General features: G+C 72.4%; 89 protein-coding genes, 1 tRNA gene and 2 pseudogenes. 53 read left to right on the top strand and 39 right to left on the bottom strand.

The window, feature by feature from the left end; genetic code table 11:
• Window positions 1-65 precede the first annotated feature (65 nt).
• The 5 genes from AB0D46_RS19190 to AB0D46_RS19170 all read right to left on the bottom strand — a co-directional run bounded on the left by AB0D46_RS19190 (window position 66) and on the right by AB0D46_RS19170 (window position 4,531).
• On the bottom strand, window positions 66-1,007 hold the full coding sequence (locus AB0D46_RS19190) for a tyrosine-protein phosphatase (protein ID WP_362878815.1): 942 nt from the start codon (window positions 1,005-1,007) through the stop codon (window positions 66-68).
• 30 nt (window positions 1,008-1,037) lie between these two features.
• Window positions 1,038-2,123, bottom strand: coding sequence for a nitronate monooxygenase (locus tag AB0D46_RS19185; protein ID WP_362878813.1), 1,086 nt, complete (start codon window positions 2,121-2,123; stop codon window positions 1,038-1,040).
• A 4-nt stretch (window positions 2,124-2,127) separates the two neighbouring features.
• Window positions 2,128-2,826: a CoA-transferase gene (locus tag AB0D46_RS19180; protein WP_362878831.1), complete on the bottom strand. Its 699-nt coding sequence runs from the start codon at window positions 2,824-2,826 to the stop codon at window positions 2,128-2,130.
• Between the two features lie 107 nt (window positions 2,827-2,933).
• Window positions 2,934-3,785 (bottom strand): CoA-transferase, encoded by an 852-nt coding sequence (locus tag AB0D46_RS19175; protein ID WP_362878811.1) that lies wholly within the window; start codon window positions 3,783-3,785, stop codon window positions 2,934-2,936.
• Window positions 3,782-4,531 (bottom strand): enoyl-CoA hydratase family protein, encoded by a 750-nt coding sequence (locus tag AB0D46_RS19170; protein ID WP_362878810.1) that lies wholly within the window; start codon window positions 4,529-4,531, stop codon window positions 3,782-3,784. The genes AB0D46_RS19175 and AB0D46_RS19170 overlap by 4 nt, the downstream gene beginning before the upstream one ends.
• A gap of 56 nt (window positions 4,532-4,587) precedes the next feature.
• Between AB0D46_RS19170 and AB0D46_RS19165 the strand changes: the two genes are divergently transcribed.
• From AB0D46_RS19165 to AB0D46_RS19145, 5 genes are all read left to right on the top strand, one after another.
• A complete protein-coding gene (locus AB0D46_RS19165) occupies window positions 4,588-5,352 on the top strand; it encodes an SDR family oxidoreductase (protein WP_362878808.1) in 765 nt (254 codons plus the stop codon).
• Window position 5,353: 1 nt separating this feature from the next.
• A complete protein-coding gene (locus AB0D46_RS19160; RefSeq protein ID WP_362878807.1) occupies window positions 5,354-6,262 on the top strand; it encodes an SDR family oxidoreductase in 909 nt (302 codons plus the stop codon).
• 436 nt (window positions 6,263-6,698) lie between these two features.
• Window positions 6,699-7,352, top strand: coding sequence for a DUF4360 domain-containing protein (locus AB0D46_RS19155; RefSeq protein WP_362878805.1), 654 nt, complete (start codon window positions 6,699-6,701; stop codon window positions 7,350-7,352).
• Window positions 7,353-7,413: 61 nt separating this feature from the next.
• Entirely contained in the window at window positions 7,414-8,070 is a 657-nt protein-coding gene (locus tag AB0D46_RS19150; RefSeq protein WP_362878829.1) for a DUF4360 domain-containing protein, read from the top strand.
• Between the two features lie 274 nt (window positions 8,071-8,344).
• Complete coding sequence (locus AB0D46_RS19145) at window positions 8,345-9,082, top strand: hypothetical protein (RefSeq protein WP_362878803.1); 738 nt, start codon at window positions 8,345-8,347, stop codon at window positions 9,080-9,082.
• Here the strand turns inward: AB0D46_RS19145 and AB0D46_RS19140 are convergent.
• Window positions 9,066-9,320 carry a hypothetical protein gene (locus tag AB0D46_RS19140; protein ID WP_362878802.1) on the bottom strand — a complete coding sequence of 85 codons (255 nt, stop codon included), beginning with the start codon at window positions 9,318-9,320 and terminating at the stop codon, window positions 9,066-9,068. The two genes, AB0D46_RS19145 and AB0D46_RS19140, sit on opposite strands and share 17 nt — an antisense overlap.
• Window positions 9,321-9,526: 206 nt before the next feature.
• Window positions 9,527-10,237, bottom strand: coding sequence for an HAD family acid phosphatase (locus AB0D46_RS19135; RefSeq protein WP_362878800.1), 711 nt, complete (start codon window positions 10,235-10,237; stop codon window positions 9,527-9,529).
• A 612-nt stretch (window positions 10,238-10,849) separates the two neighbouring features.
• On the opposite strand from AB0D46_RS19135, the gene AB0D46_RS19130 reads away from it, so the two are divergent.
• From AB0D46_RS19130 to AB0D46_RS19120, 3 genes are all read left to right on the top strand, one after another.
• Complete coding sequence (locus tag AB0D46_RS19130; protein ID WP_362878799.1) at window positions 10,850-11,623, top strand: serine protease; 774 nt, start codon at window positions 10,850-10,852, stop codon at window positions 11,621-11,623.
• A 247-nt stretch (window positions 11,624-11,870) separates the two neighbouring features.
• On the top strand, window positions 11,871-12,533 hold the full coding sequence (locus tag AB0D46_RS19125; RefSeq protein ID WP_362878797.1) for a response regulator transcription factor: 663 nt from the start codon (window positions 11,871-11,873) through the stop codon (window positions 12,531-12,533).
• Window positions 12,534-12,600: 67 nt separating this feature from the next.
• Complete coding sequence (locus tag AB0D46_RS19120) at window positions 12,601-13,827, top strand: histidine kinase (RefSeq protein ID WP_362878796.1); 1,227 nt, start codon at window positions 12,601-12,603, stop codon at window positions 13,825-13,827.
• An 84-nt stretch (window positions 13,828-13,911) separates the two neighbouring features.
• Here the strand turns inward: AB0D46_RS19120 and AB0D46_RS19115 are convergent, their stop codons facing one another.
• Both AB0D46_RS19115 and AB0D46_RS19110 read right to left on the bottom strand, forming a co-directional pair.
• Complete coding sequence (locus AB0D46_RS19115) at window positions 13,912-14,286, bottom strand: transcriptional regulator (protein ID WP_362878794.1); 375 nt, start codon at window positions 14,284-14,286, stop codon at window positions 13,912-13,914.
• Complete coding sequence (locus tag AB0D46_RS19110) at window positions 14,283-14,702, bottom strand: hypothetical protein (RefSeq protein ID WP_362878793.1); 420 nt, start codon at window positions 14,700-14,702, stop codon at window positions 14,283-14,285. The genes AB0D46_RS19115 and AB0D46_RS19110 overlap by 4 nt, the downstream gene beginning before the upstream one ends.
• Window positions 14,703-14,887: 185 nt before the next feature.
• Here AB0D46_RS19110 and AB0D46_RS19105 point away from each other — a divergent pair, with 185 nt between their 5' ends.
• From AB0D46_RS19105 to AB0D46_RS19090, 4 genes are all read left to right on the top strand, one after another.
• A complete protein-coding gene (locus tag AB0D46_RS19105) occupies window positions 14,888-15,256 on the top strand; it encodes a chorismate mutase (protein ID WP_362878791.1) in 369 nt (122 codons plus the stop codon).
• A gap of 449 nt (window positions 15,257-15,705) precedes the next feature.
• Window positions 15,706-18,210, top strand: a complete 2,505-nt coding sequence (gene pepN / locus AB0D46_RS19100; RefSeq protein WP_362878789.1) for an aminopeptidase N — start codon at window positions 15,706-15,708, stop codon at window positions 18,208-18,210.
• A 481-nt stretch (window positions 18,211-18,691) separates the two neighbouring features.
• Window positions 18,692-20,092, top strand: coding sequence for an aminotransferase class V-fold PLP-dependent enzyme (locus AB0D46_RS19095; protein ID WP_362878787.1), 1,401 nt, complete (start codon window positions 18,692-18,694; stop codon window positions 20,090-20,092).
• On the top strand, window positions 20,089-21,498 hold the full coding sequence (locus AB0D46_RS19090) for a SidA/IucD/PvdA family monooxygenase (RefSeq protein ID WP_362878785.1): 1,410 nt from the start codon (window positions 20,089-20,091) through the stop codon (window positions 21,496-21,498). Before AB0D46_RS19095 ends, AB0D46_RS19090 begins: the two co-directional genes overlap by 4 nt.
• Window positions 21,499-21,635: 137 nt before the next feature.
• On the opposite strand, the gene AB0D46_RS19085 is transcribed toward AB0D46_RS19090, so the two are convergent.
• Complete coding sequence (locus AB0D46_RS19085; protein ID WP_362878783.1) at window positions 21,636-23,444, bottom strand: 5'-nucleotidase C-terminal domain-containing protein; 1,809 nt, start codon at window positions 23,442-23,444, stop codon at window positions 21,636-21,638.
• 130 nt (window positions 23,445-23,574) lie between these two features.
• On the opposite strand from AB0D46_RS19085, the gene AB0D46_RS19080 reads away from it, so the two are divergent.
• The 3 genes from AB0D46_RS19080 to AB0D46_RS19070 all read left to right on the top strand — a co-directional run bounded on the left by AB0D46_RS19080 (window position 23,575) and on the right by AB0D46_RS19070 (window position 26,497).
• Window positions 23,575-24,276: an SIMPL domain-containing protein gene (locus AB0D46_RS19080; RefSeq protein ID WP_362878781.1), complete on the top strand. Its 702-nt coding sequence runs from the start codon at window positions 23,575-23,577 to the stop codon at window positions 24,274-24,276.
• Between the two features lie 169 nt (window positions 24,277-24,445).
• Window positions 24,446-25,873 (top strand): pyruvate kinase, encoded by a 1,428-nt coding sequence (gene pyk, locus AB0D46_RS19075; protein ID WP_362878779.1) that lies wholly within the window; start codon window positions 24,446-24,448, stop codon window positions 25,871-25,873.
• 120 nt (window positions 25,874-25,993) lie between these two features.
• Window positions 25,994-26,497, top strand: a complete 504-nt coding sequence (locus AB0D46_RS19070) for a GNAT family N-acetyltransferase (RefSeq protein WP_362878777.1) — start codon at window positions 25,994-25,996, stop codon at window positions 26,495-26,497.
• A gap of 13 nt (window positions 26,498-26,510) precedes the next feature.
• On the opposite strand, the gene AB0D46_RS19065 is transcribed toward AB0D46_RS19070, so the two are convergent.
• The 3 genes from AB0D46_RS19065 to AB0D46_RS19055 all read right to left on the bottom strand — a co-directional run bounded on the left by AB0D46_RS19065 (window position 26,511) and on the right by AB0D46_RS19055 (window position 27,781).
• Window positions 26,511-26,762: an EF-hand domain-containing protein gene (locus AB0D46_RS19065; protein ID WP_362878775.1), complete on the bottom strand. Its 252-nt coding sequence runs from the start codon at window positions 26,760-26,762 to the stop codon at window positions 26,511-26,513.
• Between the two features lie 73 nt (window positions 26,763-26,835).
• On the bottom strand, window positions 26,836-27,597 hold the full coding sequence (locus AB0D46_RS19060) for a transcriptional regulator (protein WP_362878773.1): 762 nt from the start codon (window positions 27,595-27,597) through the stop codon (window positions 26,836-26,838).
• A gap of 109 nt (window positions 27,598-27,706) precedes the next feature.
• Window positions 27,707-27,781 (bottom strand) — tRNA-Leu (locus tag AB0D46_RS19055).
• Window positions 27,782-27,855: 74 nt separating this feature from the next.
• Here AB0D46_RS19055 and AB0D46_RS19050 point away from each other — a divergent pair.
• Window positions 27,856-28,539, top strand: coding sequence for a response regulator (locus AB0D46_RS19050; RefSeq protein ID WP_362878772.1), 684 nt, complete (start codon window positions 27,856-27,858; stop codon window positions 28,537-28,539).
• Window positions 28,540-28,621: 82 nt separating this feature from the next.
• Here the strand turns inward: AB0D46_RS19050 and AB0D46_RS19045 are convergent, their stop codons facing one another.
• The 8 genes from AB0D46_RS19045 to AB0D46_RS19010 form a co-directional block, all read right to left on the bottom strand.
• Window positions 28,622-29,338 carry an ABC transporter ATP-binding protein gene (locus tag AB0D46_RS19045; RefSeq protein WP_362878770.1) on the bottom strand — a complete coding sequence of 239 codons (717 nt, stop codon included), beginning with the start codon at window positions 29,336-29,338 and terminating at the stop codon, window positions 28,622-28,624.
• A complete protein-coding gene (locus AB0D46_RS19040; protein WP_362878768.1) occupies window positions 29,335-30,444 on the bottom strand; it encodes an ABC transporter ATP-binding protein in 1,110 nt (369 codons plus the stop codon). Before AB0D46_RS19040 ends, AB0D46_RS19045 begins: the two co-directional genes overlap by 4 nt.
• Window positions 30,445-30,447: 3 nt before the next feature.
• The gene (locus tag AB0D46_RS19035; RefSeq protein WP_362878827.1) at window positions 30,448-32,169 is read right to left on the bottom strand and encodes a branched-chain amino acid ABC transporter permease; all 1,722 of its coding nucleotides are present in this window, start codon (window positions 32,167-32,169) and stop codon (window positions 30,448-30,450) included.
• 5 nt (window positions 32,170-32,174) lie between these two features.
• Window positions 32,175-33,107 (bottom strand): branched-chain amino acid ABC transporter permease, encoded by a 933-nt coding sequence (locus AB0D46_RS19030; protein ID WP_362878767.1) that lies wholly within the window; start codon window positions 33,105-33,107, stop codon window positions 32,175-32,177.
• Between the two features lie 114 nt (window positions 33,108-33,221).
• Complete coding sequence (locus tag AB0D46_RS19025; protein WP_362878765.1) at window positions 33,222-34,457, bottom strand: branched-chain amino acid ABC transporter substrate-binding protein; 1,236 nt, start codon at window positions 34,455-34,457, stop codon at window positions 33,222-33,224.
• 554 nt (window positions 34,458-35,011) lie between these two features.
• Complete coding sequence (locus AB0D46_RS19020) at window positions 35,012-35,422, bottom strand: hypothetical protein (protein WP_362878763.1); 411 nt, start codon at window positions 35,420-35,422, stop codon at window positions 35,012-35,014.
• Between the two features lie 249 nt (window positions 35,423-35,671).
• A complete protein-coding gene (locus AB0D46_RS19015) occupies window positions 35,672-36,145 on the bottom strand; it encodes a hotdog fold thioesterase (RefSeq protein WP_362878762.1) in 474 nt (157 codons plus the stop codon).
• Window positions 36,146-36,198: 53 nt separating this feature from the next.
• Entirely contained in the window at window positions 36,199-38,469 is a 2,271-nt protein-coding gene (locus tag AB0D46_RS19010; RefSeq protein WP_362878760.1) for an FdhF/YdeP family oxidoreductase, read from the bottom strand.
• A gap of 256 nt (window positions 38,470-38,725) precedes the next feature.
• On the opposite strand from AB0D46_RS19010, the gene polA reads away from it, so the two are divergent.
• Window positions 38,726-41,449 carry a DNA polymerase I gene (gene polA, locus AB0D46_RS19005; protein ID WP_362878758.1) on the top strand — a complete coding sequence of 908 codons (2,724 nt, stop codon included), beginning with the start codon at window positions 38,726-38,728 and terminating at the stop codon, window positions 41,447-41,449.
• A gap of 76 nt (window positions 41,450-41,525) precedes the next feature.
• On the opposite strand, the gene AB0D46_RS19000 is transcribed toward polA, so the two are convergent.
• Entirely contained in the window at window positions 41,526-42,386 is an 861-nt protein-coding gene (locus AB0D46_RS19000; protein ID WP_362878757.1) for a DUF4184 family protein, read from the bottom strand.
• A 145-nt stretch (window positions 42,387-42,531) separates the two neighbouring features.
• Between AB0D46_RS19000 and AB0D46_RS18995 the strand changes: the two genes are divergently transcribed.
• The 4 genes from AB0D46_RS18995 to AB0D46_RS18980 all read left to right on the top strand — a co-directional run bounded on the left by AB0D46_RS18995 (window position 42,532) and on the right by AB0D46_RS18980 (window position 45,958).
• Complete coding sequence (locus AB0D46_RS18995; RefSeq protein ID WP_362878755.1) at window positions 42,532-43,887, top strand: lytic murein transglycosylase; 1,356 nt, start codon at window positions 42,532-42,534, stop codon at window positions 43,885-43,887.
• A gap of 279 nt (window positions 43,888-44,166) precedes the next feature.
• Complete coding sequence (locus AB0D46_RS18990) at window positions 44,167-44,646, top strand: DUF6193 family natural product biosynthesis protein (protein WP_362878754.1); 480 nt, start codon at window positions 44,167-44,169, stop codon at window positions 44,644-44,646.
• Window positions 44,647-44,793: 147 nt separating this feature from the next.
• Window positions 44,794-44,934, top strand: coding sequence for an SPW_0924 family protein (locus tag AB0D46_RS18985; RefSeq protein ID WP_362878752.1), 141 nt, complete (start codon window positions 44,794-44,796; stop codon window positions 44,932-44,934).
• A 13-nt stretch (window positions 44,935-44,947) separates the two neighbouring features.
• Window positions 44,948-45,958 carry a DUF3068 domain-containing protein gene (locus AB0D46_RS18980; protein ID WP_362878751.1) on the top strand — a complete coding sequence of 337 codons (1,011 nt, stop codon included), beginning with the start codon at window positions 44,948-44,950 and terminating at the stop codon, window positions 45,956-45,958.
• On the opposite strand, the gene AB0D46_RS18975 is transcribed toward AB0D46_RS18980, so the two are convergent.
• Together AB0D46_RS18975 and AB0D46_RS18970 are read right to left on the bottom strand one after the other, a co-directional pair.
• Window positions 45,948-48,614, bottom strand: a complete 2,667-nt coding sequence (locus AB0D46_RS18975; RefSeq protein ID WP_362878749.1) for an ATP-dependent helicase C-terminal domain-containing protein — start codon at window positions 48,612-48,614, stop codon at window positions 45,948-45,950. The two genes, AB0D46_RS18980 and AB0D46_RS18975, sit on opposite strands and share 11 nt — an antisense overlap.
• Window positions 48,615-48,618: 4 nt before the next feature.
• Window positions 48,619-49,467, bottom strand: coding sequence for a class I SAM-dependent methyltransferase (locus AB0D46_RS18970; protein WP_362878747.1), 849 nt, complete (start codon window positions 49,465-49,467; stop codon window positions 48,619-48,621).
• Between the two features lie 350 nt (window positions 49,468-49,817).
• Between AB0D46_RS18970 and rpsA the strand changes: the two genes are divergently transcribed.
• The 4 genes from rpsA (at window position 49,818) to AB0D46_RS18950 (ending at window position 53,715) form a co-directional block, all read left to right on the top strand.
• On the top strand, window positions 49,818-51,332 hold the full coding sequence (rpsA, locus tag AB0D46_RS18965) for a 30S ribosomal protein S1 (RefSeq protein ID WP_362878745.1): 1,515 nt from the start codon (window positions 49,818-49,820) through the stop codon (window positions 51,330-51,332).
• A gap of 195 nt (window positions 51,333-51,527) precedes the next feature.
• A complete protein-coding gene (locus AB0D46_RS18960) occupies window positions 51,528-52,466 on the top strand; it encodes a PAC2 family protein (RefSeq protein WP_362878743.1) in 939 nt (312 codons plus the stop codon).
• Window positions 52,467-52,562: 96 nt separating this feature from the next.
• Window positions 52,563-53,165, top strand: coding sequence for a dephospho-CoA kinase (gene coaE / locus AB0D46_RS18955; RefSeq protein ID WP_362878741.1), 603 nt, complete (start codon window positions 52,563-52,565; stop codon window positions 53,163-53,165).
• Window positions 53,166-53,376: 211 nt separating this feature from the next.
• Window positions 53,377-53,715, top strand: a complete 339-nt coding sequence (locus AB0D46_RS18950) for a tetratricopeptide repeat protein (protein ID WP_362878825.1) — start codon at window positions 53,377-53,379, stop codon at window positions 53,713-53,715.
• A gap of 226 nt (window positions 53,716-53,941) precedes the next feature.
• On the opposite strand, the gene AB0D46_RS18945 is transcribed toward AB0D46_RS18950, so the two are convergent.
• Window positions 53,942-54,202: a DUF6343 family protein gene (locus AB0D46_RS18945; RefSeq protein ID WP_362878739.1), complete on the bottom strand. Its 261-nt coding sequence runs from the start codon at window positions 54,200-54,202 to the stop codon at window positions 53,942-53,944.
• Between the two features lie 180 nt (window positions 54,203-54,382).
• A complete protein-coding gene (locus AB0D46_RS18940; protein WP_362878737.1) occupies window positions 54,383-55,036 on the bottom strand; it encodes a hypothetical protein in 654 nt (217 codons plus the stop codon).
• A 135-nt stretch (window positions 55,037-55,171) separates the two neighbouring features.
• Between AB0D46_RS18940 and AB0D46_RS18935 the strand changes: the two are divergent.
• The 4 genes and pseudogenes from AB0D46_RS18935 to AB0D46_RS18920 form a co-directional block, all read left to right on the top strand.
• Window positions 55,172-55,387 (top strand): annotated as a pseudogene (locus tag AB0D46_RS18935) (helix-turn-helix transcriptional regulator); the annotation flags it as partial.
• A 1,164-nt stretch (window positions 55,388-56,551) separates the two neighbouring features.
• On the top strand, window positions 56,552-57,163 hold the full coding sequence (locus tag AB0D46_RS18930; RefSeq protein ID WP_362878833.1) for a hypothetical protein: 612 nt from the start codon (window positions 56,552-56,554) through the stop codon (window positions 57,161-57,163).
• A gap of 232 nt (window positions 57,164-57,395) precedes the next feature.
• Entirely contained in the window at window positions 57,396-60,203 is a 2,808-nt protein-coding gene (locus AB0D46_RS18925) for a DEAD/DEAH box helicase (RefSeq protein ID WP_362878735.1), read from the top strand.
• Entirely contained in the window at window positions 60,200-61,405 is a 1,206-nt protein-coding gene (locus AB0D46_RS18920; RefSeq protein WP_362878733.1) for an SWIM zinc finger family protein, read from the top strand. The genes AB0D46_RS18925 and AB0D46_RS18920 overlap by 4 nt, the downstream gene beginning before the upstream one ends.
• On the opposite strand, the gene AB0D46_RS18915 is transcribed toward AB0D46_RS18920, so the two are convergent.
• Window positions 61,386-61,934 carry a hypothetical protein gene (locus AB0D46_RS18915; protein WP_362878731.1) on the bottom strand — a complete coding sequence of 183 codons (549 nt, stop codon included), beginning with the start codon at window positions 61,932-61,934 and terminating at the stop codon, window positions 61,386-61,388. The two genes, AB0D46_RS18920 and AB0D46_RS18915, sit on opposite strands and share 20 nt — an antisense overlap.
• A 128-nt stretch (window positions 61,935-62,062) precedes the next feature.
• On the opposite strand from AB0D46_RS18915, the gene AB0D46_RS18910 reads away from it, so the two are divergent.
• Window positions 62,063-62,794 (top strand): chaplin, encoded by a 732-nt coding sequence (locus AB0D46_RS18910; RefSeq protein WP_362878729.1) that lies wholly within the window; start codon window positions 62,063-62,065, stop codon window positions 62,792-62,794.
• A gap of 148 nt (window positions 62,795-62,942) precedes the next feature.
• Here the strand turns inward: AB0D46_RS18910 and AB0D46_RS18905 are convergent, their stop codons facing one another.
• The gene (locus AB0D46_RS18905; protein ID WP_362878727.1) at window positions 62,943-63,596 is read right to left on the bottom strand and encodes a DUF2293 domain-containing protein; all 654 of its coding nucleotides are present in this window, start codon (window positions 63,594-63,596) and stop codon (window positions 62,943-62,945) included.
• Between the two features lie 144 nt (window positions 63,597-63,740).
• Between AB0D46_RS18905 and AB0D46_RS18900 the strand changes: the two genes are divergently transcribed.
• Window positions 63,741-64,106, top strand: a complete 366-nt coding sequence (locus tag AB0D46_RS18900) for a hypothetical protein (RefSeq protein WP_362878725.1) — start codon at window positions 63,741-63,743, stop codon at window positions 64,104-64,106.
• A gap of 123 nt (window positions 64,107-64,229) precedes the next feature.
• On the opposite strand, the gene AB0D46_RS18895 is transcribed toward AB0D46_RS18900, so the two are convergent.
• Window positions 64,230-65,675, bottom strand: coding sequence for a WGR domain-containing protein (locus AB0D46_RS18895; protein ID WP_362878723.1), 1,446 nt, complete (start codon window positions 65,673-65,675; stop codon window positions 64,230-64,232).
• 92 nt (window positions 65,676-65,767) lie between these two features.
• On the opposite strand from AB0D46_RS18895, the gene AB0D46_RS18890 reads away from it, so the two are divergent.
• A complete protein-coding gene (locus AB0D46_RS18890) occupies window positions 65,768-66,412 on the top strand; it encodes a uridine kinase (protein ID WP_362878721.1) in 645 nt (214 codons plus the stop codon).
• Window positions 66,413-66,473: 61 nt separating this feature from the next.
• On the opposite strand, the gene AB0D46_RS18885 is transcribed toward AB0D46_RS18890, so the two are convergent.
• On the bottom strand, window positions 66,474-67,379 hold the full coding sequence (locus AB0D46_RS18885; protein WP_362878719.1) for a PfkB family carbohydrate kinase: 906 nt from the start codon (window positions 67,377-67,379) through the stop codon (window positions 66,474-66,476).
• Window positions 67,376-68,308: a pseudouridine-5'-phosphate glycosidase gene (locus AB0D46_RS18880; RefSeq protein WP_362878717.1), complete on the bottom strand. Its 933-nt coding sequence runs from the start codon at window positions 68,306-68,308 to the stop codon at window positions 67,376-67,378. Before AB0D46_RS18880 ends, AB0D46_RS18885 begins: the two co-directional genes overlap by 4 nt.
• Before the next feature lie 82 nt (window positions 68,309-68,390).
• On the opposite strand from AB0D46_RS18880, the pseudogene AB0D46_RS18875 reads away from it, so the two are divergent.
• Window positions 68,391-69,177: pseudogene (locus tag AB0D46_RS18875) on the top strand (class I SAM-dependent methyltransferase).
• 72 nt (window positions 69,178-69,249) lie between these two features.
• Window positions 69,250-69,630: a cupin domain-containing protein gene (locus AB0D46_RS18870; RefSeq protein WP_362878715.1), complete on the top strand. Its 381-nt coding sequence runs from the start codon at window positions 69,250-69,252 to the stop codon at window positions 69,628-69,630.
• A gap of 26 nt (window positions 69,631-69,656) precedes the next feature.
• Here the strand turns inward: AB0D46_RS18870 and AB0D46_RS18865 are convergent, their stop codons facing one another.
• From AB0D46_RS18865 to AB0D46_RS18855, 3 genes are all read right to left on the bottom strand, one after another.
• On the bottom strand, window positions 69,657-70,925 hold the full coding sequence (locus AB0D46_RS18865) for an MFS transporter (RefSeq protein ID WP_362878823.1): 1,269 nt from the start codon (window positions 70,923-70,925) through the stop codon (window positions 69,657-69,659).
• A 265-nt stretch (window positions 70,926-71,190) separates the two neighbouring features.
• Window positions 71,191-71,754: a methylated-DNA--[protein]-cysteine S-methyltransferase gene (locus tag AB0D46_RS18860; protein ID WP_362878713.1), complete on the bottom strand. Its 564-nt coding sequence runs from the start codon at window positions 71,752-71,754 to the stop codon at window positions 71,191-71,193.
• Between the two features lie 97 nt (window positions 71,755-71,851).
• Window positions 71,852-72,775 (bottom strand): glycerophosphodiester phosphodiesterase family protein, encoded by a 924-nt coding sequence (locus tag AB0D46_RS18855; RefSeq protein WP_362878712.1) that lies wholly within the window; start codon window positions 72,773-72,775, stop codon window positions 71,852-71,854.
• A 324-nt stretch (window positions 72,776-73,099) separates the two neighbouring features.
• Between AB0D46_RS18855 and uvrB the strand changes: the two genes are divergently transcribed.
• The 4 genes from uvrB (at window position 73,100) to AB0D46_RS18835 (ending at window position 79,217) form a co-directional block, all read left to right on the top strand.
• Window positions 73,100-75,244, top strand: a complete 2,145-nt coding sequence (gene uvrB / locus AB0D46_RS18850) for an excinuclease ABC subunit UvrB (protein WP_362878710.1) — start codon at window positions 73,100-73,102, stop codon at window positions 75,242-75,244.
• 88 nt (window positions 75,245-75,332) lie between these two features.
• Window positions 75,333-75,911, top strand: a complete 579-nt coding sequence (locus AB0D46_RS18845; RefSeq protein WP_362878708.1) for a TerD family protein — start codon at window positions 75,333-75,335, stop codon at window positions 75,909-75,911.
• A gap of 40 nt (window positions 75,912-75,951) precedes the next feature.
• Complete coding sequence (locus tag AB0D46_RS18840) at window positions 75,952-77,979, top strand: TerD family protein (protein WP_362878707.1); 2,028 nt, start codon at window positions 75,952-75,954, stop codon at window positions 77,977-77,979.
• Between the two features lie 248 nt (window positions 77,980-78,227).
• Window positions 78,228-79,217, top strand: coding sequence for a TerC family protein (locus AB0D46_RS18835; protein ID WP_362878705.1), 990 nt, complete (start codon window positions 78,228-78,230; stop codon window positions 79,215-79,217).
• A gap of 16 nt (window positions 79,218-79,233) precedes the next feature.
• Here the strand turns inward: AB0D46_RS18835 and AB0D46_RS18830 are convergent, their stop codons facing one another.
• The 3 genes from AB0D46_RS18830 to AB0D46_RS18820 all read right to left on the bottom strand — a co-directional run bounded on the left by AB0D46_RS18830 (window position 79,234) and on the right by AB0D46_RS18820 (window position 82,155).
• On the bottom strand, window positions 79,234-80,556 hold the full coding sequence (locus AB0D46_RS18830; protein ID WP_362878821.1) for an MFS transporter: 1,323 nt from the start codon (window positions 80,554-80,556) through the stop codon (window positions 79,234-79,236).
• Between the two features lie 196 nt (window positions 80,557-80,752).
• A complete protein-coding gene (locus tag AB0D46_RS18825) occupies window positions 80,753-81,409 on the bottom strand; it encodes an MBL fold metallo-hydrolase (RefSeq protein ID WP_362878703.1) in 657 nt (218 codons plus the stop codon).
• A gap of 44 nt (window positions 81,410-81,453) precedes the next feature.
• Window positions 81,454-82,155, bottom strand: a complete 702-nt coding sequence (locus tag AB0D46_RS18820; RefSeq protein ID WP_362878702.1) for a maleylpyruvate isomerase family mycothiol-dependent enzyme — start codon at window positions 82,153-82,155, stop codon at window positions 81,454-81,456.
• Between the two features lie 186 nt (window positions 82,156-82,341).
• On the opposite strand from AB0D46_RS18820, the gene uvrA reads away from it, so the two are divergent.
• Entirely contained in the window at window positions 82,342-85,425 is a 3,084-nt protein-coding gene (gene uvrA / locus AB0D46_RS18815; RefSeq protein ID WP_362878700.1) for an excinuclease ABC subunit UvrA, read from the top strand.
• A 186-nt stretch (window positions 85,426-85,611) separates the two neighbouring features.
• Here the strand turns inward: uvrA and AB0D46_RS18810 are convergent, their stop codons facing one another.
• A complete protein-coding gene (locus AB0D46_RS18810; protein ID WP_362878699.1) occupies window positions 85,612-86,496 on the bottom strand; it encodes a carbohydrate kinase in 885 nt (294 codons plus the stop codon).
• A 131-nt stretch (window positions 86,497-86,627) separates the two neighbouring features.
• Here AB0D46_RS18810 and AB0D46_RS18805 point away from each other — a divergent pair, with 131 nt between their 5' ends.
• Window positions 86,628-87,059 carry a Rieske (2Fe-2S) protein gene (locus tag AB0D46_RS18805; protein ID WP_362878697.1) on the top strand — a complete coding sequence of 144 codons (432 nt, stop codon included), beginning with the start codon at window positions 86,628-86,630 and terminating at the stop codon, window positions 87,057-87,059.
• An 83-nt stretch (window positions 87,060-87,142) separates the two neighbouring features.
• On the opposite strand, the gene AB0D46_RS18800 is transcribed toward AB0D46_RS18805, so the two are convergent.
• Window positions 87,143-88,240, bottom strand: coding sequence for a hypothetical protein (locus AB0D46_RS18800; RefSeq protein WP_362878696.1), 1,098 nt, complete (start codon window positions 88,238-88,240; stop codon window positions 87,143-87,145).
• Window positions 88,241-88,477: 237 nt separating this feature from the next.
• Here AB0D46_RS18800 and AB0D46_RS18795 point away from each other — a divergent pair, with 237 nt between their 5' ends.
• From AB0D46_RS18795 to pgi, 13 genes are all read left to right on the top strand, one after another.
• Window positions 88,478-89,086, top strand: coding sequence for a papain-like cysteine protease family protein (locus tag AB0D46_RS18795; RefSeq protein WP_362878694.1), 609 nt, complete (start codon window positions 88,478-88,480; stop codon window positions 89,084-89,086).
• Entirely contained in the window at window positions 89,083-90,003 is a 921-nt protein-coding gene (locus AB0D46_RS18790) for a hypothetical protein (RefSeq protein ID WP_362878693.1), read from the top strand. Before AB0D46_RS18795 ends, AB0D46_RS18790 begins: the two co-directional genes overlap by 4 nt.
• Window positions 90,004-90,267: 264 nt before the next feature.
• Window positions 90,268-92,328 carry an excinuclease ABC subunit UvrC gene (gene uvrC, locus AB0D46_RS18785; RefSeq protein WP_362878691.1) on the top strand — a complete coding sequence of 687 codons (2,061 nt, stop codon included), beginning with the start codon at window positions 90,268-90,270 and terminating at the stop codon, window positions 92,326-92,328.
• Complete coding sequence (rapZ, locus tag AB0D46_RS18780) at window positions 92,325-93,284, top strand: RNase adapter RapZ (RefSeq protein WP_362878690.1); 960 nt, start codon at window positions 92,325-92,327, stop codon at window positions 93,282-93,284. Before uvrC ends, rapZ begins: the two co-directional genes overlap by 4 nt.
• Window positions 93,281-94,345: a uridine diphosphate-N-acetylglucosamine-binding protein YvcK gene (gene yvcK, locus AB0D46_RS18775; RefSeq protein ID WP_362878688.1), complete on the top strand. Its 1,065-nt coding sequence runs from the start codon at window positions 93,281-93,283 to the stop codon at window positions 94,343-94,345. The genes rapZ and yvcK overlap by 4 nt, the downstream gene beginning before the upstream one ends.
• Window positions 94,336-95,331 carry a DNA-binding protein WhiA gene (whiA, locus tag AB0D46_RS18770; RefSeq protein ID WP_362878686.1) on the top strand — a complete coding sequence of 332 codons (996 nt, stop codon included), beginning with the start codon at window positions 94,336-94,338 and terminating at the stop codon, window positions 95,329-95,331. The genes yvcK and whiA overlap by 10 nt, the downstream gene beginning before the upstream one ends.
• Window positions 95,332-95,474: 143 nt before the next feature.
• The gene (locus AB0D46_RS18765; protein WP_362878684.1) at window positions 95,475-98,435 is read left to right on the top strand and encodes a M14 family zinc carboxypeptidase; all 2,961 of its coding nucleotides are present in this window, start codon (window positions 95,475-95,477) and stop codon (window positions 98,433-98,435) included.
• Between the two features lie 208 nt (window positions 98,436-98,643).
• Entirely contained in the window at window positions 98,644-99,651 is a 1,008-nt protein-coding gene (gene gap / locus AB0D46_RS18760; RefSeq protein ID WP_362878682.1) for a type I glyceraldehyde-3-phosphate dehydrogenase, read from the top strand.
• A 132-nt stretch (window positions 99,652-99,783) separates the two neighbouring features.
• Window positions 99,784-101,004, top strand: a complete 1,221-nt coding sequence (locus AB0D46_RS18755) for a phosphoglycerate kinase (RefSeq protein WP_362878680.1) — start codon at window positions 99,784-99,786, stop codon at window positions 101,002-101,004.
• A gap of 6 nt (window positions 101,005-101,010) precedes the next feature.
• Entirely contained in the window at window positions 101,011-101,799 is a 789-nt protein-coding gene (gene tpiA, locus AB0D46_RS18750; protein ID WP_362878678.1) for a triose-phosphate isomerase, read from the top strand.
• 133 nt (window positions 101,800-101,932) lie between these two features.
• Window positions 101,933-102,163 carry a preprotein translocase subunit SecG gene (gene secG / locus AB0D46_RS18745; protein WP_362878819.1) on the top strand — a complete coding sequence of 77 codons (231 nt, stop codon included), beginning with the start codon at window positions 101,933-101,935 and terminating at the stop codon, window positions 102,161-102,163.
• A gap of 165 nt (window positions 102,164-102,328) precedes the next feature.
• Window positions 102,329-102,664: an RNA polymerase-binding protein RbpA gene (locus tag AB0D46_RS18740; RefSeq protein ID WP_007263454.1), complete on the top strand. Its 336-nt coding sequence runs from the start codon at window positions 102,329-102,331 to the stop codon at window positions 102,662-102,664.
• A 167-nt stretch (window positions 102,665-102,831) separates the two neighbouring features.
• The gene (gene pgi / locus AB0D46_RS18735; protein WP_362878817.1) at window positions 102,832-104,487 is read left to right on the top strand and encodes a glucose-6-phosphate isomerase; all 1,656 of its coding nucleotides are present in this window, start codon (window positions 102,832-102,834) and stop codon (window positions 104,485-104,487) included.
• Window positions 104,488-104,529 lie beyond the last annotated feature (42 nt).

Here is a 104,529-nt window from a genome sequence, read left to right as displayed (position 1 = left end):
CCGGGCAGCGCGTCACGCGCTGCCCGGCCCGGTGCCGTCCGTAGGGGTCCGGTGACCCGGTGCCGTTACCGGACCATCCTGGACTGGAGCTTCGCCAGCGTCCGCAGGTCCAGGCCGAGGCCCTGCGTCAAGTAGCCCCAGAAACCGCCGTAGTCGGCCTCCATCCGGACGGTCGCCGCGTCCAGGTAGTCCTGACGGACCTCCTGGAGCGGGATCAGCAGGTCGGGGTTCTGCATCCGGCCGGACTGCTTGAGGCCGGCGCGGACCTGGGCGTCGTAGGCGCCGCGGAACGTGTTCGAGGCCAGGTAGTCGCGCTCGGCCGTCGCCTCGGGCACGGCCAGGGCGCGCAGCAGGACGTAACTCATCCAGCCCGTACGGTCCTTGCCGGACGTGCAGTGGTACAGCAGCGGTGCCTGGCCGCCGTCGGCGATCTCCCGCAGCGTGGCCGCGAACTGGGCCCGGTTCTCGGGGCTGGTCACGAAGGTGCGGTAGATGTCGCGCATGTAGGCCTCGGCGCGGCCACCGCCCAGCATCTGTTCCTGCTTGACGGGGTCGCCGCTGCCGATCGCGCCGACCAGGGTCCCGTAGAGGCCGAGGTCGCTGATCGGGCGGGCGGTGGCGGACAGACCGGGCGGCAGCCTGTCGGCGCCGTCGTACTGGACCTCCATCGGGATGCGGAAGTCGATGGCCTTCTTGAGGCCGAGACCGGAGACGGTGGTGATGTCCGCCGCGGTCAGCTTGCTCAGGGCGTCGGAGCGGTAGACCAGGCCCTGGCGGACCTGGCCACCGGTGTAGGTGCGGTAGCCGCCGACGTCCCGGACGTTGACGGCGCCCTGGAGCGGAATCCGGCGGATCGTTTCAGCCGGCTGTTGCCAGCGCGGCTGCTGGTGCCGGGCACTGGGCCCGGCGCCGGGCGCCGGCTGCGCGGACGCGGCGGCGGGCAGGGTTCCGGCGGCGAGCACGGCGGCGGCCGCCGCGATCGCCAGTCGGATGCGGGCACGGCTCATGTGGACGACTCCTGTGACGGAGAAGGGGGATCACCCTGGTGGTGGCAGGGTGCCGAGCGCGTGCGGACCGCGGTGTCCGTACAGACGGTCCAGCACGGTGTGTGCCTCGGCCATGACGCGGTCGACGAGTTCCGCGCAGGACGGCAGATCCTCGATCACCCCCGCGACCTGGCCGGATGCCATGACGCCGAGGTCCGTACGGCCCTCGACCATGGACGCCTTCAGGAGCATGGGGGTGTTCGCGGCGAGCAGGACCTGGCTCCAGGACAGGTCCTTGCCGTGTTTCATCGCCAGGCCGTCGCGGGCCATCGCGGACCAGGACAGCCCCGACAGCTTCCGGAAGCCGGCCGCGTGCCGCACCGCCCGCGCCAGCGCCCGGGCGCGGCCCGACCGCTCCAGGGCGTCGACCAGCTCGGTGCGCAGCATCCGGTGCGGCATCCCGTCGACGGCCGTGGTGACGGTGACGTCGTTGACCGTGGCCTTCAGGTACTCGGTCTTCACGGCGTCGGGGACGGTGGAGTCCGAGGTCAGCAGGAAGCGGGTGCCCATGGCGATGCCGGCCGCCCCGTACGCGAGCGCGGCGACCAGGCCCCGCCCGTCGCGGAAGCCGCCGGCGGCGACCACCGGGATGTCGACGGCGTCGACCACCTGCGGCAGCAGCACCGTCGTCGCCACGTCCCCGGTGTGGCCGCCGCCCTCGCCGCCCTGCACGATCACCGCGTCGGCGCCCCAGGCGGCGACCTTCTCGGCGTGCCGGCGGGCACCGATCGAGGGGATCACGACGACGCCCGCGTCCTTCAGTCGGGCGATCAGCTCCCGGGACGGGGCGAGGGCGAAGGAGGCGACCCGCACGCCCTCGGCGATGATCAGTTCGACCCGCTCGGCGGCGTCGCCGGCGTCGGCCCGCAGGTTGACCCCGAAGGGCGCCCGCGTGCGGGAGCGGACCTCGCGGACCGCCGAGCGCAGTTGGTCCACCGTCATCGTCGCCGAGGCCAGGATGCCGAGGGCCCCCGCTTCGCCGGCCGCCGAGACCAGCCGCGGCCCGGCCACCCAGCCCATGCCGGTCTGCACGATCGGGTGGCGGACCCCGACCAGCTTCGTGAACGCCGTCTCCACCGCGTCAGCCCCGCACTTCGCGCTCGCGCCGCCCCTGGGGGTCGATCACCTGGCGGATCAACCGCAGTTCCTCCGGCGAGGGTTCCCGCGTGTACGGGACGTCCCCGCTCACCGCGAGGGCGAAGCCGGTGGCGGCGCGGACCTGGTCGACGCTGACCCCCGGGTGCACGGAGGCCAGGCGCATCGAGCGGTCCGGGCCGTCGAAGTCGAACACGCCGAGGTCGCTGACGACGCGGGGCAGCCGGTGGAAGCGGGTCACCCCGGCCGCCGCTGCCCGGTCGTGGCCGACCCCGCTGACCATGTCGACGCGTTCGACGAAGACCCGGGTCGAGTGCTTGGGGATCCAGTAGCTCACGGGGTTGTTCAGGGTGTTGACGGGCGCTCCGCGCACCCCCAGGAGCTGGCGGGTGGGCCGTTCCCAGTCGCCGATGCAGGAGATGTTCTGGTTGCCGAAGCGGTCGATCTGGCTCGCGCCCATCATCACGTGCCGCTTGCCGCCCGTGACCATCGTCAGGTGGCGCCGGTAGGGCAGCCAGCCCTCGGGCGTGCCGTCGAGGCCGACCAGCATGGCCTCGCCGTCGGTCAGCAACAGGTCGGGGGAGAACGTCCGCTTCGCGAGCCGGGCCCCGAAGGAGGGGATCAGGCCCATCGGGCTCGCGAGGACCTCGCCGTTGTCGCGCCAGGCCTCGGCGCAGGCGATCACGCAGTACTCGGCCCGGGTGACGGCGGGGGTGGCGGCGGCGGTTTCGGCGGGGTCGGGGGCCGGTGTTCCCGCGGGGGCCGGGGTTTCGCCGGGGGCGTGGGCGCTGCTCAACTCTGCTCCTCGTGCCAGGTCCGGACGGCGGACCGGTAGTCGTGCTCGCTCGTCCCGGACAGGAAGCGGGCGGCGAACTCGGGCCAGGGGGTGGACGCGTAGAGCTTCTGGAAGGCCTCGTCGCGGTCGTGGTCCGGCGCGCAGGAGGTGAAGTGCGCGCCGCCCGGGGTCTCCACGACCCCGGTGACCGCGTGCCGGCTGACGAGGAGGGACTGCGGGGGGCCCGCCTTGGACAGCTCTGCGGTCTCCACGAGCTGTTCGCAGGAGACGTACGCGGCGTCCGCGGCCTCGCAGAACAGGTCGTCGAAGTACGGGTCGGGGCCCAGGTACTGGGCGTTGCCGAGGCGGTCCGCGCGGTTGAGGTGGACCAGGGCGGCGTCCAGGCGCAGGGCGGGGACGGCGACGAACTCCTCGCCGTCGGCGTAGGGGGAGGTGACGGTGCGCAACTCGGGGTTGACCCGCATGACGTCGGAGCCGAGTCCGGCGCGGACGGGCAGGAAGGGCAGCCGGTTCGCGGCGGCGTGCAGGCCCCACATGAACATGGCCTCGTCGAGTTCGGTGAGGGTCAGGGCGCCGCTCTCGCGGGCGGCCCGGAAGTTCGGCTCCAGGGCGATGGAGTCGAGGGTGACGAAGGGGGCGACCAGCCGTCGGATCCGGCCGGCGGCGGCGAGCAGGCCCACGTCCGGGCCGCCGTAGGAGACCACGGTGAGATCGGTGATCTCGGAGCGGAGCAGTGCTCGCACCAGGGCCATCGGCTTGCGCCGGGAGCCCCAGCCGCCGATGCCGATGGTCATGCCGCTGCTCAGCCGGCCGACCACCTCCTCGGGGGTCATGGTCTTGTCGCTCACGCCGTCCCTTCCTTCCCGAAGGTGTCGCGGACCCGGTCGGCGACACCGCTGAGGTTGGCCTCGAAGGTGAAGCCCTGCTCGAAGCGGTAGCTGCGGCGCACGTCCACGGGGTCGATGCCGTTGATGGCGGCCTTGGCGAGGCGGATCAGGTAGCCGTCCTTGCGGGCGATCTCGGCGGCCAGCTCCAGGGCCGCCCCCCGCACCTCCTCGCGCGGCACCACCTTCCAGACCGAGCCGTGCGCGTGCAGTTCGGCGGCGGTCGCGGTGCGGGAGGTGTAGTAGAGGGTGCGCATCAGGTGCTGGGGGACCAGCCGGGCCAGGTGGGTGGCGGCACCCAGGGCGCCCCGGTCCAGTTCGGGCAGCCCGAAGGTGGCGTCGTCCGAGGCGACGATCGCGTCGGCGTTGCCCACCAGGCCGATGCCGCCGCCGAGGCAGAAGCCGTGAACGGCCGCGACGACCGGGACCTCGCACTCGTAGACGGCGGCGAAGGCCTCGGCGCAGCCGCGGTTGGCCCCGATGAGGGAGGCGTGCCCGGTATCGCGCTGCATCTCCTTGATGTCGACCCCGGCGTTGAAGCCGCGCCCCCCGGAGGCCAGGACCACACAGCGGACCGCGGGGTCGCGGCCGGCGGCGCGCACGGCGTCGGCGAGGTCGTACCAGCCCTGGACGGGCAGCGCGTTGACGGGTGGGAAGTCGACTGTGACGAGTGCGATGCCCTTGTCCGGGCCGGAGGTGGAGACACCCATGAGCGGATCAGCTACCTTTCCACCAAACATTTGTTAGGTGAGGAAGGTAGCAGCCGATGGAGCTCAAGGGGAGGGTCGTCGTCGTCACGGGCGGAACCCGGGGCGTCGGCGCCGGGATCGCCCGGTCGTTCCTCGCGGCGGGCGCGCGAGTCGTCGTCTGCGCGCGCCGTCCGCCCGCCGAACCGGTCGGGGCGGCCGGCCGGCAGGCCGATTTCACCGCCCTCGACCTGCGCGATCCGGACGCCGTACGGGAGTTCTTCGCCGAGGTCGCCGAGCGGTACGGACGGCTCGACTGCCTGGTCAACAACGCGGGCGGTACCCCGTACCGGCTGCTGGGCGAGGGGGAGGCCGAGCGGCACGCACGCGTCGTCGCCCTCAACCTGGTGGCCCCGCTGACGGCCTCGCTCGCGGCGCACCCGTGGCTGCGCGCGGCGCGCGGCTCGGTCGTGATGATCGGCAGCGTCAGCGGCACCCGGCCCTCTCCCGGTACGGCGGCCTACGGAGCCGCGAAGGCGGGCCTGGAGAACCTGGCCCGGTCGATGGCCGTGGAGTGGGCGCCCGACGTACGGGTCAACTCGCTGGTGCTGGGCATGGTGCGGACCGAACTGTCGCACCTGCACTACGGCGACGAGGCGGGCGTCGCCGCCGTAGGCGCGACCGTGCCCCTGGGGCGGCTGGCCGAGCCCTCGGACGTGGGGGAGGCGGCGCTGTTCCTCGCCTCGGACCGGGCGGCCTACGTGAGCGGCGCGAGCCTGCTGGTGCACGGCGGCGGCGAACGGCCGGCGTTCCTCGATGCGGCAACTGTCAACAAGGAGAGCTGAAATGGGCATGGCTGACGGACGCGTGGTCGTCGTGACGGGCGCGGGACGGGGGCTGGGCCGGGCCCACGCCCTGGCCTTCGCGGCGGAAGGGGCCCGGGTCGTCGTCAACGACCTGGGCGTGGGACTCGACGGCCGGCCGCAGGCGGACGGGCCGGCCGCGCAGGTCGTCGCCGAGATCCGGGGACGGGGCGGCGAGGCGGTGGCGCACGGCGGGGACATCGCGACGGGCGAGGGCGCGGCCTCGCTGGTGGAGTGCGCGGTGTCCGCCTTCGGCCGGCTGGACACCCTGGTCAACAACGCCGGGTTCCTGCGCGACCGGATGCTGGTGAACCTCGACGAGGACGACTGGGACGCCGTCGTACGGGTCCACCTCAAGGGCCACTTCCTGCCGCTGCGGGAGGCCGCCGGTTGGTGGCGGGCGGAGGCGAAGGCCGGCCGGCCGGTGGCCGCGCGGGTGGTCAACACCTCCTCCGGAGCCGGGCTGCTCGGCTCGGTCGGGCAGGGCAACTACAGCGCGGCGAAGGCGGGCATCCTCGGCATGACCCTGGTCGCGGCGGCCGAAATGGGCCGGTACGGGGTCCAGGTCAACGCCATCGCCCCCGCCGCCCGGACCCGGATGACCGAACGGGCCTTCGCCGGGGCGATGGCCGCCCCCGCCGCCGGCGCCTTCGACGCGATGGCGCCCGAGAACGTGTCCCCCCTCGTGGTGTGGCTCGGCTCGGACGCCTCGGCCGGGGTCACCGGCCGGGTCTTCGAGACCGAGGGCGGCCGGATCACCGTCATGGAGGGCTGGCGCCCCGGACCCACCGCGGACCGCGGGTTCCGCTGGACCCCCGCCGAGGCGGGCGAGGCGGCGGCGAAGCTGCTGGCGCAGGCGCAGCCGCCGCACCCGGTGTACGGGGCGCGGTAGCCGCCGGGTCGGGGCGGAGCCGGGCGGGGCGCGGTGGGTCCGGGGGCGGGCCGCGCCCCGCCCCGCTGTGCCGTTCCCGTACTCGGCCGGGTCGGGCCGGGTCGGGTTCGCGTCGTACAGCCGCGCCGCCCCGCGTCGCCCCGCCCCGCGTCGCCCCGCGCCGCCCCGCGCCGCCCCGCGTCGCCCCGCGTCGCGGCGGTCCGTTGCGTGCTTCTGGACATCTTCGCCGGAGCGGCCGGCGCGCCCGTCGTGGCCGGCGCGGGGCGGTCGGGCTGCTGGGCGGGGGGACGCGGCAGATCGCGCCCGCGCGGAATCCGGCCAGGAAAAGCGGCCCGGGGTCATTGGCCACATCGGGTCCTTCCCCTTCCCGTCGCCCCTGTGGTGGCATGTCCACGCCGAATTCGGCAGTGGTTTCCGACGGGATGGAGAAAGGCAAATGCAGCTCCGCAGACTCAGCACCGGCGCGGCGGTCCTGGCACTGGCGGCCATGGCCGTGACCGCACCGGTCCAAGCCGATTCACCGGAAAACCCGCCGCCCGGGCGGGTCACCGTCGACGTGGTCGGGGTGAACGGGTCCGGCTGCCCGCAGGGCACCGCCGAGGTCGCCGCGGCCTCCGACAACACCGCGTTCACCGTCACGTACAGCAACTACCTCGCCCAGGCCGGCGCCGGCGCCGGCGGCACCGAGTTCCGCAAGAACTGTCAGCTCGCCCTGCGGATCCACGTCCCCCAGGGGTTCACGTACGCCATCGCCCGGGCCGATTACCGCGGCTTCGCGCACCTCCAGCGCGGCGCCCACGGGCAGCAGCGCGCCAACTACTACTTCCAGGGCCAGGCCCAGACCGCGCGCAGCACCCACCAGTTCACCGGCCCGCTCAGCGACAACTGGCAGGCGAGCGACCGCACCGAGTACGCCGACCTCGTCTGGGCGCCCTGCGGCGAGGAACGCAACCTCAACGTCAACACCGAGCTGCGGGTGTACACCGGGACCTCGAACCCGCAGGCCCCGAGCTTCATGAGCATGGACTCGACGGACGGCAGCGTCAGCACGGTCTACCACTTCGAGTGGAAGGAATGCCCCGCGGGCTGACCGGCGCGAGCGAGCACAGCAACCCCCGACCCCGTCAGGAGTGATGACGATGTCCCCCTCGCTGTCCCGCACCCTGCTCGTCGGCGGCGCGACCGCCGCCCTGATCGCCACCGCCACGCCGGCCGGAGCCTCCGGATCGGGCCCGATCACCGCCCCGCCCGACAAGATCGTGATCGAACTCGCCACCGTGAACGGCTCGGGCTGCCGCGAAGGCACCGCCGAGGTCGCCGTGGCCCCCGACAACACCGCCTTCACCGTCACGTACAGCGAGTACCTCGCGCAGGTCGGCCCCGGCGCCCCGCCGACGGCGTTCCGCAAGAACTGTCAGCTCAACCTCCGCGTCCACGTCCCCAACGGGTTCACCTACGCGATCGTCCAGGCCGACTACCGCGGATTCGCATTCCTCCAACCCGGAGCGTCCGGTCAGGAAAGGGCGAACTACTACTTCCAGGGAATGCCCCAGACATCCCAGCGGACCCATCAGTTCAGTGGACCGCTCAACGACAACTGGCAGGCGACCGACCGGACGGAATACGCCGACCTGGTATGGGCGCCGTGCGGGGAAAAACGCAATTTCAACATCAATACCGAACTGCGGGTGAATGCCGGCACCTCCAACCCGCAGACGACCAGCTTCATGGCGATGGACTCCACCGACGCCAGCGTCAACACCCTTTACCACCTCGCCTGGCAGGCGTGCCCCGCGCCGCGGACGTAGCGCCGTGAGCCGGGGCGGGGCCGACGTGCGACCGGCCCCGCCCCACCGGGACGTCCCGCCCCCGCCGACGGGCGGGACGCCCCCACCACGGGGGCGTCCCCGTCACAGGACGTCCCCACCCACGGGCCGGCGCGCCACGCGCCGCCCCTGCGGGCCGGGGCCCGGACGTCCCGGCCCGTGGCCTTTTCCGCTCACCGGGAACACGCCCTCCCGCCCGCGCCCACCGCCCGCCTACCGTCTGCCGCACCACACACCACGCAGCCGGGAGGACCCCATGATCGACGGCCGGCGCCGGCGCCGGCGCGAGGCCGCCGAGCTGCCGCGCGGGGCCGAGCGGCACCGGACCCCCGTACGGCCGCTGACCGAGCTGTTGGAGGGGATCGACGCGCCGGACGCGTACGAGATCCAGCTCATCAACATCCGCCGGCGCACCACCGCTAAGGGCGCCCGCGTCACCGGCCACAAGGTCGGCCTCTTCTCGCCCGTCACGCAGGCCATGATGGGCGTCGACCAGCCCGACCACGGCCACCTGCTGGACACCATGGAACTGCGCCCGGACGCCCCCGTGCGGGCCGCCGCGTACTGCGCGCCCCGCATCGAGCCCGAGGTCGGCTTCGTCCTCGGCGCCGGCTCCGAGGGCGGTCGTGGGCGCCGCCCCGGGGGCGAACACGCCGACGCCGAGGGAGAAGTGGCGTTCGCGGCGGATGCGGGCGTCGGGCGCCCCGGCCCGGCGCAGGGCGCTCTCGGCGGCGTCCATGAGCGGTCCGGGCCCGCACAGCCAGCCCTCGCGGTCCCCGTACGGGGCGACGAGCTCCCCGAGTCGGGCGGCGGTCGGCAACCCGCGCAGGCTCTCCAGCCAGTGCACGACCGTGAGCCGGTCCGGGGCCCTGCCGGTCACCGCCCGGGTGCGGGTGACGTACGGGTGAAACGCAACGGGCCCGGCCCCCTGGCGAGGGGTCGGGTCCGGTGGGTGTGCGATGAGGTATCCGTACCCGCTACATCCACTCGCTGAACCGCAACCGGCCCATCATGTTGTCCATCGCCCGCGGCGACACCGCCGGCTCCGCGTCCGCGGGCGGTACGGAGGCCGAGACGCGGCCCGCCCGGCCCGGCCCGTACAGCTCGCGCCACACGGACCGCACACAGGCCAGGACCGCCGGCGCCGGCCGGGCCGGCTCGTGCTCGCCCCGACAGGAGGACAGGGACACGGCGGCGGCCGCCCGTCCCGCACCCCGCGAGGGCGCGGCCACGCAGTGCACCCCGCGGAAGGTTTCCTCCCGGTCCCAGGCGACCCCGCGCGCAGCGCGGCCGGGCGCACCAGGGTCCGGGCGGTGCGCGCACGCCGCCCCCGTGCCACGGCCCCCTCGACGGCGTCCCGGTCGCCGAGGGTGGGGGCGGGGGAGGCTGCGGCGGGGCCGGCGGCCTCTGACGGCCGCCGTCCCCGCGCGCCCTCGGATCAGGACAGCTTGCCGTCGTAGTCCGGCAACTTCACGGTGCGCTCCGCATGGCCGCCGACCAGGTCGCTCTGCTTGTTCCCGATGTTCGCGATGATCGTGTAGCCGCGGGCCTCGATCTCGGCGCGCTTGCCCGTCTTGTAGGTGCTCACCTCGTGGAACAGGTCGGGCAGGTCCCGGACGTAGAGGCCCGAGACGGGGTAGCCGACGGCCTTGAGGTTGTGCTCGGTCAGGGAGTGCAGGATCCCCGGCCGGGCGGTGACGAAGAAGATCGCGACGCCGCGGTCGTTGGCGTACCGGGTCAGTTCGCGGACCTTGCCGATCGCGGGCGTCGGGAAGGTCCAGAACCAGTGGAAGTCCGTCTCCAGCGACGAGTTGTCGATGTCGAGGACGAGCGCCGGCTTCTCCCCGGCCGGGGAGGCGGCGATGCGCTGCTCGATCGCGGGGCGGGCGGCGTCGATGACGGCGGCCACGTCGCGCTGCCAGGTGGCGTAGTCGATGCCGAGGATCGCCGCGTTGCCGCCGGGCGCGGAGGCGGTGACGGCGCTCGCGGCGGCCGGCGCGGTCACGGCCCGCTCCGCCGGGGCGGCCCCGGCCGTAGTGGCGGGCAGCAGGGCCAGGACGGCTCCCGCGACGGCGACGCCCGCGGCGGCGGTGGCGCTGCGGCGGGGAAGACCCGTACGGGTGGGGAGGGTGCGGCGGGTGATGCGCATGTGGGGGCGCTCCTCGGTCACGGATTGGCATGTACGCGACCAGGCTGGGGGAGCGGCGCCCACCTGTCTACCGGTCGGTAGGAAACTTTTCGCAGCCGCCGGGTGAACCCCCGTCACCTGCCGCACACCAGCCGCCGCGCGGTGCGCCCCGCACCGTGGCCCCCGCGCCCCGCACCCGCCGCGCGCACCGGGCGATGTGCGCCGGGGGTGGGTGACCCCCGCGGGCCTCGCCAGCCTCGCGGGCCTCGCGGGTCGGCGGGGCGGCCGGATCCCGCCGGTGCGCGGGGAAGTGGTCGTTCGCCTCCGCGCGGTGGTCCGGGCCGCCGCGGTCGGTTCCGCCAGTCACCGCGTCCCGCACCGGCCGGAACGCCGTCACCACCCGCGTCGGGCGCCGGAGCCGGGCCGGGAGCGGGGCGTGAACGGCCCCCGGGGGCGGAAATCCGCGTTCCGCCGGGCCGTCGCACCCACCGTTCTGCGCCCCACCGCCTCCCCGGCCGGAAGTTGTCCGAAAACGCGTTCTTGCTTGCACCGGAGGTTCGGTTGTGTCATGGACCCGTCATTCACCCGATGACGCGCACGGCCCAACCCCCCACGAAAGGCAGTGTGTTGACCATGGCCATCCTCGGCAGATTCCTCAAGCAGTCCCTCGCCGTCGGCGCCGTCGCCCTCGCGGCCGTCAGCCTCCAGACCACCGGAGCCGGCGCCGCCCAGGCACCCGTCGTCGGCGGTACCCGCGCCGCACAGGGCGAGTTCCCCTTCATGGTCCGCCTCTCCATGGGCTGCGGCGGAGCCCTCTACACCCAGCAGATCGTCCTCACCGCGGCCCACTGCGTGAACGGCTCCGGCAACAACACCTCCATCACCGCCACCGCCGGCGTCGTCGACCTCAACAGCACCGGCGCCATCAAGGTCAAGTCCACCAAGGTCCTCCAGGCCCCCGGCTACAACGGCACGGGCAAGGACTGGGCCCTCATCAAGCTCGCCAAGCCCATCAACCTGCCCACCCTGAAGATCGCCGAGACCAAGGCCTACGACAACGGCACCTTCACCGTCGCCGGCTGGGGCGCCACCCGCGAGGGCGGCAGCCAGCAGCGCTACCTCATGAAGGCCACCGTCCCCTTCGTCTCCGACGCCTCCTGCCAGAGCTCCTACGGCGGCGACCTCGTACCCGGCGAGGAGATCTGCGCCGGCCTGCCCCAGGGCGGCGTCGACACCTGCCAGGGCGACTCCGGCGGCCCCATGTTCCGCCGCGACAACGCCAACGCCTGGATCCAGGTCGGCATCGTCAGCTGGGGCCAGGGCTGCGCCCGCCCGAACTACCCCGGCGTCTACACCGAGGTCTCCACCTTCGCGGGAGCGATCAAGAGCGCGGCCGCGACCCTCTAGCACCACCGGCGCCACCCCCTCGTCCTTCCGGCCGGCCGCGAACCGGCCGGAAGGACGAAGCGCACCACCCCGGACGTGCCCAACGTCGAGGGACGTACCGCGAGGGCGGAACACCGCTGCCCCATCCCGCGACACCCACCCCGCGACACCCATCCGGCGGCCCCCGCGCGGTTGCGGTCCGCCGCCCGCACCGGTCCGATGGGAGGAGTCCATCGGCGGCAGCGGGCGACAGTGGGGCAGGCAGCGCATGACGATCAGAGTGGTCATCGCCGACGACCAGGACATGGTCAGGGCCGGTTTCCGGATGATCCTGGAGAGCATGCCCGACATCGAGGTCGTCGCCGACGTCGTCGACGGCGAAGCGGCCCTGGCCGCCGTCGCCGAACACCGACCCGACGTCCTCCTCCTCGACATCCGCATGCCGCGCCTCGACGGACTCGAAGTCACCCGCCGACTCTCCGGCCGGGCACAGGACAAGCCGCGCATCGTCATCGTCACCACCTTCGACCTCGACGAGTACGTCCACGCCGCCCTCCACGGCGGCGCGTCCGGCTTCCTCCTCAAGGACGCGAGCCCGGCCATGCTGGTCGAAGCCGTACGGGCGGCAGCCGCCGGGGACGCGCTCGTCTCACCCGCCATCACCGTACGACTGCTGCGCGAAATGGCCCCCCGCACCGCCGCCGCCCAAGCCGCCCGCCGCCCCGCCGAACCCCTCACCGAACGCGAACGGGACGTCGTACGCTGCCTCGCGCGCGGGCTGACCAACGCGGAGATCGCCGGCGAACTGTACGTATCGCTGTCCACCGTCAAGACCCACCTGGCGAACGTCCAGGCCAAACTCGACGCCCGCAACCGCGTCGAGATCGCCGCCTGGGCCTGGGAGAGCGGCCTGGCCACCGGCCCCACGTGAACGCGCCGACCACGGGGGCACGCGCCGCGCCCGCCGCACGCGCCGCGGGCCGCGTCGGGGGCGGGCGGTGAGCCCGCTCGCGAGCTGGGCGCGACGCAACCCGCACGCCGCCGACGGGATCCGGCTGTTCCTCTCCCTCGCGCTCCTCGCCCTCGTCACCTTCGAAGGCGTCGTCCTCACCCGCCGACCCAGCCTCCCGCACACCGCCGTCTGGATCTCCGGCATCCTCGTCTGCCTCAGCGCCGCGCCCTGGCCCCGGATCCCCCTCCTGACCCGCGCCCGGTTCGCCGCCGCCACCACCTGGACCGTCACCCTGCTCCTCATCTTCGGCAACCACCCCCTCGTCGTCTGGGGCGGCGGCGAGGCCATCGCCCTGCTCGTCCTGCTCTCCCAGGTCCTGCTCCGCGCCCCCGCCCGCACCGCCGCCGTCCTCGGCCCGCTCCTCGGCCTCGGCTGCATGGCCGTACCCGTCCGGGACACCAACCCCGGCCGGTTCACCCTGCTCTTCTCCGTCCTCGCCGTCGTCGTCGGCGCCTACTCCCTCCTGCTGCGCCTCCAGTCCGTCCAACGCGTCCGCGAACTGCGGGCCGTCCGCACCGCCGAACGCCTGGAACTGGCCCGCGAACTCCACGACCTCGTCGCCCACCACGTCACCGGCATCGTCGTGGAAGCCCGCGCCGCCCGCTTCACCCACGTCACCGCCGAACACGCCGCCGACATCTTCGGCCGCATCGAAACCGCCGGCGACGAGGCCCTCGGATCCATGCGCCGCCTCGTCAAGGTCCTCCGCGACGACGACGACGCCGACCGCCCGACAGCCGCCGACCGCACCACCGATGCCGGCGGCGCGGCGGCCGGGGGAGGAGCGGCCGGGCGCACGCGCGGGCCGGGCACCGCCCCCGTCGCCGGCCTCGCCGACATCCGCTCGCTCACCGAACGCTTCGCCGTCACCGGCCCGCCCGTCGTCCTGACCGTGGAGGATGGCCTGGACACGCGTCTCCCCGGCGACGTCGCCGCCACCGCCCACCGCATCGTCCTCGAAGCCCTCACCAACATCGGCAAGCACGCCGCCGACACCACCGCCGTCCGCGTCGGCCTGCGCACCGTCCCCGACGGCCTCGAAGTCCACATCGCCGACGAGGGCGGCCACCCCGCCCGACTCTCCGAAAAGGCCCGCGGCGGCGGCTACGGCCTCGCCGGCATGACCGAACGCGCCGAAGCCCTCGGCGGCTCCCTCACCGCCGGCCCCACCCCGGAAGGCGGCTGGCTCGTCACGGCCGTCCTGCCCCTGTAGGGCGGTGACCGACACGGGCCGAGCAGGGGCCCCGACGCCGCGCGGAGCCCCGGTACGGGCCGGGCAAGATCCGACACCGGCGGCCTAGCCCAGCGCGATCGCCCGCAACGCGGCCAGATGCCGGGCGTAGACGGCCCGGCCCTCGGCGGTCAGCGAGAGCCACGTACGGGGACGGCGCCCCACCCGCCCCTTGCGGACCTCCACCCAACCGGCCTCCTCCAGCGCCGAGACCTGCTTGGACAGCACCGAGTCACTGACCTCCACCACGTCGCGCACGAAGCCGAACTCGGCCTTGTCCAGCGGGACCAACGCCGCCACCACGGACAGCCGAACCGGCGCGTTGAGCAGCGGCACCAGATCGTGTCGGGGATGAGCGCCACGCTTCACCCCGGCCGCGGTCGCCCCGACCCCCGCCGCGTCCCCAGTCGTCCCGTCCGTCCCCGACCGTAGGTCGGTCATGCCGTGCCCCGGCCCTCGAACCAGGCGCCGAGGGCGGGCGGCAGCGCGCACCCCAGGGTCGCGGCGATCGTGAAGGCCACGTCATCCACGAACACCGTGGTGCCGAGCGCCACGACGAGTCCGAACACGGCCGCCCAGGACCCGATCAGCAGGCCGTGCTTGAGGCCGAAGCCGCGCCGCACGACGCGCTGCCGGGCGGCGTACACGCTCAGCCCGGTCACCATCAGGGTGTTGACCGACGCGAAGACCAGCGCGGAAGCGAGGCCGTGCCACAGCAGGGCCACCGGCACCAGCACCAACTGCCCGGTGGCGAAGATCCACAGGTAGCGCGCGTACCAACCGCTGCGGGCCCGCGCGGCCTTCTCCAGGCCGGCCGCCCGGTCCAGCGCTCCTGCGGCGCCCACGAAGTCGCTCACGATCCGTCCCCCCTCGCTGCCCTGCGTCACTCGACGCTTCTCACTATGGCAACTACTTTCCACCTCGGCAAGTGTCCGCGGGTCGTCCTCAGCCGACACGCCCCGACCGGCCACCGGACGGAAAGTCGTCTCAACCACCGACTGGCCGGCGGACCACGACCCCGCGCCACGTATTCTCGGGAACCATGGAGAACAGCGCCACGGACAACGGCACGCACACGGGCACCGGCACGCACACCGGCACCGGTACCAGCGGCATCGACGGGAGCGTCGCCGCGGAACTGTCCCGCCTGCGCGACAGCATCGACAACATCGACGCGGCCGTCGTCCACATGCTCGCCGAGCGCTTCAAGTGCACCCAGCAGGTCGGCCACCTCAAGGCCCGCCACCAGCTGCCCCCCGCCGACCCGGGCCGCGAGGCCAGCCAGATCGCCCGGCTGCGCCAGCTCGCCGAGAACGCGAAGCTCGACCCGGCCTTCGCCGAGAAGCTCCTCAACTTCATCATCGCCGAGGTCATCCGCCACCACGAGACCATCGCCGCGGGCGAGGAGTAACCCCCGAGGCCAGCCCGCACGGCCCGGCACGCCCCAGCCCCGCGCGCCGGCGCCCCGCCCTCCCCGGCCATCGCTCGTCCGTCGCGGACCGCGCCCGTCCGCCACCCCGCACGCCCCGCCCCCGCCGGACCTCGCCCCCGGGCCCCGCCCCCGCCCCGCACGGCCGCCCGTACCGGACGCCCCCCGCGCCCGGCACGGCCCCCGTACCGGACGGACCCCCGCCCCCGCCCCGCACGGCCGCCCGTAGCCGGACGCCGCCCGCCCCCGGCACGGCCGCCCGTACCGGACGGACCCCCGCTCCCGTACCGCACGGCCGCCCGTACCGGACGCCTCCGCCCTGCACGGCCCGCCGTACCGGACGCCCCCCGCCCCCGTGCCCCACGGCCCGCCGTACCGGACGGCCCACATACCCCCTGGGTCCCGGGCGCGACGTCGGGCAGCATGGCCCCATGTCCGCATTGACGCGCAACGAAGCGCAGCTCCGAGCACAACTCCTCGACGTCCACCACTACGCCGTCACCCTCGACCTCACCACCGGCGACGACACCTTCGACTCCACCACCGTCATCCGCTTCGCCGCCCGCGCCGCCGGAGACACCTTCGTGGAACTGAAACCGGACGAACTGCGCTCCGCCACGCTCGACGGCCAACCCCTCGACACCACCGCCCTCACCGACAACCGCCTCCCGCTCCCCGCCCTGGCCGAAGGCGACCACGAGCTGCGCGTCGACGCCCGCATGCGCTACTCCCGCACCGGCGAAGGCCTGCACCGCTTCACCGACCCCGCGGACGGGGAGACGTACGTCTACTCCCAAATGTTCATGGACGACGTCCAGCGCGTCTTCCCCGCCTTCGACCAGCCCGACCTCAAGGCCGTCTTCGCGTTCACCGTCACCGCCCCCGCCCACTGGACCGTCCTCGCCAACGGCATCACCACCCGCACCGGCGACCGCGACACCGACGGCGCCGGCATCTGGCAGTCCGCCCCCACCCCCCTCATCTCCACCTACCTCGCCGCCGTCGCAGGCGGCCCCTGGCACAGCGTCACCACCGAACACGCCGGCCTTCCCTTCGGCATCCACTGCCGCAAATCCCTCGCCCCCCATCTCGACGCCGACGCCGACGAGATCCTCTCCGTCACCACCGACTGCTTCGACCGCTACCACGAGAAGTTCGCCGAGCCCTACCCCTTCGACTCCTACGACCAGGCCTTCGTCCCCGAGTTCAACGCCGGCGCCATGGAGAACCCGGGCCTCGTCACCTTCCGCGACGAGTTCGTCTTCCGCTCCGCCGTCACCGACACCGAACGCCAGAGCCGCGCCATGGTCATCGCCCACGAGATGGCCCACATGTGGTTCGGCGACCTCGTCACCCTCGCCTGGTTCGACGACATCTGGCTCAACGAGTCCTTCGCCGAATACATGGGCTACCAGACCCTCACCGAAGCCACCCGCTTCACCGGCACCTGGACCGAATTCGGCATGGTCCGCAAACCCTGGGGCTACGACGCCGACCAACGCCCCTCCACCCACCCCGTCGCCCCCGCCCCCGAGGACGTCCCCGACACCGCCTCCGCCCTCCTCAACTTCGACGGCATCTCCTACGCCAAGGGCGCCTCCGCCCTGCGCCAACTCGTCGCCTGGCTCGGCGAGAAGGACTTCCTCGCCGGCATCAACACCCACTTCGCCCGCCACAAGTTCGCCAACGCCTCCCTCGCCGACTTCGTGGACTCCCTCGCCGCCCACACCGACCGCGACGTCCACGCCTGGGCCCAGGTCTGGCTCCGCACCACCGGCGTCGACACCCTCACCCCCCGCATCGAGGAGAGCCCCGGCGGCTGGACCCTCACCGTCGACCACCACGGCAGCCGCCCCCACCACATCACCGCCGGCACCTACGAACTCGCCCCCGACGGCCTCCTGGAACGCGGCGAACTCCTCGGCATCGACGTCCCCTCCGACGAGGTCGTCTCCGGCAGCGGCCGCCGCCCCGACCTCCTCGTCCTCAACGACGGAGACCTCGGCTACACCAAGATCCGCCTCGACGCGATCTCCCTGGAAACCGCCCTGCGCGGCCTGTCCCGCCTCCCCGACCCCCTCACCCGAGCCGTCGTCTGGGGCTCCCTGCGCGACATGGTCCGCGACGGCGAACTCGAACCCGGCGCCTACCTCACCACCGCCGCCGCCCACCTGCCCGACGAGAGCGACCTCGCCATCGTCCAGGGCGTCCTCGGCTTCGCCCGCACCCACGTCGCCGACCGCTACGTCGCCCCCACCGAACGCACCGCCGCCCTCAACCTCATCACCTCCGTCACCCGCGACCTGCTCCGCCGCACCGAGGACGGCGCCGAACCCGGCCTGCGACTCGCCGCCGTACGCGTCCTCATCGACAGCGCCACCCAGCCCGACACCCTCGCCGCCTGGCTCACCGACGGCACCGTCCCCGGCGGCCCCGAACTCGACCCCGAACTGCGCTGGCGCATCCTCGCCCGCCTCAGCCTCCTCGGCGCCGCCGACGAGGACACCATCGACGCCGCCCTCACCGCCGACCCCAGCGCCACCGGCCGCGAAGGCGCCGCCCGCTGCCGCGCCGCCCTCCCCACCCCCGAGGCCAAGGCCGCCGCCTGGCAACGCCTCTTCCACGACGACACCCTCTCCAACTACCTCTTCACCGCCACCGCCCAAGGCTTCTGGCAACCCGAACAGGCCGACCTGGTACGGGAGTACGTCCCCCGCTACTACCCCGAAGCCGTCGCCCTCGGAGCCCGCCGCGGCCCCGCCATCGCCGAAGCCGCCGGCCGCTGGGCCTTCCCCGCGTACGCCATCGACGACACCAACCTCCAGGCCGGCCACACCTGCCTGGAGGACCCCGACCTCATCCCGCTGCTCCGCCGCAAACTCGTCGACCACCTCGACGACCTCGCCCGAGCCCTCCGCATCCGCACCCCCGCCTGACCCCCCACCACCCCCGCCGGACCGACGCCCCCAGCCCCTGCCCCGGGGGCGCCGGACCTGCGGGGCGCCGACCTGAGGGGATGCGAGCTACGGGAGTCCGAGCTACGGGGGCCGGGGCCCACGCCCGGCCCTCCGCCCGGCCCCGGTCCTCCGCCCGGCCCCGGCCCTCCGCCCGGTCCCGGCCCCCGCCCAGCCCGGCACGGCCCTCCGCCCGGTCCCGGCCCCGCCCAGCCCGGCACGGCCCTCCGCCCGGTCCCGGTCCTCCGCCCGGGCCCGGCCGCGCCCAGCCCGGCACGGCCCCGGCCCCGCCCCGCCCGGCCCGGCGCCACCCCGACCCGTCCGGCCAAGGCGCACCCCCCAACCCGAACACCCGGCCGACGACGGCCCGGTGGACAAACCCCGGCGGTTACCCCATTCGGGTCTGATCGTTGTATCCGGCGGAGACCACGCTGTCCCCGCCCAGCAGCCCGAAGGACCCCCGATGACCGAGCCGCCCCGCACCCCGCCGCCCCCACCGCCACCCCTCGCCGGCGGCCCCGGCGGAGCCGACGCCCTGCGGCCCCTCCTCGACACCGTCCTCGACGCCCTCCGCACCGGAACCCACGAACGCGGCGGCCCCCTCCCCGCCGGCGGCCCCGCCACCGTCACCGCACGCGTCCGCACCGCACTCGGCGACGTACTCCCCACCCACGGCACCGGCGCCCACGAAGCCCTCCGCACCCTCGTCCACGCCCTCGCCGCCGGCGCCGCCGACCCCGCCCACCCCCTGTGCGCAGCCCACCTGCACTGCCCACCCCTCGCCGTCGCCACCGCCGCCGACCTCGCCGCGAGCGCCCTCAACCCCTCCCTCGACTCCTGGGACCAGGCCCCCGCCGCCTCCACCATCGAAGCCGAACTCACCCGCACCCTCGCCGCCGAGTTCTACGACACCCCCCACCCCGACGCCCTCCTCACCACCGGCGGCACCGAAGCCAACCAACTCGCCCTCCTCCTCGCCCGCGAACGCCACGGCCCCCACCTCACCGTCCTCCACGGCGCCAACGCCCACCACTCCGTACCCCGCGCCGCCTGGCTCCTCGGCCTCCCCCCCACCACCACCCTCCCCACCCCCACCGGCACCCTCCACCCCGCCGACCTCACCGAAGCCCTCGCCCGCACCACCGGACCCGTACTCGTCACCGCCACCGCCGGCACCACCGACGCCGGACTCATCGACCCCCTCCACGCGATCGCCGACCTCTGCGCACACCACCGCGCCGACCTCCACATCGACGCCGCCTACGGAGGACCCCTCGCCCTCAGCCCCCCACACCGCCACACCGTCGACGGACTCGCCCGCGCCCGCACCCTCACCGTCGACCTCCACAAACTCGGCTGGCAACCCGTCGCCGCCGGACTCCTCGTCGTCCCCGACCACACCCACCTCACCCCCCTCGCCCACCAAGCCGACTACCTCAACGCCACCGACGACACCGAAGCCGGCCTCCCCGACCTCCTCGGCCGCTCCCTGCGCACCACCCGCCGCCCCGACGCCTTCAAAATCGCCGTCACCCTCCGCGCACTCGGCCGCGACGGCCTCACCGACCTCATCGACCGCACCACCACCGCGGCCCACCACCTCGCCGGACTCCTCGACGCACACCCCCGCTTCGAACTCCACGCACCCCCCACCCTCACCACCGTCCTCTTCCGGCCCACCCCCACGGACGACGACCACCTCGCAACCCTGCGCCGCACCCTCCTCCACAACGGCACCGCCGTCCTCGGCCGCGCCACCGCCAACGGCCGACTGTGGCTCAAAGCCACCCTCCTCAACCCCCACACCACGGCACAGGACCTGGACACCCTCGTCACCCTCCTGGAAGGCAGGACCCACCGATGACCGCCCCACTCGAAGCCCCCCACGACCTCGTCGGAATCGGAATCGGCCCCTTCAACCTCTCCCTGGCCGCCCTCGCCCACGGCCTCCCCCAACAAGGCATCGGCCCCCTCGCCACCGCCTTCTACGACCAACGCCGCGACTTCCGCTGGCACCCCGGACTCCTCATCGACGGAGCCACCCTCCAGGTCCCCTTCCTCGCCGACCTCGTCACCCTCGCCGACCCCACCAGCCCCTGGACATTCCTCAACTACCTCAAGCAAAAGGAACGTCTCTTCCCCTTCTACTTCGCCGAGCAGTTCCACATCCAACGCGCCGAATACGACGCCTACTGCCGCTGGGTCGCCGGCCGCCTCCCCGGACTCCACTTCGGCCACCAGGTCGACGCCGTCCGCTGGAACCCCGAACGTGACCTCTTCGAAGTCGACTGGACCCAGATCGACCCCACCGGCGAAGCCGAAGCCCTCGGCCGCACCTGGACCCGCAACCTCGCCCTCGGCATCGGCACCGCACCCCACATCCCCGACACCCTGCGCCCCCTCGCCGAAGCCCCCACCGTCCCCGTCATCCACTCCGCCGAATACCTCGACAACCGCCAACGCATCCTCGGCGCCCCCCACGTCACCGTCATCGGCGCGGGCCAATCCGGAGCCGAAGTCTTCCTCGACCTGCTCCGCAACCGCCCCACCGGCCGCGAAGGCCTCACCTGGCTCGCCCGCACCCCCTCATTCGCCCCCATGGAGTACTCCAAACTCGGCCTCGAACACTTCACCCCCGACTACATCCGCTACTTCCACGCCCTCCCCGAACCCGTCCGCGACCAACTCGTCCCCGCCCAATGGCAACTCCACAAGGGCATCGACGCCGCCACCATCGCCGCCATCCACGACGAGCTCTACCGCCGAACCCTCGACGGCGGCTGGCCCGACGCCGTCCTCACCCCCGGCGTCCACGTCCGCACCGCCGGCCGCGTCGCCACCACCAAAGTCGAACTCCACCTCGAACACACCCAGCAGGGCACCCGCTCCCGCCTCACCACCGACGCCGTCGTCCTCGCCACCGGCTACCGCGAACGACCCCTCACCCGCATCCTCGCCGGACTCGACCCCTACCTCCGCAAGGACTCCTCCGGCCGCCCCCGCATCGACGACCGCCACCGCATGGTCCTCGACCCCTCCGTCACCGGCAGCGTCTTCGTCCAGAACGGAGAACGCCACACCCACGGCGTCGGCGCCCCCGACCTCGGCCTCGCCGCCTGGCGCAGCGCCGGCATCCTCAACACCCTCACCGACAAGGAGCCCTACCCCCAGCCCCGCCGCACCGCCTTCACCACCTTCGGCCTCGAACAACGGGAACACACCCGCCCCCACCCCGCAGGCGAGCTGCTCCCGCTCGTCGAACACCCCTGACGGCCCCGCCGGACGACCGGCACCCGGGCTCGAACACCCGGGACCAGCCGACCGACACCCGACACCCGGCGCCGGCACACCGGCGCCCGGGACCGGAACGCCCGGGACCGGAACGCCCGGGACCAGAACCCCCGGAACTAGAACACCGGCACCCCCGCCCGCGTCAACCGCCAATCCACCGAAGCGAACCCCGCCGGATCCACCGTCCCCTTCGCCTTCACCCACTGGACGATCGTGTTACGGATCTCGTCCGAATCCGCCCACAACTGCCTGGCCTGCGGAACGTGCGGGAAGTTACCCCCACCCGAGGCCCGGTAGTTGTTCACCGCCAACACGAACCGACCCGCCGGATCCACCGCCTTCCCCGCGAACGACAACCCCACGATCCGCGACCCCACCGGCTGCGCCACATCGATCTCGTACGCCAACCCGTACACCGCGTCGTAGTTGTAGTCCGGAATCCCCTCCGCGTTCGTCAACGCCGCCGGATCCACCGGCGCACCCGGCGCCGTCCGCACGTAGTACCGCGCCGAATACTCCAGGTAGTCCTTCAACTGCGCACCCGTCAGCAGCCGCGCCTCCAACGTGTTCTCGAACGGGTACAACCCCGCCGCGTCCCGGATCGTCACCCGACCCGCCGGTATCGACGCCGTCCGCGAGAAACACGACGCCTGCGACACCACCGGCAGCGCCGCCCACTCGGTACCCGCCAGCGCCGCCCGCACCGTCTCCGCCTGCACGTGGTTGATCAGATCGATCACCGGCACGTCCTTCACCGGCCCCTCCGCCGTCGACATCGCCTGCGTCGACGTACCGATCACCTGGTTGACGTACGCCACCACCTTGCGGTGCTCGTCCGACAACAGCCGCGTGATCTTCCGGTCCTCCTCCACGGCATTGGAGTTCAACACCTGCGCCGCGACCTTCGACACCGACCAGCAGCCCCGCTCCCACACCAACTCGAAGTCGAACAACGTCAACCGCTGCCCCCACTTCAACGGCTCCGACAACACCACGTCCTTGCCCGTAGCCCGGTTCTTCACCCGGTACTCCGCAATCTCCGTGTGCGCGTGCCCCACCAGGATCGCGTCGATCCCCGGCACCTGTTCCGCCACCAGCGCCGCCGCGTTCTCCACGTGCGGCAACTGATCCCCGTAACTCGACGTACCGCTCGACCCGGAGTGCGCCGACACGATCACCACGTCCGCACCCATCGACCGCAGCCGCGGCACGTACTTCGCCGCCTGCTCCTCCAACCCCGGGAACGTCATCTTCCCCTGCACGTGCGCCTTGTCCCAGATCGCGATCCCCGGGTTCGTCAACCCCAACACCGCCACCTTCACGTCCCGCCCGAACGGCGTCCGCAACCGGTGCATGCTGTACGGCGCGAACGCCGGCCGCAATGTCTTCGCGTCCAGCGCGTTCGCCCCCAACAACGGGAAATCGCACTGCTCCTCGAACTTGCGCAACACCGGGATCCCGTAATTGAACTCGTGGTTCCCGAGCGCCGCCGCGTCGTAACCGATCGCGTTCATCGCCTGCGCCATCGGATGCACCGGCCCGCGCCGCGCCGTGATCGGATCCACCTTCGCGTAGTAGTACGAAAGCTGCGTCCCCTGGATCGTGTCACCCGCGTCGATCAACAGCGTGTTCCGCCGACCCTTGCGCGCCCGCACCTGATCCACCAACGTCGAGATCTTCGCCAGACCCACATCGTTGTGCGCCTTGTCGTCGAACTCCTTGTCCGTGAAGTAGTCCCAGTTGAAGACGTTGCCGTGCAGATCCGTCGTCCCCATCACCGTGAACGCGTACGTCCGCGGCCCCCGGCCCCTCGCGCCCTCCTGCTCCTGCGCGGCGGCGGCCGGGGTGCTCGTGGCCCCCACCAACGCCACGGCCGCACCCGTCGCGGCCGAAGCCCCCATGAACTTCCTACGGTCGAACGTCATGCCAACTCCCTCGTGAGGCCCTGAACAACGCGCGTAGATTCTGACCCACGAGTAACAAGCCGCAACACCCCCACCAGGTTTCGATCCGATGACCACACCACCCACCCACCACGGTGCGACAGTGGAAAACATGACCCAGGAGATCGCACACCAGCCCTACGGAACCCCCGACGTACCCCGCGTCGCCGTCCGCGGCGAATCCCACCTCGAAGTCGACCCCGAAATCGCCCGCATCACCATCACCGTCAGCGCCCGCGGCACCGACCGCCGCACCGCACTCGAAGACCTCACCCGCCGCAACAACACCGTCCTCGAACTCCTCAAGAGCTACGGCGAACCCGTCGAAAAACTCGAAACCGGCGCCTTCTCCATCACCCCCGAACTCACCCGCCACGGCCGCGCCGAACGCGTCCGCGCCTACCACGGCCGCGTCAACATCACCGCCGAACTCAACGACTTCACCACCCTCGGCGAACTCACCACCCGCCTCGCCGACCTCGAACTCACCCGCGTCGACGGCCCCTGGTGGGCCCTGCGCCCCACCTCACCCGCCCACGGCGAAGCCCGCCGCCAAGCCGTCCTCGAAGCCGTCCAACGCGCCCGCGAATACGCCCACGCCCTCGGCGCCGAACTCGCCGCCCTCATCGAACTCGCCGACACCGAAGCCGAGAACGAAACCCCCTTCGCCCCCGGCGGCACCATGACGCGCGGCATGGCCTTCGCCGGCGCCACCGAGGACGACACCACCCCGCCCCTCGACCTCGAACCCCAGCGCCAAACCGTCCACGCACAGGTGAACGCCCGCTTCACCATGACCCCGCCCCAACTCTGACCACCCGGCCGAACGGCCACCAGAAATCGGACAAGGAAGCGCCACGGGGGTGCTCCGATGAGCACCCCCATGCACATTCAACAATTGTCAACAAGCTTTCGCCCAAAGGTTGTTGAGCAGACACCCACAACCAATTTCCTACTCCCTGGTAGGGGCATACGCTCGACCCATGCGTCGAGCAAAAATCGTCTGTACCCTGGGCCCCGCCACCGACTCGTACCACCAGATCAAAGCCCTGGTCGAAGCCGGAATGGACATCGCCCGCTTCAACCTCAGCCACGGCACCTACGCCGAACACGAGGAGCGCTACCACCACGTACGCAAAGCCGCCGACGAAACCGGCCGCAGCGTCGGAATCCTCGCCGACCTTCAAGGCCCGAAGATCCGACTCGGCCGCTTCCACGAAGGACCCGTACTCCTTGAACGCGGCGACGAGTTCACCATCACCGTCGAAGACCACCCCGGCGACCGCCACACCTGCGGCACCACCTACAAAGGACTCGCCACCGACGTCACCACCGGCGAACGCATCCTCGTCGACGACGGCCGCGTCACCCTCGAAGTAACCGCCGTCGACGGACCCCGCGTCCACACCCGCGTCATCGAAGGCGGCATGGTCTCCGACCACAAGGGACTCAACCTCCCCGGAGTCGCCGTCTCCGTCCCCGCCCTCAGCGACAAGGACATCGAAGACCTCCGCTGGGCCCTGCGCACCGGCGCCGACATCATCGCCCTGTCCTTCGTCCGCAGCGGCCACGACATCCAAGACGTCCACCGCGTCATGGACGAAGAAGACCGCCGCCTCCCCGTCATCGCCAAAGTCGAAAAACCCCAAGCCGTCGACAACATCGACGACATCGTCGCCGCCTTCGACGGCATCATGGTCGCCCGCGGCGACCTCGGCGTCGAAATGCCCCTCGAACACGTCCCCATCGTCCAGAAGCGCGCCGTCAAACTCGCCAAACGCAACGCCAAACCCGTCATCGTCGCCACCCAAATGCTCGACTCGATGATCGACAACTCCCGACCCACCCGCGCCGAAGCCTCCGACGTCGCCAACGCCGTCATCGACGGCACCGACGCCGTCATGCTCTCCGGCGAAACCAGCGTCGGCAAACACCCCATCGAAACCGTCCGCACCATGGCACGCATCATCGAAGCCGCCGAAGAAGACATCCTCGCCAAGGGCCTCCCACCCCTCACCGAACGCAACAAACCCCGCACCCAAGGCGGAGCCGTCGCCCGAGCAGCCGCCGAAATGGGCGACTTCCTCGGCGCCAAATTCCTCGTCGCCTTCACCCAGAGCGGCGACACCGTCCGCCGACTCTCCCGCTACCGCTCACCCATCCCCCTCCTCGCCTTCACCCCCGACGAAGCAACCCGCTCCCAACTCAACCTCACCTGGGGCGTCGAAACCTTCCTCGGCCCCCACGTCGACTCCACCGACGCCATGGTCGCCCAAGTCGAAGAACAACTCCTGCGCATCGGCCGCTGCGTACCCGGCGACATCGTCGTCATCACCGCCGGCTCACCCCCCGGCGTCAGCGGCAAGACCAACCTCGTACGCATCCACCACATCGGCGACGCCGTACGCTGACCCACCCCGTCCCTCCACCCCTTGCCGGCGCACCCGCACCACCCCCCAGCGGCCCACCCGGCAAGCCGGAGGGACCCGCGGCCACCCCCACCCGCCGCACAGCGCGAGTACGGTGACGAGATGGCCCGCACCATCACGTACCTGGAGATGACCGACCCCGGCGAACTACAACCGGGTCGCCCCGTACCCACCCTGGAACTCCGCCGCGAAACAGGCCTCACCACCCTCGCCCGCACCCTCCAGGCCCGCGTCGGAGCCGCACACGGATGGCGCAGCTCCACCCGCACCGACCAACAATGGGACGAACTCGCCCGCACCCACCCCCACCGCCAGTACTGGCTGATCACCCTCGCCGACGAACCGATCGGCATCACCGCACTCGAACCCCACCCCGGGGGCGAGGTAGAGATCCGCACCTTCGGACTCCTCCCCGAACACACCGGCCGAGGACTCGGCGGCCACGCCCTGACCCTCACCCTCCGACAGGCATGGGCCACCACCCCGATCCAATCCCCGACCGTTCACCGGGTATGGCTCCACACCAACTCCGACGACCACCCCAGCGCCCTCCACAACTACCGGAGTCGAGGCCTACGCATCCACCACACCGAAACCGAGGACTAGCCCCCCACCCCACCTACCAACCGAACCGCCGGTCCACCACCCGCGCGAACTCCTCGAACGACAACACCGCGTCCCCGTTCTGATCCGCCTCGTCGAACAACGCCGACGACGCGTTCGCATCACCCACAGCCCAGAACGGCAGATCCCCCCGCGCCGCCAACGTCGGCCCCTGCGACCGCAACGCGCTGATCACCTCCACCCGGGTCAGCTCCCCGTCGTGGTTCAAATCCAACGCCTCGAACAGCTTGCGAGCCTTCTCGCTCATCACGGAGTCCCCTTCTCACGGTGCCGAATCCCTCACGCACCCTACGCGCGGCCCCCCGCACCGGGGCCGGGGGTCAGTGCTTCGCCCCGACATGGGCGTCCATGAGAGCGACGGACGCCTTGCGGGCGACGGACACGTTGAAGGGGTCACCGCCCCTAGCCAGAACGGTCCACTCGACACCGACCTTGGTAAGGGTGTCGGTGCAGAGCTTCCGGATGTCGTCCGACTTGTTGGTGAAGAAGTACCGGGGGTACTCGTACCGCTTGGTGACCCCACCGACGGTGCGGGTGGTCCAGTTCATGACCCGGCAGCCGTCGGAGTGGATCAACCCCCGGACGAACTCCCACGGATGCGCGTCCACGATCTCCTGCTGCCACGCTTCGAGCACGATCCGCCGCTTGTGCTTCTTCCCCGGCCCGTGCTGCGGGAACAGGCACGTCCAGTGCCACCCGTAGCTGGTGACGTTCACACAGCCTTGGCGCTGCAATACGTAGGCCTTGTCGGACGGCCGCACCGCCCGGATGGCCGCTCGGCACTCTTCGATCAGTCCTGGCCAGGCGTCGGCACACGCGATGCGCAGGAGGTGGCCACCTCGGGGATGGGCGCTGATGCAACCATCGCCGAGGTAGAGGCCGAGGAGGTAGGCGTAGGCCGTTGGGTCGGCAGGCCGTCCATCGCAAGGGGCCCACTGGTTCAGGTGAGGAAGTGGCTCCAGCCGAATCTGCCAGGCGCGGATCGCTGCTCGGGATATCCCGGTCTCCCGGCTGACCGAGTTCATGCTGCGCCCCTCGGTGAGTAGCCCGAGAGCGTGCCGGCGCGTGTTGATGTCGTACATGAGCTCGACGCTGCTACGTGCGATTCGCTCATGCTGTGCATTACTGCGCACTTCGCTGAAACGAGTGAAGGTCACGCGTTTTCGCGTGACCTTCGAAATAAAGGAAAAGTGCCCCAGGTGGGATTCGAACCCACACTGTCCGCTGTTTGAGAGCGGCCTCTCTAACCAGTTGGAGTACTGGGGCCTAAGAAACGAAGGGCTACGGGAACCCTGCGTGCCACCACCATACAGGAGCTCGGTAGGCTCGGGGGAGCTGTTATGCCCCGCAAAGAGGAGCCCCCCGTGACCGCCGAGCACGAGTCGACGCCCACGCCCGACGCCGACCAGTCGCACGTTCCGCCGCTGACGACGCGCGTCGTCATCGCCGAGGACGAGGCGCTCATCCGTCTCGACCTGAAGGAAATGCTGGAGGAGGAGGGCTACTCCGTCGTCGGTGAGGCCGGGGACGGCCAGAAGGCCGTCGAGCTGGCCCGCGAGCACCGCCCGGACCTCGTCATCCTGGACGTGAAGATGCCCGTCCTGGACGGCATCTCCGCCGCCGAGCAGATCGCGGCGGAGTCCATCGCCCCGGTGCTCATGCTGACCGCGTTCTCGCAGCGCGACCTGGTCGAGCGGGCCCGTGACGCCGGTGCCATGGCGTACCTCGTGAAGCCGTTCAGCAAGAGCGACGTGGTGCCGGCCATCGAGATGGCCGTGTCCCGGTTCGCGGAGCTGAAGGCGCTGGAGAAGGAGGTCGCCGACCTCTCGCTGCGTCTGGAGACCCGCAAGCTGGTGGACCGGGCCAAGAGCATCCTGCAGACCCAGTACGGGCTGTCCGAGCCGGCGGCCTTCCGGTGGATCCAGAAGACCTCCATGGACCGTCGCATGTCCATGCAGCAGGTCGCGGAGGCGGTCATCGAGGACGCCGAGGAGAAGAAGCAGCAGCAGAACGCGGCCAAGTAGGCGATCGGTCCGGATAGGCCGTGAGGCCCGTCTCCCCCGGGGGGAGACGGGCCTCACGGCGTTGGTGCGGGTACGGGTGCGGTCAGTCCTCGCCGAGGTACGCCTTGCGGACGTCCTCGTTGTGCAGGAGCTCCTGGCCGGTGCCCGAGAGCACGATCTTGCCGATCTCCATCACGTGTGCCTGGTCGGCCAGCGAGAGGGCCGCCTGGGCGTTCTGCTCGACCAGCAGGATGGTGGTCCCGGTGGCCTTGAGTTCGGCGATGGTGGCCATGATCTTCTGCATCATGAGCGGGGACAGGCCCATGGAGGGCTCGTCCAGCATGAGCAGCTTGGGCTGGCACATGAGGGCGCGTCCCATGGCGAGCATCTGTTGTTCGCCGCCCGAGAGGGTGCCGGCGGCCTGCTTGCGGCGCTCTCCCAGGATGGGGAAGAGGTCGTAGGCGCGCTGGATGTCCTTCTCGATGCCCTCTTTGTCGGTGCGCAGGAAGGCGCCGAGTTGGAGGTTTTCGGTGATCGTCAGCCGGGGGAAGATGTGGCGTCCCTCGGGGGAGTGGGCCAGCTTCATGGCGACGATCTTGTGGGCGGGGACGTTGGCCAGGGGTTGGCCGTCGAAGACGATGCTGCCGCTGGTGGGCTTGAGGAGCCCGGAGAGGGTGCGGAGGGTGGTGGTCTTGCCGGCGCCGTTGGTGCCGACGAGGCAGACGATTTCGCCCTGGTTGACTTCGAAGGAGATTCCCTTGACGGCTTCGATCTTGCCGTAGGCGACCTTGAGGTCCTGGACCTTGAGGAGCGGGGTCACTTGGTCTCTCCTTCCGTGCTGGTGGTGCTGGTGGTGCCGGTGGTGCCGTCCGTGTCCGTGGTCGCGGTCGGGGCCGGGGTGGTGTCGGCGTCCGAGTCCGCTGCGGGAGCCGTGGGGGTTGCCACGGTTTCGGGGGCCTGCGGGGTCTCCGCCGGGGCGGGGGTCGCGGTGACGGTCTTCGCCGGGGTCTCGACCTCGGTGGTCGGGGTGGCGGTGGGTGCCGGGGTGGCCGTGGCTGCTTCGGCGTGGGCTTCGGCGGCCTGGACCTCGGCGGCCTGGACCTCGGCGTCCTCCTCGGCGCCGGGGGCGCCTTCGAAGGGGGTGCCGAGGTAGGCGGCGATGACGCGCTCGTCTCCCTGGACTTCGGCCGCGGTGCCCTCGATGAGCTTCTCGCCCTGGACGAGGCAGGCGACGCGGTCGCAGAGGTTGAAGATGAAGCGCATGTCGTGCTCGATGACGAGGACGGCGATGCCCATGTCGCGGATGGCGAAGATGAGTTCTTCGGCGGCGCGGGTTTCCTGCGGGTTCATGCCGGCGGTGGGCTCGTCGAGCAGGATGAGGCCCGGGTCGCTGGCGAGGGCGCGGGCGATTTCGAGCTTGCGCTGTTCGCCGTACGGGAGGTTCTTCGCGAGGTGTTGGGCCTTGTGCTGGAGGCCGATGAACTCCAGGAGTTCCATGGCCCGCACTTCGCTCGCGGCTTCGGCCTTCTTGAAGCCGGGGCCGCGCAGGAGGGCGGACCAGAGGCCTTCCTTGGTGCGGGTGTGGCGTCCGACGAGGACGTTTTCCAGCACGGTCATGTTGTGGAAGAGCCGGATGTTCTGGAAGGTGCGGGCGACGCCTGCTGCGGTGACCTTGTGGGGTGTGGGCGGCAGGACGGTGCCCTTGTAGCTGACGGTTCCCTCGGTGGGGACGTACAGCCCGGTGAGGCAGTTGAAGAAGGTGGTCTTGCCGGCGCCGTTGGGGCCGATGAGGCCGACGATCTCGCCCGCGTTGACTTTGAGGTCGACGCCCTTGACGGCGGTGAGGCCGCCGAAGCGCATGGTGACGCCGCTGGCTTCGAGGACGGTGGCCTTGGTGGTGGTGTCGGTGGTGGCGGTGGTCGTCATGGCTTATGCACCCGCCTTGGCGGTGGCGAGGTCCGTGGGGGCCTGGCCAGCGGTGTCGTCGTGGTACTCGAGCTGCGCGCGCTTGTTGGCGATGAGGCCTTCGGGGCGGAAGCGCATGAGCAGGATGAGGGCGATGCCGAACGCGAGGAGCTGGTAGTCCTGGAGGAAGGCCAGTTTCGCGGGGATGAGGAAGAGCAGTGCGGCGCCGAGGATGGGGCCGCGGATGGTGCCCATTCCGCCGAGGATGACGGCGGCGAGGAGGAACGCGGAGTTCGGCGGGACGGGTCCGGCGAATACGTAGTTCTCGGGGACGACGGTGCTGTTGACGTGTGCCTGGACGGTGCCTGCGAGGCCGGCGAGGGTGGCGCCGAGGGCGAAGGCGATGAGCTTGACCTTGAAGCCGTTGATGCCCATGGCTTCGGCGGCGGTCTCGTCCTCGCGGATGGCGACCCAGGCGCGGCCGATGCGGCTGTTGCCGGCGCGGGCGAAGACCACGATGACGAGGGCCATGACGAGCAGCATCAGGAAGTAGTAGTTGGCGTAGGCGCCGAGGATGATGCCGCCGACGTCGTGGGATTCCCCGAAGTTCCACCCGAGGATTTCGAGGTGGGGGATGTTGGGGATGCCGTTCGGTCCGTTGGTGATGTCCGGGCCGGAGGTGCCGTCGAGGTTGCCCATGGCGATGCGGAAGATTTCTCCGAAGCCGAGGGTGACGATGGCGAGGTAGTCGCCGCGCAGGCGGAGGGTGGGTGCTCCGATGACCACGCCGAAGATGAGGGAGGCGAGGGCGCCGACGATGACCGCTGCCCAGAAGGGGAGGTGGATGCCGAAGGCGGAGGCGGTGCTGCCGGAGACCAGGGCGGCGGCGTAGGCGCCGACGCCGAGGAAGGCGACGTATCCGAGGTCGAGGAGTCCTGCGAGGCCGACGACGACGTTGAGGCCGAGGGCGACGGTCGCGAAGATCAGGATGTTGACCGCGATGAGGGTGTAGGTGTCGCCGCTCTGCTGGATGAACGGGAAGGTGATCGCCGCTGCGGCGGTGGCGATCAGGGTGACCTGGCGGTTGTTCGCGGTGAGGGTGCCGAGCCGGTCGAAGAGGCCCGACTTGAGCAGGGCGGTGGCCGCGAAGCCGACGATGATCAGGTAGGTGACGAAGAGCTGGGGCTCCTTGTCGTCGGTGTCGATGCCGAAGGTGACGACGAAGAGGCCGATGGCGAAGGCTGCCGCGATGATGACGATCTCGGCCCAGGAGGGCAGCTTCTTCGCGGGGGCGGCCTTGTGGCTGTCGTCGGGGAGCTTGTACGCGGCGAGTGCCGGGATGAGCGAGCCGACGAGGGCGACGTAGGCGCCGGGTTCCAGGTGGGCGAAGCCGCCGAGGACCCAGGCGATGGCGAGGACGGTGAACCAGGTGCCGGCGAGGGTGCCGAGCGCGAGGATCCACACGGGCTTGCGGGTGCCGGTGGGGGTGAGCCAGCGGAAGCCCTTGACGCCGAGGCCGGAGAGGGCGTGGGCGAGGGTGAGGAGGGCGCCGGCGACGCTCAGGAACTGGATGGGTGCCGGGCTGCCGTAGTAGGTGAGGTCGCCGGGGAAGTCGGCGGTCCAGGTCCAGGCGAGGAAGGCGCTGACGACGGTGAGGAGGCTTCCGCCGATGACCGCGTAGAGCAGTGCGGTGGGTCGGGGGCCCTGCTTGACCGTGTCGGTCGCGGGGGTGGTGTTGGTGGTCATGGTTCTCACGCCCGATCCGCGACGCGCTCGCCGAGCAGGCCTTGTGGCCGCACGAGGAGGACGACGATGAGGAGTACGAACGCCCAGACGTTGGACCAGGCTCCACCGCCGAGCTGCTGCATGCCGGGGATTTCTTCGATGTAGGCGATCGAGAGGGCTTCGGCGAGGCCGAGGACGACGCCGCCGACCATGGCTCCGTAGATGTTTCCGATGCCGCCGAGGACGGCTGCGGTGAACGCCTTGAGGCCGAGGATGAAGCCCATTTCGAAGTTGATCTGGCCCTTGTCGAGGCCGTAGGCGACGGCGGCGACGGCGGCGAACGCGGCACCGATGGCGAAGGCCATGACGATGATGCGGTCGGTGTTGATGCCCATCAGCTTGGCGGTGTCGGGGTCCTGCGCGGTGGCCTGCATGGCGCGGCCGCTGCGGCTCTTCGAGACGAAGACGCCGAGGGCGAGCATGCAGAGGGGGGCGAGGATGAGGACGAACGCGTCGGCGCGCTGGATGGAGAGGCTGTCGGTGAGCTTGAAGGCTTCGCCCTTGAACTCGGGGAAGCTGACTGCCTTCTTGGCGTCCGGGTAGAACTGCCAGACGAGCTGTTGCAGCGCGATCGAGAGGCCGATTGCGGTGATGAGGGGTGCGAGCCGGGGTGCGCTGCGCAGGGGACGGTATGCGAAGCGTTCGGCTCCCATGGCGACGAGGACGGAGACGAGGGAGCCTCCGATGATCATGACGGGTATCGCGATCAGCAGGGAGGTGCCGGTCGGGAGGATGGCGTAGGCGGTGAGGGCGCCGAAGCCGCCGATCATGAAGATTTCGCCGTGGGCGAAGTTGATGAGCTGGACGATGCCGTAGACCATGGTGTACCCGATGGCGATGAGGCCATAGAGGGCACCGAGGGCCAGGCCGTTGGCCAGCTGTTGCGGCAGTTCGTGCACCGCAGGGCCTCCGATGAGCGTGTCGGATAAGACTCCGCGCGAGGGCGCTGTTTGCGCCCTCGCGCGGTGGGTGTGGTTCAGGTGGTGCGGGTGGTGCGGGGTGGGGCTAGGGGCTTACTGGTTGAACGTGTCGCTCTTGACGTCGACCCACTTGCCGCCCTCGACCTTGTAGACCGTGAGCTGCTTGTTGGTGGTGTCGCCGTTCTCGTCGAAGGCGACCTTGCCGGTCACACCCTCGAAGGAGACCTTGCCGAGGGCCTCGACGACCTTGGCGCGGGCGTCGGTCGGGAGCTTGCCGCCGTTGGCGGCGACGACGGCCTTGACGGCCTGGACGACGGACCAGCCGGCGTCGTAGGAGTAGCCGCCGTAGGCCGCGTAGGGGTCCTTGTAGCCGGCTGCCTGGTAGTCGGCGATGAAGGTCTTGGCGGTGGGGAGCTTCTCGACCGGGTAGCCGATGGAGGTGGAGAGGTCGCCCTCGTTGGCCTCACCGGAGGCGGAGATGAAGGCGGGGTCCTGGATGCCGTCGCCGCCCATGGTGGGGATCTGGGCGCCGGTCTTCTTGATCTGGTCGGCGAGGAGGCCGCCCTCGGGGTACTGGCCGCCGAAGTAGACGGAGTCGGCGCCGGAGGACTTGACCTTGTCGGCGGTGGAGGAGAAGTCGGTCTCCTTCACGGTGACGTGGTCGGTGCCGACGACCTCGCCGCCGAGCTTCTTGAACTCGTCGGAGAAGATCGCGGCGAGGCCGGCGCCGTAGGTCTGCTTGTCGTCGACGACGAAGACCTTCTTCTTGCCGGCGTCCTTGAAGAGGTACTGGGCGGCGAACTTGCCCTGGACCACGTCGGTGGCGGCGGTGCGGAAGTAGGTCTTGAAGGGGCGCTTGTACTCGCCCTTGCCCCAGTTGTCGCCCTGGCTGAGCGCGGGGTTGGTGTTGGCGGGGGAGACCTGCGCCAGGTTGGCGGAGGCGAAGACGCCCTGCATCTGCTGGGCGACGCCCGAGTTCAGGGGGCCGACGACGCCGAGGACGTCCTTGTTGCCGACGAGCTTGGTGGCGTTCGCCTGGCCGGAGGCGGGGACGGCCTGGTCGTCGAGGGCCTCGACCTTGAACTCGATGCCGGGGACCTCGTTGTTCTTGTTGGCCGTCTTGGCCGCGAGGTCGACCGAGTTCTTGATGCCCTGGCCGAGCGCCGAGAGGGAGCCGGTGAGGGGGGCGTCCACGCCGATGACGACGACGGTCTTCTTGCCGTCGGCGTTGTTGTCGGTGGAGCCTCCGTCGCGCGATCCGCAAGCGGTGAGGGTCAGTGCTCCCGTGGTGATCACGGTGGTGAGGACGAGCAAAGAACGGTGTCGCACGATTCTTCCTTTCCCTGGCGCGGCGCCCTCTTGTCGAGGTGCCGTGAGGTCGCGGGGCCGCACTGGGAGGTACACGGCCGTGCTGATTCGCGCCCGGCGGCGCGGTGACTGGCCGTGACTCTAGGCCCGAGGTGGCGAGCACGGGGAGCCGGGAAAGGAGGATGTGACGCTCTTGTTATGCCAAGGGCAAGAATGCGTGGTGGGAGTGTGGACAGATCGGGCGTTAAGCAACGCCTGAGAATGACCACATGCTGAGAAATACCTGTCGGCCTAAGGGGCTTGAGGCCTCCATGCTCCTGTCTCTGATCAATTTCGGTCGATTGTGGCAGGGAGTGTCCGAAAGAATCCGGGGGGTCGCTTTGCTTGGGGGGAAAAGGGGGATTCCGTATGGCGTGGGTAATACGCAGCGTGACGAACCCGCGTGATCCACTTCGGCGCCATTGATCTTGGTCCGCACCGCGGGAAGGCCCCGCGAAGCCTGCGACCTGCGGTTCGCTCGTACGGGGGCACGTGCCCGGAAGCCGGACAGCGCGCGCGGATTCCGGTGACCCGCGTCACGCCGGGGGTTTCCGCTCCTCGGAGCTGCCCGTGGCCCCGTCCCGTTCGGCGCAGCGCTGCGCCACGAGTCGGTCGATCAGCTCAAGTGCCTTGTCCCGCCCGGCTGTTCGTTCCTCGGAGCGGCCTGCGGCGACGGCTTCCTCGTGGATCTCGTACTGCTGGTTGGACAGGCCCTTCTGTTCCCAGTCCAGACCGGACCACTTGCTGCCCTTGAGGGTCTCCTTCGCCCAGTAGGACACCAGGCTGACGCAGACCTGTGCGGGCGTGGAGGGGTCGGGTCCGGGTGTGGTGGCCGTGGCCGTCGGTGGTGCGGAGGGCGGGGTGGAGCCGGCGCATCCGGTCAGGGCGAGCGCCGTCAGCAGGGCCGCGGTGCCGTACCGGATCGCGGCGCACGGCTGGGTCCCCATGGGGGGACGGTAGGCGGTCACCATCGGTGACACAACAGCCGTGGTCCTCCGCCGCGCGGAGTGGCGGATTCCGGGCGGTTGGCGGGCCCCGCGGGTCCGGAACCTCGCGCGGGCGGGTGCGCGGCGCCCGGTGGGGCGCGGCGGGTCGGGCGCCGCCCCGGGTGCGGGAACGGGCCCGGAGTCGCCGGGTGGGGCGGTTCCGGGCCCGTGAAGGGCGAGTGCGGCGGGGCGGGGGCCCCGCGCGGTGCGTCAGGCGCCGGTGGCGGCCGGGTCGGCGTCGCGCAGCAGGCAGGTGAGGCGGGCGGTGCACACCCGGCGGTCCTGTTCGTCGGAGATGACGACCTCGTAGGTGGCGGTGGAGCGGCCCCGGTGGACGGGGGTGGCGACGCCGGTGACGATGCCGGAGCGGGCCCCCCGGTGGTGGGTGCAGTTGAGGTCGACGCCGACGGCGACCTTGGTGATGCCGCCGTGCATCATGGCGCCGACGGAGCCGAGGGTTTCCGCGAGGACCGCGGAGGCGCCGCCGTGGAGCAGTCCGTAGGGCTGGGTGTTGCCCTTGACCGGCATGGTGGCGACGACCCGGTCGGCGGAGGCTTCCAGGATGCGGATCTCCATCCGGCGGCCGAGGTCGCCGGCCGAGAACAGCGCGGGCAGGTCTATGCCCAGGGCCGCGTACTCGTCGAGGACTTCCTGCGGGAACTTCACGCTGTGCTGCTCGTCCATGGGCCGGCTCCGTTCGTCAACGATCGTTAACCACTGTGTCCTGGATCGTTCTATCAGGCCGGTTCGAAGCGCACGACGACGGACTTGCTCGCGGGGGTGTTGCTGGTGTCGGCGGTGGAGTCGAGGGGGACCAGCACGTTGGTCTCGGGGTAGTAGGCGGCGGCGCAGCCGCGGGCGGTGGGGTAGTGCACGACGCGGAAGCCGGGGGCGCGGCGTTCGACGCCGTCCTTCCACTCGCCGACGAGGTCGGTGTACGAGCCGTCGGCGAGGCCGAGCTCGGCGGCGTCCTCGGGGTTGACCAGGACGACGCGGCGGCCGCCGGTGATGCCGCGGTAGCGGTCGTCGAGGCCGTAGATGGTGGTGTTGTACTGGTCGTGGCTGCGCAGGGTCTGGAGCAGGAGGCGGCCCGCCGGCAGGTGGGGGTATTCGACGGGGGCGGCGGTGAAGTTGGCCTTGCCGGTGCGGGTGGGGAAGCGGCGTTCGTCGCGGGGTGCGTGGGGGAGTCGGAAGCCGCCGGGGTGGGCGACGCGGGTGTTGAAGTCCTCGAAGCCGGGGATCACGCGGGCGATCCGGTCGCGGATGGTGGCGTAGTCGGCTTCGAACTCCTCCCACGGGGTGGTGGAGCGCCGGCCGAGGACGGCGCGGGCGAGGCGGGCGACGATGGCGGGTTCGGAGAGCAGCGCGGGTGAGGCGGGGGTGAGGTTGCCGCGGGAGGCGTGGACCATGCCCATGGAGTCCTCGACGGTGACGAACTGCTTGCCGGAGGCCTGGACGTCCTTGTCGGTGCGGCCGAGGGTGGGCAGGATCAGGGCCCGGCGGCCGGTGACGGCGTGGGAGCGGTTGAGTTTCGTGGACACGTGGACGGTCAGGGAGGCGCGGCGGATCGCGGCCTCGGTGACGTGGGTGTCGGGGGTGGCGCCGACGAAGTTGCCGCCCATGGCGAAGAGGACCTTGGCGCGGCCGTCGCGCAGGGCTTCGATGGAGCGGACGACGTCGAAGCCGTGGCCGCGGGGCGAGGTGATGCCGAATTCGCGGTCGAGGGCGTCGAGGAAGGCCGGTGCGGGGCGTTCGAAGATCCCCATGGTGCGGTCGCCCTGGACGTTGGAGTGGCCGCGTACGGGGCAGACGCCGGCGCCGGGGCGGCCGATGTCGCCGCGCAGCAGGAGCAGGTTGACGACTTCGCGGATGGTGGCGACGGAGTGCTTGTGCTGGGTGAGGCCCATGGCCCAGCAGACGATGGTGCGCCGGGAGGCGAGGACCATGGTGAGGGCGCGTTCGATCTCGGGGCGGGTGAGTCCGGTCGCGGTGAGGGTTTCGGCCCAGTCGGTGTTCTTGGCGGCGGCGGCGAACTCCTCGTATCCGTGGGTGTGTTCGCGGATGAAGGTGTCGTCGGTGGCGTCGCCGGCCTCGATGACGAGTTTGTTGAGGAGGCGGAAGAGGGCTTGGTCGCCGCCGATGCGGATCTGCAGGAAAAGGTCGTTGAGGGCGGTGCCCTTGAGCATGCCGATGGGGGTCTGCGGGTTCTTGAAGCGTTCCATGCCGGCTTCGGGCAGCGGGTTCACCGAAATGATCTTCGCGCCGGCGGACTTGGCCTTCTCCAGGGCGGAGAGCATGCGCGGGTGGTTGGTGCCCGGGTTCTGGCCGGCGACGATGATCAGGTCGGCCTGGTGGAGGTCTTCGAGGGAGACGCTGCCCTTGCCGATGCCGATGGTCTCGTTCAGTGCCGAGCCCGAGGACTCGTGGCACATGTTGGAGCAGTCGGGGAGGTTGTTGGTGCCGTACTCGCGGGCGAAGAGCTGGAAGAGGAACGCGGCCTCGTTGCTGGTGCGGCCGGAGGTGTAGAAGAGGGCCTCGTCGGGGGAGCCGAGGGCGTTCAGTTCCTCCGCGATGATCTCGAAGGCCCGGTCCCAGCCGATCGACTCGTAGCGGTCGCCGCCTTCGGGCAGGTACATCGGCTCCGTGATCCGGCCCTGCTGGCCGAGCCAGTAGCCGGAGCGTTCGGCGAGGTCGGCAAGGGGGTGCGCGGCGAAGAAGGCGGGGGTGACCTTGCGCAGGGTCGCTTCCTCGGCGACGGCCTTGGCGCCGTTCTCGCAGAACTCGGCGGTGTGCCGCTCGTCGCCCTCCGGCCAGGCGCAGCCGGGGCAGTCGAAGCCGTCCTTCTGGTTGACCTTGAGAAGGGTGCGGGCGGTGCGGGCGAGGCCCATCTGCGCCTGGGCGACCTTCAGGGTGTGGCCGATCGCCGGCAGGCCCGCCGCGGCGTGCTTCGGCGACGTGACCTGCGGCGCGTCCTGTACCGGGTCACCTGAGGGCGGCTTGGTCGCCATGGCGCTCTCCTTCGAGCGTGCGTACGGGTGCGGTACGGGTGACCGCGTGTTTCGATCCTTTCACGTGTACCGGTGGCGGGGGAGGGCGGTCGGGGGCCGGCCGTGCCGGTGCGGGGTGCGCCGGGGGCGGACGGGTGGGGCGCACGCGCCGGGTGGGGCGGTACGGGCCGAATCCGGCCGGCCCCGGGCGGCCGCGGCGGCCGGAGCGCGATCGTCGGCGCCGGAATTGTCGGCGGGGGCGCCTAGGATCGGGGGCGTGGCAGATTCAGCATCGAAGAAGACCGACCAGCCGTCCGCAGCGGACCGCCCCCGCCTGATGCTCATGGACGGGCACTCCCTGGCGTACCGGGCGTTCTTCGCGCTGCCCGCGGAGAACTTCACGACCGCGACGGGCCAGCCGACCAATGCCATCTACGGCTTCGCGTCGATGCTGGCGAACACGCTGCGCGACGAGGCGCCCACGCACTTCGCGGTGGCGTTCGACGTGTCGCGCAAGACGTGGCGCTCGACGGAGTTCCCCGAGTACAAGGCGAACCGTTCCAAGACCCCCGACGAGTTCAAGGGGCAGGTCGAGCTGATCGGCGAGCTCCTCGACGCGATGAAGGTGCCCCGGTTCGCGGTCGACGGCTTCGAGGCCGACGACGTGATCGCGACGCTGACGACGCAGGCCGAGGCCCTCGGCTTCGACGTCCTGATCGTCACCGGTGACCGCGACTCCTTCCAGTTGGTCTCCGAGCACACGACGGTGCTCTACCCGACCAAGGGCGTCTCCGAACTGACCCGGTTCACGCCGGAGAAGGTCGAGGAGAAGTACGGGCTCACGCCGCAGCAGTACCCGGACTTCGCGGCGCTGCGCGGTGATCCGTCCGACAACCTGCCGGGCATCCCGGGCGTCGGCGAGAAGACCGCCGCCAAGTGGATCACCCAGTTCGGGTCGTTCGCCGAGCTGGTGGAGCGGGCCGAGGAGGTCAAGGGCAAGGCCGGACAGAACTTCCGGGACCACCTGGAGGCCGTCAAGCTCAACCGGGTCCTGACCGAGATGGTCAAGGACGTCGAGCTGGCGAAAACCCCCGCCGACCTGGCCCGCGCCCCCTACGATCGGTCCGCGGTGACCGGCGTGCTCGACGTACTGGAGATCCGCAACGCCTCGCTGCGCGAGCGGCTGCTGGCCGTCGACCCGGGCGCCGCCGAGGACGAGGCGCCGGCCCCGACGGCGGCGGCCGTGGAACTGGACGGCTCCGTGCTGGGCACCGGCGAGCTGGCGCCGTGGCTGGAGAGCCACGGGGAAGGCCCGCTGGGCGTGTCCACCGTCGACAGCTGGGCGCTGGGCCAGGGCAACGTCAGCGAGATCGGGCTGGCCGCGGCCGGCGGGGCGGCCGCCTGGTTCGAGCCGGCAGAGCTGGACGAGGCCGACGAGAAGGCCTTCGCCGCTTGGGCGGCCGACGCGAAGAAGCCCAAGGTCGTGCACAACGCCAAGGGCCTCATGCGGGTCTTCCCCGAGCACGGCTGGACGCTGGCCGGGGTCACCATGGACACCGCGCTGGCCGCCTACCTGGTCAAGCCGGGCCGGCGGTCCTTCGCCCTGGACGTGCTGTCCAACGAGTACCTGCACCGCGAGCTGGCGCCCGCCGCCGCCGACGGGCAGCTGGCCTTCGGCGCCGACGAGACGGCCGAGGCGGACGCCCTGATGGGACAGGCCCGCGCCGTCCTCGACCTCGGTGACGCCCTCACGGTCAAACTCGACGAGGTCGGGGCGACGGAACTGCTCCACGACATGGAGCTGCCCACCTCCGAGCTGCTGGCCCGGCTGGAACGGGCCGGCATCGCCGCCGACCGCGACCACCTGGAAGGCATGGAGCAGCAGTTCGCCGGCGCCGTGCAGCAGGCGGTGAAGGAGGCGCACGCGGCGGTCGGCCACGAGTTCAACCTCGGGTCGCCCAAGCAGCTCCAGGAAGTGTTCTTCGGCGAACTTGACCTGCCGAAGACGAAGAAGACGAAGACCGGCTACACCACGGACGCGGACGCGCTGGCCTGGCTCGCCGGCCAGACCGACCACGAACTCCCGGTGATCATGCTCCGGCACCGGGAGCAGGCCAAGCTCCGCGTCACCGTCGAGGGCCTGGTCAAGTCGATCGCCGCCGACGGCCGGGTCCACACCAGCTTCAGCCAGACCGTCGCCGCGACCGGCCGCCTGTCCTCCACCGACCCGAACCTGCAGAACGTGCCGGTGCGCACCGACGAGGGCCGGGCCATCCGCCGCGGCTTCGTCGTCGGCGAGGGCTACGAGTCGCTGATGACGGCCGACTACAGCCAGATCGAACTGCGCGTCATGGCCCACCTCTCCGAGGACGCGGGCCTCATCGAGGCGTTCGCCACCGGCGAGGACCTGCACACCACCGTCGCCTCCCAGGTGTTCGGCGTCGAGCGCTCCCAGGTCGACGCGGAGATGCGCCGCAAGATCAAGGCCATGTCGTACGGCCTGGCGTACGGGCTGTCGGCGTTCGGTCTCGCCCAGCAGCTGAACATCGAGCCCGCCGAGGCGCGCGGCCTGATGGACACCTTCTTCGAGCGGTTCGGCGGGGTCCGCGAGTACCTTCAGCGCGTGGTGGACGAGGCCCGCGCCACCGGGTACACGGCGACCGTGTTCGGGCGCCGCCGCTACCTGCCCGACCTCAACAGCGACAACCGCCAGCGCCGCGAGGCCGCCGAGCGGATGGCGCTGAACGCCCCGATCCAGGGCACCGCCGCCGACATCGTCAAGGTCGCGATGCTCCGCGTCGACAAGGCCATCCGCGAGGCGGGCCTCACCTCGCGGATGCTGCTCCAGGTCCACGACGAAATCGTCCTGGAGATCGCCCCCGGCGAGGCGGAGCGGGTCGAGGAACTGCTGCGCCGCGAGATGGGCGCCGCCGTGGAACTGCGGGCCCCGCTGGACGTGTCCGTGGGCGTCGGCGGCGACTGGGAGTCCGCCGCGCACTGACCCGCGTACGACCTCGGAAGAACGCCCGCCCCCTCGCGACGAAGCGAGGGGACGGGCGTTCGTCCGTACGGTGCGGCTACCGGGCGCCGACGGGGGTGCGCGCCTCGGGGTCCGGCCGGCGGTCGCCGTCGCGGCGGTGGCGGTGGCGCAGACGGAACAGGACCCCGTACAGCAGCAGGGCCACGACGAGGCCGCCGCCGGCCCCGAAACAGACGGTCGGAATGATGTCCAGCGGGCTGTCGATCCGGTCGAAGAACGTGTACCAGCGGATCACCCGCGTCGTGACCCCCACCGTCACGCACACGGCGAACAGCGCGACCGCGCCCCAGAACTCCACGCGCCCCAGCACCGGCACCGACGCCGGAGCGGGCCCGTCCGGCAGCCGTCGCAGGGCGGTCGCCGTGAACCAGCACAAGACGCCGGCGGCGAGCGCGGAAGTGCCGTACTGGACCCAGGAGTACAGCGGCAGCCCGAACGCGAACGGCTCGCCCAGCACCGGCAACGCGTTCGTGCCCCAGCGGTCCGGGTGCGTGAAGCTGTCCCACCCGACATGCGTCAAGGAACCAACCACCGCCGAGAGGTAGAACCACAGGGCGAGCGAGGACGGCCGCCGGCCCCGCCAGTGCTCGCCGCGCACGAAGGCGTGGACGCGGCCCTGCAGGCGCCGGGGCAACAACGCGACCAGCGGCTCGCGCAGCAACAACCAGCCGGCGGCGAGGACGACGGTCAGCACGGCGTCCACGGTGACGATGCCCGCCAGGGAGTGCGTGAAGGAGCCGTAGGCCATCGCGCCCTCGACGAACGAGTCCAGGAAGAAGAAGACATCCGGCGCGAACGACCCCAGCACCAACGCCGAAGCCACCAGGGGCCCCCGGGCCCGCCCGGTCCGGCGCACGGCCGGAAGTACGGCAGCCGCGTGGCTGAGAGTGAACGGCACGGCGCTTCTCCTCGGTCCGGATGTCGGGACAGTATGCGTGACCTGCGCAGGACGTGGGGATGTCGTGAAATCCGAGCCGCGGTGCGTGCCCCCTGAAGGGAGCTGTCGTAGGGTCACGCGGACGTCTAGGGGAGGGGTCCGGCTCATGTCGGCTCGAATAATCGGACGCAAGCTGCGCAGGGGCGGTTTCGCCGCGGCGATCTCGGCGCTGGTCGTGGCCGCGGTCACCGCCTCACAGGGCCCCGGCGCCGGCAGCGCCGGCCGGATGGCCGCCGCGGGCGAGGACAGCGCACGACCCGCCCCGACCGCCGCCGGATCCGGCGGGGACTCCACCTGGTTCACCGAACTGCCGCCCCTGCTCAGCCCCGCACCGCCCGCCGTCGTCCTCCCCGTGGACGGAGCGACCCCGGCCGCCGCACCGACCCCGGAGCCCGTTCCGGCGGTGGTGCCCGCCGCGGCCGACGGCCCGCGCACCGAACCGGCGGTCGCTCCGGAGAGCGCCAAGGGCATACCGGCGAGCGTGTTCGCCGCCTACCGGCGGGCCGAGCAGAAGGTCGGCGAAACCGACCCCGGGTGCGGGCTGCGCTGGCAACTCCTCGCCGCCATCGGCAAGGTCGAGTCCGGACAGGCGGGCGGCGGCCGCGTCGACGCCGCGGGAACCACGCTGCGCCCGATCCTGGGCCCCGTCCTCGACGGCAACGGCTTCGCGAACATCTCCGACACCGACGGCGGCGCCCACGACGGCGACTCCCGCTACGACCGGGCCGTCGGCCCCATGCAGTTCATCCCCTCCACCTGGGCGTCCTGGGGCCAGGACGCCGACGGCGACGGCCGGCGCAACCCGAACAACATCCACGACGCGGCGCTGGCCGCCGGCCGCTACCTGTGCGCCGGTACCCGCGACCTGCGCACCCCGGGCGACCTGGACCGGGCCGTGCTCTCCTACAACCGGTCCACCGAGTACCTGCTGACGGTGCGGTCCTGGTACGCGTACTACCTCGCCGGCGCGCACGAGATCCCGGACGGCACGGGCCCCGCCGCAGGCACGGGCGGCGGTACGGGAACAGGAACGGGCGGGGGTGCGGGTGCGGGTGGCGGCGCGGGCGCCGGAAGCGGTCCGGGAACCCCGGCGGGACAGCCGGGCCCGAAGCCGACGCCGGGGCCGGTGACACCCCCGCCGCCGAAGCCGACCCCGACGCCTACGCCCACTCCCAAGCCGACGCCTACGCCTACGCCTACGCCGACCCCGACGCCTACGCCCACTCCCAAGCCGACGCCTACGCCGACGCCGACACCCACCCCGACGCCGACACCTACCCCCACGCCGACGCCCACCCCGACGCCGACGCCCACCCCGACTCCGACCCCAACGCCCACCCCCACCCCCAAGCCCACCCCGAGTTCCACCCCCAGTGCCCGCCCCAGCACTCCCGCCCCGAGCCCCACGACCTCGGGGAAGCCGGCCCCCGCGCCGGCGGCAAGCCCGAGCAGCGCCCCGTAGGCCCGGCAAGGGCAGAGGTACGGGCGACGTCACCGGGGCCGCAGCCGCCCCGGCGTCGCCGCCCGCGCCGCGAACGCCGGTGTGCACGAGCGGAGTTGGCGGACCACCGGGGCGCCGGCCCCCGCCCCGCCCCTGACGGCGCCGCACCGGGGAGGCGAGCCGGGCCTCCCCGACGTCGCGCCGGCGCCCCGCCCGCCCCGCGGGGTTCGTTCCCGGTGGCGGATATTCGCCTGCCCACCACCCCTGGTCAGGGCCGGTGACCGCCGCCACACTGGCGCGATGAACGACAACGTTGACGCCCCCGCGGCCGAAAGACGCCCCCTGCCCCGGCCCGTCCTCCCCGACCCGGCCGCCGCGCGCCAGCGCGGACCGGCGGAGTTCGTCGAGGTCAGTTGGCAACGGCTGCTGCTGAGCTGGCGGGCGGTGCGCGATCACCAGTTGGAGTCCCGGCCCGACCGGCCGTACCCGCCGATCGTCCCGCTCCTGGAGGCCGCGTACGCCGAACCGCGGCTGCGGCAGCTGTATCCCTTCACCAGCGACCACAGCCTGAACCTCAGCAGCTGCACCCGGTTCCCTTACGTCGTGCGGGTGCCGGCCGTGGACCCGCTGCCCGACGGGCGGTTCCGGGTTCGACTCGCCCGGAGCGGCGCCGTGTTCGGTTGGGCCGACACCGCCGAGGAAGCCGTGGCGCTCGTCACCGCGCACATCCCGCCCGGGCTCGGCCCGGCGGTGACCCGCGCCGAGGACGTCGACGAGTGACGGAGGGGGCCGCGGCTCCCGCTCCGGCGCGGACCGCGGCCGCTCACCGTGCCCGCCGCGATCCCCGCACGAGACGGTTCTCATCTCGCCCCCGCGTTGCTACGGTGCCCCATCTCTGACGCCCTATCAGATTTCGGAGGCCCCGGCATGCGTGCTCTCGTCGCCGCCGCCATCGGGCTGGCAGCCGCGCTCGCCCTCGTCCTCGCCCTCACCGCGGCCGGGGCGCCGGGGGGCACCACCTCGCCCAAGCCGCTGCTCACCACCGCGCCCCCCGCGCCCGGAAAGTAGAGGAGGCCCGGCCATGCGACGCAGAGCGAGCCTCGTCCTGCTTGCCCTCGCCGTGTTCTGCGCGGCCCTCGCACCCCTGCTGCGTTGGTACGCGTACCCGCGGCTCGCGAAGATCCCGCCGAACCAGTACCAGGAGATGGTCCTGGAGGCGAAGGACGCGACCCTGATCGACTACAACGACGGCATGAAGCCCAAGAAGGTCGACAAGGTCACCATCGTGCAGACCCTCAAGGGCAACGTGGAGGCCTCCGAGGAGATCGAGGCCGACGCCGGCAAGGACGTCGTCGTCTGGGACACGCTGTCCTACATCATCGGCCCGGACGGGAAGATGGTGTCCCAAATCCCCGAGCGCTACATCTTCGACGCCCATACCCAGGACCCGGTCCACGCCACCGGCGAGATGGTCGACGGCGACCCGGTCAAGCGCGAGGGCATCGAGTTCAAGTGGCCCTTCTTCACCGAGCCCCGCGACTACCTCTACTTCGACGCGCAGACCCGCACCTCCTCGCCCATCCACTACGTCGGGCCGCGCACCTACCGGGGCATGGAGGTCTACTACTTCGAGCAGACCGTCCCGTGGACCAAGGTCCCCATGCCGAAGAAGATGCCCATCGAGGGCATCGACCCGGCCACCATCGAGCAGACCACCGGCACCAGCCTCTGGTACACGGCCAAGGCGATGTTCTGGGTCGACCCGGTCACCGGCGCACCCGTCAACGCCGAACAGGTCATCCAGCAGGAGATGCGCGGCGGCATCGCGGCGAGCGGCCCCGACGGCAAACTGACCGCCTTCGCCGGACACGTCAAAATGCGCCCGGACTACGCCCAGCACACCCTCGACCTCGTCAAGTCGAACCGTACGAAGGTCCTCGCGCTGCACACCTGGGCGCCCGGCGGACTCGCCCTCGGGGCCCTCGGCCTGCTCGCCCTCTCCCTCTGGCTGGAGGCCCGGAGCCGCCGCGAACGGACGGCCCCCGACCCGCGCCCCCGGGAGGCGGCCGACGCCCGAGGGGTCAGCGCCTGAGCCGGGCGTTGGTGTGGCGGGTGGGCTCGGCGGTCGCCGGGTCCTCCGGCCACGGGTGCTTCGGATAGCGCCCGCGCAGCTCGGCCCGCACCGCCCGGTAGCCGCCCCGCCAGAAGGAGGCGAGGTCGGCGGTCACCGCCGCGGGCCGGCCGGCCGGCGACAGCAGGTGGACGAGGACGGGAACCCCCGCCACCCGGGGCGTCTCGGCCAGCCCGAACAGCTCCTGGAGCTTGACCGCCAGCACGGGCTGCTCGCCGCCGTAGTCGACCCGGATCCGCGAACCGCTCGGCACCTGGAGCCGCTCCGGAGCCAGCTCGTCCAGCCGAGCCGCCTCACCACCGGCCCACGGCAACAGCCGGTTCAGGGCCTGCCCGGCGTCGATCCGCCCCAGGTCGGCCCGCCGGCGCGCCCGGGACAACTCCGGCTCCAGCCACTCGTCGGCCCGCGCCAGCAGGGCGGCGTCGTCGGCCACGTCGGGCCAACCGCCGCCCAGCGTGCGGTGCAGGAAACCCAGCCGGGCCCGCAACGCCCTCGCGTCCTCGGACCAGCGCAGCAGCCCGAGCCCCTCCGCGGCCAGCCCGTCCAGCAGGGCGGCCCGCACGAGGGCCGGACCGGGAGCGCGCAGCGGGCGCACCGTGAGCTCGATCGCGCCGAGCCGCTCGACGGAACGGGCGACGAGGTCACCGGCCTCCCAGCGCACCTCGTCACCGGCGCCCAGCAGGTGCCCGCAGGCGACGCGGGCCGTCTCCTCGTCGACGACGGCGGCGAGCCGCACCCGGGCCGACGTGGCGTGCGCGGCCCGGTCGGCGACCGCCACCGCCAGCCAGGGCGCGCTGCGCAGCGCCGATCCGTCCCCCACTTCGGCACCCGTTCCGGAAGCCATCAGGAAGGCCCCGTCCCCCTTGGCGCGGGCCACCCGTTCGGGGAAGGCCAGGGCGGCCACCAGCCCGGCGGCCCCGTCGTCGGGGAGGGCGCGGGCATCGGGGAGGGCACGGGCATCAGGGAGGGCGCGGGCATCGGGGAGGGCACGGGCATCGGGGAGGGCGCGGGCATCGGGAAGAGCGCCCGTGCCGCCCCCGCCCCCGCCGGCGGCCCGGTCGCGTCCGGGCCCCGACGCGGCCGCGCGCCCGGCCCCGCGTCCGGGGCCGCCGTCCGGGGTGCCCACCGCGCGCTCCAAGCGGCGGCATTCCGCGCGCCAGCGCGCCGCGTACCCGTCGCCGCCGCGCCGGGCCGTCCGCCAGGCGGCGGCCAGGTCGTCCCCGTACTCCCGCGGCGGCTCCTCGCTCAGCAGCGCCACCAGCTCCGCCGCCCGACGGGCCCCCAGCGCGGCCGCACCGTCCAGCAGGGCGCGCGCCAGCCGCGGGTGCAGCCCCAGCCGGGACATCCGCAGCCCGCGCGCGGCCGGCCGGCCGGCGTCGTCCACCGCGCCGACGGCGAGCAGCACCTCCCGCGCCGCGGCCATGGCGCCGGCCGGCGGCGGGTCCAGCAGCGCCAGCCCGGACGCGTCCGGGTCGCCCCAGCAGGCGGCCTGCAGCGCGAACTGCGCCAGGTCCGCGATCCGGATCTCGGGGGAGGGGAACGCCGGCAGCCGCGGGTCCTCGGCCTGCTCCCAGCACCGGTACACCGTGCCCGGCGCCTCCCGCCCGGCCCGGCCCGCCCGCTGCCGGCCCGACGCGCGGGAGGCCCGTACGGTCGTCAGCGCGCCCAGGCCCCGCGCGTGGTCCACCCGGGGCTCGCGCGCCAGCCCCGAGTCCACGACCACCCGGACACCGGGCACGGTCAGGCTCGACTCCGCGACCGCCGTCGACAGGATCACCCGGCGGTGGTCCGCCGCGGTCAGCGCCGCGTCCTGCACGGCCGCCGGTGCCCGACCGTGAACCTGGAGCACCTCCGCGTCCACCCCGCCCAGCTGCCCCGCGACCCGGGCGATCTCGCCCACGCCAGGCAGGAAGCACAACACGTCGCCGGAACGTTCCGCCAACGCCCGCCGCACCACCGACGCCACGTGCGTCAGCTGCGCCGGATCCACCCGCATCCCGTGCGGCGGCCGCACCGGCCGCGCCGGCGGCGCCCACACCGTCTCCACCGGGTACGCGACGCCGGCGGCCTCCACCACCGGCGCGTCCCCCAGCAGCCGCGCCCAGCCCGCCGCGTCCGTCGTCGCCGACGCCGCGACCAGGCGCAGCTCCGGGCGCAGGGTCGCACGTACGTCGAGCAGGAACGCGGCGACGGTGTCGGCGTCCAGGTGTCGTTCGTGGCACTCGTCCAGGACCACCACGTCCGTGCCGGTCAGTTCCTGGTCCCGCTGGAGGCGCTGGAGCAGCACGCCCGTGGTCACCACCTCCACCACGGTCCCGGGGCCCACGACCCGCTCACCGCGCACGGTGAAGCCGACCGCGCCGCCCGGCTCCTCGCCCAGCAGCCAGGCCATCCGCCGGGCCGCCGCCCGGGCCGCGATCCGGCGGGGCTCGGCCACCACGACCCGGCGCCGCGGACCGCCGCCCACCAGCCCGGCCAGTACCAACGGCACCAGCGTGGTCTTGCCGGTGCCGGGCGGGGCGCACAGCACGGCCGCGCCGTGGGCGTCCAGCGCGGAGACGAGGGCGGGCACGGCCTCCCGTACGGGCAGGGCGTCGAGGTCGGCCTGGCGGATCAAGGGGTCAGTCCCTCTCGCACACGAAGATCGCGGTCCCCGGGATCAGGTTGCCGCGCAGCGGGGACCAACCGCCCCACTCCTGCGCGTTCCATTCCGGCCATTGCGGCTCGACGAGGTCCACGAGTCGGAACCCGCCGGCCACCACGTCCCGGACCCGGTCCCCGATCGTGCGGTGGTGCTCGACGTAGACGGCGTTGCCGTCCTCGTCCTGTTCCACGTACGGGGTCCGGTCGAAGTAGGACGCCGCGACGGTCAGCCCCTCGGGGCCGGGCTCGTCGGGGAACGCCCAGCGGACGGGATGGGTGACGGAGAAGACCCAGCGGCCGCCCGGGCGCAGCACGCGGCGGACCTCGCGCATCACGTTCACCGGGTCGGCGACGAAGGGGACGGCGCCGTAGGCGGAACAGGCCAGGTCGAACGAGCCGTCGCGGAAGGGCAGCCGCCCGGCGTCCGCCTCGACGAGCCGGACCGCCGGCAGATCGGAGCCGCCGATGCGCAGGGCGTGCTGGAGCTGGCGGTGCGAGAGGTCCAGGGCCACCGGGCGGGCTCCCCGGGCGGCCAGCCAGCGGGAGCACTGGGCGGCGCCGGCGCCGATCTCCAGGACGTCCTTGTCCTTGAGGGAGTCGGCCGGGCCGAGCAGCGCGGCCTCCGCCTCGTCCAGTCCCTCGGGTCCCCAGACGAAGCGGTCGTCGCCGAGGAACGCGCCGTGCTCGCTCTGGTACTCGTCGGCGTTGCGGTCCCACCAGCCACGGTTCGCGCGGCTGCTCTCCGCGTCCCCGGCGTCACGCCGGGTCGCAGGCGCGTCGTCCTCGGCGTCTTCGGGGGCCGGCTTGTCGTAGGACTCTTGGTTCATGGGGCCCGTCGTCGTAGTCTGCGGATGGCTCGGGAAATCCATGTGGATTGCCCATCGGGGCTGCTGCGCCCACGAATTGTGCCGGTTGTGCGGTGATCTGCCCGGGGTGTGCGCCTTCGCGCATTGACCCTGTCCAGCTGCCCCCGTATGCTACAAGTTGCGCTGCGAGCCTGTGCTCCTCAGACCTAGCAGGCTGCGCTTGTATTTGTTGAGGTCCCCTCGGTTCTCGAGGCCCCTCCGCATCTGCGGAACGGGGTCTCCTTGGCTGTCCGACTTCGGCAGATGCCGATAAGGGCTCCCGGCGTGGCAGTACCTACGACTTTCTGTCCGTAACCGGAGCCCTTTCCCACATGACGAGCAGCACCGAGACCACCGCCACCACTCCGCAGGTTGCGGTCAACGACATCGGCGACGCGGACGCGTTCCTCGCGGCGATCGACGCGACGATCAAGTACTTCAACGACGGAGACATCGTTGAGGGCGTCATCGTCAAGGTTGACCGGGACGAGGTTCTCCTCGACATCGGTTACAAGACCGAAGGCGTCATCCCGAGCCGCGAGCTGTCGATCAAGCACGACGTCGACCCGAACGAGGTCGTCAAGGTCGGCGACGAGATCGAGGCCCTGGTTCTCCAGAAGGAGGACAAGGAAGGCCGCCTGATCCTCTCGAAGAAGCGCGCTCAGTACGAGCGTGCCTGGGGCACCATCGAGAAGATCAAGGAAGAAGACGGCATCGTCACCGGTACCGTCATCGAGGTCGTCAAGGGTGGTCTCATCCTCGACATCGGCCTCCGCGGCTTCCTGCCGGCCTCTCTCGTCGAGATGCGTCGCGTCCGCGACCTCCAGCCCTACGTGGGCAAGGAGCTCGAGGCGAAGATCATCGAGCTGGACAAGAACCGCAACAACGTGGTCCTGTCCCGCCGCGCCTGGCTCGAGCAGACCCAGTCCGAGGTTCGCCAGACGTTCCTCACCACCCTGCAGAAGGGTCAGGTCCGCTCCGGCGTCGTCTCCTCGATCGTCAACTTCGGTGCCTTCGTGGACCTGGGCGGCGTCGACGGTCTCGTGCACGTCTCCGAGCTGTCCTGGAAGCACATCGACCACCCGTCCGAGGTTGTCGAGGTCGGCCAGGAAGTCACCGTCGAGGTCCTCGACGTCGACATGGACCGCGAGCGCGTCTCCCTGTCGCTGAAGGCGACGCAGGAAGACCCGTGGCAGCAGTTCGCCCGGACGCACCAGATCGGTCAGGTCGTCCCGGGTAAGGTCACCAAGCTGGTTCCGTTCGGCGCGTTCGTCCGCGTGGACGAGGGCATCGAGGGTCTGGTCCACATCTCCGAGCTGGCCGAGCGCCACGTGGAGATCCCGGAGCAGGTCGTCCAGGTCAACGACGAGATCTTCGTCAAGGTCATCGACATCGACCTTGAGCGTCGCCGGATCTCGCTGTCGCTGAAGCAGGCCAACGAGTCCTTCGGTGCCGACCCGGCGTCGGTCGAGTTCGACCCGACCCTGTACGGCATGGCCGCGTCCTACGACGACCAGGGCAACTACATCTACCCCGAGGGCTTCGACCCCGAGACCAACGACTGGCTCGAGGGCTTCGACACCCAGCGCGAGACGTGGGAGCGCCAGTACGCCGAGGCGCAGGTTCGCTTCGAGCAGCACCAGGCGCAGGTCATCAAGAGCCGCGAGGCCGACGAGGCCGCTGCCGCCGAGGGCCCTGCCGCCCCGGCCGCCGGTGGCAACACCGGTGGCGGCGCCAGCCTCTCCGGTGGTTCGTACTCCTCGGAGTCGGACGAGACCTCGGGCGCCCTGGCGTCCGACGAGGCCCTGGCCGCGCTCCGCGAGAAGCTGGCCGGCGGCCAGAGCTGATCGCAGCGCGCATCACACTCAGGTGTGAGCTGAGCTGAGCCCAACGGCGAGGCCCGTCCCCTTCGGGGGGCGGGCCTTTCCGCGTTCCCGGCCCGCCGCCCCGCGTCGCGATCCCGTGAAAGACGTCAACTGGGGAATGCGGACGCCCCCTTGGACGTTGGGGGCAGAGAACGCGCCGAGGGAGGAATGGTGACAGTGCTTGATCCACAGGGTTTGTACGAATGGGACGCCAAGGGCCTGGCGGTGGCCGACCTGGCGCTGGCCCAGGACTCGGCCGGACTGGTCATGCTCTACCACTTCGAGGGGTACATCGACGCCGGCGAGGCCGGTGAGCAGATCGTCGAACGGCTCCTGGAAACCCTGCCGCACCAGGTCGTGGCCCGCTTCGACGCGGACCGCCTCGTGGACTACCGGGCCCGCCGGCCGCTGCTGACGTTCCAGCGCGATCACTGGACGGAGTTCGAGGAACCCCGCCTGGAGGTCCGCCTCGTACAGGACGCCACGGGCGCGCCCTTCCTGCTGTTCTCCGGCCCGGAGCCGGACGTGGAGTGGGAGCGTTTCGCCGTCGCCGTCCGCCAGATCATCGAGCGGCTCGGGGTCCGGCTCTCCGTCAACTTCCACGGGATCCCGATGGGCGTGCCGCACACCCGGCCCGTCGGCATCACCCCGCACGGCAACCGGACGGACCTGATGCCCGGCCACCGCAGCCCCTTCGACGAGGCGCAGGTACCCGGCAGCGCCGAATCGCTCGTCGAGTTCCGCCTCGGCGAGTCCGGGCACGACGTCCTCGGCGTCGCCGCGCACGTCCCGCACTACGTCGCCCGCTCCCCGTACCCCGACGCGGCGCTGACCGCGTTGGAGGCGATCACCGCGGCGACCGGGCTCGTGCTGCCCGCCGTCGCGCACGCGCTGCGGACCGAGGCGCACCGTACGCAGACCGAGATCGATCGGCAGATCCGCGAGGGCGACGAGGAACTCGTCACCCTGGTCCAGGGTCTGGAGCACCAGTACGACGCGGCCGCCGGAGCCGAGACCCGCGGCAACATGATCGCCGAGCCGGCCGAGATCCCCTCGGCCGACGAGATCGGTCGCGACTTCGAACGGTTCCTGGCGGAACGCGAGGGAGAGCTGTAGCCGCGTCGCGTACGGGCCGGGGACGGCCCGGGGTCGGGCGGCGGCGGGGCCGGGGGCCCTGGCCGCCGGCTCCCGGCGGGGCCTAGGCTGCCGACCATGCTGAAAGTGGGCCTGACAGGCGGAATCGGTGCCGGCAAGAGCGAGGTCTCGCGGTTGCTGGCGGGGTACGGGGCGGTCGTCGTGGACGCCGACCGGATCGCGCGGGAGGTCGTGGAGCCCGGTACGCCGGGCCTCGCGGCCGTGGTGGAGGCCTTCGGGAGGTCCGTCCTCACCCCGGACGGCGCACTCGACCGGCCCGCGCTCGGAGCGATCGTGTTCGCCGACCCGGACAAGCTCCGCACCCTGAACGCGATCGTGCACCCGCTGGTCGGGGCCCGTTCCGCCGAACTGGAGGGCGCGGCCGGGCCCGACGCGATCGTCGTCCACGACGTACCGCTGCTCACGGAGAACGGCCTCGCGTCCCTGTACGACCTGGTCGTGGTCGTGGACGCCTCCCCGGAAACCCAGCTGGCCCGGCTGACGGCCCGGCGCGGAATGACCGAGGACGACGCCCGGGCCCGGATGGCGGCCCAGGCCACCCGGGAGCAGCGGCTGGCGGTGGCGACCCTGGTCATCGACAACGACGGGCCGCTGGAGGCGCTGGAGCCCCAGGTACGGGCCGTGTGGGACCGGCTCCGGCAGAAGGCCGTCGGGGCCTGAGGCGCACCGGGAGAGCGGGGCGCCCCGCGCCGGCGCGGAACGGCGCGCTCGGCGGGGCGCGTTGAACACGTCCGTAGAGGGAAGGAAAGACACCGTGTCCGATACCACGCCCCCGCCCCCGCAACAGCCCTCCGAGCCGTCCGGGCACTCCGGGAGGTCCGGGCGGTCCGGTTCGAGGTCGTCCGGGTCCGCGAGTCCCGAGACGCACGTCATCGACTTCCGGGCCGCCGAGCAGCTGCTGGCCGCCCGTGACCCGCGCGGCGCGGTCAAGCTCCTCGACTCCGTCATAGCCGCCCACCCCGAGAACACCGCCGCCCGGCTGCTGCGCGCCCGCGCCTTCTTCGCGGCGGCGCAGCTGCGTCCCGCCGAGCTGGAGTTCGAGCTGGTGCTGGAGCGGGAGCCGGACAACGCCTTCGCCCATTACGCCCTCGCCCGTACCCATGAACGCTCCGGGCACCGCGAGCAGGCCCGCCGCCACTTCCGGCTGGCGGCCGCTCTGGACCCTCAGCCCGAGTACCTGGCGGCGGCCCGGTTCGACGACAACCCGTAGGCGGGGGAGGGGGAAGCTCGGCGTTCCGTCGCAGGAACGGGGCCCGCCCGGCCCGCGCGGTGGCGGAGGGAATCGGGTTCCTCGGCGCTTCGCCGCCGCGTCGGCGGGGGCCGGGGACGGTTCGCGGCGGGACGCCGGACGGACCGGGACCCGGGGACGGGCCGGGACCCGGGGTGCGCCGAGCCGGCGGGGGCGCCGGGCCCCGGCCGGGTCGGGGCGCTCTGGGCTACCGGGCGTGCGGAGGCTCGTACGGGGGGACGTCACGGCCCGGCTGGTAGTGCGGGCCCTGGCGGATGTGCCGGGTCACGACCACCAGGTCCACCGCCGCCAGCAGGGCGACGACGCCGCAGGCGGCCGCCCAACCGGGCCGGCCGCCCAGCGAGAACGCGATCGTCCCCGCCGCGGCCCAGAGCAGCCCCCACAGGCTCAGCCAGAACCGCAGCCGCAGTGGGCTACGGGCGGTCACCGGCTCGTTTCCGGAACGCATGCGCACCGCCTCGTCCCGCGTCGCTCGACTCGGCCCGGATCGTTGTCCGGATCGCCCGCCCCGCCCGGTCCAGGAAGTGCCGGTCGGGCGGACCCTTGGTTCCATGGTCCCACTCGGGGCGCGGGCGCGGGCGCGGGGGCGGGGCGGGCGCGGGGGCGGGGCGGGCGGGGCGAGCCGGGGCTACGGGTTGAGCTTGTTGACGGCCGTGGTGGTCGTCTTCTTGAAGGCGGGGACGGGGGCGTCCGTCAGGCGTCCCATCTGCCCCCAGTTCACGACGGTCACCGTGGCACCGTCGCGTCCGATGCCGAAGAGGTGCACGCCCGGCTCGGACTCCGGGATGGAGGCGTGGACCCCGTAGACGTGCGCGCCCTCCTCGACAGCGATCTTCCCGTAGTCCTGCCAGGAGGCCGTCCCACCCGGGGTCGCGCGCAGCCAGTCCGCGGCGCAGGCCGCGACCTTGCGCTCCAGTGTGGTCACGAGCTTGGCGGCGGCGGCGTTCGAGGCGGTCCGTACGGAGATCTGCGCGGCGCCGGTGTCGAGGTCGGTGCCGAAGGTGCGGTGCCAGCTGCCGGCCGCCGGCAGGACGCCGTCCAGGCAGAACGGCACGGTCTCCGGCAGCCCCTTGGTGACCTTCCCCGCGAACCAGGGGGAGGAGGGGTGCGGCGGCAGGTCGGTGCCGTTGAGGAAGCCGGGCGCGGTCGCGGCGGCGGTCGCGGTCGTCGAGGTGGTCAGGAGCAGGGCGGCGGCGGCCGCGAGGACGGCGGTGGCCAGGGCGGAGCGTCGGAACACGATGTTCTCCCCGTACGAGGTGCGGTTGAAGGTGGACTGCGTCAACAGCCTTCCCCCGCCGGGGGCGGCAGGCCAGGGAACGCGCCGGATCCGGGACACTGGAACGGCCGTACACGCCGTCACCTGGGGGAACACCCTCTGGGTGGAACGGAGTCACGGGACGGGGCGGGGGGAAGTGCTGTGGGCGAGGCGGGACGACCGGCGCAGGGGCCGACCGAGACGGAGGCGTTCGCGCGGCTGATGCGGGAGCTGAAGGAACGCGCGGGACTGAGCTACGGGCTGCTGGCCCGACGGCTGCACACGAGTACGTCGACCCTGCACCGCTACTGCAACGGTGAGGCGGTACCGGCCGAGTTCGCGGCGGTGGACCGCTTCGCGCGGGCCTGCGGGGCGACGGGCCCGGAGGCCCTGTCCCTCCACCGCGCATGGCTCCTGGCGGACGCCCGCCGCCGTGCGCCGGGTGCGGCGAGTGCGGCGGGTCCGGTGGAGCCGCAGGCTCCGGGGGCGCCCGGGGCGGCGGGGGCGGTGGCGGCGTCCGGGTTGGTACCCGGGCCGGTTCGGGAGGCGGCGCCCGGAGCACCGCTCGGCTCGTCCCCGGCGGCACCCGCAACGGCCGGTCGGGGCCGGGCGGTGGCGGCGGAGGCAGTGGCGTCCGACCGGGTATCGGAGGTGCTGCCCGAGGCGGTCCCGGCCCCGCTTCCCGAAACACCGCCCCGGGCGGCGCCGCTCACCGCACAGATGGGGGAGGACGCACGAGGGCCCCAGGTGGCATCCACCCCGGCACCGAACCGAGCAGCCGCGCCGACGGCTACGGGGGTTGCCGTTCCCGACCGGGGGACAGCTGTGGGGGCAGCCCGAGGGGCGGCTTCAGGGGCAGCCCGGGACGTCGTTCCTCCGTCCCTTCCCTCATCCGGGTCCGAGCCTGGGTCCGGAGCCGGGTCCGTTCCCGCACCTGGGCCCGGGGCCGAGGCCGGGTCCGCACCGACGCCCGCACCTGGGCCCGGCTCCGAATCCGGCTCCCGGTCCGAGCCTGCGACCGAGCCCGGGGGCACCCTGCGCGCGAGCGCGCCGGCCCCCGTGCCCGTGCCCGTTTCGGGGTCCGGGTCCGCGCCTGGGTCCGGACCCGCGTCCGTGCCCCTGCCCGGATCCGTGTCCTCGGTGGCCTCCGTTTCGGTGGCCGGTGCCGGCGCCGGTGCCGCTGTCGCTGTCGTGCCCGGAGGCGTGGGGTGGCGTGGGTGGTGTCGGCGGCGGGGTGTGGTGGTGGTCGCCGGGGTGGCGGCGGTGGGGGTCGTGGCGGGGGTGTTGGTGGTCGCCGGGCCGGAGCGGCGGCCCTCGGCTCGGGTGCCGGTGGGGGGCGCGGTCGCCGGGGCGCCGGTGCCTTCGGGGACGGGGGTGGGCGGGGTGTCGGCCGGTCCCTCCGCGTCGGTGTCGGTCCCGCCGGTCGGCTCGCCGTCGACCCCCGGTTCGGCATCCGCGTCCGCGTCGGCATCCGGGTCCGGTTCGGCGTCGACCGGCGCCGCTGCGCCCGCGCCGCCGTCGCCCACCGCACCCGTACCGGCCGTGGCGCCGCTCAGGGCGGCCGTTCGGTCCCACGTGTGGGCGGCGGGCTGCGAGCACGCCTACCTCTCGGAGCGGGGGCCGACCGAGGTGCCGCCGCCCCCGCTGGAGCCCGACGCGCCCGCCTGGGCGCAGGCGCAACGGGCGGTGCACGCCGGGAGCCAGACCGTGGTGGTCACCCTGCACGGGACGGGGGAGGGGGCCGTGGTCCTGCAGGACCTCCAGGTCCGGGTCACCGCGCGGCGCTCCCCGCCCGCGTGGAACGTCTACCAGATGTCCCAGGGCTGCGGCGGCGCCCTGACCCCGGCCGGGTTCGCCGTCAACCTGGACGCGCCGCGGCCGCAGGCGCGGCCCGTCACGGGCAACGACGGCGGGGACCGGATCCCGGCACCGGTGTTCCCGATGCAGGTGTCGGCGGCGCAACCGGCCGTGCTGCGGGTGGTGGCCGCCGCCACGGGCTGCGACTGCGACTGGTACCTCGAACTCCGCTGGAGCGGCCCCGCCGGCTCCGGCACGCTCCGCCTCGACGACAACGGCCGGCCCTGGCGGACGAGCGCCACCGCGGGCCGGCCCGAGTACGGCTTCGCGAGCGAGCTGGGCCGCTGGGCGAAGTAGCCCGGAAACCTCGGGGTCGGGCTCTTCGTCGCAGGTCAGCGCCATTGTCGGTGGGCGCGCCTAGACTCGACGGCAGTGGATCCGCCATGACCGGGCGGAGCCGGGCGAGCAGGACGGGAAGGGGGACGACGCCGTGGTGCCGCACCCGCGAACGCAGCCGCAGACGCGAACGCAATCGCAATCGCAGACGCGCACCCAAGCGCAAGGCCGACCGCAGCCGCAGCCGCAGTCGGTGGCGTCGTTGCTCCGGTGCGCCGCCGTGTTCCTCCCGGCCGCCGTGCCCCGTGAGGGGCGGGTCGCCTTCTGGAGCCCGACCGGGGACCCGCTGCCCGAAGCCGGGAGCCCGCTTGCGCTCCAGGTGGTCCGGCCGCACGGTGACGGGGTCCGCACTCGTACCGTTCCCGCCGTCGCGCTGTCCGTCACCGAGGCCCTCGCCGTTCTCGTCCACGCGCCGCGCGGCGCCGGCGCCGCCGCCTCGCCCGCGGCCCGGGCCTGGGGCACCGCCGCCGCCCAGGCGCTGTCCCTGGTGGCGCGGGGCCGCCTGCTGCCCGGTGTCACCCCCGAGGGCATCGACGCCTGGCGGGCCGGGCCGCTCGACGCGCAGGACGTGGGGCACCTGCGCGCCGTCGCCGCCGCCCTGCCCTACGAGGGGTACGCCACCCCGCTCGCGGGCCGCCGCCCGCTGACGCTGCCCGAACCGGAGGCCCTGGTACGGGCCTTCCTCGACGCCGTCGCCGACACGCTGCCCCGGACCCCGGCCGCGCCCTTCGCCGCCGGCCGGCCGTTCGCCGCGCGGGAGCCGCAACGGGTGCCGGGGATACAGGAGTGGGCCGCGCAGGTCGCCGCCGGCGCCGACGCCGGGGTGGGCATCTCGCTACGGCTCGACCTGTCGTCGTTCCGCCTGTTCGACGAGGCGGAGCCGCAGGACGTGCGCCGGGCGGGCGCCGCCGTCGTCCAGGTCCACAGCCTCGCCGATCCGACCCTGGTGACCGATGCCGGCCTGCTGTGGGCCGGAGCGTCCGCCGCCGCGTTCGGGCCGCGCGCCCGGATCGACGCCGTGCTCGCGCTGCGCCGCGCCGCCCGGATCTGGCCGCCGCTGCTGCGCCTGCTCGACCAGCCGGTGCCGGACGCCCTCGCGCTCTCGGACCCGGAGTTGGAGGACCTGCTGGGCGCCGTCGCGCCCCGGCTCGCGGCGGCCGGAGTGCTGGTCCACTGGCCGCGCGAGTTGGCTCGTACGCTGTCGGCGACCGCCGTCGTCCGGTCCACGGCGCCGGGTTCCGCCACCGACGGCACCGCCTTCTTCGACGCGGCGGGGCTGTTCGCCTTCTCCTGGGAGCTGGCGCTGGGCGGCGACCGGCTCACGCCGGGCGAGATGGACGCCCTGGCCCAGGCGCACCGGCCGGTGGTGCGGCTGCGCGACCAGTGGGTGCGGGTCGATCCGGCGCTGGTGCGCAAGGCCCGCAAGCGCGAGCTGGGGCTGCTGGACCCGGTGGACGCGCTGGCCACGGTCCTGAGCGGGACGGCCGAGGTCGACGGGGAGCCGGTACCCGCTGTTCCGGTGGGCGCGCTGGCCGCGCTGCGGGACCGGCTGACCGGGGACCTGCCCCCGATCGCACCGCCCGCCGCTCTGAAGGCGACCCTGCGGGACTACCAGCTGCGGGGGCTGGCCTGGCTGGACCTGATGACCTCGCTCGGTCTCGGCGGATGCCTCGCCGATGACATGGGCTTGGGCAAGACGGTCACCCTCATCGCCCTGCACCTGCACCGGGACCGTCCCGAGCCCACCCTCGTCGTCTGCCCGGCCTCGTTGCTGGGCAACTGGCAGCGCGAGATCGAGCGGTTCGCGCCGGGCACGCCCGTACGCCGCTTCCACGGTGGCAGCCGCACCCTCGACGGCGTCGACGGCGGCTTCGTCCTCACCACGTACGCCACCATGCGCGCGGGCGCCGCCCGGCTCTCCGGGCAGAGCTGGGGCATGGTCGTCGCCGACGAGGCACAGCACGTGAAGAACCCGCATTCGGCGACGGCGAAGGCCCTGCGGACGATTCCGGCGCCGGCCCGCGTCGCGCTCACCGGGACCCCGGTGGAGAACAACCTGTCCGAGTTGTGGGCCCTGCTCGACTGGACGACCCCGGGGCTGCTCGGCCCCCTGACCGCCTTCCGTGCCCGGCACGCCCGGCCGGTCGAGCACCAGCAGGAGGAGGACGGCGGCAACGAGGCGGCGGTGGCCCGGCTGGCCGCGCTGGTGCGGCCGTTCCTGCTGCGGCGCAAGAAGTCCGACCCGGGGATCGCGCCGGAGCTGCCGCCGAAGACGGAGACCGACCATCCGGTGTCCCTGACCCGCGAGCAGGCGTCCCTCTACCAGGCGGCGGTGGAGGAGGCGATGGCCGTGATCGAGGCGAGCGAGGGCATCGAACGGCGCGGCATGATCATGAAGTTGTTGGCCTCGCTCAAGCAGATCTGCAACCACCCCGCCCAGTACCTGAAGGAGGAGCCGCCCCGGATCCCGCACCGGTCGGGCAAACTCGCCTTGTTGGACGAGCTGTTGGACACGATCCTCGCCGAGGGCGGCGCGGTGCTGGTGTTCACCCAGTACGTGACGATGGGCCGGCTCATCGAGCGGCACCTCGCGGCCCGGGGCATCTCCCACCAGTTCCTGCACGGCGGGACGCCCGTCCCGCGCCGCGAGGAACTCGTCGACCGGTTCCAGTCCGGGGAGGTACCCGTCTTCCTGCTGTCGCTGAAGGCGGCCGGTACCGGCCTGAACCTGACCCGCGCCGGGCACGTCGTGCACTTCGACCGCTGGTGGAACCCGGCCGTCGAGGAACAGGCCACCGACCGCGCCTACCGCATCGGCCAGACCCAACCCGTCCAGGTGCACCGGATCATCGCCGAGGGCACCGTCGAGGACCGCATCGCCGAACTCCTCGAAGCCAAACGAGCCCTCGCCGACGCCGTCCTCGGCTCCGGCGAATCCGCCCTGACCGAACTGACCGACCGCGAACTGGCCGACCTGGTCTCGCTGCGGAGGCCCGCATGATCACCGCACGGGACGACCGGCGCCGCACCTTCGAGACCGTGCCGGCCGGGGTGGAGGCCGCGACTTGGTGGGGGCAGGCCTGGGTCGCCGCCCTGGAGGCCCGCGCCCACGACGCGGCCCGGCTCGCGCGCGGTCGTACGTACGCGACCGAGGGTCACGTCGAGGCGGTCACCGTCACCCCCGGCCGGATCGTCGCCTACGTCCGGGGCAGCAGGGCCCGCCCGTACCGCACCGAACTGTCGCTGGCCGCCTTCGCGGACGCTGACTGGGCGCGGCTCCTGGAGGCGGTGGCGGCGGATCCGGCCGCCCTCGCGGCCCTGCTGGAACGGGAAGTTCCGCAATCGCTCGCGGAGAGCATCCTGCCCGGGGCCGGCGAGCTCGTACCGCGCTGCTCCTGCCCCGACACGGCCCGGCCGCCCTGCAAGCACGCCGCGGCCCTCTGCTACCGGGCGGCCCGGCTCCTCGACCAGGACCCGTTCGTCCTGCTCCTGCTGCGCGGCCGGGGCGAGCGGGAGCTCCTCGACGAGCTGGCCCGTCGAAACGCCGCCCATGCCGCCCGCGAACAGCCCGACACTGCCCCGGACTTCCCCGGGGTGCCCGCCCGCGCGGCGGTGGCCCGTACCGTCCTGCCCCCGCTGCCCGCCCCGCTCGCGCCGCCCGCGACCGTCGGCCTGCCGCCCGCCTACCCGGCGGACCCCGGCGCCCCGGACCCGCTGGCCCTGGACCAACTCGCCACCGACGCCGCCGCCCGCGCCCTCGCGCTGCTCACCACGGGTACCGACCCGACGGGGCGGCTCACCCTGTGGCAGGACGCCGTCCGGTTGGCCTCGGCCCACCACACCGCGGGGCTCACCGGTCCGGCCCGGCGGCTCTACCGCGACCTCGCGCGGGCCACCGGCCGCTCCACCACCGAACTCGCCCGGGCCGCCGCGGCCTGGCGGCAGGGCGGCCTGCCCGCGCTCACCGTCCTCGACGAGCCCTGGGACCCGCCGGCCGGCCCCTTCGACCGGGCCCGCCCGGCGCTCATCGCCGCCGGACTGGGCGCCTTCCGGCCCGAACGCAACCGCCTCACCGACCGCAGCCGTCAGCTCCGCCTCAGCCGCGAGGGCCTCTGGTACGCCTACGAGTCCCGTGTCGACGACGAGGACTGGTGGCCGACCGCCGCGCCCTCCGCGGACCCGGTCACGGCGCTGTCCCGCTGAGCCCACCCGCCCACCGGGTCAACGCGGCGAAGTCCCGCGCCCGCAACCCGTGTCGGGGCAGCACCTTCAGGAGCAGCGCCGGAGCCGGGTGGTGTTCCGCGACCCAGGCCCGGTCCCGCGACGTGATCATGTCGTCGACCCAGGCGAAGGGGCGGCCCGCCGCCCACTCGGTGAGCGCCCGCGTCTTCCAGGACAGCCCCTCGGGGTCCCGGGCGAACATCGCGGGCCATTCGACGACCCGCAGGTCGCTCGGCAGACCGACGTGCGGGGAGATCATGGTGTTGGCCTGGTGGGTCCAGGCAGTGGCCCAGACGATCTCGAACGGCAGGCCCAACAGGTGCGCCCCGTGGGACGGGTGGAGCCGGACCCGGGCCCCGCGCCGGGCGGCACGCGAATCGGGGTCGCGGTAGGAGAGCCAGACGTCCGGTCGCATCCGATGGCTCGTGTACCCGCGCAGCGAGGCGAAGGGGGAGCGGAAGGGATTGAGGGGGCCGTCCACGTCGAGCAGGAGCAGCGGTCGTTCCGTCATGAAGTAGGCACTACCCAGTACACGATGGAGTGAAATGCCTACCGCCTCTATAACCCGAATGGGTTTACGGCGTTGTTCACCGGTGTGGGGGCAATGCCCCTCAATCCCTCCGGAAGACAGGAAATCTGATGCGTCACAGTCGTCGGAACGGCTTGATCGCGGCGATGGTCGCGAGCGGTGGACTGGCGGTCGCGGGGGTGGGCGGTCTGGCCCACGCCGATGCGGAAGCGGGCGGGAGCGCCGAGCGTTCGCCCGGAATCCTGTCGGGAAACCTGGTGCAACTGCCCGTGCACACCCCGGTCAACGTGTGCGGGAACACGGTGAGCGTCATCGGCGTCCTCAACTCCGCCGCCGGCAACCGCTGTACGAATGCCTCACCCGGGGGCGGGAATCCCGGGTCGCGGTCCGCCGGCCCGTCGGACCGGGCAGCCACCACCGGTTCCGGGGCGGCCAACGGCGGCGGAGCGGTGGCCCGGGGCGGCTCGAAGGATTCCCCCGGAATCCTGTCGGGCAACGGCATCCAGCTCCCCGTCGAGCTCCCGCTCAACCTCAGCGGCAACTCGGTGAACGTGGTCGGGATCGGCAACAGCTCCCACGGCAACACCTCGGTCAACGGGCAGACCCCCACCGGGGGCAAGCCGCCGCAGCCGGTCGCGCCCGTCACCCCGGTCACGCCCGTCACCCCGCCCGTCGCGCCGAGGCCGGTGACGCCGCCCGCCCCGCCCGCCCCGCCCGCGCCGCCGCGCCACGTCTCGGCGCTCGCCCACACCGGCTCCGACGGCCTCGGCTACCTGCTGCCGGCCGGCGGCGGGCTCCTCCTGGGCGGCGCACTGCTCTACCGCCGCTTCCGCTTCCACTAGAGCGCCCGTACGGATCCTGCCGGCCGGCCCGGGCCGCGGGATCCGACCCCCGCCCGCCGCCGGCCCCCGGCCCGGAGTCACGGCCGAGCCCGCCCGCCGCCCGGTCCACGCGCCACGGACGCCCTCGTTCGCCGCCCCGGCCCGGGGCTTACGGCCAGGCCCGCCAGCCGTCCAGGATCGCGTCGATCCGCTCCGCGAGCCGGGCCCGGGCGGCGAAGCGGGGGACCCCCGCCATCAGCAGCGCGTCGTACTCGGTGTCGGTGTGCCGCACGGCCGCCCGGACCGCCACGGACACCGCCAACTCGTCGAGGGCCCGGCCCGCCGCGCTGCGGCCCACCCGGCCGCTGCCGCGCAGCGAGGCGTGCGCGGCGATGTCCCGCGCCCGGTCCGGGGGACACCCGGGGAACAGCCGCAGGATCTCGGCGCCGAACGCGGCCGTGAACCGTACGTCCTCGGCGGCCCGCCGCAGCCGGTCGCGTTCTCGACGGCGGGCCCGCGCGTCGGCGTCCGCCAGGCAGGACCGCTCGGCGCGTGCCAGCGCCGCCTCCTCGACGAGCAGGCCCTGTCGTTCGTAGCGGCGGCGGCGCTGGTGCCGGCGTACGACGACGGCCGACAGCGAACTGGCCTCCCGGGCCCGCCGGGTGAGCGCCGCGTCGCCGCGCGGCAGGTAGACGAGGTGCCCGAGGTCCGCGCAGTGCAGACAGCGGGGCACGCCCGCCTCCCGGACGAGGTGCCGCAGCGGGCCCTGCCGGCAGTCCGCGCAGTGGATCTGCTTCGGTGACTCGAAAACGACGAGGCTCATACAGGGGTGATACCGCTGACCGGTGCGTATATCACCTTGTACAGATAGGTTGTTAGCCTTTCATCAACTGTTTCCCGCCGTCATGATGTCCTCCTACCGTGACGTGGATCGGGTGGGCCGCGAGGGGCCCGTGGGGGAGGGCGCATGGGCGGACGACAGGCGATGGCGAGGCGCCCGAGGGCGACGTCCTCGGACCTCGTGCGCCGGGAAGTCGTCATAGCGCCCGGCGGCTGCACCGGCTGGCACTACCACCTGGTGCCGCTGATGGCGGTGGTCAAGGCCGGAACCCTGACGCGGATCCTCGACGACGACACCGTCGAGGTGCACACCGTCGGCGACACCTTCGTGGAGCCGGAGGGCCTCGGACACGTCCACCTCGGCCGCAACTTCGGCAGCGAGGCGATCGTCCTCCACGTGACCTGCGCCCTCCCGCAGGACGCCCCCTTCGCCATATCCGTGCCGGCCCCGCTCGACGCCACCCCCTGCGGCTGCCCCGAACACTCCCCCTGAGCCGGCCGCGGGTACGCCGCCGGGCGGGTCGGGCCGGTGTCCGTGGAGACCCCCGTCCACCACGGACACCGACCGCACCCGCCCGGCGCCGCCCCCTTCCCCTCAAGCCCCCGGGGCCCCCGCTCAGACCAGGCGGCGGATCTCCCCGCGCACCCGGTAGAAACCGCCGGCGGCCGGGTGCAGCCCGTCCACCACGTACCGCGCCCCCACCTCCCGGATGCCGCGCGGGAACTGGACGTGCCACCCCGCGTCGAAGCCCTCGGAGATCACCTGCACCCGCATCCGGGCCCCCTGCTGGACGCACTCGACCACGACACCGCCGATCGGCACCGAGGCCCGCGAGACCGTCGCCACCGCCGCGGCCGAGGCCGCCGGGACGAAGACCGGCAGGGCCGCCGCCGACTTCACGTCCAACGCGGTGGGGACGGAACCCTGCTGGGCGGCCGCGATCGCCGCCTCGCTCGCGTCCACGCACACCAACGAACCGTCCGTGGTGACCAGGTACAGCCGCCCGTCCAGGTACTGCATCGACAGCGCGGAACCGCCGCCCGTCCCGAGCTTCCACAGCCGGCGCCCATCGGCGTCGAAGCAGTACACCGAGGACGAGGAGTCACCCGCGAACACGTGCCGCCCGTCGGGCGAGGTCGCGCAGGAGTACACGGCCGCGTCGCACGGGTACGAGGCCTCGACCGCGCCCGTCGCCTTCGACAGCCGCTGCACGGTGTTGCGCACCGTTCCCGCGTACACCGAGTGCTCCTCCTGCCAGCCGAACAGGACCCCGCCCGGGGTCCTCGTGTGCCACAACTCACCCGTACCGTCCGCCGCGTACGCCGTCACGCCGTTGCCGTGACCGTGGTAGACCGCCCGCTCGTCCGCCCGGACCATCCACGCCCCGCCCCCGGAGGACTTCCGCGACCACTGGTGCTCGTCCTCGTGGTCGATGACCGTCAGGCCGCCGTTCGCGTCCGAGACGTTCAGCACGCCCTCGTGGATGTCGAGCCAGTAGATGTCCACGTCCGCCGCGATGCCGTACGCCCCGAACGGGACCTTCGACGACAGGTCGTACACCGTGCCGTCGTCACACCCCGCGTATATCCAGAAGTCGTCCGCGACCAGGCACTTCACCCCGTCCGGCAGCGAGTAGCGGGCCAGCACCTCACCGCCGTGGCTCACCGTGTAGACGTCGCCGGCCTGGTTGCCGACCCAGCAGCGGTCCTCGTCCACGTGGATCCCGAACGCCGAGGAGCCGGTACGGAAGCGCCACAGCACCGGGGCCACGGCGCGCGCCGTCGACGGCGCCGACGCGACCTGGCGGCGGGTCACCGAGCGGGCGGCGCGCCCGCCCCGCACGGCGGGCGCGTACCCCTTGCGGACCTTCTCGCCGACCTTCTTCGCGGCGGCCGCCCGGGCCTTCTCGGGCGTCGGGAAGGAGGAGCTCTGCAACTGGCCCTCGGCGCCGATGCGTCCGTACCGCACCGAGACGACGGTGCCCTCCACCGTCACCTCGTAGAACTTGTGCGCCGCGCCGTCGTCCTGCGACAGCTCCAGGTACGTCGTCTCCCGAGCCATGACAGACCCCTTCTCAGAGCCGGGCCGCCGGCTCCTGTCCACCGGTGATCCCTTCGTGGAAAAAACTAGGCCCCGCCACTGACAATGGGCGGGTGCAGCTCCAAGCGATCACCTGGCAGCAGCTGGCCGGTCGGCTGGCCGCCCACCTCGACACCCCCGCCGACGACCCCGCACCGGGGACCTGGCAGCGCGTCGGCATCGACGGCGCGCCCGCCGCCGCGACCGACGTCCTGGCCGGTCACCTCGCCGACGCCCTGCGCCTGCGCGGCCGTACGGTCCTGGTCGTGGCCGTCGCCGGCTTCCTGCGGCCTGCGTCGCTCCGCTTCGAGTACGGGCGCCACGACGTCGACTCCTACCTCGGCGGCTGGTACGACACCGGCGCCCTGTGGCGCGAGGTCTTCGGCCCGACCGACCCCGGCGGCAGCGGGCGGGTGCTGCCCGACCTGTGGGACCCGGTCACCGACCGGGCCACCCGCAGCCCCTACGTCGAACTCGCTCCGGGCGCCGTGCTGATCGTGCACGGGCCGCTCCTGCTGGGGCACTGGTTCCCCTTCGACCTCAGCGTGCACATCGGCCTCTCGCCCGGGGCGCTCGCCCGCCGCACCGAGGAATCCGAACGCTGGACGCTGCCGGCCTTCGCCCGCTACGCGCGGGAGACCGGCCCGGCCACGGCCGCCGACGTCCTGGTAAAGGCGGACGACCCGCGCCACCCGGCCTGGACCGGCCTGCCGGACTGAGCGGACGGACGTGGGGGCGGGGGCCGTCACAGCGGCCCGAACCGCCCCCGTCCGCGTCGTCCTACACGGGCCGGCCGCCCAGCCGGCCGACCGCCAGGGCCGCCGTCCGGCAGCCCGCGCGGGCCGCTTCCACCGGGTCCGCGCCGGCCAGCCGGGCGGCGAGGAAACCGCCGGTGAACGCGTCCCCGGCACCGGTGGAGTCCACCGCCTCGACGGACTCCGCCCCGACCTCGGCGGTGATCCGGCCGCCCTCGGCGACCAGGGCCCCGCCCGCGCCGAGCGTCACCACCACCAGCGCCGCCCGCCGGCTCAGCTCCTCGGCAGCCCGCGCCGGCCCGGCCGGCTCCGGCAGGCCGGCCAGCAGCCGGGCCTCGTCCTCGTTGGGCAGCAGTACGCCCACCCCGGCGACGGCGGCCAGGAACCGCTCCCGCCCCAGCGCGGCGAGGAACCCCGCCGACGCGGGGTCCACGCTGACCGGCACGCCCCGCGTGCGGGCCGCCCGCAGCGCGACCAGGGCCAGTTCCCGGCTGGAGTCGGCGAAGAACAGGTACCCCGACAGGTGCAGGTGCGCGGCGTCGTCCAGCAGGGCCGGCGCCCAGTCGGCGGGGCACAGGCGCAAGGAGGCCCCGCTGTCGGTCAGGAAGGTGCGTTCGGCGTCCTTGCCGACCAGGGCCACGACCGTCCCCGTCGGCTCCGACCGGTCGATCACCAGCCGGGGCCGCACCCCCGCGTCGACCAGCGCCCGCTCGTGCCAGCGCGCCGACTCGCACCCCACCCGCGCGAGGAGGCGCACCTCCGCCGTTCCCGTACGGGCCGCCCAGCAGGCGGCGTTGGCGCCCGCCCCGCCCGGCAGCGTGCGGATCCGGGCGGTGGTGTCGGTGGCCGGGGCCAGGGGTTCGCCGTGCACCGCGACGACGTCCGTGACCACGTCCCCGACCACCAGCAGGGCCCCCGGTGCGCCGGTCACGGCCGCGCCGCCCAGGCCCGCGCGATGCGGGCCCCGAGCCGTACGTTGCCCCGTACCGCCGCCAGGTTCGCCTCCAGCGAGGCGCCGCCCGTCGCCCGCACCAGGAACCCCAAGAGGAACGGCGTCACGGCCTGCCCCGTGATGCCCCGCTCCCGGCACTCGGTGAGGGCCTCGGTCAGGACCCGGTCGTGCAGCTCCGGATCCAACTGCCGCGCCTCCGGAACCGGGTTGGCGACCAGCAGGGCGGAGTCCGGCCCTCCGACGGCGTCCTGAGCGGCCATCACCTCGGCCACCTCCTCCGGCCGGTCCACCGTCCAGTCCACCGGTTCGCCCGAGTCGGACAGGTAGAAGCCGGGGAACCGGGTCGTGCCGTAGCCGAGCACCCCCACCCCCAGGGTCTCCAGCCGCTGGAGCGTCGCCGGCACGTCCAGGATCGACTTCACCCCCGCGCACACCACCGTGATCCGGGTCCGGGCGAGCAACGACAGGTCCGCCGACTCGTCCAGCGACCGCGCCCACTCCCGGTGCACCCCGCCCAGCCCGCCCGTGGCGAACACCCGCAACCCGGCCCGCGCTGCGAGCAGGGCCGTCGCCGACACCGTCGTCGCCCCGCTCGCGCCCGTCGCCAGCGCCGGAGCCAGGTCCCGGTGACCGAGTTTGCGCACGTCGTCATCCGAGGCGATCCGCTCCAGACGGGCCTTGTCGAGGCCCGCGTACGCCACCCCGTCGAGCACCGCGACGGTCGCCGGAATCGCGCCCTCCGCCCGTACCAGGGACTCCAGTTCCAGCCCCACCGCCAGGTTGCGGGGGCGGGGCAGGCCGTGCGCGATGATCGTCGACTCCAGGGCGACGACGGGCCGCCCGGCGTCGAGCGCCTCGCGTACCTCTTCCGACAGGACCGGGACCTCGGCTGCTCCGTGCTGTGGCATGTCCCCATCCATGGCACGTCGTTCGTGCCCCCAAACGCGCTGTCCCCGCTCCGGCGCGAACCTGTCCGAGTAGCGTGCCCCCATGAACACGCGCGGCTTCTACGACGAACTCGCCGACCGCTACGACCTCATGTACGCGGACTGGGACGCGAGCACCACCCGGCAGGGCCGGGCCCTGGACGCCCTGCTCACCACCTCCCTCGGGCCCGGCCCGCACACCGTGCTGGACGACGCCTGCGGGATCGGTACCCAGGCGGTGGGCCTGGCCCGGCTGGGCCACCGGGTCACGGGCACCGACCTCAGCCCCCGGGCCGCCGCCCGAGCCGCCCGCGAGGCAGCCGCCCGGGGCCTCGCGCTGCCCGTCGCGGCGGCCGACATGCGGGCCCTGCCGTTCGCGGACGCCTCCTTCGACGCGGTGGTGTGCGCCGACAACGCCCTGCCGCACCTGCTGACCGCCCAGGACGTCCGCGCCGCTCTGGCCGAAACCCGGCGGGTGCTGCGCCCGGGCGGCCTGCTCCTGCTCTCCACCCGCCCCTACACGGCCCTGCGCCGCACCCGGCCCACGAGCGAGGCCCCGCACGTGCACAACGGGCCCGACGGACGGACGATCACCTTCCAGCTGTGGCACTGGCACCCGGACGGGGAGCGGTACGACGTCGAGCTGTTCCAACTGCTGCCGTCCGGCGGGACCTGGACCACGCACACCTTGGGGGGCCACCTACTGGGCCCTGCCGGAGGAGGAGACGGCCCGGTACCTGCGGGAGGCCGGCTTCGGCGAGCCCGTCCTGCACCTGCCGGCCGCCACCGGCTTCCACCAGCCCGTACTGGGGGCCCGGCGGCCGGTGCCGCACACCCGCTCGACGCAATGACGCGTCCGCGCGGCCCACACTGGACGCTTTGAACACCCCGCGCCCGCCGGCCCGGCCCTAGGCTGACGCGCCATGAGCACCGATGACCACAGCCCCGCCGCCCCCGCCTCCTTCGCGGTTTCCGTCGCCGACGTACCCGACGCCGAGCTGGAGACCGAGGAGCTCGACCCGGCCCAGATCGTCTCCGGCACGCCCGTGGTGACAGGCAAGGTGTTGTGGGAGTCCGCGGACGGCTCGCAGATCCGGGGCATCTGGCAGATCACGCCCGGCGTGGTCACCGACACCGAGGCGGACGAGCTGTTCGTCGTCGTCAGCGGGCGCGCCACCGTCGAGGTCGAGGGCGGCGCCACCCTGGAGGTGGGCCCCGGTTCGGCCTGTGTGCTGCGGGAGGGCGACCGGACCACCTGGACCGTCCACGAGACGCTGCGCAAGGCGTACCACATCAACTGCTGAGCCCCGCACGAGCCGACCGTCGGGCCCTACGCGTCCGCCGCTGCCGCCCCGTCCTCCGCCGCCCGGTCCTTGACGGGACCGGGGTGGCGCCGCGCCGTGAACAGGGCCAGCGCGGCCATGGGCAGCAGCAGCGCGGCCCCGATGGCGTTGAGCCAGCCGTAGCCGGCCTGGGACATGATCAGGCCGGACGCGGCGCCGCCGACGCCGGCGGTGGTGTTCATCGTCAGGTCGCTCAGGCCCTGGACGGCGGCCCGTGCGGGCTGCGGCACCGAGTCGGTCAGCAGCGCGGACCCGGCGACCATGCCCGCGGACCAGCCCAGCCCGAGCAGGAAGAGGCCGAGGGCGCTGCGGGTGTGGCTGCCGTGGGCGGTGCCGGCGAGGAGGGCGGCGACGGACAGCAGACCGGCCGCCAAGCCGATCACGGTGAGCCGGCCGAGGCGGTCGGCGAGCCAACCCATGACGGGGGAGAAGGCGAACATCCCGGCGAGGTGGCCGCTGATGACCAGGCCGATGAAGCGCAGGTCGGCGCCGTGGTGGCCCAGGTCGACCGGGGTCATCACCATGATCGAGACCATGGTGGTGTGCGACACCGCCACCGTCACCAGGGCGAGACGGGCCCGCGGCGAGGCCTTGACGGCGGCGAACCCGGCACGGAGCGAACGCCCCTGACGGCCCTGCTCCGAGGCCGGGGCCAGGGCCCGGGCCGTCAGCAGCGGATCGGGCCGCAGGAACACGCCGAGCAGCGTGCCGGTCAGGAGGAAGACGGCGGCGGCCCATACGAACGGACCGGCCGTCTGGGGTATGGAGGTGCCGGCGAAGCTGTCGCCGGCCGGTGCCGACAGATTGGGGCCGAGCACCGCGCCGACGGTGGAGGCCCACACGACCACGGAGATCGCGCGGGCCCGGTGGTCGGGCTCCGCGAGGTCGGCGGCGGCGAACCGGGCCTGGAGGTTCGCGGAGGACGCCGCGCCGAAGGCGGCCATGCCGATCATGAGGAGCGGGAAGCTCTTGATCGAGGCGGCCAGCACCACGAGGCCCGCGCCGAGCGCGCCGACGGCGTACCCGAGGACGAGCCCGGGCCGTCGACCCTTCGCGGTCATCAGAGCGGCCAGCGGCAACGAGACCAGGGCGGTGCCGATCACCGCCGCGGTGGAGGCGAAACCGGACAGCGCCTCGGTCCCGCTGATCTCGGTGGCCAGTACGGGAGCCAGGGCGATGCTGATCGGTACGCCGAGCCCGCCGATCGCCTGGGAACCGATCAGGACGCCGGAGATCCTGCGCCGGATCCGCGGCAGCGCGGCCGGGTCGACCGGCCCGCCCTTCCCGGCGGGGACGCGGGAGGGGGCCGCCGCCCCGGGAGTGACGCTCACGCCGGACACCCCCGTGGTTGACGCGGGGGCGGGACGCGGGGGGTGAGGCCTGATGCGGCAGGAGTCGTCACGGGCGAAGTGTCCCACCCGCCACCGCGCGGGGGAACCGGGTATCGGCCCGCCGCCCCGGCCGGGCGCCGGGCCCGCCGGAACCCGAAGGCACAGGTCAGAAGGCCGTACGGCGCACCGGTCAGAACAGGGGCTGCGGAAGTACGCCCTCCAGCGCGAGCAGGACCCGCTTGGTCTCCACGCCGCCCCCGAAGCCCCCGATGCCGCCGTCGTTCTCCACGACCCGGTGGCAGGCCACCACCAGCGGCAGCGGGTTCGACCCCATGGCGTTGCCCACGGCCTGTGCCGCCCCCGGCCGGCCGGCGCGGGCGGCCAGCTCCCCGTACCCGACGACCGATCCGTAGGGCACCGTCCGGTCCAGCTCCAGCAGCACCTGCCGGTTGAAGCCCGAGCTGAGCCGCCAGTCCAGCGGCAGCTCGAAGCGCCGCAGCGCACCGGTGAAGTAGGCCTCCAGCTGGCGTATGGGCTCCGCCAGCAGCACCTCCGCGCCCGGCCGGGGGCGCACGGCGTCGGCGCCGAGCCGCGAGACCAGCGCGCCGATCATCCGGTCGGCCCGGTCGGATCCGGCATGGAACTCGACCCGGACCAGCCCCTCGGGGGTCGCGGCCAGGAGCAGGGGACCGATGTCACTGGCGACGACGGTCCATTCGAGGTGCGGCCCGCGGGGCTGCTCGATGCTGTCCACGCGTCCACCGTACGGCCCCGCACCGACAACGCGGCCGGTCTCCGGGAGGATCGGCCGCGGACGGGCTCCCGGGCCGTCCGCGAGCCCGTGGCGGGGCTCAGAACCCGCCGACCGCCTCGCGCACCACGTCGGGGGCGTTCGTGATGATCCCGTCGACGCCCATGTCCTGGACCTTGCGGGCCGTGGCCGCGTCGTCCACGATCCAGGTGTCCACCTCCATGGCCCTGCCGTGGGCGCCCGACAGGGCGTGCACGGCCGCCACCCAGTCCGCCGAGATGGTGGAGTGCAGGGGGTTGATCCGGTCGGTGAACTCGGCGTAGCGCGGCAGGTCGGTCACCGCCGGGGTGCCGAGGAACGCCGTTGCGAGGTCGGGGCGCAGGTCGTGCACGGCGCGGACCGCGTCGGCGCTGAAGCTCTGCACCACCAGACGGTCCGCGACGTGCCGCTCGTCCAACCAGCCGGCCTCGTCCAGCACCTCCAGGGTCTGCTCCTCGATCCCCGGGTAGAACTCCGGCTTCTTGATCTCCAACAGCAGCCGCTGCTGGTTCATCCGCACCCGGTCCAGGTACGCGCGCAGCGTCGGCACCCGGGCCCCCGTCCAGCGGCCGTCGTCGAACCAGCTCCCCGCGTCCAGCTGGGCGATCTCGTCCGCCGTGAAGTCCCGGACCCGCCACGGGGCCCGGTCGGGGAACACCTCCTCCACGTCCGTGGTGCGCGCCAGGGTGTCGTCGTGGATCACCACCAGCTCGCCGTCCCGGGTGCGCTGGACGTCGTTCTCCACCCAGTCGAAGCCCAGCCTCCGCGCCAGGTCGATCGCTTCGAGGGTGTTCTCGGGGGCGTAGGCCGAGGCCCCCCGGTGCGCGTACACGGCGGGGCCGCCCGCGCCCGACGGCCCCGGTCCGGCGGCGGGGGCCGCGGGGCCCGGGTCGGGGACGCCCGAGGCGACCGTCCCGCACAGCACGCTCAGGGCGAGTCCCAGGAATGCGGCGGCGGCCGCGGCGGCGGGTCGGACGACGTACATCGGCGTTCTCCTCGGGTGGGGAGGGGAGGGTCGGAAAGGTCCGGAGGCGCGTGAGCCGTGCCCCGCCGTCAAACGGGGACGGGGCGCCGGACGTTGCGGCGATGTACCCCGGAGGGTTGATTCCACGGCGATCACGGCACGGCCGAGCACGGCCGAGCACGGGCACCGCCGATCACGGCACCGCCGATCACGGCACCGCCGAGCACGGCACGGCCGGGCCCGGGCACCGCGGATCACGGGGACGGAGATCGCCGCGCCGCCGCCGGACCTCGACAAACGGGCCGGACCCGCGCCGCTGTCAGTGGGGGGCCGTACGGTTGACCCATGCGGCCCGTATCGAAGATCGAACGCACGGTGGCGCCTTTCGAGGTCGTCAGCCCCTACCAGCCCAGTGGCGACCAGCCGGCGGCCATCGCCGAGCTGGAGAAGCGCATTCGCGCAGGTGAGAAGGACGTCGTACTGCTCGGTGCCACCGGCACCGGAAAGTCGGCGACCACGGCGTGGATGATCGAGAAGCTTCAGCGCCCGACCCTGGTGATGGCGCCGAACAAGACCCTCGCCGCCCAGCTGGCGAACGAGTTCCGCGAGCTCCTGCCGAACAACGCCGTCGAGTACTTCGTCTCGTACTACGACTACTACCAGCCCGAGGCCTACGTACCGCAGTCGGACACCTACATCGAGAAGGACTCCTCGATCAACGAGGAGGTCGAGCGGCTGCGCCACTCCGCGACGAACTCGCTGCTGACCCGGCGCGACGTGATCGTCGTCGCCTCCGTGTCGTGCATCTACGGCCTCGGCACCCCGCAGGAGTACGTCGACCGGATGGTCTCCCTCAAGATCGGCGAGGAGATCGACCGGGACCAGCTGCTGCGCCGCTTCGTCGACATCCAGTACACGCGCAACGACGTCGCCTTCACCCGCGGCACCTTCCGGGTGCGCGGCGACACCATCGAGATCTTCCCGGTCTACGAGGAACTCGCCGTCCGCATCGAGATGTTCGGCGACGAGATCGAGGCCCTCTCCACCCTGCACCCGCTGACCGGCGAGGTCATCAGCGAGGACCGCGAGCTGTACGTCTTCCCCGCCAGCCACTACGTCGCCGGTCCCGAGCGCATGGAGAAGGCGGTCCGCGGCATCGAGGCCGAGCTGACCGAGCGCCTCGCGGAGCTGGAGAAGCAGGGCAAGATGCTGGAGGCCCAGCGGCTGCGCATGCGCACCACGTACGACCTGGAGATGATGCGCCAGATCGGGTCCTGCTCCGGCATCGAGAACTACTCGCTGCACATGGACGACCGCGAGCGCGGCTCCGCCCCCAACACCCTCATCGACTACTTCCCCGAGGACTTCCTCCTCGTCATCGACGAGTCGCACGTCACCGTGCCCCAGATCGGCGCCATGTACGAGGGCGACGCCTCGCGCAAGCGGACCCTGGTCGATCACGGCTTCCGACTGCCGTCCGCGCTCGACAACCGGCCGCTGAAGTGGGAGGAGTTCCAGGGGCGGATCGGCCAGACCGTCTACCTGTCGGCCACCCCGGGCAAGTACGAGCTCTCGCGCGGTGACGGCTTCGTCGAGCAGATCATCCGCCCCACCGGCCTCATCGACCCCGAGGTCGTCGTCAAGCCCACCGAGGGCCAGATCGACGACCTGGTGCACGAGATCCGCGCCCGCGTCGAGAAGGACGAGCGGGTCCTGGTCACGACCCTCACCAAGAAGATGTCCGAGGACCTCACGGACTACTTCCTGGAACTGGGCATCCAGGTCCGCTACCTGCACAGCGACGTCGACACCCTGCGCCGCATCGAGCTGCTGCGCGAGCTGCGCGCCGGCGAGTACGACGTCCTCGTCGGCATCAACCTGCTGCGCGAGGGCCTCGACCTGCCCGAGGTGTCGCTCGTGGCGATCCTCGACGCCGACAAGGAGGGGTTCCTGCGCTCGGGGACCTCCCTCATCCAGACGATCGGCCGCGCGGCCCGCAACGTCTCCGGTCAGGTCCACATGTACGCGGACAAGATGACCCCGGCGATGGAGAAGGCCATCGACGAGACGAACCGGCGCCGCGAGAAGCAGATCGCCTACAACACCGCCCACGGCATCGACCCGCAGCCGCTGCGCAAGAAGATCAACGACATCGTCGCCACCATCGCCCGCGAGGAACTGGACACCGAACAGTTGCTCGGAACCGGCTACCGGCAGGCCAAGGAGGGCAAGGGGGCCAAGGCGCCCGTGCCCGCGCTGGGCGGCAAGGCGGTCCCCGGCAAGGCCGCGAAGGGCGGCAAGGGGGCCAAGGGCGCCGAGGTGCTCACCGACCGCCCGGCCGCTGAACTGGCCGCGCTGATCGAGCAGATGACGGACCGGATGCGGGGCGCGGCGGCCGAGCTGCAGTTCGAGGTCGCGGCCCGACTGCGAGACGAGGTCGGGGAGCTGAAGAAGGAGCTTCGCCAGATGAAGGAAGCGGGTCTCGCCTGACCCGGGGGCGGTCAGTAGGGTTGGGTATCAGCCGCAGGTACACGCTGCGCACCCGTTATCGGGGCGGGCTATGGAGAGGGGACAGCGCGTGACGGTCAACATGACCAAGGGTCAGGCCATCAGTCTGCAGAAGGCGGACGGCGGCACGCTGACCGCGGTCCGCATGGGCCTCGGCTGGCAGGCGGCCAAGCGCCGGGGACTGTTCGGTTCGCGGACCCGGGAGATCGACCTGGACGCGTCGGCGGTGCTCTTCGCCGACAAGCAGCCCGTAGACGTGGTGTTCTTCCGGCACCTGCAGAGCGACGACGGCTCGGTCCGGCACACCGGCGACAACCTCGTCGGCGGCGTCGGGCAGGGCGGGGACGACGAGGCGATCCTCGTCGACCTCCAGCGCGTGCCGGTGCACATCGACCAGATCGTCTTCACGGTGAACTCGTTCACCGGCCAGACCTTCCAGGAAGTGCAGAACGCGTTCTGCCGCATCGTCGACGAGACCAACGGCCAGGAACTGGCCCGGTACACCCTCGACGGCGGCGGCCAGTACACCGCGCAGATCATGGCGAAGGTGTCCCGGGCCGGCACCGGCTGGCAGATGACGGCCCTCGGCAACCCGGCCAACGGCCGGACCTTCCAGGACCTCATGCCGTCGATCCTGCCGCACCTGTAAGCACCACGCGTACGAAGAAGGCACGGGGGAGGGCTGCACGATGACGGCCGAACTGGTCCGGGGGCAGAACCACCCCGTGTCCCGGAGCCGGGTGGAGGTCAGGGTCTCGGCGGGCGCGCCCGTCCTGGCCCTGGCCGCGCTCGCCGACGAACAGGGCCGGCTCGCCGGCCCGGAGGCGCTCGCGCACCCGGCCGCCCCGGCCCGACCCGGACTCGGCGTCCCCGGGGTCGCCGCGGAGCGGCACGCCCTGACCGTCGACCTGGACGCGGTCGACGCCGACGTCCACCGGGTCGCGGTCGTGCTCGCCCTGCCGCCGGGCGGCGCGGTCCGCTTCGGGGCGGTCCCGGCCCCCTACGTGGCGGTCGCCGCCGAGGGCGGCGGCGCGGAGCTGGCCTGCTTCACCCTGACCGGGCTCGACGCCGAGACGGCCGTGGTCGCCCTGGAGCTGTACCGGCGCCAGGGCGCCTGGAAGGTCCGGGCCGTCGGCCAGGGGTACGCCACCGGCCTGCCCACCCTGCTCACCGACGCCGGACTGCCCGAGGCGCAGGCCGTCGCGCTGGCCGCGGCCGTCCTGGGGGCCACCGGCCCGCTCGACGACGCCGACCGCACCCTGGCGGCCGTGCCCACCCAGGTCCGTGACCTGAGCGGACCCGGGGACGCCCCGCCCCGGGACACCGCCCGCCAGGACCCGGCCCTGCGGGACACCGTGCCGCAGGACGCCGTCCCGGCGCCCGGCACGCCCGCTCCCGGGCCGCCGGAGTCGCTCGCGCCCCCCGCGGCCCCGTACGCCGGCCCGCCCGGCCGGGCGCAGGCCCCCGGTGACACCCTCGGGGGGCCGCCCCCCATCGACTACGCCCACCCGCGTCGTCGTCGCACCAGCACGGAACCGCCCGAGCCCGGTCCCCGCCCCGCGCCGGCCGCGGAGCCCGGACAGCCGCCGCGCCCCGTCGCCGGGGACGCCGCCGGTTGGTCCCTGGAGGAGCGGCTCTACAACCAGGTCTGGGGGATGTTCGAGGACCTGGCCCGTACCGTCGCCGCCTACCGCGGCGCCGTCGACTTCGCCGACGCGCGGCTGGACCGCGAACTCGACGACGCCCTGTCCGACCCCCGCCACCGCCTCGGCGGCTCGGGCAACGCCGCCCGCGACACCGCCCGGGCCCGCCGCGACGAGTTGGTCGCCCGGGCCCGCGCCGTCCTGGATCGCGACCTCGTGCAGCTGGCCGCCGAGCTGGAGGTGGTCGAGCCCGCGCTGCCGGCCGCGTACGCCCGTTGGGACAACCCGGTCTGGCACGGCCGGCTCGTTCCGGAGGAGGCTCCCCTGGCCCTGCGCCTCGGGGACCTGAGCCTGCCCGAGCGGCCCGATCTGCGGATCCCCATGCTCATGCGGTTCCCGCTGGAGCGCGGCCTGTGGATAGACAACGGCCGCACGGGCTCCGAGGCCGCCATGGCCATGGACACCGACCGGCTGCGCCGGGCCGCCATGGACATGGCCGTCGCCCACACGGTGCGACTGCTCGCGGTCCAGCCCGCCGGCCGGTTCTCCGTCCACGTCATCGACGCCGCCGGGGCGGGCGCGGCCTCACTGGCCCCGCTGGTGAAGGCCGGCGTCCTGGCCTCGCCGCCGGCTTCCGGAGCGGCCGGCGTCACCGGGACGCTGGCGGGGCTGACCCGCCGGGTGGACCTCGTACAGATGGCCCTGCGGGCCGGAGCGCCGGAAGAGCTGCCGCCGGACGTGGACCGGGCCGAGCAGCTGCTCGTCGTCCACGACTTCCCGCACGGCTTCGACGACCGCGCGGTCACCCAGCTGCGCTACCTGGCCGACGAGGGACCGGCCGTCGGAGTGCACCTGCTGATGGTGGCGGACCGGGACGAGGCCTCCGCGTACGGGCCGTTGCTGGACCCGCTGTGGCGCTCGCTCATGCGGCTGTCCCCCGTGCCGGACAACCACCTGGCCGATCCATGGGTCCAACACGCCTGGACCTTCGCACCCGACTTCCCGCCCCCGGGGAGCCGCGTCATGGAGCAGGCGTTGGAGCGGATGGTGCGGGCACGACGGAGCCGTGGATGACCAGCCGCTGACCAGTCCTTGGTATTCCCTTTACCTTTTGCGGGGAGGCCGGGTACCCTGGTTCATGCGGAGGGGAGTATTCCTGCTTTCCTGCTACGGCGTGCCCGTCAATACGGACCACTGCGGATCACCAGCGCAGTCGGACCCGGGGCGTCGGCCCGCGACCTCCAGGTCGTCAGGGTGGAAGAGACCTCCGGCAGCGATGACGCTGACGAAGTGCTGAGCCATCCGCCGGAGGCGTGTTCACCGTGGAAGTTTCCTGGACCCTGTGGGTCCTGACCATTCTTGGTCTGTCCCTGCTCATCGGCGCCGACTTCTTCATCGGCCGCAAACCGCACGACGTTTCGATCAAGGAAGCGGGCACCTGGACGATCGTCTGGATCGTCCTCGCCGCGCTCTTCGGCCTGGGCCTGTGGTTCTTCGGCAACGGTCAGGCCTCGCAGGAGTTCTTCGCGGGCTTCATCACCGAGAAGTCACTGAGCGTCGACAACCTCTTCGTCTTCGTCCTGATCATGGCGAAGTTCGCGGTCCCCTCCCACCTCCAGCAGCGCGTGCTGCTCGTGGGCGTCCTGATCGCCCTGGTGCTGCGCGCGATCTTCATCGCGGCCGGCGCCGCGATCATCGCCAGCTTCTCCTGGGTCTTCTACATCTTCGGCGCGTTCCTGATCTACACCGCGTGGAAGCTGATCCAGGAAGCCCGCAAGGACGAGGACGACGAGGAGTTCGAGGAGAACCGCCTCCTGAAGTCCGTCGAGAAGAAGTTCGGCGTCGCCGACCGCTACCACGGCACGAAGCTCTTCATCCAGAGCAACGGCAAGCGCATCATGACCCCGCTGATGGTCGTCATGCTCGCCATCGGCACCACCGACGTGCTGTTCGCGCTGGACTCGATCCCCGCGATCTTCGGCCTCACCCAGGACCCGTACATCGTCTTCACGGCCAACGCCTTCGCCCTGATGGGTCTGCGCCAGCTGTACTTCCTCATCGGCGGCCTGCTCAAGAAGCTGGTCCACCTCAGCTACGGCCTGTCCGTCATCCTCGGCTTCATCGGCGTCAAGCTCGTGCTGCACGCCCTCCACGAGTCCGGGGTCCACGTCCCGCAGATCTCCATCCCGGTGTCGCTGGGCGTCATCTGCGGTGTCCTGGTGATCACCACGATCACCAGCCTCATCGCCTCGAAGAAGCAGGCGGCGACCGAGGCCGCCGCCGACCCGGAGAGCAAGAGCGTCGACGCGTAGGTCCTGCCCTACGGGGCTACACGGGGGCGGCCGCTTCGGCCGCCCCCGTTTCCGCTCGCGCCGGCAGACCCGCGCCGCCGCGCGGGCCCGTCATCGCCGGGTTCGTCTCCGGCAGCAGCGCGAAGCACCCCAGGCTGACCAGCGCGAGGGCCGTCAGGTACACCGCGACGCCCCAGGGCGGACCCGAACCGTCCGCCAGCGCGGTCGCCACCACGGGCGTCAGCGCCCCGCCCAGCACCCCGCCAAGGTTGTAGCCGACGGCGGCCCCCGTGCAACGGATCCGCGGCGCGTACAGCTCGGGCAGGTACGCGCCCACCACCGCGAACATCGCCACCATCCCCAGCAGCGCGACCGTGCAGCCCAACGTGATCAGCACCGGGTCCGCCGTCCGCAGCAGGGCCACGAAGGGCACCATCCACAGCAGGCTCGCCGCGCAGCCGGCCAGGCACAGCGGTCGGCGCCCCCAGCGGTCGCCGAGCGCCGCCATCACCGGGGTGGCCAGGCCCATCACGAGGACGGCGACCATCACGCAGGCCAGCATCACGGTGCGCTCCACGCGCAGGGCCGTCGTCGCATAGGCCAGGGCCCAGGTGGTGACCGCGTAGAAGACGGCGTACGCGGCCGCCAGCGCCCCGCCCGTCAGCAGGATCAGCCGCCAGTGGCCGCGCAGGACCTCGGCCAGCGGCGCCTCGGCCCGCCGGCCGGTCTCGGCGAGCGCGCGGAACTGCGGGGTCTCCTCGACGGAACGGCGCAGCCACAGTCCGGCCAGCGCGAGCAGTCCGGCGGCCCAGAACGGCACCCGCCACCCCCAGGCGGCGAACTGCGCGTCGGTGAGCGAGCCGGACAGCGCCAGCATCAGTCCGTTGGCCGCCAGGAATCCCACGGCCGGGCCGATCTGCGGGAAGCTCGACCACAGCCCCCGCCGGCCCTCCGGGGCGTGCTCGGCGGTCAGCAGGACGGCCCCACCCCACTCACCGCCGAGGCCGAACCCCTGCACGAACCGCAGCAGTACCAGCAGGAGGGGCGCCGCGATGCCGATCGAGGCGTACGAGGGCACGCAGCCGACGGCCACCGTGGCCAGGCCGGTGAGCAGCAGCGAGCCCAGCAGGACCGGGCGGCGTCCGTGGCGGTCGCCGATGTGGCCGAAGACGGCCGAGCCCAGGGGGCGGGCCAGGAAGCCGACGCCGAAGGTGGCGAAGGCGGCGAGGGTGCCGGCGAGCGGCGAGAAGGACGGGAAGAAGAGCGGGCCGAGGACGAGGGCGGCGGCCGTCCCGTAGACGAAGAAGTCGTAGAACTCGATGGCGGTGCCGGCGAGGGCCGCCGAGGCGAGCCTGAGCATCGACGGCGGACCGCCGCTGCCGGTGGGGGAGGGGGGCGGGGAGGGGTGGTGTCGCATGGTGCAGCAACTACCCCACCCCGCACCCCCAGGACATGCGTTCGGGAATCATCGACCGGAAGCAGTGCATCGCCTCACGGCATTGACGCCCGCCGGTGTCCCTGTCCCACCGGTGTGATCGGCCGCGGTCGGCCGGGGACTACCAGCCGCGCTCGCGCCACTCGGCCAGGTGCGGCCGCTCGGCGCCGATGGTGGTGTCGTTGCCGTGGCCCGGGTAGACCCAGGTCTCGTCCGGCAGCTGCTCGAAGAGCTTGTGCTGGACGTCGTCGATGAGCCGGGTGAAGGCCTGCGCGTCGCCGTTCGTGTTTCCGACGCCGCCCGGGAAGAGGCAGTCGCCGGTGAACACGTGCGGGTGGCCGTGCGGGTCGTCGTAGACCAGCGCGATCGAGCCGGGGGTGTGCCCGACCAGGTGGCGCGCGGTCAGCTCGACGCGGCCGACCTTGACCGTGTCCCCGTCCTGGACCGGCACGTCCGTGCCGACGGGGATGCCCTCGGCGTCCAGGGCGCCCGCGTAGGTGCGCGCCCCGGTGGCCTCGACGACCGGCGCGAGAGCGCCCCAGTGGTCGCCGTGCCGGTGGGTGGTGATCACGGACGCGATGCCGTCGTCACCGATCAGGCCGAGCAGCGTGTCCGCCTCGGCGGCCGCGTCGATCAGCAGCTGCTCGCCGGTGGCCCGGCAGCGCAGCAGGTAGGCGTTGTTGTTCATGGGGCCCACCGCGACCTTGGAAATCATCAGGTCCGCGAGTTCGTGCACGTCGGCCGGACCGCCGACCTTGACCGCTCCGCTGTACGTCATGTCCTCGATCCTAAGGGTGCGGGCCCGGGCCGTCCTTTGGTGCCCTACAACGGCGGGAGCTCGGGGAGCCGGCCGCCTTCGAGCACGGTCAGGCGCGCGCCGCGGTCGCCGCGACCGGCGAGCCAGCCGAGCAGCGCGTCGCCGCTGCCCGTCAGCACGACGGGCGCGCCCTCGGCGCCACCGGTGCGCCAGGCGGGCGCGGTGTCCCCGGCCCCGAGCCGCAGGGTGACCGGGGGGACGTCGGGGCGGCCGGACCAGCGGTCGGCGAGGAAGGTGATCTCGCGGTCGGTGAACTCCGCCGGGAGGTCGGCGAGCCCGTAGCCGATGTCCAGGTCGACGTGGTGGAGCTCGACCTCGACGAGGCGGCGGAAGGGCACGTTGGCGGCGAGGTCGGTGACGCCGTTGCGCAGCTCGACCGTGCGCGACCAGTCCTGTTCGGGTTCGGCGGTGGCGAGGAAGGCGGACCAGGAATCACGGAGGTCCGTCAGGTGTTCTTCCAGGGGCCGGCCGGAGTCGCGTGCGATGTCCGCGTCGCGCGCCTCGGCGCTCTCGTACATCGGGCGCCCTTCCAGAACGTTGACGAGGGCGTCGGCGTTGCGCGCGAGGTGGGCCAGGATGTGGCCACGGGTCCAGCCGGGGAGGTGTGACTCCTCGGCGAGGGCGGCGTTGTCCAGTTTCGCGACCGCGGTCAGCAGTCGGTCCGTGGCCTCACGTACAGATCGCAGGTCGTGCACATGATCAGTCATGGAACCGAGCCTAGTGGCCCGGGATCCCGGTCCACACGATCGGGTGAAGCGGTCTTCCGAGTGCCGTAAATCGAATGTGCGTGCTATACGCTCGGAAGTCCAAGCACCAAGTCCATCGCAGCGGCGTCCCCCATACCCTGGGACGGGGGCCGTGCCCCCGCTCTCTCAAGAAAGGTGCGGACCGGCGTGACCGACCGTCTCATCGTTCGTGGCGCTCGCGAGCACAACCTCAAGAACGTCTCGCTCGACCTCCCCCGTGATTCGCTCATCGTCTTCACCGGACTCTCCGGTTCGGGGAAGTCCTCCCTCGCCTTCGACACGATCTTCGCCGAGGGGCAGCGCCGCTACGTCGAGTCGCTGTCCTCGTACGCCCGCCAGTTCCTCGGGCAGATGGACAAGCCCGACGTCGACTTCATCGAGGGCCTCTCCCCGGCCGTCTCGATCGACCAGAAGTCGACCTCGCGCAACCCCCGCTCCACGGTCGGCACGATCACGGAGGTCTACGACTACCTCCGCCTGCTCTTCGCCCGCATCGGCAAGCCGCACTGCCCCGAGTGTCGCCGGCCGATCTCGCGGCAGTCGCCGCAGGCGATCGTCGACAAGGTCCTCGCGCTGCCCGAGGGCAGCCGCTTCCAGGTGCTGTCCCCGCTGGTGCGCGAGCGCAAGGGCGAGTTCGTCGACCTCTTCGCCGACCTCCAGACCAAGGGCTACAGCCGGGCGCGGGTGGACGGCGAGACCATCCAGCTGTCCGAGCCGCCGGTGCTGAAGAAGCAGGAGAAGCACACCATCGAGGTGGTCATCGACCGCCTCACCGTCAAGGACGGCGCCAAGCGCCGGCTCACGGACTCCGTCGAGACCGCCCTCGGGCTCGCCGGCGGCATGGTGATCCTGGACTTCGTCGACCTCGCCGAGGACGATCCCGAGCGCGAGCGGATGTTCTCCGAGCACCTCTACTGCCCGTACGACGACCTCTCCTTCGAGGAGCTGGAGCCGCGCTCCTTCTCCTTCAACTCCCCCTTCGGCGCCTGTCCGGAGTGCACGGGCATCGGCACCCGCATGGAGGTCGACCCGGAGCTGATCATTCCGGACGAGGACAAGTCGCTCGAAGAGGGTGCGGTCTCCCCGTGGTCGCTCGGACACACCAAGGACTACTTCCAGCGGCTGATCGGCGCGCTCGCCGGTGAACTCGGCTTCCGGACGGACATCCCCTGGGCCGGGCTGCCGCAGCGCGCCAAGAAGGCCCTGCTCTACGGGCACAAGACGCAGATCGAGGTGCGCTACCGCAACCGGTACGGGCGGGAGCGCGCGTACACGACCGCCTTCGAGGGCGCGGTGCCGTTCGTCAAGCGTCGGCACGCCGAGTCCGAGAGCGACGCCAGCCGCGAGCGCTTCGAGGGCTACATGCGCGAGGTGCCCTGCCCGACCTGTGAGGGCACCCGACTCAAGCCGATCGTCCTCGCGGTGACGGTGATGGAGAAGTCCATCGCCGAGGTCGCCGCGATGTCGATCAGCGAGTGCGCGGACTTCCTGGGCCAGCTGCGGCTCGACGCCCGCGACAAGAAGATCGCCGAGCGGGTCCTCAAGGAGGTCAACGAGCGGCTGCGCTTCCTCGTCGACGTCGGCCTGGACTACCTCTCGCTGAACCGCGCCGCCGGCACCCTGTCGGGTGGCGAGGCCCAGCGCATCCGGCTGGCCACGCAGATCGGCTCCGGTCTGGTCGGCGTGCTGTACGTGCTGGACGAGCCGTCCATCGGCCTGCACCAGCGGGACAACCACCGGCTGATCGAGACGCTGGTGCGCCTGCGGGACATGGGCAACACCCTGATCGTCGTAGAGCACGACGAGGACACCATCAAGGTGGCCGACTGGGTCGTGGACATCGGCCCGGGCGCAGGCGAGCACGGCGGCAAGGTGGTGCACAGCGGTTCCCTGAAGGACCTGCTGAAGAACCCCGAGTCGATGACCGGGCAGTACCTGTCGGGCAAGCGCTCCATCCCGCTGCCGGACATCCGGCGTCCCGTGGACCCGGGGCGCAGGCTGACGGTGCACGGGGCCAAGGAGAACAACCTGCGGGACATCGACGTGTCCTTCCCGCTGGGCGTGCTCACCGCGGTCACCGGCGTCTCGGGCTCCGGCAAGTCGACCCTGGTCAACGACATCCTGTACACGCACCTGGCCCGCGAGCTGAACGGCGCCCGGTCCGTACCGGGTCGTCACACCCGGGTCGAGGGCGACGAACTGGTCGACAAGGTCGTCCACGTCGACCAGTCGCCGATCGGCCGGACCCCGCGGTCCAACCCGGCCACGTACACGGGTGTCTTCGACCACGTGCGCAGGCTCTTCGCCGAGACGATGGAGGCGAAGGTCCGCGGCTACCTGCCGGGGCGCTTCTCCTTCAACGTCAAGGGCGGTCGCTGCGAGAACTGCTCCGGTGACGGCACGATCAAGATCGAGATGAACTTCCTGCCGGACGTCTACGTCCCGTGCGAGGTCTGCCACGGCGCCCGGTACAACCGGGAGACGCTGGAGGTCCACTACAAGGGCAAGTCCATCGCCGAGGTCCTGAACATGCCGATCGAGGAGGCCCTCGGCTTCTTCGAGGCGGTGCCGACCATCGCGCGCCACCTGAAGACGCTCAACGAGGTCGGTCTCGGCTACGTGCGGCTCGGCCAGTCCGCGCCGACGCTGTCGGGCGGCGAGGCGCAGCGCGTCAAGCTGGCGTCCGAGCTGCAGAAGCGCTCGACGGGGCGGACGGTGTACGTCCTGGACGAGCCGACGACCGGTCTGCACTTCGAGGACATCTCGAAGCTGATCAAGGTGCTGTCGGGCCTGGTCGACAAGGGGAACTCGGTGATCGTCATCGAGCACAACCTGGACGTCATCAAGACCGCCGACTGGGTCGTGGACATGGGCCCCGAAGGCGGTTACGGCGGCGGTCTCGTCGTCGCGGAGGGCACCCCCGAGCAGGTCGCGTCGGTGGGCGCCAGCCACACCGGCAAGTTCCTGCGGGACATCCTCGGGGCGGACCGGGTGTCCGACGCCGGGACGCCGATCGCACCGGCCCGCCCCGCGCGGAAGACGGCCGCGAAGAAGGCGACCCCGGCCAAGAAGGCGTCGGCGAGCAAGACGGCGGCGAGCAAGACGGCGGCGTCAAAGACGGCGGCGTCTGCGTCCAAGGTCGCGGCGTCCAAGGCGGCGGCGGGCAAGGCCGCCGCAGCCGAGAAGAAGGCCGCGCCGGCGAAGAAGGCGACGCGCGCCCGCAAGGCGTAGCGCCTGGGCGTGTCACAGGGGGCGGGGCCCCGGCCGTGATGGCCGGGGCCCCGCCCCCTGTGGTGCTCCGTGTCGGTGACGGCCGGGAGCCGACGGATCCGCCCCGCCGTCGCCCTTACGGTGTGGGCCGCCATCGGCCGAGCGGCACCGGCCCGGCGCCATCGGCCGCTCGCCGGCGGCCCGGGGCTATCGGCCGGGTCCCAGCTCGGCCGCGTACGGCGGCTCGGCGCCGGCCCGGGTACAGGTCAGGGCCGCCGCGTGGGCGGCGTAGGCCAACAGGTCAGGCCAGTCGGCGTCCGCCGGGTCCGTACCGACGAGCCGGTGCAGCAGCGCCGCGTTGACGGTGTCGCCCGCGCCGATGGTGTCCACGACGGCGACCGGGCGGGCCGAGGCGCTGTGTTCCGCGCCCCCGGCCGTCCACACGGTCAGCCCGGCCGCGCCCCGGGTGAGCACCACGGCCGACGGCCCCGCGGCCAGCCAGTCCGCGGGTCGGCCGCCGAGCCAGGCCGCGTCCTCCTCCGACAGCTTCAGGACGGACACGTACGGCAGCCGGGCGAGGAAGCGCTCGCGGTACCCGGCCGGGTCCGCGATCAGCGCCGGGCGGATGTTGGGGTCCATCAGGGTCAGCAGCCCGCGCCCCGACTCCCGCCGCAGCAGGGCGTCGTACGCGCTCGCGCCGGGCTCCAGGACGAGCGAACAGGTGCCGAGCGCGAGGGCCCGTACACCCGCCGGCAGCGCGGGCGGCAGGGTGAAGAACCGGTCGGCGGTGCCCTCGACGTAGAAGCGGTACGCGGCCGAGCCGTCCGGGGCCAGCGAGGGCACGGCCAAGGTGGTCGGCTCCGGACCGCGCCGCACCAGCGAGAGGTCCACCCCGGCGGCCCGCAGCCCGGCGAGCACGGCCTCGCCGAACCCGTCCGACGACACCCGCGAGCAGAAGGCGACCGCGGCCCCGAGCCGGCCCAGCGCCAGCGCGGTGTTGTACGGGCCGCCGCCGGGCCGCGGCAGCAGGGCGCCCGGCGGCTGCGCGACGGGCACGAGGTCGATCAGGGCTTCTCCACCGACGACGATCACGCGGGGGAAGCTATCCCATCCGGCCCCGGTATCGTCGGGTGGGCCCGCCGGCCCGCCTCGTCGTGAGCTCCGCGGACCGCACCCCCACCGGGCCCGCCCCCGCGGCCGGCCCCTCGTACCAGGAGAAACGCATGTCCGCGTCGCAGTCCGCCGCCCGCCGTACCGTGCTCAAGGGCGCCGCCGCGCTCGCCGGGGCCGTCGGCGCCGGAGCGGCCCTGTCGGCGTGCTCCACCGAGACCAACAGCGGCAACGGCAGCCCCGCGGTCCCGCAGGAGCCGGTCGAGCTGGGCGCCGCATCCGCCGTACCGGTCGGGGGCGCGAAGCTGTTCCGGGAGCGGAAGGTCGTCGTCAGCTGCCCGGCGGAGGGCCAGTACAAGGCGTTCAGCGCCCAGTGCACGCACGCCGGCTGCGTCCTCGACAAGATCGTCGAGGGGGAGGGCAACTGCCCCTGCCACGGCAGCCGGTTCGACCTCGCCACCGGCAAGGTGCTGCGCGGCCCGGCCACCGAACCGCTGCCCGCCGTCCCGGTCAAGGCGGAGAACGGCAAGCTCATCGCCGGCTAGTCGGCCCGCGGTCGTGGCCCGGTGGACCCGCTTCGCTCGGGCACGGCGCCGCGAACCGGCCCGGACGGCCGGTGGCTCGCGGGCTACTCCCAGTCCCAGGCGATCCCGAGGATCCCGCGCCGCACGCCCTGCTCCACCAGGTGCACCGACCGGTGCCGGCCGCTGGGCGTCAGGTCGGACAGGCCGGTACGGGGTGCCAGCGGGCCGGTCCGGGCGAACCGTCGGCAGCGCACCGGCAGGGCCGCCTCGTCGAAGTGGACCTGGAGCATGTACTGGCCGCCCGCGTAGCTGAACCCGCGCACGTACTCGGCGCTCCGCGCCCCCGTGCCGTCCTCGATGCCGTACCCGAAGACGTACGTGTCCCCGCGCCGCAGCCGGGCGTCGAACAGCAGCTCCGCGACCACCACCCCGGCCTCCGGGTGGCAGCGGACCCGGCCCGTCCGGCAGTTCTCGTGCGCCCGGACCTCCACCCGGGAGGCGTCGCAGCCCGGATCGCCGTGGTGGACGGCCAGGTAACGGTCGACGCCGTCGCGGTGCGCGCGGACGATCTGCTGCGAGGCGCGGCGGCGCAGTTCGCCGTCCGCCCCGATGTGGACCCGCTCGTGGTGGCCGACCGAGTGCAGGCCCCCGTCGGCGGGCAGTTCCAGGCCGTCGAGCAGCTGTTCCACCGCCGCCCCCACGCTCACCAGGGCCCGGTACGGGCGGGCCGCCGGCCGGCCGGGGCCGCCCGGGGAGCCCTCAGGGGCGGCCAGCAGCCGTAGCAGCGCGCCGTTCGGCAGTTCCAGGATCTGCTCCAGCGCGGACACCGCCCGCAGCGACTCCGGGTGGCGCGGCCGCCGAGCCCCTTGCTGCCAGTAACTCAGGCTGGTGACGCCCACCTTGATGCCGCGGGCGGCGAGCCGGTGCTGCACCCGGTGCAGGGGCAGCCCGCGCGCGGCCAGGGCGGCGCGCAGGGCGAGGTGGAAGGGGCCGCCGCGCAACAACGGGCCCAACGGGCCGCTCTCCGCCGAGGCCGTCGTGCCCGCCGCGTCCGTCGGCCCGGACGGCCCGGACGGCCCGGCCGTAGCGGCCGTAGCGGCCGTGGCGGGCGGGTGGGTCGAACCGGTCCTGCGGGGCACGCCTGCGGTGCCTGCGGTGCCTGCCGCACCCGCCGTGCTTGCCGTGTCGCCGGTCGGGCGCATGGCGACTCCTCTGTGAACGTTCACATCCGCCGACGTTGGGGCCGTCGGGCGGCGCGGGGGAGAGCAGGTGGAACGACAGCAACCGTTCACACCACAGCCCCACCGTTCACACCGCGACGTCACCGCGTATTGAAGCCTGTTGACCTGATCGCGACAACACCCTGATGCTCCTCCACAGCGTCCGGACGCGCTCCCCCCCCACTTCCCACCTCGGGTCCCCACCTCGGGAGGAACGCGATGCGCAAGCACAACAGACGGTTGTCCCTGGCCGCCCTCGTCTCCGCCCTGCTCCTCGTCCTGCTGCCGATCGGTTCCGGCTCCGCCGCCGCGGCCGGCCCCGGTACGGACACCACGAGCGCCGCCCTCGCCACCAAGCGCCTGAACATCACCATGCAGGCGCAGCTCAAGACCAACTGGTGCTGGGCCGCCGGCGGCAACACCATCGCCGGTTGGTTCGGCCGCGACTACAGCCAGAACCAGTTCTGCAACGCCGCCTTCAACCGCCAACAGGGCACCGAGTGCCCCAACAACCAGGCCACCCTCGGCAACGTCCAGACCGGCCTGCGCTGGGCCGGCGTCAATCCCGGCAGCTACGTGACGGGCTGGCTCCAGTACTCCACCGTGCAGGGCGAGATCAACGCCAACCGCCCGATCGAGACCCGCATCCAGTGGTCCAACGGAGGCGGCCACATGCACGTGCTCTACGGCTACGACACCGCCAACAGCTGGGTCTACTGGGGCGACCCCTGGCCCTCCAGCGACCGCTACAACTGGGCTTCCCACGCCTGGTACGTCAACAACAACACCTTCTCCTGGACCCACTCCCTCTACCGGATCGGGGCGTGACCGCCATGACCCCCGCACCCCGGGCGCGGGCCCACGCGCAGCGACCCCGGCCCGTACGCCGCGTCACCGCGGCGGCGCTCGCCGCCACCGCCGTGCTCACCCTCGCCGGGCAGGCCGCCGCCGCCCCCGTCCCCCAGCCCCCGACCGCCGGCGCCGAGGTCCGGGCGCAGGCCCGGGCGGCGGCCTCCGACCCCGCGACCCTGGCCACCCTCTCCCGGTTCTTCGCCCGTGAGGGCAAGGTGTCGCTCGCGGCGGCGCAGCCCCGGATCGAGGGCGAGACCGTCCCCGTCCACCACCTCTCCCCGGACTTCGTCGCGGGCCGGGCCGGCGCCGGCGTGGCCCGCCTGGAGTTCCTCGCGACCAAGGCGGTGTCCTCGGACGGCCAACAGGCCGCCCTGTGGACCGCGCGCACGGAGAGCGGCTGGCAGGTGGTGAACATCGCCACCGGCGACGACGAGTTCCGCTACGTCGGACTCGGCGCCGCGAAACTCCCCGGCGGGACCGTCTTCCGCGAACCCCAGACCGACGCCTGGTTCGTCGCCCGGGACAGCCGCGTGCTGCCGCTGGACGAGGACGCCGTGCGGGCCGTCGGCGAGGCCGGCACCAGCCTGGACGCCTACCGGGCCCGGGTCACCCGGGCGTACGGGGACAAGCTGCCCGGCTCCGCCTACGCCCGCGACGGCAAGGCCGGCGGCTTCGAGGACCCGACCGCGCTGCCCCCGGCGGCGCAACCCCCGGCCGCGCAGCCCGGCGCCGGGCCGCTCGCCGCTAGGCCGCTCGCCGCCCCGGCCGCCGCTGCCGCGCCGGCACCCCGCACGCCGGTGACCCCGCTCGCCTGGGGAGCGGGCGCCGGCCTGGCCCTCGCCGCCCTGGGCGCGCTGTTCCTGAGCCGCCGCCGCACCCCGACCCGGGCCTGACCCCGGCCCGGGCCCGACCCCGGCCCGGGCCTGACCCCGACCCCGCGGGATCCGCCCCGCAGGGCCTGCCTCCCCACAGGGCGGGCCCTGACCGCCCGTCCGCGGGACCCGGCCGTGGGAGGCGGCCGGGTCCCGCGGCCGACCGCCCGGGCGACCCCGGCGACCCCGGATCCGCCGCGTCCGCCCGTCCGCCGACGCCCGCCCGCCGGCTCCGTACGGACGGCGTACGGCCCGTTGTCGGTGCGCGCCAGTAGGGTGGGCGGCATGGCCGACCCTTCCAGCTACCGCCCCAAACCCGGGCAGGTCCCCGACTCCCCGGGGGTCTACAAGTTCCGCGACGAGCACCGCCGGGTGATCTACGTCGGGAAGGCCAAGAGCCTGCGCCAACGGCTCGCCAGCTACTTCCAGGACGTCGCGAACCTGCACCCGCGCACCGCCACCATGGTCACGACGGCCGCCTCCGTCGAGTGGACGGTGGTCTCCACCGAGGTCGAGGCGCTCCAGCTCGAATACTCCTGGATCAAGGAGTTCGACCCCCGGTTCAACGTCAAGTACCGGGACGACAAGAGCTACCCCTCCCTCGCCGTCACCATGAACGAGCAGTACCCGCGCGTCCAGGTGATGCGCGGCCCCAAGAAGAAGGGCGTGCGCTACTTCGGCCCGTACGGGCACGCCTGGGCCATCCGCGAGACGGTCGACCTGATGCTGCGGGTCTTCCCCGTCCGGACGTGCTCCGCGGGGGTGTTCAAGCGGTCCGCGCAGATCGGCCGCCCCTGTCTGCTCGGCTACATCGGCAAGTGCTCGGCGCCCTGCGTCGGCCGGGTCACCCCGGAGGAGCACCGCGAACTCGCCGAGGACTTCTGCGACTTCATCGCCGGCCGCACCGGCACCTACCTGTCCCGCCTCGAAGCGAGCATGCACGAGGCCGCCGAGGAGATGGAGTACGAGAAGGCCGCCCGGCTGCGCGACGACATCGGGGCGCTGCGCCGGGCCATGGAGAAGAACGCCGTGGTCCTCGCGGACGCCACCGACGCCGACCTGATCGCCGTCGCCGAGGACGAGCTCGAAGCCGCCGTGCAGATCTTCCACGTACGGGGCGGGCGCGTCCGCGGCCAGCGCGGCTGGGTCACCGACAAGGTGGAGGCCGTGGACACCGCCGGCCTCGTCGAGCACGCCCTCCAGCAGCTCTACGGCGAGGAGAAGGGCGAGGCCGTCCCCAAGGAGGTGCTGGTCCCGGCGCTGCCGGAGGACACGCCCGCGCTGAACGAGTGGTTGGCCGAGCGCCGCGGCTCCCAGGTGAGCCTGCGCATCCCGCAGCGCGGGGACAAGAAGGCCCTCATGGAGACCGTCCACCGCAATGCCCAGCAGTCCCTCGCCCTGCACAAGACCAAGCGCGCCGGCGACCTCACCACCCGCTCCCGGGCCCTGGAGGAGATCGCCGAGGCCCTGGAGCTCGACGGCGCCCCGCTGCGCATCGAATGCTTCGACATCTCCCACCTGCAGGGCGACGACGTCGTGGCCTCCATGGTCGTCTTCGAGGACGGGCTCGCACGCAAGAGCGAGTACCGCCGCTTCCAGATGAAGACCTTCGAGGGGCAGGACGACGTCCGCTCCATGCACGAGGTGGTCTCCCGGCGCTTCCGCCGCTACCTCCAGGAGAAGCTGAGGACGGGGGAGTGGTCCCCCGAGGACGGCCGGGCCGCGCAGGTCGCCCAGCACCCCGAGGACCTCCAGGACGCGCGGGACGGCGAGGTCCCGGCCGAGGACGACGGCAGGCCCCGCCGCTTCGCCTACCCGCCGCAGCTCGTCGTGGTCGACGGCGGGAAACCGCAGGTCGCCGCCGCCAAGCGGGCCCTGGAGGAGCTCGGCGTCGACGACGTGGCCGTGTGCGGGCTGGCCAAGCGGCTGGAGGAGGTGTGGCTGCCCGGCGAGGACGACCCGGTCGTCCTGCCCCGCACCAGCGAGGGCCTCTACCTGCTCCAGCGGGTCCGTGACGAAGCCCACCGCTTCGCCATCCAGTACCAGCGCAGCAAGCGGGCCAAGCGGCTGAAGTCCGGGCCGCTCGACGAGGTGCCAGGCCTCGGGGAGAGCCGCAAGCACGCCCTGATCAAGCACTTCGGTTCGGTGAAGAAGCTGAGACAGGCGACAATCGACCAGATCTGCGAGGTCCCGGGCATAGGTCGCAAGACCGCCGAGACCGTGGCCGCGGCCCTCGCGCAGGCGGTACCCGCCGGTCCTGCCGTCAACACGGCGACAGGAGAGATCATGGAGGACGAGACCCCCGCACCAGCGGGAGCACCGTCCGAACGGGGGACCGAGCAATGACCGAGCACGAGTCCGAACGCAAGACCGAGCACGACCGAGACGGAGCACAGGTGAGTACGGGCACGACCGTGGAGCCCGGCGACAACGCCGAGGCGGCCATCCCCGAACTGGTGATCATCTCCGGCATGTCCGGAGCCGGCCGCAGCACGGCGGCCAAGTGCCTGGAGGACCTCGGCTGGTTCGTCGTCGACAACCTGCCGCCCGCGCTGATCCCCACCATGGTGGAGCTCGGCGCCCGCTCCCAGGGCAACGTGGCGCGGATCGCCGTCGTCGTCGACGTACGCGGTCGCCAGTTCTTCGACGCGCTGCGCGAGTCCCTCTCCGACCTCGACAGCAAGGGCGTCAACCGGCGCATCGTCTTCCTGGAGTCCTCCGACGACGCCCTGGTCCGCCGCTTCGAGTCGGTCCGCCGCCCGCACCCCCTCCAGGGCGACGGCCGCATCACCGACGGCATCGCCGCCGAGCGTGACCTGCTGCGCGAACTGCGCGGCGACGCCGACCTGGTCATCGACACCTCCAGCCTGAACGTGCACGAACTGCGCGCCAAGATGGACGCCCAGTTCGCGGGCGACGAGGAGCCCGAACTGCGGGCCACCGTCATGTCCTTCGGCTACAAGTACGGCCTGCCCGTGGACGCCGACCTCGTCGTCGACTGTCGCTTCATCCCCAACCCGCACTGGGTCCCGGAGCTGCGCCCCTTCACCGGGCTCAACGAGGAGGTGTCGGGGTACGTCTTCAGCCAGCCCGGCGCCAAGGAGTTCCTCGACCGCTACACCGAGCTGCTCCAGCTCATCGCCACCGGCTACCGCCGCGAGGGCAAGCGGTACGTGACGATCGCGGTCGGCTGCACGGGCGGCAAGCACCGCAGCGTGGCCATGTCCGAGAAGCTCGCCGCCCGCCTCGCCTCCGAGGGAGTCGAGACCGTCGTCGTCCACCGGGACATGGGGCGCGAGTGACCGGACGGACCCTGCGGCTGCGCCGCCTGCGCCGCTCCGCCCCCGCGGGCGAAGAGGGCGCGGGCCGCACCGGCCGCCGCGGCGCGGCGCCCAAGGTGGTCGCCCCCAAGGTCGTCGCCCTGGGCGGCGGCATGGGGCTGTCGGCCTCCCTCGCCGCGCTGCGCCGGATCACCGGCGAGCTCACCGCGGTGGTCACCGTCGCCGACGACGGCGGCTCCAGCGGCCGACTCCGGGAGGAGCTCGGCGTCCTGCCGCCCGGCGACCTGCGCAAGGCCCTGGCCGCGCTGTGCGGGGACGACGAGTGGGGCCAGACCTGGTCCCGCGTCATCCAACACCGCTTCCAGTCGCGGGGCGACCTGCACGAACACGCGGTCGGCAACCTGCTGATCGTCGCCCTGTGGGAACAGCTCGGCGACCCCGTCCAGGCCCTCGACCTGGTCGGGAAACTCCTGGGCGCCCAGGGCCGCGTGCTGCCGATGTCGGCGGTGCCGCTGGAACTCCAGGCGCTGGTCAAGGGGCACGATCCGGCCCGCCCGGAGGACGTCGACACCGTCCGGGGGCAGGCCACGGTGGCCCTCACCCCGGGCGAGGTGCTCTCCGTGCAGGTCGTGCCGCGTGACCCGCCGGCCGTGCCGGAGGCCGTCGCCGCGGTGCTCGACGCCGACTGGGTGGTGCTCGGTCCGGGGTCCTGGTTCTCGTCCGTCATTCCGCACCTGTTGGTACCGGAACTGCTCGACGCGCTGGTGCAGACGAAGGCGAGACGGGTGCTGTCGCTGAACCTCGCGCCGCAGCCCGGCGAAACAGAAGGCTTCTCTCCGCAGCGTCATTTGGAGGTTTTGGCCCGACACGCCCCTAAACTCGCCCTGGACGTGGTGCTGGCCGACGAGGCCGCCGTGCCCGATCGCGAGTCCCTCGCCGATGCCGCAAAACGGTTCGGTGCCGCGGTCGAGCTGGCGCCGGTGGCCCGACAGGACGGCTCTCCGAAACACGACCCGGAGCTGCTGGCCGCCGCGTACGACCGTATTTTTCGGATGCATGGAAGGATCGGCCCATGGCGATGACGCCCGCGGTGAAGGATGAGATCTCTCGCCTGCCCGTCACCCGGACCTGCTGCAGGAAGGCGGAGGTCTCGGCGATCCTTCGGTTCGCGGGCGGCCTGCACCTGGTGAGCGGCCGCATCGTCATCGAGGCGGAACTCGACACCGGGATCGCCGCGCGCCGGCTGCGCAAGGACATCCTGGAGATCTTCGGACACTCCTCGGACCTGGTCGTGATGGCCCCGGGCGGTCTGCGCCGGGGCAGCCGCTTCGTCGTACGGGTCGTGGCGGGCGGCGACCAGCTGGCGCGTCAGACGGGCCTCGTCGACGGTCGTGGCCGGCCCATCCGGGGCCTGCCCCCGCAGGTGGTCTCCGGGGCCACCTGTGACGCGGAGGCGGCCTGGCGCGGTGCCTTCCTCGCCCACGGCTCCCTCACCGAACCGGGCCGTTCCTCCTCCCTGGAGGTCACCTGCCCCGGACCGGAGGCCGCCCTCGCCCTGGTCGGCGCCGCCCGCCGGCTGTCCATCGCCGCCAAGGCCCGGGAGGTGCGCGGCGTGGACCGGGTCGTGGTCCGCGACGGCGACGCCATCGGCGCCCTCCTCACCCGCCTCGGCGCCCACGAGTCGGTGCTGGCCTGGGAGGAGCGGCGGATGCGGCGCGAGGTCCGCGCCACCGCCAACCGGCTCGCGAACTTCGACGACGCCAACCTGCGCCGCTCGGCGCGGGCCGCGGTGGCCGCCGGAGCCCGGGTGCAGCGCGCCCTGGAGATCCTGGCCGACGAGGTCCCCGAGCACCTCGCCGCCGCCGGTCGGCTGCGCATGGAGCACAAGCAGGCCTCCCTGGAGGAACTGGGCGCCCTGGCCGACCCGCCGCTGACCAAGGACGCGGTCGCCGGCCGGATCCGTCGCCTCCTGGCGATGGCCGACAAGCGGGCCCAGGACCTCGGCATCCCGGGCACCGAATCCAACCTCGACCTCAGCGAGGAACTGGCCGACAACATGTCGGTCTGACCCGCCCCCGCCCGTACGCCACAAGGGGCCCGCACGCTCACCCGTGCGGGCCCCTTCGCGGTACGCCCCATTGACATGAGCACGGGCCGCTCGTGAGCCTGGCGTCCGCACGCTTTCGTGGCAGACGACGCCCAGGGGGGCACATGAGGCACCGCGCGAGAACGATCCTCGCCGCAACCGCATTCGTCATCGGAACCACATTGGCCGCGCTACCCGCCGCGGCCCAGGCCCAGCCCGCACCCGGCACCGGATCCGGCGCCGACGAGGTACGGGTCTACGACGCCGACATCACCCGCGAGCAGGTCCCGCTCGTGCTCGCGGCCGGCCAGGACGCCCACGAACTCGCCGAACGTGCCCCGGAGAGCGGCACCGCCAAGGTCGAACTCTTCCTCACCGGCGGCCAGGCCGAGCAACTCGCCGCCCAGGGGATCAAGCTCGCCGAACGCAAGGCGTCCACCCAGGGCCTGGCCCGCGCCAAGGCCGCCGGGGACGGGGTGTTCCGCCCGTACAGCGGCAAGGGCGGACTCCAGGAGGAGATCCTGAGCACCGCCCGGGAGCACCAGGCGCTCACCAAGGTCGTCTCCATCGGCAAGACCGTCCAGGGCAAGGACATCCTCGCGCTCAAGGTCACCAAGAACGCCAAGAAGGGCAAGGACGGCGACAAGCCGTCCGTGCTCTACATGTCCAACCAGCACGCCCGCGAGTGGATCACCCCCGAGATGACCCGGCGGCTGATGCACCACACGCTCGACAACTACGGCAAGGACCCGCGGGTCACCCGGCTGGTGGACTCCACCGAGCTGTGGTTCCTGCTCTCCGCCAACCCCGACGGATACGACCACACCTTCACCGCCGACAGCGCCCGACTGTGGCGCAAGAACATGCGCGACAACAACGGCGACGGAAAGATCACCGGCGGCGACGGCGTCGACCTCAACCGCAACTTCTCCTACAAATGGGGCTACGACAACGAGGGCTCCTCACCGAACGCGTCGAGCGAGACCTACCGGGGCCCCCAGGGCGGCTCCGAACCGGAGACCCGCGCCCTCGACGCCTTCCAGAAGCGGATCGGCTTCGAGTACGCCATCAACTACCACTCGGCCTCCGAACTGATCCTCTACGGCGTCGGTTGGCAGGTGGCCACCCCCACCCCGGACGACGTCGCCTACCAGGCCCTGGCGGGCACCCCGGAGAAGCCGGCCGTCCCCGGCTACTACCCCCAGCTGTCCTCCGAGCTGTACACGACCAACGGCGAGGCCGACGGCCACGCCGCGAACGTCAACGGCACCATGATGTTCACCCCCGAGATGACCACCTGCCAGACGGCCTCCGAGATCGATCCGAACGACCCGTGGAAGCCCGAGGACTGCGCCTCCGGCTTCAACTTCCCGGACGACGAGAAGCTCATCCAGGGCGAGTTCGCCAAGAACATCCCCTTCGCGCTGACCGTCGGCGAGAGCGCCGCGCACCCGGACCAACCGGCCTCCGCCGTCGGCCTGAGCGCCGCGGACTTCACCCCCGACCCCTTCACCACCTCCTGGGCCGGCCGCGGCGAGGACCAGACGGTCTCCGTCACCGCCCGCAAGGCCCTGCGCGACAAGGAGCTCAACTACCGGATCAACGGGGGCCGCACGCACGACGAGGACCTCAGGGCCTGGAAGGGCGGCGACGTCTACGGCGGCGAGGACAACAACTGGTTCGACGAGTACCGCGCGAAGATCGACGGCGCCCGCCCCGGCGACAAGGTCGAGGTCTGGTTCACCGGCCGCGACCGCTCCGGCAAGCAGGTCTCCGGCGAGCACTTCACGTACACCGTCGCCGAACGGCCCCGCGCGGACGTCCTCGTCATCGCCGAGGAGGGCACGAAGGCACAGCACGCCGCGGCCTACGTGGACGCGCTGCGCGCCAACGGGAAGTCCGCGGCCGTCTGGGACGTGGCGACCCAGGGCGTCCCGCACCACCTCGGGGTGCTGTCGCACTTCGGGACCGTCGTCCACTACACCGGCGCCAAGACCCCCGGCGGCGACACCCAGCTGGCGGTCCGCGACTTCCTCAACGAGGGCGGCAAGCTCATCGAGGCCGGTGAACTGGCGGGCGGCAACGCCCAGGTCGGCCGGGCCGTGACCAACGACTTCAGCCAGTACTGGCTCGGCGCCTACGGACGGGCGAGCGTCGGCGCCCCCACCGGCTTCACCGGCACCGGAGCCCTGAACGGCTCCGAGGCGGGCCTCGGCGACGCGGCGGGCAACCCGCTCAACGCCCCGGGCGCCTACACCGTGACCTCCGAAACCCTGCAGCCCGCACAGTTCCCGCAGTTCAGGAGCGCCCAGGCGGGTCAGTACGCCGGGGTGGCCAACCCGTACGCGCCCTACGCCGGCGCCGGGATGGCCTCGGCCACCCACGCCGACGACGACTGGAAGCGGCTCACCCGCACCATCGACCTCACCGGGGTCACCGCCGCCGACCGGCCGCAGCTGAAGCTGGCCCTCAACTGGAACACCGAGGAGGGCTACGACCACGCCGCTCTGGAGGCCCGTACGGCCGGCGGGGACGACTGGACCACGCTCCCGGACACCGGCGGGCTGAGCTCGACCACCGTCCCCGCGGAGTGCGAGGCGGGCTTCCTGCTGAACGGGCACCCGTTCCTGCGCCGCTACCTCACCCTCGACGGCGGCGGCTGCGCGCCGCAGGGCACCAGCGGCAGCTGGAACAGCTTCACCGGCTCCTCCGGCGGCTGGAAGCAGGTCACCTTCGACCTGAGCGCCTGGGCCGGCAGGTCCGTCGAGGTCTCCCTCTCCTCCATCACCGACCCGGGCTCCGGCGGCCGCGGCGTGTTCGCGGACGAGGCCCGGCTCAACGTCGGCGGGGCCGACCGGGCCGCCGAGGGCTTCGAGACCTCCCTCGGCACCTGGACCGCGCAGGGCGCCCCGGCCGGAAGTCCCGATGTTCCCGGCGATTGGTCCAGGACCGGCGAACTGTTCAAGTCCTACGCGTCGGTCACTACGCGTGACACGGTGCTCCTCGGCTTCGGCCTCGAACACGTGCCGGCCGCAACGGACCGCGCCCTACTCGTCGGTAAGGCGCTCCGAGCGCTGAACCGCTGATCAGCGCCCCTCCCGTCACTCACCCTGAGTGACGGGCACGAAGTCCCGGGGGGCCCGTGCCCGCACCAGTGGTACGGCCCCCGGGGCGTGTCAGGCCTCGATCGATGTCACTCCAAAGCTCACGGAGAGGTAGGGTCGTAAGCGGTCGGGGACATCCCATACAGCTCGCCGGCGGACAGGCCGGCGCACCCAACGAGGAGATCGGTTCGTGACGATCCGCGTAGGCATCAACGGCTTTGGCCGAATTGGCCGCAACTACTTCCGGGCGCTCCTGGAGCAGGGAGCGGACATCGAGATCGTCGGTGTCAACGACCTGACTGACAACGCGACCCTGGTGCACCTGCTCAAGTACGACACCATCCTGGGTCGCCTCAAGGCCGAGGTCTCCCACACCGACGACACCATCACGGTCGACGGCAACACCTTCAAGACGTTCGCCGAGCGTGACCCCGCGAACCTCCCCTGGGGCGAGCTGGGCGCCGACATCGTCATCGAGTCGACCGGCATCTTCACGAAGAAGGCCGACGCCGCCAAGCACATCGCGGCCGGCGCGAAGAAGGTCCTCATCTCGGCTCCGGCCAAGGACGAGGACATCACGATCGTGATGGGCGTCAACCACGACAAGTACGACGCGGCCAACCACCACGTCATCTCCAACGCCTCCTGCACCACCAACTGTGTGGCGCCGATGGCCAAGGTCCTCGACGAGAACTTCGGCATCGTCAAGGGCATGATGACGACGGTCCACGCGTACACGAACGACCAGCGCATCCTGGACTTCCCGCACTCGGACCTGCGCCGCGCCCGCGCCGCCGCCGAGAACATCATCCCGACGTCCACCGGTGCCGCCAAGGCCACCGCGCTGGTCCTCCCGCAGCTCAAGGGCAAGCTGGACGGCATCGCGATGCGCGTCCCGGTCCCCACGGGCTCGGTCACCGACCTCGTACTGGAGCTCTCCCGCGAGACCACCGTGGAAGAGATCAACGCCGCCTTCCAGAAGGCCTCCGAGGGCCAGCTGAAGGGGATCCTCGACTACACCGAGGACGCCATCGTGTCCTCGGACATCGTCAACTGGCCGGCCTCCTGCACCTTCGACTCCTCCCTGACGATGGTGCAGGACGGAACGCAGGTTAAGGTCGTCGGCTGGTACGACAACGAGTGGGGCTACTCCAACCGTCTCGTCGACCTCACCGTCTTCGTCGGCGGTCAGCTCTAAGTACGCAGGGCAAGGCACCACGATGTGAGTACAGGGTCCGGGTGGCGCGATGGAGCGCCGCACGGGCCCTGTTGCTTGCCTCGTTCTCCCTTCCTCGCCCTTCGGGTGAAGGCATCAAAGGAGTAGAAACACATGAAGACGATCGACGAACTGCTCGCCGAGGGCGTCAAGGGCAAGCGGGTCTTCGTCCGCGCGGACCTCAACGTCCCGTTCGCCAAGGGCACCACCACGATCACCGACGACGGCCGCATCCGCGCCGTCCGGCCGACCGTCGCGAAGCTCGCCGAGGCGGGCGCCCGCGTGGTCGTCGCTTCGCACCTCGGCCGCCCGAAGGGCACCGGCGTGGAGCCGGAGTTCTCCCTCGCCCCCGCCGCCGCCCGCCTCGGCGAGCTGCTCGGCGCGGAGGTCGCGTTCGCCACCGACACCGTCGGGACGTCCGCCAAGGAGACCGTCGCCGCCCTCACCGACGGCCGGGTCGCCGTTCTGGAGAACCTGCGCTTCAACGCCGGTGAGACCTCGAAGGACGACGCCGAGCGCGGCGCCTTCGCGGACCAGCTCGCGGAACTGGCCGATGTCTACGTGGGCGACGGCTTCGGCGCCGTCCACCGCAAGCACGCCTCGGTCTTCGACCTGCCCGCGCGCCTGCCGCACGCGGCCGGTTACCTCATCGCCACCGAGGTCGGCGTCCTGAAGAAGCTGACCGCCGAGGTCGAGCGCCCGTACGTGGTGGTCCTCGGCGGCGCCAAGGTCTCCGACAAGCTCGCCGTCATCGACGAGCTGCTCGGCAAGGCCGACCGCATCCTCATCGGCGGCGGCATGGCCTACACCTTCCTCAAGGCCCAGGGCCACGAGGTCGGCATCTCCCTGCTCCAGGAGGACCGGATCCCGGTCGTCACGGAGTACATGAAGCGTGCCGAGGAGACCGGCGTCGAACTGGTCCTCCCGGTCGACATCCTGGTCTCGTCCGAGTTCCCGGACCTGAAGACCAAGGCCCCGGCCGACTTCGAGACCGTCGACGCGGACAAGATCCCCTCGGACAAGGAGGGCCTGGACATCGGCCCGAAGACGCGCGAGCTCTACGCGTCGAAGATCGCCGATGCCAAGACCGTCTTCTGGAACGGTCCGGTCGGCGTCTTCGAGCACCCCGACTACGCGGACGGCACCACCGCCATCGCGCAGGCCCTCGTCGACAGCGACGCCTTCACCGTCGTCGGCGGTGGCGACAGCGCCGCGGCGGTCCGCATCCTGGGCTTCGACGAGAACGCCTTCGGTCACATTTCCACCGGTGGCGGCGCCAGCCTCGAATACCTCGAAGGCAAGACGCTCCCCGGCCTCGCTGCCCTGGAGGGCTGAACCCACATGACCGCAGTTGAAAACGGCCGCACCCCGCTGATGGCGGGCAACTGGAAGATGAACCTCAACCACCTCGAGGCCATCGCCCACGTCCAGAAGCTCGCCTTCGCACTGGCCGACAAGGACTACGACGCCGTCGAGATCGCGGTCCTGCCGCCCTTCGTCGACCTGCGCTCGGTCCAGACCCTGGTCGACGGCGACAAGCTGAAGATCAAGTACGGCGCCCAGGACATCTCGCAGCACGACTCCGGCGCCTACACCGGCGAGATCTCCGGCCCGATGCTGGCGAAGCTGAAGTGCTCCTTCGTGGCCGTCGGCCACAGCGAGCGCCGCCAGTACCACGGTGAGAACGACGAGATCTGCAACGCCAAGGTCAAGGCCGCGTACAAGCACGGGATCACGCCGATCCTGTGCGTCGGCGAGGGCCTCGACGTCCGCAAGGCCGGCGAGCAGGTCCCCCACACGCTGGCGCAGGTCGACGGCGGCCTCAAGGACCTCCCGGCCGAGCAGGCCGAGTCCATCGTGATCGCGTACGAGCCCGTCTGGGCCATCGGGACCGGCGAGGTCGCCACCCCCGAGGACGCGCAGGAGGTGTGCGGGGCGATCCGCGGCCGCCTCGCGGAGCTGTACTCGCAGGAGCTGGCCGACAAGGTCCGCATCCAGTACGGCGGCTCGGTGAAGTCCGGCAACATCGCCGCGATCATGGCCCAGCCCGACGTCGACGGCGCCCTGATCGGCGGCGCGGCACTGGACGTGGACGAGTTCGTCAAGATCGCTCGCTTCCGCGACCAGTGAGTATGCGGTAGGGCGGATCCGTCGTACCCTTGCGGGGGCCAGGGGCTGCACCGGCAGCCGCTGGCCCCCGCGCCCGTCGCAGGCCCGGTGAAACAAGCCCAGAATGCCCAGAAAGTAGGAATCAGCCGTGATTATGGGGTTCTCGATCGCCCTGGTCGTCTTCAGCGCCCTGCTGATGCTGCTCGTGCTGATGCACAAGGGCAAGGGCGGCGGCCTCTCCGACATGTTCGGCGGCGGCATGCAGTCGTCGGTCGGTGGTTCCTCCGTGGCGGAGCGCAACCTGGACCGCATCACCGTCGTGGTCGGCCTGCTGTGGTTCGCCTGCATCGTCACGCTCGGTCTCTTCATGAAGACGAGCAGCTGACCGGTTTTGGTCATTGCGGCGGTACCGGCCACCGTGACGGGCCTATCCTGAGGTCCGGCGTTCCGGTTGCGGAACCAGTGATTCTGCTCGGCTTCACGTAGACCGGGGCGCCCTCAGCGGGAATTCCTCACGCTTTGCGGCACCATCACGCAGGGAGTTACGACCGTGGCAAGTGGCAACGCGATTCGTGGAAGTCGGGTCGGAGCCGGGCCGATGGGCGAGGCCGAGCGCGGCGAATCCGCGCCCCGCCTGCGCATCTCCTTCTGGTGCTCGAACGGGCACGAGACGCAGCCCAGCTTCGCCAGCGACGCGCAGGTGCCCGACACCTGGGACTGCCCGCGCTGCGGATTCCCGGCCGGACAGGACCGGGACAACCCGCCCGCCCCGCCGCGCACCGAGCCCTACAAGACGCACCTCGCGTACGTCCGGGAACGGCGCACGGACGCCGACGGCGAAGCCATCCTCGCCGAGGCGCTCGCGAAGCTCCGCGGCGAGATCTGAGACTCGGCGCGAACCTGAGCAGCACTCAAGAGTGACCGGGGGCCCGGTCCGTGGGAGTACGAATCCCGCGGGCCGGGCCCCTTTGTGTGCGTTGTCCGCCTTCGGATCCCTTAGGTTTGGAGGCGGCGGGGCACAACAGGACAGGAAGAAGTGGGTTGATGTCCGAGATGAACGCAGACAGCCGTACGAGGCTCAACCGGACGCCCGAGTGGAACGCACTCGGCAAGCACCGCGACGAGTTGGGGCAGACGCATCTGCGGGAGCTGTTCGAGACCGACCCGGACCGGGGCACCAACTACACCCTGCGGGTCGGGGACCTGTACATCGACTACGCGAAGCACCTCGTCACGGACGAGACGCTCGCGCTGCTGCGCGAACTGGCGTCCGCCACCGGCGTGGCGGAACTGCGGGACGCCATGTTCCGCGGCGAGAAGATCAACACGACCGAGGACCGGGCCGTCCTGCACACCGCGCTGCGCGCGCCGGCCGGCGCCGTGGTCGAGGTGGACGGCGAGAACGTCGTACCCGACGTGCACGAAGTCCTCGGCAGGATGCGGACCTTCTCCGACCGCGTCCGGTCGGGGGAGTGGAAGGGCCATACCGGCAAGCCGATCAAGAACGTCGTCAACATCGGCATCGGCGGATCCGACCTCGGTCCGGCGATGGCGTACGAGGCGCTGCGCGCCTTCACCGACCGCTCGCTGACCGTGCGCTTCGTGTCCAACGTGGACGGCGCCGACCTGCACGAGGCCGTGCGGGACCTGGACCCGGCCGAGACCCTCTTCATCATCGCGTCCAAGACCTTCACCACCATCGAGACCATCACCAACGCCACCTCGGCGCGCACGTGGCTGCTGGCGGGCCTCGGCGGTGACCAGGCCGCGGTGGCGCGACACTTCGTGGCGTTGTCGACCAACGCCGAGAAGGTCGAGGAGTTCGGCATCGACACGGCCAACATGTTCGGGTTCTGGGACTGGGTCGGCGGACGCTACTCCTTCGACTCGGCCATCGGGCTCTCGCTCATGATCGCCGTCGGCCCGGACGCCTTCGAGGAGATGCTCGGCGGCTTCCACTTGATGGACGAGCACTTCCGCACGGCGCCGCCCGAGCAGAACGCCCCGTTCCTGCTGGGCCTGTTGGGGATCTGGTACGGCGGCTTCCACGACGCGCAGTCGCACGCGGTCCTGCCCTACAGCCACTACCTGTCGCGCTTCACCGCGTACTTGCAGCAGCTGGACATGGAGTCGAACGGCAAGTCCGTCGACCGGGACGGCAACCGGGTGGACTGGCAGACCGGACCGGTGGTGTGGGGCACGCCCGGCACCAACGGGCAGCACGCGTACTACCAGTTGATCCACCAGGGGACGAAGCTGATCCCCGCCGACTTCATCGGGTTCGCCCGGCCCCCGGCCGAGCTGCCGCCGACCCTGGCGGCCCAGCACGACCTGCTGATGGCGAACTTCTTCGCGCAGACGCAGGCCCTGGCCTTCGGCAAGACCGCCGAGGAGGTCCGGGCGGAGGGCGTCGCCGAGGAGCTCGTCCCGCACAAGACGTTCCGCGGCAACCACCCGACGACGACGATCCTCGCCGGCGAGCTGACCCCGTCGGTCCTCGGCCAGCTGATCGCGCTCTACGAGCACAAGGTGTTCGTCCAGGGCGCGGTGTGGAACATCGACTCCTTCGACCAGTGGGGAGTCGAACTGGGCAAGGTCCTCGCCAAGCGGCTGGAGCCGGCTCTGACGGAGGGCGCGGACACCGGGTCCCTGGACCCGTCGACCCGGACCCTGGTGGCCGCCTACCGCGAGCTGCGCGGCCGCGCCTGACCCGCGCACGAAGGGCCCGGCCCCCGCGACCGAACGGTCGCG

The organism is Streptomyces sp. NPDC048383, from assembly GCF_040651775.1.
Taxonomy (GTDB): domain Bacteria; phylum Actinomycetota; class Actinomycetes; order Streptomycetales; family Streptomycetaceae; genus Streptomyces.
This window is presented reverse-complemented; position numbering and strand designations above follow the sequence as displayed.

Bases quoted from the DNA above. Each gene is read 5' to 3' on its own strand.
- tpiA (WP_362878678.1), top strand. From the start codon at position 101,011: ATGACCGCAGTTGAAAACGGCCGCACCCCGCTGATGGCGGGCAACTGG.
- AB0D46_RS18945 (WP_362878739.1), bottom strand. From the start codon at position 54,202: ATGCGTTCCGGAAACGAGCCGGTGACCGCCCGTAGCCCACTGCGGCTG.
- AB0D46_RS19035 (WP_362878827.1), bottom strand. From the start codon at position 32,169: ATGACCACCAACACCACCCCCGCGACCGACACGGTCAAGCAGGGCCCC.
- AB0D46_RS19015 (WP_362878762.1), bottom strand. From the start codon at position 36,145: ATGGACGAGCAGCACAGCGTGAAGTTCCCGCAGGAAGTCCTCGACGAG.
- AB0D46_RS19085 (WP_362878783.1), bottom strand. From the start codon at position 23,444: ATGACGTTCGACCGTAGGAAGTTCATGGGGGCTTCGGCCGCGACGGGT.
- AB0D46_RS18880 (WP_362878717.1), bottom strand. From the start codon at position 68,308: ATGCCACAGCACGGAGCAGCCGAGGTCCCGGTCCTGTCGGAAGAGGTA.
- AB0D46_RS19165 (WP_362878808.1), top strand. From the start codon at position 4,588: ATGGAGCTCAAGGGGAGGGTCGTCGTCGTCACGGGCGGAACCCGGGGC.
- AB0D46_RS18820 (WP_362878702.1), bottom strand. From the start codon at position 82,155: ATGACTGATCATGTGCACGACCTGCGATCTGTACGTGAGGCCACGGAC.
- pgi (WP_362878817.1), top strand. From the start codon at position 102,832: ATGAACGCAGACAGCCGTACGAGGCTCAACCGGACGCCCGAGTGGAAC.
- AB0D46_RS18980 (WP_362878751.1), top strand. From the start codon at position 44,948: ATGCGACGCAGAGCGAGCCTCGTCCTGCTTGCCCTCGCCGTGTTCTGC.
- secG (WP_362878819.1), top strand. From the start codon at position 101,933: ATGGGGTTCTCGATCGCCCTGGTCGTCTTCAGCGCCCTGCTGATGCTG.
- AB0D46_RS19160 (WP_362878807.1), top strand. From the start codon at position 5,354: ATGGGCATGGCTGACGGACGCGTGGTCGTCGTGACGGGCGCGGGACGG.
- AB0D46_RS18905 (WP_362878727.1), bottom strand. From the start codon at position 63,596: ATGAGCCTCGTCGTTTTCGAGTCACCGAAGCAGATCCACTGCGCGGAC.
- AB0D46_RS19170 (WP_362878810.1), bottom strand. From the start codon at position 4,531: ATGGGTGTCTCCACCTCCGGCCCGGACAAGGGCATCGCACTCGTCACA.
- AB0D46_RS18895 (WP_362878723.1), bottom strand. From the start codon at position 65,675: ATGGCTCGGGAGACGACGTACCTGGAGCTGTCGCAGGACGACGGCGCG.
- AB0D46_RS18910 (WP_362878729.1), top strand. From the start codon at position 62,063: ATGCGTCACAGTCGTCGGAACGGCTTGATCGCGGCGATGGTCGCGAGC.
- AB0D46_RS19010 (WP_362878760.1), bottom strand. From the start codon at position 38,469: ATGGCGACCAAGCCGCCCTCAGGTGACCCGGTACAGGACGCGCCGCAG.
- AB0D46_RS19065 (WP_362878775.1), bottom strand. From the start codon at position 26,762: ATGAGCGAGAAGGCTCGCAAGCTGTTCGAGGCGTTGGATTTGAACCAC.
- pepN (WP_362878789.1), top strand. From the start codon at position 15,706: ATGTCCGCATTGACGCGCAACGAAGCGCAGCTCCGAGCACAACTCCTC.
- AB0D46_RS18990 (WP_362878754.1), top strand. From the start codon at position 44,167: ATGAACGACAACGTTGACGCCCCCGCGGCCGAAAGACGCCCCCTGCCC.
- AB0D46_RS19080 (WP_362878781.1), top strand. From the start codon at position 23,575: ATGACCCAGGAGATCGCACACCAGCCCTACGGAACCCCCGACGTACCC.
- AB0D46_RS19145 (WP_362878803.1), top strand. From the start codon at position 8,345: ATGATCGACGGCCGGCGCCGGCGCCGGCGCGAGGCCGCCGAGCTGCCG.
- AB0D46_RS18970 (WP_362878747.1), bottom strand. From the start codon at position 49,467: ATGAACCAAGAGTCCTACGACAAGCCGGCCCCCGAAGACGCCGAGGAC.
- AB0D46_RS18920 (WP_362878733.1), top strand. From the start codon at position 60,200: ATGATCACCGCACGGGACGACCGGCGCCGCACCTTCGAGACCGTGCCG.
- AB0D46_RS19115 (WP_362878794.1), bottom strand. From the start codon at position 14,286: ATGACCGACCTACGGTCGGGGACGGACGGGACGACTGGGGACGCGGCG.
- AB0D46_RS18900 (WP_362878725.1), top strand. From the start codon at position 63,741: ATGGGCGGACGACAGGCGATGGCGAGGCGCCCGAGGGCGACGTCCTCG.
- AB0D46_RS18795 (WP_362878694.1), top strand. From the start codon at position 88,478: ATGCGCAAGCACAACAGACGGTTGTCCCTGGCCGCCCTCGTCTCCGCC.
- AB0D46_RS18825 (WP_362878703.1), bottom strand. From the start codon at position 81,409: ATGACGTACAGCGGAGCGGTCAAGGTCGGCGGTCCGGCCGACGTGCAC.
- AB0D46_RS19060 (WP_362878773.1), bottom strand. From the start codon at position 27,597: ATGTACGACATCAACACGCGCCGGCACGCTCTCGGGCTACTCACCGAG.
- AB0D46_RS19190 (WP_362878815.1), bottom strand. From the start codon at position 1,007: ATGAGCCGTGCCCGCATCCGACTGGCGATCGCGGCGGCCGCCGCCGTG.
- AB0D46_RS19105 (WP_362878791.1), top strand. From the start codon at position 14,888: ATGGAGAACAGCGCCACGGACAACGGCACGCACACGGGCACCGGCACG.
- AB0D46_RS19070 (WP_362878777.1), top strand. From the start codon at position 25,994: ATGGCCCGCACCATCACGTACCTGGAGATGACCGACCCCGGCGAACTA.
- AB0D46_RS18765 (WP_362878684.1), top strand. From the start codon at position 95,475: ATGAGGCACCGCGCGAGAACGATCCTCGCCGCAACCGCATTCGTCATC.
- AB0D46_RS19125 (WP_362878797.1), top strand. From the start codon at position 11,871: ATGACGATCAGAGTGGTCATCGCCGACGACCAGGACATGGTCAGGGCC.
- AB0D46_RS18805 (WP_362878697.1), top strand. From the start codon at position 86,628: ATGTCCGCGTCGCAGTCCGCCGCCCGCCGTACCGTGCTCAAGGGCGCC.
- AB0D46_RS19155 (WP_362878805.1), top strand. From the start codon at position 6,699: ATGCAGCTCCGCAGACTCAGCACCGGCGCGGCGGTCCTGGCACTGGCG.
- AB0D46_RS18800 (WP_362878696.1), bottom strand. From the start codon at position 88,240: ATGCGCCCGACCGGCGACACGGCAAGCACGGCGGGTGCGGCAGGCACC.
- AB0D46_RS19040 (WP_362878768.1), bottom strand. From the start codon at position 30,444: ATGACGACCACCGCCACCACCGACACCACCACCAAGGCCACCGTCCTC.
- uvrC (WP_362878691.1), top strand. From the start codon at position 90,268: ATGGCCGACCCTTCCAGCTACCGCCCCAAACCCGGGCAGGTCCCCGAC.
- uvrB (WP_362878710.1), top strand. From the start codon at position 73,100: ATGCGGCCCGTATCGAAGATCGAACGCACGGTGGCGCCTTTCGAGGTC.
- AB0D46_RS18840 (WP_362878707.1), top strand. From the start codon at position 75,952: ATGACGGCCGAACTGGTCCGGGGGCAGAACCACCCCGTGTCCCGGAGC.
- AB0D46_RS18915 (WP_362878731.1), bottom strand. From the start codon at position 61,934: ATGACGGAACGACCGCTGCTCCTGCTCGACGTGGACGGCCCCCTCAAT.
- rapZ (WP_362878690.1), top strand. From the start codon at position 92,325: ATGACCGAGCACGAGTCCGAACGCAAGACCGAGCACGACCGAGACGGA.
- AB0D46_RS18995 (WP_362878755.1), top strand. From the start codon at position 42,532: ATGTCGGCTCGAATAATCGGACGCAAGCTGCGCAGGGGCGGTTTCGCC.
- pyk (WP_362878779.1), top strand. From the start codon at position 24,446: ATGCGTCGAGCAAAAATCGTCTGTACCCTGGGCCCCGCCACCGACTCG.
- coaE (WP_362878741.1), top strand. From the start codon at position 52,563: ATGCTGAAAGTGGGCCTGACAGGCGGAATCGGTGCCGGCAAGAGCGAG.
- whiA (WP_362878686.1), top strand. From the start codon at position 94,336: ATGGCGATGACGCCCGCGGTGAAGGATGAGATCTCTCGCCTGCCCGTC.
- AB0D46_RS19095 (WP_362878787.1), top strand. From the start codon at position 18,692: ATGACCGAGCCGCCCCGCACCCCGCCGCCCCCACCGCCACCCCTCGCC.
- AB0D46_RS18855 (WP_362878712.1), bottom strand. From the start codon at position 72,775: ATGTACGTCGTCCGACCCGCCGCCGCGGCCGCCGCCGCATTCCTGGGA.
- AB0D46_RS19050 (WP_362878772.1), top strand. From the start codon at position 27,856: ATGCCCCGCAAAGAGGAGCCCCCCGTGACCGCCGAGCACGAGTCGACG.
- AB0D46_RS18870 (WP_362878715.1), top strand. From the start codon at position 69,250: ATGAGCACCGATGACCACAGCCCCGCCGCCCCCGCCTCCTTCGCGGTT.
- AB0D46_RS18830 (WP_362878821.1), bottom strand. From the start codon at position 80,556: ATGCTCAGGCTCGCCTCGGCGGCCCTCGCCGGCACCGCCATCGAGTTC.
- AB0D46_RS19135 (WP_362878800.1), bottom strand. From the start codon at position 10,237: ATGCGCATCACCCGCCGCACCCTCCCCACCCGTACGGGTCTTCCCCGC.
- AB0D46_RS19130 (WP_362878799.1), top strand. From the start codon at position 10,850: ATGGCCATCCTCGGCAGATTCCTCAAGCAGTCCCTCGCCGTCGGCGCC.
- AB0D46_RS19020 (WP_362878763.1), bottom strand. From the start codon at position 35,422: ATGGGGACCCAGCCGTGCGCCGCGATCCGGTACGGCACCGCGGCCCTG.
- AB0D46_RS18755 (WP_362878680.1), top strand. From the start codon at position 99,784: ATGAAGACGATCGACGAACTGCTCGCCGAGGGCGTCAAGGGCAAGCGG.
- AB0D46_RS19090 (WP_362878785.1), top strand. From the start codon at position 20,089: ATGACCGCCCCACTCGAAGCCCCCCACGACCTCGTCGGAATCGGAATC.
- AB0D46_RS18985 (WP_362878752.1), top strand. From the start codon at position 44,794: ATGCGTGCTCTCGTCGCCGCCGCCATCGGGCTGGCAGCCGCGCTCGCC.
- rpsA (WP_362878745.1), top strand. From the start codon at position 49,818: ATGACGAGCAGCACCGAGACCACCGCCACCACTCCGCAGGTTGCGGTC.